Source organism: Streptomyces sp. NPDC017940 (assembly GCF_044328435.1).
GTDB lineage: Bacteria > Actinomycetota > Actinomycetes > Streptomycetales > Streptomycetaceae > Streptomyces.
Window position 1 is genome coordinate 113,008 of record NZ_JBIRHJ010000004.1, and the last position, 112,687, is coordinate 225,694.

Annotated in this window: 102 protein-coding genes, 5 pseudogenes and 2 riboswitches (2 of these 109 running past the window's edge); of the genes and pseudogenes, 66 read left to right on the plus strand and 41 right to left on the minus strand. The window is 71.9% G+C overall.

Features of this window, described 5'->3' with window-relative positions; genetic code table 11:
- The 3 genes in view from ACH4DX_RS15025 to ACH4DX_RS15035 are tightly spaced (at most 12 nt apart) and all read left to right on the plus strand, a layout consistent with a single transcriptional unit that may run on beyond the window.
- Nucleotides 1-140, plus strand: partial view of an acyl carrier protein gene (locus ACH4DX_RS15025; RefSeq protein WP_398122542.1) — the 3' portion only. Its footprint begins 124 nt before the window's first position; only the last 140 of its 264 coding nucleotides appear in the window; the start codon falls outside the window, past its left edge; it ends in the stop codon at nucleotides 138-140.
- Entirely contained in the window at nucleotides 137-262 is a 126-nt protein-coding gene (locus tag ACH4DX_RS15030) for an SDR family NAD(P)-dependent oxidoreductase (RefSeq protein ID WP_398122543.1), read from the plus strand. The genes ACH4DX_RS15025 and ACH4DX_RS15030 overlap by 4 nt, the downstream gene beginning before the upstream one ends.
- 12 nt (nucleotides 263-274) lie before the next feature.
- Nucleotides 275-883: an SDR family oxidoreductase gene (locus tag ACH4DX_RS15035; RefSeq protein WP_398122544.1), complete on the plus strand. Its 609-nt coding sequence runs from the start codon at nucleotides 275-277 to the stop codon at nucleotides 881-883.
- Between the two features lie 83 nt (nucleotides 884-966).
- Here the strand turns inward: ACH4DX_RS15035 and ACH4DX_RS15040 are convergent, their stop codons facing one another.
- Entirely contained in the window at nucleotides 967-1,257 is a 291-nt protein-coding gene (locus ACH4DX_RS15040; protein WP_398122545.1) for a hypothetical protein, read from the minus strand.
- Between the two features lie 422 nt (nucleotides 1,258-1,679).
- Nucleotides 1,680-1,832, plus strand: a riboswitch (cyclic di-AMP (ydaO/yuaA leader).
- Nucleotides 1,833-1,836: 4 nt separating this feature from the next.
- On the opposite strand from ACH4DX_RS15040, the gene ACH4DX_RS15045 reads away from it, so the two are divergent.
- Nucleotides 1,837-2,589, plus strand: coding sequence for a transglycosylase SLT domain-containing protein (locus tag ACH4DX_RS15045; protein WP_398155366.1), 753 nt, complete (start codon nucleotides 1,837-1,839; stop codon nucleotides 2,587-2,589).
- Between the two features lie 59 nt (nucleotides 2,590-2,648).
- Here the strand turns inward: ACH4DX_RS15045 and ACH4DX_RS15050 are convergent, their stop codons facing one another.
- Nucleotides 2,649-3,395: a DUF1838 family protein gene (locus tag ACH4DX_RS15050; RefSeq protein ID WP_398155367.1), complete on the minus strand. Its 747-nt coding sequence runs from the start codon at nucleotides 3,393-3,395 to the stop codon at nucleotides 2,649-2,651.
- A gap of 257 nt (nucleotides 3,396-3,652) precedes the next feature.
- On the opposite strand from ACH4DX_RS15050, the gene ACH4DX_RS15055 reads away from it, so the two are divergent.
- Nucleotides 3,653-4,516, plus strand: a complete 864-nt coding sequence (locus ACH4DX_RS15055) for a S1 family peptidase (RefSeq protein WP_398155368.1) — start codon at nucleotides 3,653-3,655, stop codon at nucleotides 4,514-4,516.
- 45 nt (nucleotides 4,517-4,561) lie between these two features.
- Here the strand turns inward: ACH4DX_RS15055 and ACH4DX_RS15060 are convergent, their stop codons facing one another.
- A complete protein-coding gene (locus tag ACH4DX_RS15060; protein WP_398155369.1) occupies nucleotides 4,562-5,398 on the minus strand; it encodes an MFS transporter in 837 nt (278 codons plus the stop codon).
- 85 nt (nucleotides 5,399-5,483) lie between these two features.
- The gene (locus ACH4DX_RS15065) at nucleotides 5,484-5,897 is read right to left on the minus strand and encodes a YybH family protein (protein WP_398155370.1); all 414 of its coding nucleotides are present in this window, start codon (nucleotides 5,895-5,897) and stop codon (nucleotides 5,484-5,486) included.
- 63 nt (nucleotides 5,898-5,960) lie between these two features.
- Here ACH4DX_RS15065 and ACH4DX_RS15070 point away from each other — a divergent pair, with 63 nt between their 5' ends.
- On the plus strand, nucleotides 5,961-6,932 hold the full coding sequence (locus ACH4DX_RS15070) for a helix-turn-helix transcriptional regulator (RefSeq protein ID WP_398155371.1): 972 nt from the start codon (nucleotides 5,961-5,963) through the stop codon (nucleotides 6,930-6,932).
- A gap of 8 nt (nucleotides 6,933-6,940) precedes the next feature.
- On the opposite strand, the gene ACH4DX_RS15075 is transcribed toward ACH4DX_RS15070, so the two are convergent.
- Complete coding sequence (locus ACH4DX_RS15075; RefSeq protein ID WP_398155804.1) at nucleotides 6,941-7,750, minus strand: endonuclease/exonuclease/phosphatase family protein; 810 nt, start codon at nucleotides 7,748-7,750, stop codon at nucleotides 6,941-6,943.
- A gap of 337 nt (nucleotides 7,751-8,087) precedes the next feature.
- On the opposite strand from ACH4DX_RS15075, the gene ACH4DX_RS15080 reads away from it, so the two are divergent.
- On the plus strand, nucleotides 8,088-8,315 hold the full coding sequence (locus ACH4DX_RS15080; protein ID WP_398155372.1) for a DUF5133 domain-containing protein: 228 nt from the start codon (nucleotides 8,088-8,090) through the stop codon (nucleotides 8,313-8,315).
- 203 nt (nucleotides 8,316-8,518) lie between these two features.
- Here ACH4DX_RS15080 and ACH4DX_RS15085 read toward each other — a convergent pair whose 3' ends face one another.
- Nucleotides 8,519-8,962, minus strand: a complete 444-nt coding sequence (locus ACH4DX_RS15085; RefSeq protein WP_398122553.1) for an ATP-binding protein — start codon at nucleotides 8,960-8,962, stop codon at nucleotides 8,519-8,521.
- A 289-nt stretch (nucleotides 8,963-9,251) separates the two neighbouring features.
- On the opposite strand from ACH4DX_RS15085, the gene ACH4DX_RS15090 reads away from it, so the two are divergent.
- Together ACH4DX_RS15090 and ACH4DX_RS15095 are read left to right on the plus strand one after the other, a co-directional pair.
- Complete coding sequence (locus tag ACH4DX_RS15090) at nucleotides 9,252-9,641, plus strand: hypothetical protein (protein ID WP_398155373.1); 390 nt, start codon at nucleotides 9,252-9,254, stop codon at nucleotides 9,639-9,641.
- Nucleotides 9,642-9,867: 226 nt separating this feature from the next.
- Nucleotides 9,868-11,307, plus strand: coding sequence for an RICIN domain-containing protein (locus ACH4DX_RS15095; protein WP_398155374.1), 1,440 nt, complete (start codon nucleotides 9,868-9,870; stop codon nucleotides 11,305-11,307).
- Nucleotides 11,308-11,315: 8 nt separating this feature from the next.
- Here the strand turns inward: ACH4DX_RS15095 and ACH4DX_RS15100 are convergent, their stop codons facing one another.
- The 3 genes and pseudogenes from ACH4DX_RS15100 to ACH4DX_RS15110 all read right to left on the minus strand — a co-directional run.
- Nucleotides 11,316-12,077 (minus strand): GNAT family N-acetyltransferase, encoded by a 762-nt coding sequence (locus ACH4DX_RS15100; RefSeq protein ID WP_398155375.1) that lies wholly within the window; start codon nucleotides 12,075-12,077, stop codon nucleotides 11,316-11,318.
- A 45-nt stretch (nucleotides 12,078-12,122) separates the two neighbouring features.
- Nucleotides 12,123-13,064, minus strand: coding sequence for a RimK family alpha-L-glutamate ligase (locus tag ACH4DX_RS15105; protein ID WP_398155376.1), 942 nt, complete (start codon nucleotides 13,062-13,064; stop codon nucleotides 12,123-12,125).
- A 194-nt stretch (nucleotides 13,065-13,258) separates the two neighbouring features.
- A pseudogene (locus tag ACH4DX_RS15110) lies at nucleotides 13,259-13,366 on the minus strand (N-acetyltransferase); the annotation flags it as partial.
- A gap of 20 nt (nucleotides 13,367-13,386) precedes the next feature.
- Between ACH4DX_RS15110 and ACH4DX_RS15115 the strand changes: the two are divergent.
- Nucleotides 13,387-14,007, plus strand: a complete 621-nt coding sequence (locus ACH4DX_RS15115; RefSeq protein WP_398155377.1) for a DJ-1/PfpI family protein — start codon at nucleotides 13,387-13,389, stop codon at nucleotides 14,005-14,007.
- Between the two features lie 147 nt (nucleotides 14,008-14,154).
- On the opposite strand, the gene ACH4DX_RS15120 is transcribed toward ACH4DX_RS15115, so the two are convergent.
- Nucleotides 14,155-14,577, minus strand: a complete 423-nt coding sequence (locus ACH4DX_RS15120; RefSeq protein WP_398155378.1) for a MarR family winged helix-turn-helix transcriptional regulator — start codon at nucleotides 14,575-14,577, stop codon at nucleotides 14,155-14,157.
- A gap of 316 nt (nucleotides 14,578-14,893) precedes the next feature.
- Here ACH4DX_RS15120 and eno point away from each other — a divergent pair, with 316 nt between their 5' ends.
- From eno to ACH4DX_RS15135, 3 genes are all read left to right on the plus strand, one after another.
- On the plus strand, nucleotides 14,894-16,201 hold the full coding sequence (gene eno, locus ACH4DX_RS15125) for a phosphopyruvate hydratase (RefSeq protein ID WP_398155379.1): 1,308 nt from the start codon (nucleotides 14,894-14,896) through the stop codon (nucleotides 16,199-16,201).
- A 107-nt stretch (nucleotides 16,202-16,308) separates the two neighbouring features.
- Complete coding sequence (locus tag ACH4DX_RS15130) at nucleotides 16,309-17,010, plus strand: GNAT family N-acetyltransferase (RefSeq protein WP_398155380.1); 702 nt, start codon at nucleotides 16,309-16,311, stop codon at nucleotides 17,008-17,010.
- Between the two features lie 676 nt (nucleotides 17,011-17,686).
- A complete protein-coding gene (locus ACH4DX_RS15135; RefSeq protein WP_398122563.1) occupies nucleotides 17,687-18,001 on the plus strand; it encodes a hypothetical protein in 315 nt (104 codons plus the stop codon).
- A gap of 39 nt (nucleotides 18,002-18,040) precedes the next feature.
- Here the strand turns inward: ACH4DX_RS15135 and ACH4DX_RS15140 are convergent, their stop codons facing one another.
- On the minus strand, nucleotides 18,041-18,886 hold the full coding sequence (locus ACH4DX_RS15140) for an AAC(3) family N-acetyltransferase (RefSeq protein WP_398155381.1): 846 nt from the start codon (nucleotides 18,884-18,886) through the stop codon (nucleotides 18,041-18,043).
- A 373-nt stretch (nucleotides 18,887-19,259) separates the two neighbouring features.
- On the opposite strand from ACH4DX_RS15140, the gene ACH4DX_RS15145 reads away from it, so the two are divergent.
- A complete protein-coding gene (locus tag ACH4DX_RS15145) occupies nucleotides 19,260-19,784 on the plus strand; it encodes a hypothetical protein (RefSeq protein WP_398155382.1) in 525 nt (174 codons plus the stop codon).
- 138 nt (nucleotides 19,785-19,922) lie between these two features.
- Nucleotides 19,923-20,808 (plus strand): annotated as a pseudogene (locus tag ACH4DX_RS15150) (sigma-70 family RNA polymerase sigma factor).
- Here the strand turns inward: ACH4DX_RS15150 and ACH4DX_RS15155 are convergent.
- Nucleotides 20,798-22,027, minus strand: a complete 1,230-nt coding sequence (locus ACH4DX_RS15155) for an FAD-dependent oxidoreductase (RefSeq protein WP_398155383.1) — start codon at nucleotides 22,025-22,027, stop codon at nucleotides 20,798-20,800. The pseudogene ACH4DX_RS15150 and the gene ACH4DX_RS15155 sit on opposite strands and share 11 nt — an antisense overlap.
- 225 nt (nucleotides 22,028-22,252) lie before the next feature.
- Between ACH4DX_RS15155 and ACH4DX_RS15160 the strand changes: the two genes are divergently transcribed.
- The 4 genes from ACH4DX_RS15160 to ACH4DX_RS15175 all read left to right on the plus strand — a co-directional run bounded on the left by ACH4DX_RS15160 (nucleotide 22,253) and on the right by ACH4DX_RS15175 (nucleotide 27,743).
- A complete protein-coding gene (locus ACH4DX_RS15160; RefSeq protein ID WP_398155384.1) occupies nucleotides 22,253-22,867 on the plus strand; it encodes a TetR/AcrR family transcriptional regulator in 615 nt (204 codons plus the stop codon).
- Nucleotides 22,868-23,021: 154 nt separating this feature from the next.
- Nucleotides 23,022-23,238, plus strand: a riboswitch (cobalamin riboswitch).
- A 166-nt stretch (nucleotides 23,239-23,404) separates the two neighbouring features.
- Nucleotides 23,405-25,723, plus strand: coding sequence for a 5-methyltetrahydropteroyltriglutamate--homocysteine S-methyltransferase (gene metE / locus ACH4DX_RS15165; protein WP_398155385.1), 2,319 nt, complete (start codon nucleotides 23,405-23,407; stop codon nucleotides 25,721-25,723).
- Nucleotides 25,724-25,965: 242 nt separating this feature from the next.
- Complete coding sequence (locus ACH4DX_RS15170; RefSeq protein WP_398122569.1) at nucleotides 25,966-26,847, plus strand: GNAT family N-acetyltransferase; 882 nt, start codon at nucleotides 25,966-25,968, stop codon at nucleotides 26,845-26,847.
- Nucleotides 26,848-27,011: 164 nt separating this feature from the next.
- A complete protein-coding gene (locus tag ACH4DX_RS15175; RefSeq protein WP_398155386.1) occupies nucleotides 27,012-27,743 on the plus strand; it encodes a maleylpyruvate isomerase family mycothiol-dependent enzyme in 732 nt (243 codons plus the stop codon).
- A 37-nt stretch (nucleotides 27,744-27,780) separates the two neighbouring features.
- Here ACH4DX_RS15175 and ACH4DX_RS15180 read toward each other — a convergent pair whose 3' ends face one another.
- Nucleotides 27,781-28,206, minus strand: a complete 426-nt coding sequence (locus tag ACH4DX_RS15180) for a tautomerase family protein (protein WP_398155387.1) — start codon at nucleotides 28,204-28,206, stop codon at nucleotides 27,781-27,783.
- 119 nt (nucleotides 28,207-28,325) lie between these two features.
- On the opposite strand from ACH4DX_RS15180, the gene ACH4DX_RS15185 reads away from it, so the two are divergent.
- Nucleotides 28,326-28,817 carry a winged helix-turn-helix transcriptional regulator gene (locus tag ACH4DX_RS15185; protein WP_398155805.1) on the plus strand — a complete coding sequence of 164 codons (492 nt, stop codon included), beginning with the start codon at nucleotides 28,326-28,328 and terminating at the stop codon, nucleotides 28,815-28,817.
- A gap of 43 nt (nucleotides 28,818-28,860) precedes the next feature.
- Here ACH4DX_RS15185 and ACH4DX_RS15190 read toward each other — a convergent pair whose 3' ends face one another.
- Together ACH4DX_RS15190 and ACH4DX_RS15195 are read right to left on the minus strand one after the other, a co-directional pair.
- On the minus strand, nucleotides 28,861-31,059 hold the full coding sequence (locus ACH4DX_RS15190) for a glycosyltransferase (RefSeq protein ID WP_398155388.1): 2,199 nt from the start codon (nucleotides 31,057-31,059) through the stop codon (nucleotides 28,861-28,863).
- A gap of 559 nt (nucleotides 31,060-31,618) precedes the next feature.
- Nucleotides 31,619-32,233: a TetR/AcrR family transcriptional regulator gene (locus ACH4DX_RS15195; RefSeq protein ID WP_398122573.1), complete on the minus strand. Its 615-nt coding sequence runs from the start codon at nucleotides 32,231-32,233 to the stop codon at nucleotides 31,619-31,621.
- Between the two features lie 70 nt (nucleotides 32,234-32,303).
- On the opposite strand from ACH4DX_RS15195, the gene ACH4DX_RS15200 reads away from it, so the two are divergent.
- The 5 genes from ACH4DX_RS15200 to istB all read left to right on the plus strand — a co-directional run bounded on the left by ACH4DX_RS15200 (nucleotide 32,304) and on the right by istB (nucleotide 39,292).
- Nucleotides 32,304-33,197 carry an NADP-dependent oxidoreductase gene (locus ACH4DX_RS15200; RefSeq protein ID WP_398155389.1) on the plus strand — a complete coding sequence of 298 codons (894 nt, stop codon included), beginning with the start codon at nucleotides 32,304-32,306 and terminating at the stop codon, nucleotides 33,195-33,197.
- 368 nt (nucleotides 33,198-33,565) lie between these two features.
- Complete coding sequence (locus tag ACH4DX_RS15205; protein WP_398155390.1) at nucleotides 33,566-34,510, plus strand: restriction endonuclease; 945 nt, start codon at nucleotides 33,566-33,568, stop codon at nucleotides 34,508-34,510.
- Between the two features lie 139 nt (nucleotides 34,511-34,649).
- The gene (locus tag ACH4DX_RS15210) at nucleotides 34,650-35,912 is read left to right on the plus strand and encodes a cytochrome P450 (protein WP_398155391.1); all 1,263 of its coding nucleotides are present in this window, start codon (nucleotides 34,650-34,652) and stop codon (nucleotides 35,910-35,912) included.
- Between the two features lie 311 nt (nucleotides 35,913-36,223).
- The gene (locus ACH4DX_RS15215; RefSeq protein WP_398155392.1) at nucleotides 36,224-37,858 is read left to right on the plus strand and encodes an ABC-F family ATP-binding cassette domain-containing protein; all 1,635 of its coding nucleotides are present in this window, start codon (nucleotides 36,224-36,226) and stop codon (nucleotides 37,856-37,858) included.
- A 219-nt stretch (nucleotides 37,859-38,077) separates the two neighbouring features.
- Complete coding sequence (gene istB / locus ACH4DX_RS15220) at nucleotides 38,078-39,292, plus strand: IS21-like element helper ATPase IstB (RefSeq protein ID WP_398155393.1); 1,215 nt, start codon at nucleotides 38,078-38,080, stop codon at nucleotides 39,290-39,292.
- Here istB and ACH4DX_RS15225 read toward each other — a convergent pair.
- Together ACH4DX_RS15225 and ACH4DX_RS15230 are read right to left on the minus strand one after the other, a co-directional pair.
- Complete coding sequence (locus tag ACH4DX_RS15225; RefSeq protein ID WP_398155394.1) at nucleotides 39,226-40,065, minus strand: LuxR C-terminal-related transcriptional regulator; 840 nt, start codon at nucleotides 40,063-40,065, stop codon at nucleotides 39,226-39,228. The genes istB and ACH4DX_RS15225 overlap by 67 nt on opposite strands.
- 31 nt (nucleotides 40,066-40,096) lie before the next feature.
- Nucleotides 40,097-41,818 carry an amidohydrolase gene (locus ACH4DX_RS15230; RefSeq protein WP_398155395.1) on the minus strand — a complete coding sequence of 574 codons (1,722 nt, stop codon included), beginning with the start codon at nucleotides 41,816-41,818 and terminating at the stop codon, nucleotides 40,097-40,099.
- A gap of 356 nt (nucleotides 41,819-42,174) precedes the next feature.
- Here ACH4DX_RS15230 and ACH4DX_RS15235 point away from each other — a divergent pair, with 356 nt between their 5' ends.
- The 5 genes from ACH4DX_RS15235 (at nucleotide 42,175) to ACH4DX_RS15255 (ending at nucleotide 47,682) form a co-directional block, all read left to right on the plus strand.
- Complete coding sequence (locus ACH4DX_RS15235) at nucleotides 42,175-43,536, plus strand: hypothetical protein (RefSeq protein WP_398155396.1); 1,362 nt, start codon at nucleotides 42,175-42,177, stop codon at nucleotides 43,534-43,536.
- 122 nt (nucleotides 43,537-43,658) lie between these two features.
- Nucleotides 43,659-44,405, plus strand: a complete 747-nt coding sequence (locus tag ACH4DX_RS15240; protein WP_398122582.1) for a hypothetical protein — start codon at nucleotides 43,659-43,661, stop codon at nucleotides 44,403-44,405.
- Nucleotides 44,406-44,617: 212 nt separating this feature from the next.
- Nucleotides 44,618-45,487: an MBL fold metallo-hydrolase gene (locus ACH4DX_RS15245; protein WP_398155397.1), complete on the plus strand. Its 870-nt coding sequence runs from the start codon at nucleotides 44,618-44,620 to the stop codon at nucleotides 45,485-45,487.
- A 273-nt stretch (nucleotides 45,488-45,760) separates the two neighbouring features.
- Nucleotides 45,761-46,948, plus strand: coding sequence for an alanine--tRNA ligase-related protein (locus ACH4DX_RS15250; RefSeq protein WP_398155398.1), 1,188 nt, complete (start codon nucleotides 45,761-45,763; stop codon nucleotides 46,946-46,948).
- Nucleotides 46,949-46,998: 50 nt separating this feature from the next.
- Nucleotides 46,999-47,682: a M15 family metallopeptidase gene (locus ACH4DX_RS15255; protein WP_398155399.1), complete on the plus strand. Its 684-nt coding sequence runs from the start codon at nucleotides 46,999-47,001 to the stop codon at nucleotides 47,680-47,682.
- Here the strand turns inward: ACH4DX_RS15255 and ACH4DX_RS15260 are convergent.
- Nucleotides 47,645-48,274: a TetR/AcrR family transcriptional regulator gene (locus ACH4DX_RS15260; RefSeq protein ID WP_398155400.1), complete on the minus strand. Its 630-nt coding sequence runs from the start codon at nucleotides 48,272-48,274 to the stop codon at nucleotides 47,645-47,647. The genes ACH4DX_RS15255 and ACH4DX_RS15260 overlap by 38 nt on opposite strands.
- A gap of 8 nt (nucleotides 48,275-48,282) precedes the next feature.
- Nucleotides 48,283-48,474: pseudogene (locus ACH4DX_RS15265) on the minus strand (hypothetical protein); the annotation flags it as partial.
- Between ACH4DX_RS15265 and ACH4DX_RS15270 the strand changes: the two are divergent.
- Together ACH4DX_RS15270 and ACH4DX_RS15275 are read left to right on the plus strand one after the other, a co-directional pair.
- Nucleotides 48,438-49,067, plus strand: coding sequence for an MSMEG_1061 family FMN-dependent PPOX-type flavoprotein (locus ACH4DX_RS15270; RefSeq protein WP_398155401.1), 630 nt, complete (start codon nucleotides 48,438-48,440; stop codon nucleotides 49,065-49,067). The pseudogene ACH4DX_RS15265 and the gene ACH4DX_RS15270 sit on opposite strands and share 37 nt — an antisense overlap.
- Before the next feature lie 21 nt (nucleotides 49,068-49,088).
- Nucleotides 49,089-49,997: a PDR/VanB family oxidoreductase gene (locus ACH4DX_RS15275; RefSeq protein ID WP_398155402.1), complete on the plus strand. Its 909-nt coding sequence runs from the start codon at nucleotides 49,089-49,091 to the stop codon at nucleotides 49,995-49,997.
- 75 nt (nucleotides 49,998-50,072) lie between these two features.
- On the opposite strand, the gene ACH4DX_RS15280 is transcribed toward ACH4DX_RS15275, so the two are convergent.
- Nucleotides 50,073-51,212, minus strand: a complete 1,140-nt coding sequence (locus ACH4DX_RS15280) for a serine hydrolase domain-containing protein (protein WP_398155403.1) — start codon at nucleotides 51,210-51,212, stop codon at nucleotides 50,073-50,075.
- Between the two features lie 197 nt (nucleotides 51,213-51,409).
- On the opposite strand from ACH4DX_RS15280, the gene ACH4DX_RS15285 reads away from it, so the two are divergent.
- The 6 genes from ACH4DX_RS15285 to ACH4DX_RS15310 all read left to right on the plus strand — a co-directional run bounded on the left by ACH4DX_RS15285 (nucleotide 51,410) and on the right by ACH4DX_RS15310 (nucleotide 59,196).
- Nucleotides 51,410-52,171, plus strand: a complete 762-nt coding sequence (locus tag ACH4DX_RS15285) for a LysR family transcriptional regulator (protein WP_398155806.1) — start codon at nucleotides 51,410-51,412, stop codon at nucleotides 52,169-52,171.
- A 198-nt stretch (nucleotides 52,172-52,369) separates the two neighbouring features.
- Complete coding sequence (locus ACH4DX_RS15290) at nucleotides 52,370-53,137, plus strand: hypothetical protein (protein WP_398155404.1); 768 nt, start codon at nucleotides 52,370-52,372, stop codon at nucleotides 53,135-53,137.
- Nucleotides 53,119-54,690: an amidohydrolase family protein gene (locus ACH4DX_RS15295; RefSeq protein ID WP_398155405.1), complete on the plus strand. Its 1,572-nt coding sequence runs from the start codon at nucleotides 53,119-53,121 to the stop codon at nucleotides 54,688-54,690. The genes ACH4DX_RS15290 and ACH4DX_RS15295 overlap by 19 nt, the downstream gene beginning before the upstream one ends.
- 100 nt (nucleotides 54,691-54,790) lie before the next feature.
- On the plus strand, nucleotides 54,791-56,377 hold the full coding sequence (locus ACH4DX_RS15300) for a S41 family peptidase (protein ID WP_398155406.1): 1,587 nt from the start codon (nucleotides 54,791-54,793) through the stop codon (nucleotides 56,375-56,377).
- 204 nt (nucleotides 56,378-56,581) lie between these two features.
- On the plus strand, nucleotides 56,582-57,973 hold the full coding sequence (locus ACH4DX_RS15305; protein ID WP_398155407.1) for an MFS transporter: 1,392 nt from the start codon (nucleotides 56,582-56,584) through the stop codon (nucleotides 57,971-57,973).
- Complete coding sequence (locus ACH4DX_RS15310) at nucleotides 57,970-59,196, plus strand: FAD-dependent monooxygenase (protein WP_398155408.1); 1,227 nt, start codon at nucleotides 57,970-57,972, stop codon at nucleotides 59,194-59,196. Before ACH4DX_RS15305 ends, ACH4DX_RS15310 begins: the two co-directional genes overlap by 4 nt.
- 49 nt (nucleotides 59,197-59,245) lie before the next feature.
- On the opposite strand, the gene ACH4DX_RS15315 is transcribed toward ACH4DX_RS15310, so the two are convergent.
- The 4 genes from ACH4DX_RS15315 to thrS form a co-directional block, all read right to left on the minus strand.
- Nucleotides 59,246-59,938, minus strand: coding sequence for a response regulator (locus tag ACH4DX_RS15315; protein WP_398155409.1), 693 nt, complete (start codon nucleotides 59,936-59,938; stop codon nucleotides 59,246-59,248).
- A complete protein-coding gene (locus tag ACH4DX_RS15320) occupies nucleotides 59,935-61,254 on the minus strand; it encodes a sensor histidine kinase (protein WP_398155410.1) in 1,320 nt (439 codons plus the stop codon). The genes ACH4DX_RS15315 and ACH4DX_RS15320 overlap by 4 nt, the downstream gene beginning before the upstream one ends.
- A 7-nt stretch (nucleotides 61,255-61,261) precedes the next feature.
- Complete coding sequence (locus ACH4DX_RS15325) at nucleotides 61,262-63,520, minus strand: MMPL family transporter (RefSeq protein WP_398155411.1); 2,259 nt, start codon at nucleotides 63,518-63,520, stop codon at nucleotides 61,262-61,264.
- Between the two features lie 307 nt (nucleotides 63,521-63,827).
- Nucleotides 63,828-65,045 (minus strand): threonine--tRNA ligase, encoded by a 1,218-nt coding sequence (gene thrS / locus ACH4DX_RS15330; RefSeq protein ID WP_398155412.1) that lies wholly within the window; start codon nucleotides 65,043-65,045, stop codon nucleotides 63,828-63,830.
- A 681-nt stretch (nucleotides 65,046-65,726) separates the two neighbouring features.
- Between thrS and ACH4DX_RS15335 the strand changes: the two genes are divergently transcribed.
- From ACH4DX_RS15335 to ACH4DX_RS15360, 6 genes are all read left to right on the plus strand, one after another.
- On the plus strand, nucleotides 65,727-65,879 hold the full coding sequence (locus ACH4DX_RS15335; RefSeq protein ID WP_169749746.1) for a hypothetical protein: 153 nt from the start codon (nucleotides 65,727-65,729) through the stop codon (nucleotides 65,877-65,879).
- A gap of 104 nt (nucleotides 65,880-65,983) precedes the next feature.
- A complete protein-coding gene (locus ACH4DX_RS15340; protein WP_398155413.1) occupies nucleotides 65,984-67,234 on the plus strand; it encodes a hypothetical protein in 1,251 nt (416 codons plus the stop codon).
- A gap of 68 nt (nucleotides 67,235-67,302) precedes the next feature.
- Nucleotides 67,303-67,833, plus strand: coding sequence for a hypothetical protein (locus ACH4DX_RS15345; protein ID WP_398155414.1), 531 nt, complete (start codon nucleotides 67,303-67,305; stop codon nucleotides 67,831-67,833).
- Nucleotides 67,834-67,904: 71 nt separating this feature from the next.
- The gene (locus ACH4DX_RS15350) at nucleotides 67,905-69,425 is read left to right on the plus strand and encodes an MFS transporter (RefSeq protein WP_398155415.1); all 1,521 of its coding nucleotides are present in this window, start codon (nucleotides 67,905-67,907) and stop codon (nucleotides 69,423-69,425) included.
- A 296-nt stretch (nucleotides 69,426-69,721) separates the two neighbouring features.
- Nucleotides 69,722-71,287 carry an alkaline phosphatase D family protein gene (locus ACH4DX_RS15355; RefSeq protein WP_398155416.1) on the plus strand — a complete coding sequence of 522 codons (1,566 nt, stop codon included), beginning with the start codon at nucleotides 69,722-69,724 and terminating at the stop codon, nucleotides 71,285-71,287.
- Between the two features lie 2 nt (nucleotides 71,288-71,289).
- Entirely contained in the window at nucleotides 71,290-72,201 is a 912-nt protein-coding gene (locus tag ACH4DX_RS15360) for a polysaccharide lyase family protein (protein ID WP_398155417.1), read from the plus strand.
- A 113-nt stretch (nucleotides 72,202-72,314) separates the two neighbouring features.
- Here the strand turns inward: ACH4DX_RS15360 and ACH4DX_RS15365 are convergent, their stop codons facing one another.
- The 4 genes from ACH4DX_RS15365 to ACH4DX_RS15380 form a co-directional block, all read right to left on the minus strand.
- Nucleotides 72,315-73,400 (minus strand): sensor histidine kinase, encoded by a 1,086-nt coding sequence (locus ACH4DX_RS15365; RefSeq protein WP_398155418.1) that lies wholly within the window; start codon nucleotides 73,398-73,400, stop codon nucleotides 72,315-72,317.
- Nucleotides 73,393-74,088, minus strand: a complete 696-nt coding sequence (locus ACH4DX_RS15370; protein ID WP_398155419.1) for a response regulator transcription factor — start codon at nucleotides 74,086-74,088, stop codon at nucleotides 73,393-73,395. Before ACH4DX_RS15370 ends, ACH4DX_RS15365 begins: the two co-directional genes overlap by 8 nt.
- Nucleotides 74,089-74,438: 350 nt before the next feature.
- Nucleotides 74,439-75,794, minus strand: coding sequence for a hypothetical protein (locus ACH4DX_RS15375; protein WP_398155420.1), 1,356 nt, complete (start codon nucleotides 75,792-75,794; stop codon nucleotides 74,439-74,441).
- 48 nt (nucleotides 75,795-75,842) lie between these two features.
- Nucleotides 75,843-76,652 carry a GAF domain-containing protein gene (locus ACH4DX_RS15380; RefSeq protein WP_398155421.1) on the minus strand — a complete coding sequence of 270 codons (810 nt, stop codon included), beginning with the start codon at nucleotides 76,650-76,652 and terminating at the stop codon, nucleotides 75,843-75,845.
- 144 nt (nucleotides 76,653-76,796) lie between these two features.
- Here ACH4DX_RS15380 and ACH4DX_RS15385 point away from each other — a divergent pair, with 144 nt between their 5' ends.
- On the plus strand, nucleotides 76,797-77,105 hold the full coding sequence (locus tag ACH4DX_RS15385) for a hypothetical protein (RefSeq protein WP_398155422.1): 309 nt from the start codon (nucleotides 76,797-76,799) through the stop codon (nucleotides 77,103-77,105).
- Nucleotides 77,106-77,207: 102 nt separating this feature from the next.
- On the opposite strand, the gene ACH4DX_RS15390 is transcribed toward ACH4DX_RS15385, so the two are convergent.
- From ACH4DX_RS15390 to ACH4DX_RS15410, 5 genes are all read right to left on the minus strand, one after another.
- Entirely contained in the window at nucleotides 77,208-79,274 is a 2,067-nt protein-coding gene (locus ACH4DX_RS15390; protein ID WP_398155423.1) for an iron ABC transporter permease, read from the minus strand.
- A 4-nt stretch (nucleotides 79,275-79,278) separates the two neighbouring features.
- Nucleotides 79,279-80,259: an iron-siderophore ABC transporter substrate-binding protein gene (locus tag ACH4DX_RS15395; RefSeq protein WP_398155424.1), complete on the minus strand. Its 981-nt coding sequence runs from the start codon at nucleotides 80,257-80,259 to the stop codon at nucleotides 79,279-79,281.
- Entirely contained in the window at nucleotides 80,256-81,116 is an 861-nt protein-coding gene (locus ACH4DX_RS15400; RefSeq protein ID WP_398119041.1) for an ABC transporter ATP-binding protein, read from the minus strand. Before ACH4DX_RS15400 ends, ACH4DX_RS15395 begins: the two co-directional genes overlap by 4 nt.
- Before the next feature lie 80 nt (nucleotides 81,117-81,196).
- The gene (locus ACH4DX_RS15405; RefSeq protein ID WP_398155425.1) at nucleotides 81,197-82,180 is read right to left on the minus strand and encodes an alpha/beta fold hydrolase; all 984 of its coding nucleotides are present in this window, start codon (nucleotides 82,178-82,180) and stop codon (nucleotides 81,197-81,199) included.
- Nucleotides 82,177-82,770: a TetR/AcrR family transcriptional regulator gene (locus tag ACH4DX_RS15410; protein ID WP_398155426.1), complete on the minus strand. Its 594-nt coding sequence runs from the start codon at nucleotides 82,768-82,770 to the stop codon at nucleotides 82,177-82,179. Before ACH4DX_RS15410 ends, ACH4DX_RS15405 begins: the two co-directional genes overlap by 4 nt.
- A gap of 256 nt (nucleotides 82,771-83,026) precedes the next feature.
- Between ACH4DX_RS15410 and ACH4DX_RS15415 the strand changes: the two genes are divergently transcribed.
- Together ACH4DX_RS15415 and ACH4DX_RS15420 are read left to right on the plus strand one after the other, a co-directional pair.
- On the plus strand, nucleotides 83,027-84,391 hold the full coding sequence (locus ACH4DX_RS15415; RefSeq protein WP_398155427.1) for an FAD-dependent oxidoreductase: 1,365 nt from the start codon (nucleotides 83,027-83,029) through the stop codon (nucleotides 84,389-84,391).
- A gap of 94 nt (nucleotides 84,392-84,485) precedes the next feature.
- The gene (locus tag ACH4DX_RS15420; RefSeq protein WP_398155428.1) at nucleotides 84,486-85,490 is read left to right on the plus strand and encodes a YdcF family protein; all 1,005 of its coding nucleotides are present in this window, start codon (nucleotides 84,486-84,488) and stop codon (nucleotides 85,488-85,490) included.
- 165 nt (nucleotides 85,491-85,655) lie between these two features.
- On the opposite strand, the gene ACH4DX_RS15425 is transcribed toward ACH4DX_RS15420, so the two are convergent.
- Nucleotides 85,656-88,349: an AAA family ATPase gene (locus tag ACH4DX_RS15425; protein WP_398155429.1), complete on the minus strand. Its 2,694-nt coding sequence runs from the start codon at nucleotides 88,347-88,349 to the stop codon at nucleotides 85,656-85,658.
- A 245-nt stretch (nucleotides 88,350-88,594) separates the two neighbouring features.
- Between ACH4DX_RS15425 and ACH4DX_RS15430 the strand changes: the two genes are divergently transcribed.
- The 7 genes from ACH4DX_RS15430 (at nucleotide 88,595) to ACH4DX_RS15460 (ending at nucleotide 95,264) form a co-directional block, all read left to right on the plus strand.
- On the plus strand, nucleotides 88,595-89,251 hold the full coding sequence (locus ACH4DX_RS15430; protein ID WP_398119029.1) for a response regulator transcription factor: 657 nt from the start codon (nucleotides 88,595-88,597) through the stop codon (nucleotides 89,249-89,251).
- Nucleotides 89,252-89,405: 154 nt separating this feature from the next.
- On the plus strand, nucleotides 89,406-90,098 hold the full coding sequence (locus ACH4DX_RS15435) for a DUF4255 domain-containing protein (protein ID WP_398155430.1): 693 nt from the start codon (nucleotides 89,406-89,408) through the stop codon (nucleotides 90,096-90,098).
- On the plus strand, nucleotides 90,095-92,167 hold the full coding sequence (locus tag ACH4DX_RS15440; protein WP_398155431.1) for an ATP-binding protein: 2,073 nt from the start codon (nucleotides 90,095-90,097) through the stop codon (nucleotides 92,165-92,167). The genes ACH4DX_RS15435 and ACH4DX_RS15440 overlap by 4 nt, the downstream gene beginning before the upstream one ends.
- 306 nt (nucleotides 92,168-92,473) lie before the next feature.
- Entirely contained in the window at nucleotides 92,474-94,069 is a 1,596-nt protein-coding gene (locus ACH4DX_RS15445) for a phage tail sheath subtilisin-like domain-containing protein (RefSeq protein ID WP_398155432.1), read from the plus strand.
- A 90-nt stretch (nucleotides 94,070-94,159) separates the two neighbouring features.
- The gene (locus tag ACH4DX_RS15450) at nucleotides 94,160-94,603 is read left to right on the plus strand and encodes a phage tail protein (protein ID WP_030567783.1); all 444 of its coding nucleotides are present in this window, start codon (nucleotides 94,160-94,162) and stop codon (nucleotides 94,601-94,603) included.
- Nucleotides 94,603-95,109 (plus strand): hypothetical protein, encoded by a 507-nt coding sequence (locus ACH4DX_RS15455; protein ID WP_398155433.1) that lies wholly within the window; start codon nucleotides 94,603-94,605, stop codon nucleotides 95,107-95,109. Before ACH4DX_RS15450 ends, ACH4DX_RS15455 begins: the two co-directional genes overlap by 1 nt.
- Nucleotides 95,106-95,264 (plus strand): DUF6760 family protein, encoded by a 159-nt coding sequence (locus ACH4DX_RS15460; RefSeq protein WP_398155434.1) that lies wholly within the window; start codon nucleotides 95,106-95,108, stop codon nucleotides 95,262-95,264. The genes ACH4DX_RS15455 and ACH4DX_RS15460 overlap by 4 nt, the downstream gene beginning before the upstream one ends.
- Nucleotides 95,265-95,386: 122 nt before the next feature.
- Here ACH4DX_RS15460 and ACH4DX_RS15465 read toward each other — a convergent pair whose 3' ends face one another.
- Complete coding sequence (locus ACH4DX_RS15465; protein WP_398155435.1) at nucleotides 95,387-95,635, minus strand: hypothetical protein; 249 nt, start codon at nucleotides 95,633-95,635, stop codon at nucleotides 95,387-95,389.
- A 2,527-nt stretch (nucleotides 95,636-98,162) separates the two neighbouring features.
- Between ACH4DX_RS15465 and ACH4DX_RS15470 the strand changes: the two genes are divergently transcribed.
- From ACH4DX_RS15470 to ACH4DX_RS15515, 10 genes are all read left to right on the plus strand, one after another.
- The gene (locus ACH4DX_RS15470; protein ID WP_398155436.1) at nucleotides 98,163-98,699 is read left to right on the plus strand and encodes a hypothetical protein; all 537 of its coding nucleotides are present in this window, start codon (nucleotides 98,163-98,165) and stop codon (nucleotides 98,697-98,699) included.
- Between the two features lie 101 nt (nucleotides 98,700-98,800).
- Entirely contained in the window at nucleotides 98,801-99,223 is a 423-nt protein-coding gene (locus ACH4DX_RS15475; protein WP_398155437.1) for a phage tail protein, read from the plus strand.
- A 38-nt stretch (nucleotides 99,224-99,261) separates the two neighbouring features.
- On the plus strand, nucleotides 99,262-99,981 hold the full coding sequence (locus ACH4DX_RS15480; protein ID WP_398155438.1) for a LysM peptidoglycan-binding domain-containing protein: 720 nt from the start codon (nucleotides 99,262-99,264) through the stop codon (nucleotides 99,979-99,981).
- A complete protein-coding gene (locus ACH4DX_RS15485; protein WP_398155439.1) occupies nucleotides 99,981-101,864 on the plus strand; it encodes a VgrG-related protein in 1,884 nt (627 codons plus the stop codon). The genes ACH4DX_RS15480 and ACH4DX_RS15485 overlap by 1 nt, the downstream gene beginning before the upstream one ends.
- A 22-nt stretch (nucleotides 101,865-101,886) precedes the next feature.
- A complete protein-coding gene (locus ACH4DX_RS15490; RefSeq protein WP_398155440.1) occupies nucleotides 101,887-102,336 on the plus strand; it encodes a GPW/gp25 family protein in 450 nt (149 codons plus the stop codon).
- Complete coding sequence (locus ACH4DX_RS15495; protein WP_398155441.1) at nucleotides 102,336-104,294, plus strand: putative baseplate assembly protein; 1,959 nt, start codon at nucleotides 102,336-102,338, stop codon at nucleotides 104,292-104,294. Before ACH4DX_RS15490 ends, ACH4DX_RS15495 begins: the two co-directional genes overlap by 1 nt.
- 37 nt (nucleotides 104,295-104,331) lie before the next feature.
- Complete coding sequence (locus ACH4DX_RS15500; protein ID WP_398155442.1) at nucleotides 104,332-104,889, plus strand: phage tail protein; 558 nt, start codon at nucleotides 104,332-104,334, stop codon at nucleotides 104,887-104,889.
- 491 nt (nucleotides 104,890-105,380) lie between these two features.
- Nucleotides 105,381-106,610 (plus strand): NADase-type glycan-binding domain-containing protein, encoded by a 1,230-nt coding sequence (locus ACH4DX_RS15505; RefSeq protein WP_398155443.1) that lies wholly within the window; start codon nucleotides 105,381-105,383, stop codon nucleotides 106,608-106,610.
- Between the two features lie 8 nt (nucleotides 106,611-106,618).
- Nucleotides 106,619-106,774 carry a hypothetical protein gene (locus ACH4DX_RS15510; protein ID WP_398155444.1) on the plus strand — a complete coding sequence of 52 codons (156 nt, stop codon included), beginning with the start codon at nucleotides 106,619-106,621 and terminating at the stop codon, nucleotides 106,772-106,774.
- Between the two features lie 100 nt (nucleotides 106,775-106,874).
- On the plus strand, nucleotides 106,875-107,603 hold the full coding sequence (locus ACH4DX_RS15515) for a haloacid dehalogenase type II (protein ID WP_398119025.1): 729 nt from the start codon (nucleotides 106,875-106,877) through the stop codon (nucleotides 107,601-107,603).
- Nucleotides 107,604-107,673: 70 nt separating this feature from the next.
- On the opposite strand, the gene ACH4DX_RS15520 is transcribed toward ACH4DX_RS15515, so the two are convergent.
- The 4 genes and pseudogenes from ACH4DX_RS15520 to ACH4DX_RS15535 form a co-directional block, all read right to left on the minus strand.
- Entirely contained in the window at nucleotides 107,674-107,853 is a 180-nt protein-coding gene (locus tag ACH4DX_RS15520; protein WP_398155445.1) for a hypothetical protein, read from the minus strand.
- Between the two features lie 67 nt (nucleotides 107,854-107,920).
- Nucleotides 107,921-108,121: a hypothetical protein gene (locus tag ACH4DX_RS15525; protein WP_398119021.1), complete on the minus strand. Its 201-nt coding sequence runs from the start codon at nucleotides 108,119-108,121 to the stop codon at nucleotides 107,921-107,923.
- A 298-nt stretch (nucleotides 108,122-108,419) separates the two neighbouring features.
- Nucleotides 108,420-109,622, minus strand: coding sequence for a serine hydrolase domain-containing protein (locus ACH4DX_RS15530; RefSeq protein WP_398155446.1), 1,203 nt, complete (start codon nucleotides 109,620-109,622; stop codon nucleotides 108,420-108,422).
- A 146-nt stretch (nucleotides 109,623-109,768) separates the two neighbouring features.
- Nucleotides 109,769-110,318, minus strand: a pseudogene (locus tag ACH4DX_RS15535) (aminoglycoside N(3)-acetyltransferase); the annotation flags it as partial.
- Between the two features lie 239 nt (nucleotides 110,319-110,557).
- On the opposite strand from ACH4DX_RS15535, the gene ACH4DX_RS15540 reads away from it, so the two are divergent.
- Nucleotides 110,558-111,385, plus strand: coding sequence for a pentapeptide repeat-containing protein (locus ACH4DX_RS15540; protein ID WP_398155447.1), 828 nt, complete (start codon nucleotides 110,558-110,560; stop codon nucleotides 111,383-111,385).
- A 243-nt stretch (nucleotides 111,386-111,628) separates the two neighbouring features.
- A complete protein-coding gene (locus tag ACH4DX_RS15545) occupies nucleotides 111,629-112,333 on the plus strand; it encodes a DUF2470 domain-containing protein (protein WP_398155448.1) in 705 nt (234 codons plus the stop codon).
- A 21-nt stretch (nucleotides 112,334-112,354) separates the two neighbouring features.
- Here the strand turns inward: ACH4DX_RS15545 and ACH4DX_RS15550 are convergent.
- Nucleotides 112,355-112,619 (minus strand): annotated as a pseudogene (locus ACH4DX_RS15550) (FCD domain-containing protein); the annotation flags it as partial.
- Nucleotides 112,620-112,648: 29 nt separating this feature from the next.
- Nucleotides 112,649-112,687, minus strand: partial view of an RICIN domain-containing protein gene (locus ACH4DX_RS15555; protein ID WP_398155449.1) — the 3' portion only. Its footprint extends 927 nt past the window's final position; the window shows 39 of its 966 coding nt (coding positions 928-966); the start codon falls outside the window, past its right edge — the gene reads right to left on this strand; the stop codon is at nucleotides 112,649-112,651.

The window sequence follows — 112,687 nt, forward strand, 5'->3', positions numbered from 1 at the left end:
ACTCACTCACCGCCATGGAAGTCGCCGTACAGATCGAGAAGACGTACCGCATCACCATCGACGAGGAGGAGATCAAGTCGCTCACCACCCTGGCGGCCATCCACCAACTCGTCTCCGCCAAGCTCGGGACAGCCCGATGACCGACGGGAGCAGGCCTGTCGCGGTGGTGACCGGCGGCTCGCGCGGCATCGGAAGGGCCGCCGTGCTCCGCCTGGCGGCCGACGGCTTCGACGTGGCGTTCTGCTACCTCTCCACGCCGTAGCGGGCCGAGGCGGTGGCGGCCGAGGCTCGCGGCGTCGGGGCGCGGGTGCTCGCCCGCAGGACCGACGTCTCGGTGGCGGGCCGGGCCGCGGAACTCGTGTCCGAGACGGAGGCCGAACTCGGCCCGATCGGCGCGGTGGTGGCGAACGCCGGTGTCGTACGGGACCGGCCGCTCGCCGGGATGGCCGACGACGAGTGGGACACGGTGCTCCGTACGAATCTCGACGGCACCTATCACATCTGCCGTGCCGCGGCGCGCTCCTTGATGCGGCACGACAGCGGGGCCATCGTGACCGTTTCCTCGGTGGCGGGCATCCACGGCAACATCGGCCAGTCGAACTACGCGGCGTCGAAAGCCGGGATCATCGGGTTCACGAAGTCGATCGCGAAGGAACTCGGCCGGTTCGGAGTACGCGTCAACTGTGTTGCGCCCGGCATGATATCGACGGACATGACCGCTGAACTCAGCGAAGCGAAACGCAAGGAGCAGATCAGCAGGATCCCGCTGCGCCGACCCGGAACACCGGACGAGGTAGCGGACTTGGTGTCCTTCCTCCTTTCCCGCCGTTCCGCCTACATCACGGGGCAGGTCCTCGGAATCGACGGCGGTTTCTCGCTCTGAGCCCGCGGGTTCCCCGGCGACCCCAATGGCTTCCTCCCGACGGAATTCCCCGACTCCATTCTTCTACGCCAGGGCGACCGCGGTCAGGGCACGTCGCCGGTGTAGTGGAAGCGGCAACTCACGCCCGGGCCCGGCCTGCGGGGTTCGCCGGGCCGCGGGCCGTACAGCGACCGGCCGCCGGGGAACCGTCCGAGTTCGGTGGGCAGGGCGACGCCCTCGTCCACGTCCTTGGGCCGCCGGTCCGTGATGCGCAGCAGCAGTCCGTCCAACGGCCCGCCCGTCAGCACCGCATACGTCTGGTCGGCCAGCGGGCCGGGGTCGTCGTGGTCGTGCCCGTACACCCGGCCGCGCAGCAGTTGCTCATCGCCGTTCATGCCCTCAGCCTTGCAGCCACCACTGACAATGCGGCTGCACTATGTCCATTTTTGCACCGAAAATCCGCCTCTTCATGCTGTTGTTGGCGTACGTAAAACATCACCCGTATTGCGCGATGATCAGCGACACGACGCGCCCCGATACGTGACGAGCGACACCTCACCCCGCGCCCGTCCCGTGAAATGAGTCACACCAATGAAGACGCCCTCGCGGGGCTCTCGGGAGAGCGCATGGGGCGCACTCCCTTTCTGGCAAAGAGGATTGGGCCAATCGATCAAAGAGGGCCGGGGAATATGATCACCAGGAACGGACCTGGTGCATTCCTCTCCGCAATTCTGGTCTTGTTCCGCCGGGACTTTCTCGCTTAACGTCACCGTCAATCCGGATGGAACGCCGAATCCTGCCGCTGTCCGGAAACCTTTCCGATCACTCACTTACGCACGGCAGGAGCGGGGGACCCAGGCAAGACGCCGATCCGGTTTCCGGAACGGCTCGGGGTGAAGTCGCGCACGCCGCGACCGGACATCTCCCGTCCGAACCCGACAGCTCACCTCGTAGGCGACGGAGAGGAATGCGCCATGCCCGCAAAGGGAAAGCACCGTCGTCCCAAGTCCAGCCCGCTCGCCCGGGGCATCGCCGCCGCAGGCACGGGAGGAGCCGTCCTCGCGCTCCCGGTGCTCGGCGCGACCACCGCCGCCGCGGCGGAGCCCCACACGGCCGCCAAGCCCGCCGCGGCCCCCGACAGCTACGTCGTCGTCGCGGGTGACTCCCTCTCCAAGATCGCCCGCGAGCACTCCCTGAGCGGCGGCTGGCAGAAGCTCTACCGGGACAACCGCGGCGTCATCGGCGCCGACCCGAAGGTGATCCACGCCGGCATCGAGCTCACCCTCGGCAAGAAGGGCCCGGCCGGGCCCGCGGAGAAGCCGGCCGCCTCCGCCGAGCGGGCGGACCGCTCCGAGCGCGACAGCGCGCTCGCCGAGCCCGCCGCCGCCCCGGCGAAGAAGACCTACACCAACGACCTCGACGGCTGGATCAGGGAGTCACTCGACCTCATGGCCCAGCACGGCATCCCCGGCTCCTACGAGGGCATCCACCGCAACATCATGCGTGAGTCCTCGGGCAACCCGCTGGCCATCAACAACTGGGACGTAAACGCCGCCGCAGGCACCCCGTCCAAGGGGCTCCTCCAGGTCATCGGCCCCACCTTCACCACCTACCGCCTGCCCGGCACGTCGCTCGACAGCTTCGACCCGGTCGCCAACATCACCGCCGCCTGCAATTACGCGGCCGCCCGCTACGGCTCCATCGACAACGTCAACGGCCCGTACTGAGGCTGCCGCACGCGGACCGTTCTCTGGGGACCCGCACTCGCAGGGCGCTAATGCAACGGCTAGCTCGTCGGGTTGAGCTTGCGGAAGTACGTCCAGCTGGTCTCGTTCGGTTCGCTCCACCTCTCCGGGGCGTGGGCGAATTCCGGGTGGTGGTCGGCGATGTGGGCGCGGGTGCGGTCGGGGACCTCGGCGTACGAGCCGAGCTTGCGGCCCCGGCAGTGGAAGGTGAGCCCGCCGGGCCGCTGCCCTCGGGCCATCCACGGGAGCCATGGGGACATCCGGGTCCACGACATGGTGGCGGGGACGCTCGGCGCGGTGCCGGCCAGGTCGGCGCGGTCGGCGAAGAACTGGAAGAGCTCAAGGGCCTTGTAGGTGTCGCCCGCCGAGTGGACGGGGTACTGGGCCACGGGCAGGGGCGAGGGGTAGGCGAGCGGGATCTCCAGGCTGAAGCAGACCTGTCCGTCGAGCTCCGTCGTCGGTATCGGGAAGGGACGCCACTTCTGGTTCGCCGGGTCGTTCCAGATGTGCACCACCGGCAGGTCCTGCCAGGTCTCCAGGATCTCGCGGCTCGCGGGGTCGAGGTAGAAGGCGGCCTCACGGGTGAGCAGTCGGTAGGCGTCCTGGCCGGCGTCGGCGTCCCGGACCAGGCGGGCGACGTTGAGCCCTTCGAGGCCGAAGACGTGCTGGTAGGGCTCGTCCGGAGCCCAGGAGTACACGTTCCCGGTCCACCAGTACGTGACTTCCGCACCGTCGAGCGAGGCGCGGGTCCGGGCGAAGGAGCGGAGCAGCTCTGCGGGTGTCGTCATACGGAGTACTCTGCGCGCCCCAGGGCGGGGGGCCTCGCCCGGGGTGGACGTTGCCCGGGCGGACGCCGCCGTGGACGCGTGGGCGCGTTGCGCGTGAGCGAGGAGGTTGCGCGGTCGCCGAGGGGTGCCTGATACGTGGTGGATGCCAGGCGGAGGCACAGGAAGCCCAGGATCGTCGACGGACGCGGACGGCAGGTGCCGACCGCGGTACGGGACCGTCGGACTCGCACCCGGCGGCAGACGAAAGGAGTGGGCTCTTGCGCACGTCAATGGGTCGCCGAGCGGGCACGGCCCTGGCAGGCGCCGGCGCGTTGGGCCTGGTGTGGACGAGCGTGCCCTCCGCCGCCGCGATCGTCGGCGGCAAGCCGGTCGGGGACGGTGAACGCCCCTTCGTGGTGCAGCTACAGCAGCGGGACGACGACGGAAGCTGGTCGCACTACTGCGGCGGTGCGCTCGTCGACAGCCGGGTGGTCGTCACGGCCGCGCACTGCTCGAAGTGGGCCGAACAGGGGAAGGTCACGATCCGGGTCGTCCTGGGGCGGTCCGACGCGACTACCGACCAGGGGACGGTGGTGACCAAGGACCACTTCACCGTGCACAGCCACCCCGCGTTCTCGACCGAGACCAACACGGACCTGGGTCTCATCGTGCTCGACTCCCCCGCCCGCCAGAAGAGCGCGAGCCTCCCGCCCCTGGGGGCGAAGCCGCAGGCGGGTCGCCTCCTCCGGGCGGCGGGCTGGGGGCGTACCGACTTGGAGAGCGAGGCCAAGCCCACGCGCCTGCACGAGACGGCGCTCCCGGTCACCGAGTTCGACACCGAGGGCGGGACCTGGGACAAGAACTTCGTGTGCGCCGGTACCCCTGAGCGGCGGGTGGGGCCCGGGGACAGCGGAGGACCGCTGTTCGCGCCGCCCTCGCGCGGCAAAGCCGTGGTCCACGGCCTGGTGAGCGGGGACACGAACACCTGCCCGGGGCTGTTCACCAATCTCTCCGACCCCGCCGTCTGGAAGCCGTTCCGCAAGGTGCTCGCGGCACACGGACTTTCCCGTGTCGTCCCGGTTCGGGCAGCCGCCGAGGCAGCACACGCGGCGCCGGCGACACCGGCGACACCGACGGTCTGACACTCGCACGGTCCGGCCGACTATGCGTGCGCCTGGTCTGCTTCTTCACGCCGGTCGGCAGCCGCTGCACCCTGTCGGGAGGAAGGTCGGTTCCGCGTACCCCAGCGTTCGAGTGCGGGCCCGACGGCAGACCGCGGCATTGATCGCGGACACCGCTACGGTCCAGCGCGGCGCGTCCGTGTGCTCGGAGATCCAGATCGGCAGGAGCAGGGACACCACCGGATACTGAAGGCCCATCGCACCGTGCAGGACGGTGAAGGTCACGAACGGACGGTCGCTGAGCGCCGACCAGCAGCGCTGCTGCGGCGGTGCCGCCAACGCCTGGTAGGCGGGGAGCAGGAAGAGGAGGAGCGCGCACAGTGCGAAACTGGCCGCGTTGCCGAGAATGAGCACGACGTAGGCGGTACGCGTGTTCGCCGCGACGGCGAAGCCGGCGCCCACGGTTCCCAGGACGACGCCCAGATTGACGTACGTACGGAGTCTCGACCGGAACAGCGCGGGACGGTCGGTACCGACCCTGACCACGAGGGCTCCCCAGGCCGCGCCGCTGACGGCTGCGGCGAGCTGGTCGAGGGTGGCGACGACCGTGAGGGCCGCCCAGCTCTCGACCAGCACGAGCGCGGACATCGCCACCGCCTGGACCGCGAGGGCGAGCATCATGACGGTGCGGGGCCCGCGTCGGTCGGCCAGGTGGCCTCCCGGTATCCCGGCGAGCAGACCGATCAGGCCCGCGACGGTGAGGGCGGCGCCCACCTGCGCTGCCGGTAGGTCCACCACCAGCGTGAAGTAGAGCGCCGCCGCCGTGTTGAAGAGGCCGTTGCCGACTCGGTTCACGAAGCTTGCCAGGATCAGAACACGCTCTGACCTGTTGCTTCCCGCCAATGAGCTATGCGGTCGCGGCCGGGCGATCTCCCCTTGATCATGAGCGCAGGCTAACAGCGGGTGCTCACACCACCGTTGGCCCCCGTCACGGCGCGAGCGCCGACTGGTCCGCGGCCCACAGCCAGGTTCCGTCCGGCTGACGACGGGCTATCTCGACGGTGATGTCACCATTGGTCAGCGTGGCCGCGGTCATCGCGAGGTCGCCGCTCACCAGCGCGGGGTGCTGCCTGCCGGGCGAGAGCACCGGCGCGGCGGCGACGAACTGCTCGTACACCTTGCGGATCTCCGCGTGTCCGGTCGCGATGTTCCCCGGGGGGAACGCCAGCACGGCGTCCGGTTCGTACAACGCCACGAGTCCGTCGACATCGCCTGCGTTGGCGCGCTCGATGAAGTACCTGCCCAGGTCGTTCGGCTCGACGGCAGCCTGCTTGTCCGTCAAGTCCTTGTCCCTCAAGTCGTTGTTCGTCATGTTCTTGTTCGGCATGTTCCTGTTCGTCATGCCGCTCAGCTTCCCAAGCAATACACGACACCCTGTGTCACGTATTCCCGTAGAGTTTTACGCATGCGCGCCGACCGCTTGGTATCCCTGGTGCTGTTGCTGCGGCAGCACGGCCGGATGTCCGCGGCCGCGCTCGCCAGGGAGTTGGAGGTGTCCACCCGCACCGTGCTGCGCGACATCGACGCGCTGTCCGCAGCCGGTGTCCCGGTCTTCGCCGAGCGCGGCCGCCACGGCGGGTTCGCCCTGTTGCCCGGGTTCCAGACGGAGCTCACCGGACTGAACCACGACGAGGCACTGGCCCTGCTCGTCGCCGGATCGCGGCGCGGCGCCCAGGCGTTCGGCCTCGGTACGGCGCTCGCCTCAGCCATGCGCAAGGTGGTCGACGCGCTGCCGGAGAGCTATCGGGCCACCGCGGCCGGTGCGGCTCAGCGCCTGCTCATCGACCCGGAGACCGACCTCCTGGCGCGCCGCGTCGACGCCGATGAGGTGCCCGACACCGTCGTGGCCGAGGTCCGGCGCGCGGTGTTCGCCGGACACAAGCTGCGCATCCGCTATGCGGCCGTGGACCAGGCCCCGAAGTGGCGCACGGTGGACCCGATCGGCCTGGTCACCGTGCGCGGCCAGGGCTATCTGCTGGCCACGAGGTCCGGTGCGGACCGCACCTACCGGCTGTCCCGGGTCGTGGCCGCCGAGGAACTCACCGCACCGGCACAGCGCCCGGACCGCGTCGACCTGGACCGGGCCTGGCAGGAGCGCAGCACACGGTTCAGGACCGGCGGCGACCAAGTCTCCGTCCTCGTACGGGTGGACCGGTCGCGGCGCGAGGACCTTGTGGGCACCGCGCTCGCCGTCCTCGCCGAAGTGACCGACGCCGACGCCGACGGGAGGCTGCGCCTGGAGGTGACCTTCCAGGATCCGAGGCACGCCGAATGGGCGCTGTGGCAACTCGCCACGAGCGCGCAGGTCCTGACCCCGCAGTGGTTGCGCGACTCCCTGCGCGACCGCGCCGCCGCGATGGCCGCCGGCTACGAGTGACGTCGGGCCTACCGGGCCGGGGCCAGGTCGGTGTGCACCAGATGGTGGTCCGAGTACGGAGAAGGACGCACGCCCTGCTTGAGCGGCACGAAGTCCCGCAGGAAGACGTAGTCGAACTTGAGCTGCCAGTCGGTGGTCGGTTCGCAGGTGCCGGGTCCGGTGGGCAGGGGAAGGCACTGGGGGTCCGCGTCCGTGGCCCGTGCCCACATCCTGGTCAGTTCGGGGGTGTCCGGGACGGCGTTGAAGTCGCCGAGAACGATCGCACGCTCGTGCCGGGCGACCGCTTTCGCGAGTACGCGGGTCTGGCCCGCCCGGACCGCCTCCTGGCGCCGCTGGGCGAGGTGGGTGTTGAACACGCGGACGGGCTCGCCGCCCACCCGCGTGGTGACGGCCATGTACCCACGGTCTTCGGATCCGCCTTCGGGGTACTCCACGTTCACGCGGTCCGTCATCGGCGCCGCCGAGAGGATCGCCTGGCCGAAGGCCCCCGGGCTCCACGGCCACCCCCCGCAGCGGCTCCGCTTGCGGAGAACCGACCCGTACTCGACGTGGTACACGAGCCCGTGCAGGTTCTTCAGGTAGTCCCTGATCCTCTCCACGTCACGGACGCACGCTTCTTGCAGGCCGATGACCTGGGGCGCGTACGCGGCGATCTCCGCGGCCCTGCCGACGTTGTTCTCGTCGCACGGGTTGCAGATGTTCCACGTCATGACCCGGTTCGGTACGGCGTCCCTGACCTCTCCCACGGGCAGCGACCTGGCCCAGAGGGCACCGCTCGGTGCGCTGGGTCCGATCAGCAGCAGGCAGACCACGGCCATGGCGCCCGCGAGCAACCGCGTACCTCTTCCGAGCACCCTTGCCTCCTCGGCTTCTGACGGCTTCTGACGGCTTCTGACGTCTCCAGGCACGAGATTATGCGACGGAGTTGTCGGAACCGCGTACGGTGCCCCGGATCTCCAGCGCCCCTCGCACGCGGCCCGGAACGGCTGCCGGTCGGTGGCCACGGAGGCATCGGTGCAAGAGTGGGCGGGCGGAGGCGACCCCGGGGCCCGTGTAGCCGACGCCACAGAAGGCGCGAGGAATGTCGGCGGACGGCCGGGGCACAAGGGGCGATGCATGAACCCCTGTGATCAGTGGCTGAGAGGGAGGCACCCCATGCTCATGGCACACCCGGCCGTGCTGAAGAACCTGGTGGAGCGGTACGAGACGCTGCGCGCCCTGCACGCGGAGCAGGGCACCGCGGAGACTCGGCAGCGGATGGACGACGTCGCCTACACGCTGTGCGTGTCGACGGGTACCCGTGACATCGACGCCGCCCTCGTCGCCGCCCGGAACCAGCTTCCCGGCACTCGTACCGGGGACGACTCCGTCCTCGCCGCGTGATCTGCGGCCGCCGGCCGACCGTGGGCCCGGTCGGCCGGCGAGGCCTACAGGCAGTCGCCGGGCTTACAGGCGCTCGACTGACGGGCGCTTGACTTACGGGCACTCGGCGTACAGGCAGTCGGTCTACGGGCAGTCGGCTACGTGCGGCCGTCAGTCACGCCCCGCTCGGGACCGTAGTCACGCCACCCTGCCCGGAACCATAGTCAGGCCCTGGCGGGACCGTCGGCCAGGGCCACCACCGCGGTGACGCGCTTGCCCACCGGCTCGCGACGCATCGCGAAGCCCTCGCAGACAGCGATGACGATCTCCAGGCCGTGCTGCCCCACCCGGGCCGGGTCCGGCGGCAGGATCAAGGGCAGCGCGGTGCCGCTGTCCCACACGGTGACCGTGACGGCGCCCGCCTGGATCTCCAGTGTCAGCAGACACGGTCCGGGAGCGTACTTGCGGGCGTTGGTCACCAGCTCGCTGACCACCAGCTGCACCGTGCCCATGGCCCTGCTGGACACGGGAAGACCGTGCACGGCCCGCGCGTCCGCGAGGAAGCCCCGGGCCAGATCCCGGGCGGCGCCGATGTCCTCGCTGTCCTCGAACGCCGCGGACACCGAGAGGACGTCGCCTGCCGGCGCGTCCCGATCGTCGACGGCCACGGTTTCGTACCTGCGGTCCGCCTTGTTTCCCAAGCAGTCCTGTTTCACGCGGACCGTGTACCCACGAATCACCAGGACACCGGGGCCGGAGCGAACCGGTTTCGAGAGGGCCCGCAGCTCGGTTGCGACGGGGGCCGCAGCTCGGCTCCGACGGGGGCCGCGGCTCCGCGCGAGCCCCGTACCTACGCCCCCGGCGCGCAGACCCGGCTGGCCCTCGCAGAGTGGCCGGGGCGGAGGGGGACGCACAGCCTGTTTAGGGACACACTCCCTACCGAAAGGCACCGCTGCCATGTCTGCTCTGCCCCGCGCCGCCGCGACGGCGCTCCTCGCCTCGCTCGCCCTCCTCGGCACCACCGCGACGGCCGCCGCCGCCCCGGCCGCCCCCGCCGCCGCCCACCAGCAGCCCGCCGACCCCGCCCCCAACCCCGCGGCGGGACTCGGCGCCCTCAACGGGATCCTCACCGGCCTCACCGATGCCGTGACCAGGCTCACCGACGCCCTCAAGGTGCCGCTCCTCGGCCAGAGCGCCAAGAGCACCGGCACCTCCACCCCGGCCGACACCCGCCGGCCCACCGGCGAGGATGCCCTCGATGTCGACCTCCTCGACGGCAACGTCCTGGACACGACACCCGAGAACCTCGGCCTGGAGGCCGACGCGTTCGACCAGACCGGGCGCTGACCTGCAAGGACACGGCGTACGACCAGCCGCGTACGCGGTACGGGCCGTGCCGTGGAAGCGGGCCGCGGCGGCGGGGACGGGCCAGGGCGCCCACGGGCGGGCGCAGGGCCGCCGCATCCGCGCGGACGGCGCGGGACCCTCCGGGGCGGCACCCGTGCCCGCGCGGGCACAGCGGTCTGCCTCTATGGCTCCTGTCGGCCGCCCGCCGCTGCCTTAGCGTCGAGCAGTGAGCCTTTGGACCTCCCTTGAACCAGCATCGGCCACGGTGGAGCCCGGCAGCAGCACGGCGGTGCAGCTGCGTCTGCGCAACACCGGTGACGTGGTCGACGAGTACCGCTTCGAGCCAGTCGGCGCCCTCGCGCAGTGGATCACTGTGGAGCCTCCCTCCCTGCGGCTCTACCCGGGCACGACGGGAACGGTGGAGCTCACCCTCGCCCCGCCGCGCACCCCCGACGCGACGGCAGGTCCGAACGCCTACGCGGTACGCATCACCCCCACCGAGCACCCGGAGGCCGTGACCGTCCCCGAGGGGAACCTGACGATCACCCCGTTCACCGAGGTGCGCGCCGAACTGGTGCCGCCGACGGTGAAGGGCCGCTTCCGGGGGCGGTCGAAGCTGGCCGTCGACAACCTCGGCAACACCAAGGTGACCGCGTCGCTGAGCGGCAGCGACAACAGCGAGCAGCTCTCGTACGACATCCACCCGAGCAACATCCAGATCGAACCGGGCCGTGTCGCGTTCGTGAAGGCCACGCTGCGACCACGAGAGATCATCTGGTTCGGGTCCAAGCAGGAGCGCCCGTACACCCTCGCGGTGAAGCGGTCGGGGGTGACGCCGCTCGACGTCGAGGGCACCTACGTACAGCGGACTTTCCTGCCTCGCTGGCTCGCCACCTTCCTCGGGGTGTTCCTGGCGCTCGCCCTCACCTTCGTCATGCTGTGGATCACCTACAAGCCCAAGGTCGGCAGCAGCGCCCGGGAGCAGCCGCAAGCCGCCGCCAACGCGCTGCCGCCGTCGCCGTCGCTGAAGCCGCCCCCGCCGTCCGACGAGCCGACGAAGCCGGAGCCCCCCGAGGAGGACGCTCCCGCCGAGTCGGATCCGCCGGACGAGGAGAAGGGCGGCGGGGGCGGGGGCGGCGGGGACAAGGAGTCCCCGCGGGCCAGGAAGAAGCCCAAGAAGAAGGTGCTTCCCGCCTCCGACATCCTGCTGCGCAACGCCACCACCGACATGTGCGCGTCCCTCCCGGCGAGCGACTCCGATTCGGCGGGCCGGGTGGTGCAGTCCGGCTGCGACGAAAGCGCCGACGGCCCCCAGCGGTGGGACCTGGAGGTCAAGTACAGCAAGCGGGGTCCCGGCGGCTCGGCCCTCTTCCAGATCCGCAACGTCGAGGACCGCAAGTGCGTGGACCTGCCGGACTACGGTGCGCAGCCCACCAGGTCGCCGATCCTCGAGTACGAGTGCGAGGGAACGACCGCCGACAACCAACTGTGGTGGCTCGACAAGCAGAGGAGCGGCGACTACTGGATCCGCAACTTCGCCAGCAACAACGAGTGTCTGGACGTGGCGGTTTACAGCACCGGCGGCGAGGGCGCCCACCTCACTCTCTTCACCTGCTCCAACACCGACGACCAGGAGTGGAAGATCGTGCGGCCCTCGGAGGACTGAGTTCCGGGTCAGCCGCGCTGGAAGCAGTGCGAGCGGCCGACGGCGGAGAACCCGCGGCGCTCGTACCACTGCCGTGGCCAGTCCTGCGCGTCGGCCGTCAGGAACCGGGTGGCGCAGCCCTTGTCGGCGGCCATGCGCAGCGCGGAGGTCAGGACGGCGTCGGCGTACCCGCGCCTGAGGTGGGCCTCCGCGGTGATCAGGTCCTCTATCTGGGCCATGCCGGTGGCCGGGTCCAGATAGAGGTCGGCCCACGAGGCGACCTCGCCCTCCTCCGTGCGGGCAGCGAGGAACCGGACGATGTCGGCCCCGCGGCGGCGGGCCTCGCGCCGGTCGACGAGGTGGTGGACGACGTCGTCGCCGACGTCCGGCAGAAGGCCGCGCCACCGCCGGGTGAGTGGGCCGCGCAGCGCGTCGAGGTCCACCTCGTGCGCGCCCCCGCCGCCTGGCACGGGGCCCTCGTGCAGCATGATCAGGTAGCTGAAGTGGGTGTATCCGGCGCGGATCAGCGGTTGCGCGCACGCCTTTCCGGCCTCGTCGTCGAGGACGGAGACGAACCGGTGCGACAGCTGCCCCAGCGCCTGTTCCGCGATGGCGGGTACCGCTTCGAAGTCGGCGGTCTCGTCGATATAGACCTGGTTGTTCGCGCGGGAGTGGGCGAAGTCGTCGTCGTACACGGCGAATCCGCCCGGCAGGTCGACGACGCGCGCGGCCTGGCGACGGGCGAAGGCCGACTGGAAGGAGTGGATCCGCTGCAACTCTGAGTCCGGCATGGGCGAAGCTTAGGCAGCCGTCCACCGGCGCGCCTCAACCGGGCCTCAGTCGCGGGCAGACATCCTTCGGGCGATGCACGCCGTGACGGCGGGAGCGATCGAAGCCGTCATCTCCGGTCGCCAGCCCGGAACGGCGTTCACCTCGCAGACGGTGTACGTGTCGTCGGCGGCGAACAGCAGGTCCACCCCGGCGATGTCGAGGCCGAGGGCGCGCGTCGCGCGGACGGCCAGTTCGTCCGCCTTGGGATAGCGGCCGGTGCACACGTCGGCGGTGCCGCCCTTGGCGATGTTGGCGGTGAGGGTGCCGTTGTGGGAGGTGTGCAGCACCGCGCTCACGGGCTCGCCGTCGACGACGATCACGCGCAGGGTGCGGCCGTGCGAGGGGGCCACGTGCTCCTGGAAGAGGAAGGGCGTCTCGCGTGTGAGACTGCCGGCCACCTCGCGCAGCAGCTGCGGGTCGGGGGCGAGGAAGACCTGCCCGCCCTTGGCGCCGCTGACGGATTTCACCACGCACGGCGTTCTCAGGTCGGGGCTGCGCAGGACGCCTTCCAGCGGGGCGGTGGCGTAGGACAGCGTGTCGGGCACCGGCACTCCGGCCACGGCGAGTTCCTGTAGCTGCCAGACCTTGTTGCGGGACTTGAGCTGGGCGTCCAGGGGGTTCACGAGGGTGCTGCCCATGCGTTCGAGGTGCCGGAGCAGGGTGACCTCGCGGTCGCTGCGCATGGGTCCTGCCACTTGGCGTACGCACACCACGGCGGGGGCGGGCAGATCCGCGCCGCCCAGGGTGCGCAGCACCAGCCTTCCGCCCTGGACGCCGAAGAGCAGTTCGTCGGTGTGCCAGACCGCGAAGCGGGGGCCGTGGGCGTCGGCGAGCGCCGTGGCGAGTTCGCGGGTGGAGCGCCGCAGCACAGCGGGACGCTGCCGCACCAGCATCCACACGTCGGCGGGCGCCGCAACGGCCGTCGGGGCGTGGCGCGCTGTGTCCACTCCGGCTCCTCATCTCTCCACGGCCACCGCTCGCGGGCCGCGTCGTTGCACGGTCACCGCTTGCGGGCCGCCGCCTCTTCACGGCCACCGCCTGCGGGCCGCCATCTCTACGCGGCCACCGCCTGCGGGTCGGGCCGCTGGGCGGTCCTGTCCCGCTCGCGGGAGCCCGCCGAGTGTACGACAGACCGGAGCCCACCCCTTGACGTTGGCCGAGGCAGCAGGCCGCGGCCGATGTGCGCGTTCCGGTGGTGGTTGTCTCTGCCCCACAGCGTGGCGGTGCCGACGAGCGTGCCGCCGTCCAGTGCTGGCTATGCTGCGGTGCATGGACATCGTCATACCGTTGTTCGACCGTTTCGAGCCGCTCGACGCGATCGGCCCGTACGAGATCCTCGGGTACGTCCCCGGTGCCACCGTACGGTTCGTCACGGCCCGACCCGGGCTCGTGCAGGACGTCCTGGGTTCCCTGCCGGTGCACGTCCCGACCGCGTACTCGGAAGTCGAACGCTGCGACGTCCTGTTGATCCCGGGCGGGGGCAGCTTCCTCACCATGGTGGACGACCACGACTTCCTCGACTGGGTACGCCGGATCCACACCGGCACCCGGTTCACCACGTCGGTCTGCACCGGTGCCCTGGTGCTCGGCGCGGCCGGTCTGCTCCGGGGTCTGACCGCCACCACCCACTGGGACGCCGCTGCTTCCCTGGAGTCGTACGGCGCCGTCTACACCGCCGAGCGCGTCGTCCGGCACGACCGGGTGATCACGTCGGCGGGGGTGTCCTCCGGTATTGACATGGCCGTCCGACTCGCGGCCCTGCTCACCGACGAGGTGACCGCCCAGGCGATCCAGCTCTACACCGAGTACGACCCGCAGCCCCCCTTCGACTCCGGCTCGGTGGCCAAGGCCCCCGCCGAGGTCCTCGAACGGGCCCGCACCCTGGGCTGAGCACCACCGTCCCGTCCGGGCGCGGGCACGTTCGGTGTCGAGGCCTGCGCGCGGGACCTGCGCAAGGGGCTGGTGTACGGGGCCTGCGCGCGGGGCTGGCGTACGGGAGCTGCGTGCGGGGCTGGCGTACGGGGCCTGCGCGCGGGGCTAGCGGGCGGCGAGTCGCTCCAGCAGGGTCGCGCTCTGTGCCAGCAACGCCCGCTCGGCTTCGCTGAGTTCGGCCTCGATGGCCTGCGCGAGCCAGCCGACCCTGCGGCCGCGCTCCGCTTCGAGCGCGGCCCGGCCCGCGTCCGACAACTCCACGAGGGACTTGCGGCCGTCCGTGGGGTGCGCCCGGCGCGTGATCAGGTTCTGCTCCATGAGAAGACCTACGGCGCGGGCCATCGACTGGGGACGTACGTGCTGGTTGGCGGCGAGGTCACTGGTGGTCATGGCGCCCTCGCGGTCGAGCGCGCCGAGCACGGCGACCTGGCCCAGCGGGATGCGGTCCTCGTGTTTGACACGTCGGGTCAGCTTGCCCATGGCGGTGCGCAGTTCGGCGGCGATGGCGGCGGCTTCCGAGGTGGGCATGGGGGATTTTACCCCGCCGAACGGTGAAACCGTGCACCTGACCTGCGCGTAGATGCCGGGCGGGTCAGGTGCGCAGTCACGCTGAACAGCCGAGCTGAACAGCGAACGCAACAGTCCGGCTCAGCACCTGAACTCGCCGGGCGAACTCAACAGGCGAATTCGCCAGGCGAACTCAACAGCACATCTGGGCAGCACATCTGAACAGCAAAGCTGCGCAGCCAAACTGCACAGCATTGCTGTATGGTTCCCCCGTCGGGCTCAGCGCCAGCGTTGTCGCAGCAGGGGCCACGGCATACGACAACCGGGAGGGCCTCCCATGTCCGCACAGGCAGTCACGCCCGTCAGCGCCGCCGTCGAGACCGTCACCGCCCGCCGGATCATCGACAGCCGGGGCAACCCCACGGTCGAGGTCGACGTCGTCCTGGCGGACGGTTCCCTGGGCCGCGCGGCCGTCCCCTCCGGTGCCTCAACCGGCGCCCGGGAGGCCGTGGAACTGCGCGACGGCGACTCCGCGCGCTGGCACGGCAAGGGCGTCGACCGCGCGGTGGCCCACGTCAACGGGGAGATCGCGGCGGCCGTGCGCGGCCGGGACGCGGCCGACCAAGCGGGCCTAGACGCCGCGCTCGTCGCCCTCGACGGCACCGCCACGAAGTCCCGGCTCGGCGCCAACGCGGTCCTCGGCGTCTCGCTCGCCGCCGCCAAGGCCGCCGCGGCGGCCCACCGCCAACCCCTCTACCGCTACCTCGGCGGCGCCGACGCCCACCTCCTGCCGCTGCCGATGATGAACATCGTCAACGGGGGTGCCCACGCCGACAATCCCCTGGACTTCCAGGAGTTCATGATCGTGCCCGTGGGCGCGGACACCTTCGCCGAGGCCGTCCGCATGGGCAGCGAGGTCTTCCACACCCTGCGCCGCGACCTGCTGGCCGCCGGGCACTCCACGGGCGTGGGCGACGAGGGCGGCTTCGCGCCCGCGCTGCGCACCGCCGAGGAGGCGCTCGACTTCGTACTGACCGCCATCGAGCGCACCGGCTACCGCCCCGGTACGGACATCGGCCTGGTCATGGACCCGGCGTCGTCGGAGTTCTTCCGCGACGGCGTGTACGACTACCGGGGCGAGGGAGTGCGCCGCTCCCCCTCCGAGCAGGTCGACTACCTGGCGAAGCTCATCGACGCCTACCCCGTCGTATCCATCGAGGACCCGATGGCGGAGAACGACCTGGACGGCTGGCGCGAGTTGACCACCCGCGTCGGCGACCGCTGCCAGCTCACGGGCGACGACGTGTTCTGTACGAACGAGACGTTGCTGCGCGAGGGCATCCGCACCGGCGTCGGCAACTCGGTCCTGGTCAAGGTCAATCAGATCGGGACCCTGACCGAGGCGCTCGCCACGGTGGCCACGGCCCACCGGGCGGGCTGGACGGCCGTCATGTCGCACCGCTCGGGCGAGACGGAGGACACCACCATCGCGGATCTCGCGGTGGCGACGGGATGCGGTCAGATCAAGACCGGCTCGCTCTCCCGCTCCGACCGCACGGCGAAGTACAACCAACTGATCCGCATCGAGGAGGAGCTGGGTGACGCGGCGCGCTTCGCGGGCCGCTCCGCACTGCACCGGGCGTGAACAGCCGCGTGAACCTCTGTTCCGTCACAGCGCCCTCTGTTCCGACCGCGAGCGCAGTGGTCCACCCCGCTGCCGGTGAGGAGCGCAGTGATGCAAGGATCAGGCGCGTGAACAGTGATATCGCCGTGATCGACAACCCTGTGGCCGAGTCCCTGCTCGGCCGGCACGCGCAGTTCGGCCGACGGCTCGGGCAGGCGGCCACGTATCTGCCGGGGGTCTCGACCTTCTGCGCGCTGCCGACCAAGCCCGACGCGGCCGACTGGTCCGACCTGGCTCGGCTGCTCGGCAGCGGCGGATTCGCCGACATGTTCAGCAACCCGGCGGTTCCGCCTCCGGACTGGGACCCCGTCTTCGAACTCGAGGGCCGGCAGATGATCTGGCCCGACGGGCGTCCGCTCGACGTTCCGGAGTCGATACCCGGCGCCGTGACGGTGGATCTCGGCCCGGACGACGTCCCCGAGATGCTCGACCTCGTCGCACGAGCCGCGCCGGGGCCGTTCGGACCCCGCACCGGCGAACTCGGCAACTACCTCGGCGTACGCGTACAGGGAAACCTGGTGGCGATGGCGGGCGAGCGGCTGCGTCCCCCGGGCTGGACCGAGATCAGTGCGGTGTGCACGGCCCCCGAGGCTCGCGGTCGGGGCCACGCGGGCCGCTTGGTGCTCGCGTTGGTGGAACGCATCGTGTCCCGTGGCGAGCGGCCGTTCCTGCATGTCGCCGACGCGAACTCCGGCGCCGTCGCGCTCTACGAACGGCTCGGTTTCGACAACCACGCGTCGGTGACCTTCCGGGGGTATCGCACTCCGTGACCTGAGGGTCCGCTGGATGGCAGACTCCCGTAGACCATGCATGGGTTACGCGGGTCGGGTGACGGTGACGCAGAGGCGGGGTCTCGTGTCGATGACCAACGCGGCGCAGGTGAGCTGGAGGGCGCTGGGCGACACGACCCGGCAGCCGGCCGTGGTCCTGCTCCACGGCGGCCCGGGGCTGCCGGACTACCTGGACGACGTGACCTCCATGGTCGCGGACCTGGCGCCCGTGTACCGGTACGACCAGCGTGGCACAGGCCGGTCACCGTGGCGGTACGTACGGAGCTGCGGTGATCCCCCGGCAGGCGAAGAGGCGGGAGGCGGCGGCCAGGATGCGTACCCAGGCACCGTGCCCTCGCCGCCGCGTCGTACCGGACGTTTCGGCCCGATGCCGTGCGGACAGCTGCCCGCAGGGGCTGCTGAGCTCCTACGCCGACCGTACGCGAGGAACTCGGCATCATGGGCGGCAAGTTACTCGTGCGGATCTCGTTCGGCTACGCCTACGACACCGCGCCGGTGAACCAGGTCACAACTGAGCGCTCCCCCTGGAGGCGACGACGGCGGTTCACAGCTAGTGCCGACCGCGCAAGTCGCCGGATTGGGCTCGCGTGCGGTTCGGGGCCCGCCGGAGCATTCGGTCCAGAGCCGCAAGCCTGTGTCCGGCAGGATTTCCCACATGCTCGAAGAAAGGCTCGACACGCTTGCCCAAGCGATGGCCGAGCACATGGCCAGGCCGTTCCCGTCCGGCTTCCGCGGCCCGGACATCCAGGGTCAGGACATGGTGTTGCTCGACGCGGACGTCTATGGCTGTGCAGCCGTCGTTGGTGAAGGCCCACTCAGCGAGCAGCACCGGGCGGGCTTGACGCGGCTGACGGCGGTGTTCGCGAGGGTCCTCCCGGCGATCGACGGCGAGTACGCGGCCGAGTACTACACGCACGTCCGCGACATGGCTGTGCTGGCCGCCGACATTGACGGCCTGCGCGAGAAGTAGTCCGCCGCGGCGGACGGACCAGGGACGGGTCGGGTTGCGTCAGCCCAGGGGAACCGGGCCGATCGGACCGCCCGCCACCGAGTCCCCGCAGGCGAGGCAGTCGTCGTCGGCGCAGTGGGTCACGCTCTGGTCTGCGGTTATGGCCGCGACCGCGGCGGCGAGGGTCTCCTTCGCCGGGTAGGCACTCCACCGGGACCCACTCACCGTGACGCCGCGCGCCAACGACCGCAGCCACGGCTCCAGGCGCGGGAACCCCTCCGAGCACGAGCCCGTCTCCACCATGACCACTCTCCCGTCGGCCGCACGGGCCCAGCGAACCGGCAGCTGTCGACCGGAGTCCCGTTCCGCGAGGTGGAGCGCCGTCATCCTGTTCAGTTCCACACCCAGCAGCAATATGGCTCCGTTCTCGTCCGCGAGGGTACGTACAGGTCCGTACACGTCCGTCGGAGACTGCGCGGCGGCGAGTTCGGCGGCCCGCGGACCCAGCGCCGCGAAGGAATTGAGCGGGTGCCGCCCTCGCCGCGCCTCGCTGCGGGCCAGCAGTCGGGCCGGGAGCACGCCCATGCCCGCGTCGATGACGCCGCAGTCGACGGTGTAGTGGGCGGCCGCTCCGGGCCGATCAGCCGGCTCGTCGGGCAGGGACGCGTAGTCGATGCCGTTGCGAGCAGGGCGCATCCCGGTCGGCGGGACGACGGTGAACTGCGGTGCGGTGAACGTCGGGACGAGGACCGTGCAGCCGCGGGAGAGCAAGGCGTCCAGAACGGCGTCCGCGCCGCCCTCCACGGGCGCGTCGAAGGAACGAAGTGACGCGTGAACCATGACCGGCCGCTGCACCAAGCCCAGTTCGTCGACCTTGGCGCCGAGTTGTTCGGCAGTGATCGCCATCCTGTTGCGCTCCCTCTGTCCGGTGCTCGCGTGCTTGACGTGGTGCGCATGATGTGGTGCGCATGACGTGGTGCGCCGTGCGACTGCGAGACGCTTCCGCGCAGCATCACCCTTTTGGGCCGTTCGGGGACAGGAGGCAGACCAACTTTCCCTGGCACCAACAACTACCGACCCCCCTCACACGCTCCTGACCTGGGGATCTTCGCACTCGGAGAATTGCGTGATGCCAATAGTGCCAGCGTTGGCATCATTAATGGCTCGCCATGGTGCCATTTGTGTGCCATGATGGCAGCACGAACAACGCACCCCCTGGCTTCACCGGCCACGGGGCGCGTATGTCGCGAGATGAGCCGTCTGAAGGGGTGGGCAGGGCATGGAGGCAGCGCAGAGCCAGGAGCAGTCGGCGCCCGGGGCCTTCACCGCCTTTGCCCGCTTCGTGCTCTGCGGCGGCGGTGTGGGCGTCGCCTCCAGTTTCGCCGTGGCGGCTCTCGCCTCCTGGATCCCCTGGGTCCTCGCCAACGCCCTGATCACCGCGGTCTCGACGCTCCTCGCCACCGAACTGCACGCCCGCTTCACCTTCGGTGCGGGCGGGCGCGCGACTTGGCGCCAGCACATGCAGTCGGCCGGGTCCGCGGCGGCCGCGTACGCGGTGACGTGCGTGGCGATGTTCGTCCTGCAACAGCTGGTGGCGGCGCCCGGCGCGGTCGTCGAGCAGGTCGTCTACCTGTCCGCGTCCGCACTCGCCGGTGTCGTGCGGTTCGCCGTACTGCGCCTCGTCGTCTTCGCACGGCACCGCTCGCGGACGGCGACCACCGCCCGCACGACCCGACCCGTACCTGCGACCGTGACCGGCACCCCGGCCCCGGTCGGCCCCGCGGCGCTCTGCCGCGCCGCCTGACCGCCTCCCCGGGCGACGCCCGCCCGGGGACTGTCACGGAGCCGTCAGGGGGGCCGCCCTCGGACCCGCCACGCGGAGCGTGAAGGCCCGCAGGACCAGTGCCGTCGCCATCGCGCACAGGGCCACACCGAGGGTGACATGCGCGGCGAGGGAGCTGTGCAGCCCCAGCAAGGTCTGCGTGCAGGTGCCCAGCAGGATGCCGACGGTGGCCCTGACCGGCCACGTCAGCCGGCGGTTGCGGCGCCACAGCAGGACGGCGGCCGCCGCAACCTGCTGTTCACCGTCGCCTACGAGATGCTCGGTTCGGCCGCCGACGCCGAGGACGTCCTACAGGAGACCTGGCTGCGCTGGGTCGGCGTCGACCCGGCGAGCGTGCGGGAGGAACGTGCCTACCTGGTACGGATCGTCACCCGGCAGGCGCTGGACCGGATGCGTGCGCTCGGTCGGCGCAAGGAGTCCTACGTCGGACCGTGGCTGTCCGAGCCACTGCTGACCGCGCCGGACGTCGCCGAGGACGTCGAGCTCGCCGACAGCATCTCGATGGCGATGCTGCTGGCCCTCGGGACGCTCGCGCCGGTCGAACGGCCGGTGTTCGTGCTGCGTGAGGTGTTCGACGTCGACTACGACGAGACAGCCGAAGCCGTCGGCAGGACACCGGCCGCGGTCCGCCAGCTCGCCTATCGGACACGGACCCGGTGAGTTGCAGGGCCTCCTCGACGTCCTCGCACCCGCCGTCGTCGCCCTGAGCGACGGCGGCGGGGTCGAACACGCCCTGCTGCGGCCCGTCGTGGGCGTGGACGAGGTGTCCCGGCTGCTGGCGGGCGGCTGGTGGAAGCGCGACGCCGCGAGGTCGGTCGAACCGGTCCAGATCAACGGCGGCCCGGGGTTGCTCGTCCGCGTCGACGGGGAGGTCGACGGCGTCGTGGCCGTACGGGTCGAGAACGGCTGTGCCACCGGGGCCTACCACGTACGCAACCCCGAGAAGCTGTCGCGCGTGGCGCGGGAGAACGCGGTCAGCCGCTGAACCGGCCCGCCGCCGGTTCCGGCGCGCGCTCCGGGGCACGCTCCGGGGCGCCCATGTGGGCGAGGACCCGAGCGGCGCCGTCCGGGCCGAAGGCGTCGTCGATGGCCTCGGCCGCCCCCTCCGCGGCTTCGGCGGAGCGCGGCAGGAGGACCCTCTCGTACGCCGTGACGGCCTCGTCCACGGTGGGCCTTTCGATGAGGGCCTCGGCCAGGTCCGCACCGTCGAGCATGGCGAGATTGGCGCCCGTCCCGGAGAAGGGGGACATGAGATGGGCGGCGTCGCCGAGGAGGGTGAGGCCAGGGGTGTGCGGCCAGGTGTGCGGGACGGGCAGGGCGTACAGGGGGCGGTTGACGTAGCCCGTGTCGGTGTCGGTGACGAAGCCGAGCAGTTCCTCGCCCCAGCCGGTGAACCGGCGCAGGAGCGCGTCGCGCACGGCAGGGGTGTCGGCGAGGTCGACCCCGTCCTGCCGGTACCAGTCCTCGTCGGCGCGCATGGCTACGTAGACGCGTATGTGTCCGCCGCTGTTGCGCTGGGCGACGAAGCCCTGCCGGTTGTGGAGGGCCATCATCGTGCCGGCGGCGGTCAGTGCGGCCAGGCGGGGATGACGGACGTCGGCGTCGTCGAAGCCGGTCTCGACGAAGGTGACGCCGGTGTAGCGGGGTGCGGCGTTCGTCAGCAGGCGGCGCACCTTGGACCAGGCGCCGTCGGCGCCGATGACGAGATCGGCGTCGGCAGCGGTGCCGTCGGTGAAGTGCAGTCGGTGGACGCCGTCGCCGAGGGGTTCGACGCGGGCGAGTCCGTGACCCCAGTGGACGGTGCCTGGTTCGAGGGACTCCAGCAGGAGACGGCGCAGTACCCCACGGTCGATCTCCGGATTGCCCTCGGTGGTGTCGGCCTCCGGCGGTATCCCGTCGAACACGATCCGGCCGTCGCCGCCGACCAGACGCATCTGCTGCCCCTCGGGGCGGGACAAGGAGCGGAACTCGTCCAGCAACCCTGCCGCACGCAGGGCGTGTTGGCCCGACCCCGGGTGCATGTCGAGGGTGCCGCCCTGGTCGCGGGCGGCCGGAGAGGCGTCCAGTTCGTGGACGGTGACGGCGATGCCGTGCTGCTGGAGGACGCGCGCGCAGGTGAGGCCGCCGGGACCGGCGCCGATGACGGCGATGCGGAGTACGGGGGTGGTGTGCATGGGGGTGGTGTGCATGGGGGTGGTGTTCATGGGCGGTGCTCCGTTCGGAAGGGCGCGCCGTCGCGGGCGGCGTGGCTGATCACAGAGTTCGCGCAAGCGGCCTGGCCGGTCACTGAGTTCACGCGATCGGCCTGGCTGATCACTGGGTTCACGCGATCGGCCCGGCTGATCACTGGGTTCAGGAGAGCACGGCCGTTCCATAAGTGCAACAGGTAAACTTTTGAAGCCGTGCAACCACAGGGGTAGGGTGCGGGAATGAACGAGACCGAGACCGGCGCGGCGGAAGCGCCGATGGGGCGCCGCGAGCGCAAGAAGGCCGCCACCCGCCAGGCCATCGCCGACGCCGCGCTGCGGCTGTTCCTGGAGCGCGGCTACGACGACGTCGGCATCCGCGAGATCGCGGACGCCGCCGATGTGTCGACCACGACGCTGTTCAAGCACTTCCCGGTCAAGGAGGCCCTCGTCTTCGACGAGGAGGCCGACGACGAGGCCCGGCTGCTCGCAGCCGTGCGCGAACGCCCCCGGGGGCAGTCCGTCCCCACAGCACTGCGCGAGCACGCCTTGCGCCACCGCATGGCCGCCTCCGACGGAGACGCCCGCTTCGCCGCCTTCTTCGACCTGGTGAACAACACCCCCGCGCTGCGCGACTACCTTCAGGGCATGTGGTCGCGCCACGCTTCGGCCCTCGCCCGGGTGATCGCCAAGGAGAGCGGCATGCCCGCGAACGACCCGGCCTGCACGGCCCTGGCCCACTTCGCCCTGGAGGCACCCCGCGCCGCCCGCGGCCAGGACGACCCCCGCGAGGCCGTCACTCGTGCCTTCGAGTTGTTGGAGAACGGCTGGCGGGGGCTCGCCCCCGCCGGGAACTGAGGGCGAATCCGGGACTCCGGCCTTTTCTCGCGCCCGGCGTCCGCGGGACAGGCTCGACCCGGACCCGGACCCGGACCCGGCCCCGGACCCGAACCGTGTCCGAGATCACTTGCCGCCGTACGGGCAGCACTGCCCACGAAGCCGGTGACCCTCTAATCTGACCTGTGCAGCTGGTTCGCCCTGTCCGCCAGACAGACGCGTCGCAAGAGGGAACCCGGTGGGAATCCGGGACTGCCCCGCAGCGGTGAGTGGGAACGAACGCCGTCATACGCACTGGACCCGGCCGGGTCTGGGAAGCGACGGCCAGTAGGAGTCTGCTTCGGCAGGCGCGCCCACGAGTCCGAAGACCTGCCCGTTGCCCGCACGTGACCGATCGCGTGCGGACATCCCGGTGACCTCGTGGGCGGGTCGGCGTGCACACCAGGCGGAGGACGACCGCGCCACGGCGCGCACGTCCGCCCCGTCCGGTTCGTCACCCCTTCGCGTCCGTGTCCCGTCACCGGGATGCTCAGGAGTCATCTCGCGAAGGAGATTTCCGTGACAGCGAAGCCCGCAGCCGCGGCAGCACGGGCCACCGTGTACGGCTACCCCCGCCAGGGTCGGAACCGTGAGCTCAAGAAGGCCGTCGAGGGCTACTGGAAGGGCCGCGTCACGGCGGACGCCCTCCGGCAGACCGCGGCGGACCTACGACGCTCCGCCTGGCAGCAGTTGGCCGACGCAGGCATCCACGAGGTGCCGACCGGGGACTTCTCGTACTACGACCACGTCCTCGACACCAGTGTCATGGTCGGCGCCGTACCGCCACGGCACCGCGCGGCCGTCGACGCCGACGCGCTCGACGGCTACTTCGCGATGGCACGCGGCACCCAGGACGTGGCGCCGCTGGAGATGACCAAGTGGTTCGACACCAACTACCACTACCTGGTGCCGGAGTTGAGCCCCGACACCGTCTTCACGGCCGACTCGGCCAAGCAGGTCGCCGAGCTGAAGGAGGCACTCGCGCTCGGCCTCGCCGCCCGCCCCGTCCTGGTCGGCCCCGTCACCTATCTGCTCCTGGCCAAGCCCGCTCCCGGTGCGGCGGCCGACTTCGAGCCGCTGACGCTCCTGGACCGCCTCCTTCCCGTGTACGCCGAGGTCCTCGTCGCCCTGCGCGCGGCCGGCGCCGAGTGGGTGCAGCTCGACGAGCCCGCCCTGGTGCAGGACCGCACACCCGCCGAGCTCAACGCCGCAGCGCGCGCCTACCGCGATCTCGGCGCCCTCACCGACCGGCCCAAGCTGCTCGTGGCGTCCTACTTCGACCGGCTCGGCGACGCGCTGCCCGTCCTCGCGAAGGCGCCGGTCGACGGCCTGGCCCTCGACTTCACCGCCGCCGCTGCCGCCAACCTCGACGCGCTGGCCGCGGTCGGCGGACTGCCCGGCAAGCGCCTGGTCGCGGGTGTGGTCGACGGCCGCAACGTCTGGATCAACAACCTCGAGAACTCCCTGTCCACCCTCGGCACGCTCCTGGGTCTCGCCGACCAGGTCGACGTGGCCGCCTCCTGCTCCCTCCTGCACGTCCCGATCGACGCGGCGGCCGAGCGCGACATCGACCCGCAGATCCTGCGCTGGCTCGCCTTCGCCCGGCAGAAGACGGCGGAGATCTCCACACTGGCCAGGGGTCTCGCCCAGGGAACCGACGCCATCGCCGCCGAACTCGCCGCCAACCGCGCCGACCTCGCGTCCCGCGCCACCTCACCCATCACGCACGACACAGCGGTACGGGCCAGGGTCGCCGCCGTCACCGACGCCGACAGCCGCCGCTCCCAGCCGTACAGCACCCGCACCGTCGCCCAGCGGGCCCACCTCAAGCTGCCGCTCCTCCCGACGACCACCATCGGTTCGTTCCCGCAGACCGCGGAACTGCGCGCCGCCCGCGCCGACCTGCGCGCGGGACGCATCGACGACGCGGGTTACGAGCAGCGCGTCGAGAGCGAGATCCGCGACGTGCTCGCCTTCCAGGAGCAGGCAGGCATCGACGTCCTGGTGCACGGCGAGCCCGAGCGCAACGACATGGTGCAGTACTTCGCCGAACAGCTCACGGGCTACCTCGCCACCCAGCACGGCTGGGTGCAGTCGTACGGCACCCGGTACGTGCGTCCGCCGGTCCTCGCCGGTGACATCTCCCGGCCCGAGCCGATGACGGTGCGCTGGACGGCGTACGCGAACTCGCTCACGGACCGGCCGGTCAAGGGGATGCTGACCGGCCCCGTGACGATGCTCGCCTGGTCCTTCGTCCGTGACGACCAGCCGCCCGGCGACACCGCACGGCAGGTCGCCCTCGCCCTGCGCGACGAGGTCGGCGACCTGGAGGCGGCGGGCACTTCGGTCATCCAGGTCGACGAGCCCGCGCTGCGCGAGACGCTGCCGCTGCGCGCCACGGACCGCGCCGCGTACCTGGCGTGGGCCACCGAGGCGTTCCGGCTCACGACCAGCGGCGTCCGGCCGCAGACGCAGATCCACACCCACATGTGCTACGCCGAGTTCGGTGACATCGTGCAGGCCATCGACGACCTCGACGCCGACGTCATCAGCCTGGAGGCGGCCCGCTCGCACATGCAGGTGGCCCGGGAGTTGGCCGCCCACGGCTACCCGCGCGAGGCGGGCCCCGGCGTCTACGACATCCACTCCCCCCGCGTGCCCGACGCCGACGAGGCCGCGGCCCTGCTCCGCAAGGGCCTCGACGCCATCCCCGCCGAACGTCTCTGGGTCAACCCCGACTGCGGCCTCAAGACCCGCGGCTGGCCCGAGACCCGCGCTTCCCTGGAGAACCTGGTCACCGCCGCCCGTACGGTGCGGGGCGAGCTGTCCGCATCCTGACCCGCCCCGGGCCGGGGCGCGCCCCCCGCGCCCCGGCCCGGTCGCCCACGGACAGGCAGCCCACCGGCACGGACGCGCCATGAACCGTTGCCACGCAACTGATCCGTCGGCTACGTTCTCCCAGCTGCCGGAGTTGATCCTGGCCGGCGCTGTCGACGAGGAGGTGTGGAGCACATGCGCAGGACTGCCCAGGAGTTGAGCTCGCGTACTGACCTTTGCCACCTCCTGACGACGGAGACACCTTGTCGCACCGCATCACCCCACTGACCGACCCCGCTCACGGCCCGCACGAGCGGCGTCTCGTATGGCTGGCGTCCGACGGCGACGCCATCCCGGTCGGATCGGCCTTCCTGCGCCTGTTCACCGATGCCGGGCAGCAGCACCTGGCCGAACTGACCCTCCAGGTCCACCCCGCGGAGCGCCGCAAGCACGTCGGCTCCCAGCTCCTGGACGCCGCCGTGGCCGCCGCCAGGGACGACGACCGGCGCAGCGTCGTGGCGCAGACCGGGGCCGGGTCGCCCGGTGACCACTTCCTGGCCGCACACGGTTTCCGCAAGGTGCTCACCCTGCGGTACTCCCGCCTGTCACTGGCCGACGTGGACGCCTCCGCCCTCCTCGCGGTCATCGAGCGGCCGCACTCCGGTTACCGGCTCGCGTCATGGCGGGGAACCGTCCCCGACCACCTCGCCCTGACGTTCGCGGCCTCCCGCCGCGCCATGGACGACATGCCCATGGACGACACCGACTACGGCACCGTGGTCTGGGACGTGGACCGGGTGCGGGCCGCGGCGAAAGCCGTCGAACAGCGCGGTGACCAGCTGCACACCGTCGTCGCCATCGACACCCGCGACGACTCGGTCGCCGGGTTCACGGAACTCGTCGTCCCCGGCGACGGCACCGGCGATGCCCAGCACTACGGCACCGGCGTCCTGCCCGAGCACCGCGGACACGGTCTCGGCGCGTGGATGAAGGCCGAGTCGATCCGGCAGGCCAAGGACCACTACCCGCGCCTCGGCGGCCTCCTGGCCGACACCGCCGACAGCAACACGCACATGCGGCACATCAACGACAGTTTTGGCTACGCCCCCACGCACACAACACACGAGCACCAACTCGACCTCTAGCGGCGAGCAGGCGGCGGGCCAGGCGTTCGCGGGGTGGTTCGAGCAGGCCTCGATGGGTACTTCATGGCTGCACACCGGCACCCCGCGACCCGGCCGTCGCAGTTGCGGCCATGTCACCACGGGGGCCAGTGCGGCGAATCGCGGCTACAGATCGGAGACACCGCATGACCCACGACGAGACGCAGTTGCCCGCCGACCTGCTGCCTGTCCTGCGGATGTCCGTGAAACGGCTGCTGGCGTCCGCGTCCGCCCTGACGGACGCGGACGTACGGGCCCCCTCACCGCTGCCCGGCTGGAGCCGTGCCCACGTACTCACGCACATCGCGCGCAGCGCCGACTCGCGCACCCGGCTGCTCGCCGCGGCCCGCACCGGCCTGGACCTCCCCCAGTACAGCGGCGAGGCCCGGCGGGAGCGCGACATCGAGGAGGGCGCGGGACGTCCGGCCGCCGAACTGGTCGACGACCTGGAGACCGCGCTGCACCGCTTCCTCACGGCCGTCGACGACCATCCGAGGGACGCGTGGGACGTGCCGGTGCGCTGGCTCGGCGGGGGCATGCGCCCCGTACGCGGCACCATCGGCAGCATGCTGCGCGAAGTGGAGGTGCACCACACCGACCTGGCGACCGGCCACGGCCCGAGCGCCTGGCCCCCGTACTTCGTGGAGCAGGAACTCGCCCTCACGGTACGCAAGCTCCGCGACCGCTCCGACGCCCCGGCCATGGTGCTGTGCGCCGAGGAGGACCAGGTGCCGCGCCCGGTCGGCGACGGGAGGGGGCCGCGGGTGTCGGGACCCGCGGCGGAGCTGCTCGGCTGGTTGGCCGGTCGCACGGACGGGGGCGGTCTTGACGTCGACCCGCCGGGCCCGCTGCCGACCGTGCCCGCCTGGCGGAGCTGACCGGCCGTCATCCGCTCACCCGCGTCCGCGGCGCGGGTCAGTAGAGCGACGCCGCGTTGCTCTCGGCCCAGCACTTCTCCGTGTCCGATCCCGCCGGGGGCGGCACGATCCCGTTGATCATCCACAGCTCGTCGCTGGTCTCGTCGACGTGGAACTCCCAGTGCAGCCCCGCGTTCCTCTCCAGGTGCGGCCGCAGCATGCCATTGATCCACTGGGCGGTCCTGCGGCGGCTCTCGCTGTCGGGGTTGCGGCGGGCGATGTGGTCGATCGTGATGCGGACCCCGACCCGGGTCGGCTCCCCGCCGACGTAGAAGTCCTCGGGCCGGGTCTCGTGGAACAGCGTGACCACGTAGAACCGGGGCAGCCCGACCTGTTCGTAGTGGTCGGCGACGTCCGAGGCGAGTCGACGCTTCTCCGCGTCCGTGAAGGTGCCGGGCGTGTGATGAACGGTCCACAGTGGCATGGCGGTTCGCTGCTCCTCGCATGGCAGGATGCGATGCCGCCTGAGTAACGGCATCGTTAGGCAGAGGGAACCACGACCAGCTGGATGACGCAATCGTTAGTTATCATGGCGGGGTGGCGATGAACTTCGAGGAACGACTGCGCGACCGGGACGCCTGGTCGATCGGCGACGGCTGCTCGGCGGCCCGGGTCCTCGACCTGCTCAGCACCAGGACGGTGTTCCTGGTGGTCCGCGAGTGCTTCTACGGAACCACCAGGTTCGAGGACTTCGTGGATCGCGTCGGGGCCTCCGCGCCCGCGGTGTCACGGGCCCTCAAGCAGCTGAAGGCCGCGCGGATCGTCGCGCCGGTCCTCTACCAGGAGGCGGGCAGCCGGGCCCGCGACGAGTACCGGCTGACGGAGGCGGGCGAGGACCTGCTTCCGGTGTTCCTGGCACTGATGCAGTGGGGGGACGAGCACCTTCAGGACGGCCGCCCGCCCCTGGCGTTCACCGAGGCCGGTACGGGCCGTCGGGTACGGGTCCGCGTCACCGCCGACCCCGCGCCCGAGGCGGTCTCCGGCGACATCGAGATCCGGGTGAACCCCGCCTGGCGGCGCGGCGGTTCCGACTGAACCCCCGCGCCCGGCACCCCGGGCGCCGCGCTGCCCGCGACCGTCAGCCCGCTGTCGCCCCCGGCTGGGTCGCCGCCTCCGCCTCGTCCGTGTCCCGCAGGCTCAGCGCCAGGTCGTTGGTGACCGTGAAGAACGGTTTGGCACGCGTTTCGCCGCGAGTGCCGTGCGGCAGGAGGACGGCGGGCACGACGTCGGTCTTCTTGCGGTCGACGATGTCGCCACCGATGCGGCCGATGGTCACGGGTGGCCGCGTGTGCCCCAGGTGGAGGCGGAGGTCCCACAGGTCGTGGCTGCTGTTCCGCAGGGCGAGGGCCCGGGAGTAGGGCACCGTGAAGGAGAAGTGCCACCCCTCGCCGGCGGGCCGGGCGGCTCCTTGGGCGGGCCGGGCCGCGGCCTGCGTGACGGGGAGGGTGAAGTCGTAGGCCTCCCCCGCTCGCGAGACGGCGATCACCGTGGCGGCGTCCGTGGACTCGGGTACGTCGGCCGCGAACAGCCGGGCGGTGACGGTGGCGTGGTCGGCGCCGACGGCCATGTCGGTGACCTCGGCGTGCGCGGTGCGCTGCCAGACGCGCAGGGCGAGGAAGCCGTCGGCCGTGGTGTAGGGGAGCCAGGCCGACACCTCGCCGTCGACGAGGGCCGGGGCCCGGCCGACGCTGCGGGCCCGTTCCGCCGTGACGCAGACGAGTCGCGCCCGCTTCTCCGTCGCGCCCTCGGCGACGACGTAGCAGTCCCAACGGCCCTCCGCGAGCTCGTGCTCGGTCGGATCGAGCGTGAGCCGGATGTCGTGCGCGCCGGATGCCGCGGCGGGTACGGGGACGCGGATGTGCCGCCCCTTGGGGTCGCGGCGCAGTCGGGCCAGGAAGTCCAGGGGGCCCGGCGGCAGGGACGCCGCGTCGAGACGGACGGTGATGCCGCCGTCGGCGGTGGTCCTTGCGAAGGCGACGGGGCGCACGGCGGGCACGGGTTCGGGGTGCGACTCCGGTGCGGGCGAGGGCTCGCCGGGGGCGGCGGGCTTGCTCGGCAGCGTGGCCTTCAGCCGGGACCACAACGAGCCGCGGTGTGCGGCCTTCGACGGGCGCCGGTGCGGCTGGTCGGAGAGTTCCCGGAACAGGGTCTCGTAGCGCCGGGCGATGGCGTCGGGTGCGTAGACGCCGGCCCGCTTCAGGGCCCCGGCGCCGAGGCGGGTACGCAGGGACGCGTCGGCCATGAGGCGGTCGAGGGCCGCGGCGTACCCGTCCACGTCGGTGTCCAGGGGGACCAGGACGCCGTTGCTCTCGTCGATGATCTCCGCGGGACCGTGCGGGCAGTCGGTGGATATCACGGGGACGCCGCAGTGCATGGCCTCCACGATGGTCATGCCGAAGGACTCCATGTCGGAGGAGACGGCGGCGAGGGAGCCCTTGGCCCACTCGGTCTCGATCGGGGAGACCGGCCCCATGAGGGATATGCGGTTGTACAGGCCGAGTTCGTCGATCTGACGGCGGAGGTTCGCCCGTTCCGGTCCGCGCCCGTAGAGGCGCAGGGTCCATGTGGGGTGGTGGTCGGCGACCTTCGCGAAGGCGTTGATCAGCCGGTCGTAGCGCTTGATGCCGATGAGGCGGCCCGCGGCGACGATGACGTCCGTGAGCTGGTCGGAGGGTTCGACCGCGGGCTCGGGGACGCTGTTGGGGATGCACAGGATGCGGGCCGGCACGTCCGGCAGGGCCCGGCGGTACTGCGCGGCGTCGGCCTCGGACACGGTCACGAAGGCGTCGAGGCCCGCGATCGCCTTGTTCTGGTGCCCGCGCAGGGTGGGGTTGTGGGCGTCGAGGCTCAGGTGTTCCTGGCCGATGCGCAGATACCGGCTCTGGCCGTCGCGGGCGAGGTAGCCGTTGAGGTCGGGCCGGGTGGCGATCACCACGTCGGCGTCCGTGGTGCGCAGCCAGGCGCCGATGCGCTCGTCCTGGAGCGCCGAGTGGGGCAGGCGGGCGGAGTTCACCGCGGCGCCGGTGTCCGGGAACATCGTGCACGGCCGGCCGGCGAGCGGGTGGTCGCCTTCGTACGTGGGGCTGTCCCTGCGCATGTCGATCAGCGGGGTCAGCCGTACCCGCTCGTCGAAGGCGAGGTCGGGCTCGTCGTTCACCTGGTGGACGCTCACGACCTCGACGTCGTGCCGGTCCGCCAGCGCGCGGGAGAGATTGACGGTGGCGCGGATCGTCCCGCCTATGCCGTAGGCGTTGTTGATCAGGAACGCGATTCTCACTGCTCACTCCCCCATGCCGCCGCCCTGGTCGAGGGGGCGCACTGTTCGCCTTGCGTGGGAGGTCGGCGCCACGCGAGGAAAGGTCTCTGTCGGTGCACAGGAACAAGCCTTGCGGCGCAATAATCTACCCAACTCGGTTCACCGTGAATTTATTGGTCACGAGGCGATACACGAGTAAAGAGATTTCGCTGGGCGATTCCACTGATCGAGCACGTACGAGCATGTACCGCAGGGCAGCAGCGAACCCCCGCCTCTGCCGCACTTTCCGTACATGAACGCGCCCATTCAAATCCACAAAGCGTTCACATGTCCAGCATGACATTAGGACTATACAGGACAGAGGTGAGCACGTACCCCACGGTAAGGCCTCTCGACCGTCGAGTTCCGGTCGAGCAGGATGGTGGACCTGTGAAGATCCGGAGGGTTCGCTTCAGGTTACGCACCACTCGTCACGTGTGCAAATCCGGTCAAGCGTGACGCATCGCGCGGATTTAGCGAGCAAGCTTGAGTAATTCCTCGTGCCCCGCCATGCTGCACGGCTGAAAAGTGGGGGGCGCTTTTAGACCGAAACGCAGCCGTCCGTTTTCTGCTCGCCATCGGGAGTGCACGCGACCCCCCAGGCCGCCTCGATCATCAGGAAGACCTCGTCCACCGCGGCCTGCGGATCGGCCGCCTCCCGAGCGACCGAGTAGGCGTCGAGCACGAATCTCGCGATGGCCCGGGAAGCCGTCGCAGTCGGCGGAAGGCCGGGGTCGGCGGCGATGGCCGAGGCCAGCGCCTCCGCGTGCCGCGACCTCATCGAGTCGTCGTACTCCCGCAGGGCGGGCGTCCCCTCGATCATGCTCCAGATCGGGGCGGCGGCGTCCCCCGTGCAGTGGCGCACCAGTGCGTGGATCTCGCGGCGCAGCGCGGGCAGAAGCGGCTCGTGCGGCGCACGGCCGGAGACCGCCTCCGTGAGCCGTCGCTCGAAGTCCTTGTCCTGCTCGAACACCAGGGCTTCTTTGGCAGCGAAGTGGGAGAAGACCGTGGTCACGGCCACGTCGGCCTCGTTGGCCACGTCACGGATGCCCACCGCGTCGTACCCGCGCTCCAGGAAGAGCCGCAGAGCGGTGTCAGCGATCTTCTTACGGGTCGCGGCCTTCTTGCGCTCACGGCGCCCCGGCGGGGTGGTCATGCCGTGACGCTACCAGGCACAAATCCATAACCGTTGTTAAACACTAACGGTTAGTGTTACGTTCCGCCGCATGAAGAAGGTGAGCTTCGCCGAGTTCGGCGGCCCGGACGTCCTGCGCCTCATGGATGCCGAGGAGCCCCACGCGGGCCCCGGCCGGATACGTATCGCCGTGCGGGCGGCGGGGGTGAACCCCGTCGACTGGAGAATCCGTGAGGGCCAGGTCCTGTCCGCCCATCCGACCGAACTGCCCGCGGGCGTCGGGCTCGACGCGTCCGGGGTGGTGGACGAGGTCGGCGAGGGCGTCGACGATGTCGAGGTCGGCGACCACGTGTTCGGCGAGGGCGCTAGCACCTACGCCGAGTTCGCCGTCCTGTCCGCTTGGGCCCGCATGCCCGAGGGCCTGACGTTCGAAGAGGCCGCCGGGTACCCGTCGGTGGTGGAGACCGCGTTGCGCGTCATCCGCGAGGTCGGGGTGGAGGCCGGGCAGACACTGCTGGTCAGCGGTGCGTCCGGCGGGGTCGGCTCGGCGGTGCTACAGATCGCCCGCCTACGCGGCATCAGGGTCATCGGTACGGCCGGGGCCGCGAACCAGGACTATCTGCGTGGCCTCGGCGCCCTCGCCACGACGTACGGCGAGGGCTGGGTCGAGCGGGTGCGGCGGCTCGGCCGTGTCGACGCCGCCCTCGACCTCGCGGGGTCGGGCGTGATCCGCGAACTCGTCGAGCTGACCGGGGACCCGGATAAGGTCCTCTCCATCGCCGATCTCGGGGCGCCGGATCTCGGGGTCCGGTTCTCCGGCGTGGCCGGGAGCGTGCCGGACGCGCTGGCGGAGGCCGCCGACCTCATCTCACGGGGCGTGCTCCACATCCCGGTCGAGAAGTCGTATCCGCTGTCCGGGGCCGCGGAGGCGCACGTCGACAGTCAGGCGGGGCATACGCGGGGGCGCCGGGTCATAGTCGTCTGAGGGGTCGCTCGGCGGGGGCACCGGCGGTGGGCGTCGGTCGGGCGGGTGCCTCGGTCGGGCGGGTGCCTCGGTCGGGCGGGTGCGCCCCAGACGGGCAGGCACGCCTCGGCCGAGCGGGCACGCCTCGGCCGAGCGGGCACGCCCCGGCCGAGCGGGTGCGCCCGAGGCGCCGTTCCGCCGGTGCCCCGGCGGTGCCCGTCGGCCCGGGCGCGTGCACCTCGACCCGGCGGATGCACCCCGGCCGAGCGGGCGGCTCTCGTCGGCAAGTCCGGGCCCGCACGAGCACCAATACCGAACACCCTTTTGGCGAAGCCAATCTAGGGCACGTGAAGACAAGTGATCTTCGTCGTCCAGGGTTGGGGAGTGGCATGGCCGTACCAGTGCGCCCGGTGCACCGCGTGGACCGCAACCGGCGCTTCGACCTGCGCACGACCGCCCTGTTCTTCGTTCTGGTGGCGATCGCGCTGTCCGGCACGGTGTTCCTGGTGCGCGCCGCCGCCCACATGGCCGAGAGCAACCCGCTGTGGATCGGTTCCCTCGTCACCGTGGGCGTCGCGGCCGCCTGCCTGGGCCGGTCCAGATGGCGCCGCTTCTCCGCGGCGAGATGTGCCCGCCGTGCGGCCGAGGTACTGGAGGAGGCGGCCGAGCGGGCCTCCGCGAGCCTCGACGCCGCGGCGGTCACGGACGAGGCGCGAACGGCACCCACCCTCGCGTGGGACGGGAGTGCCGCCACGGACACGACACAGCCCGTGCCCGGCACTCACGCGCCCCTCGCGCCCGCACTCGGCACGGCCGTTCCCGGCACCCTCGTACCCGAACCCTCCGTGGCCGGTGCCCCCGTGGCCGAGGAGGCGACCACCGTCGTCCTCGACGCACCGGTCGACTACGCCGAACTCGACGCCGACGGTTTCGAGCAGGCCATAGCCGACCTCTGCGTCCGTGACGCGTGCCAGGAGGTGGAAGTCGTGGGCGGCGCCTGCGACTTGGGCGCCGATGTCCTGGCGTTCGCTCCCGACGGACGCCGGATCGTCATCCAGTGCAAGCGCTACTGCGAGGACAACAAGGTCGGCTCACAGGATTTGCAGCGCTTCGGAGGCACATGTTTCACCGTCCATGAGGCCGACGTCGCGGTCCTCGTGACCACGAGCGACTTCACCGCTCCCGCCCTCGAGTACGCGCAGCACTGCGGAATAGTCTGCGTGGACGGTGCGGACCTGCAAGCCTGGTGCGACGGCACCGGGCCGAACCCCTGGGACCTGGTGGTCGTCGACCCCGACGGCAGTGGTGAGAGCCCGGACGAACCCGGTTGGTAGCGGCGGCGCACGGATTGACCGGTGCTCCCGGAGAACGACCGCCGGCCCCGGATCGTTGCCATGACGACAGCGTGATCGCCGTGCTCAGAGCGCCCCGGCCCGCCGGGGCACCGCCGCACGTCCGACGCAGGAGGCGTTCATGAGCCCGCACGAGCAGAGCCCGCGCCAGCAGTGCCCGCACGAGCAGAGCCCGCACCAGCACGAGACGGTGGTCCTCGACCCCGCGTTCAAGGCGGACGCGCCCGCACGGTACGCCGGGCTCAGGGAGCTGGGCCCCATTCACCCCGCCGAGTTCCACCTCGGCCTGAAGGGCTGGGTGGTCGTCGGCTACGACCTCGCGAGGGAGGCGCTGACGCACCCCGACCTGCTCAAGGACTCCACGCCCGCCGCCGAGGCGCTGGCCGCCGCGGGCTACGTACTGAACAAGCCGTCGGTGGGGCTCGGCGCGCAGATGATGGAGGCGGACCCGCCCGAGCACACCCGCCTGCGGCGCCTCGCATCGGCCGCCTTCACCCCGCGTCGTACGGCCGACATGGCGCCGCGCATCGAGCAGATCGCCCACGAACTGATCGACGCGATGCCGCCGTCGGGGGAACTCGACCTCGTCGAGGCGTTCAACGCGCCGCTGCCCGCCACGGTCATCGCCGAGCTCCTCGGCATCCCCGAGCAGCACCACCGGGACTTCCGGCGCTGGTCGGGGCAGGCGCTCCAGGTGGCCTCGCCCGAACACCGCCCGGCGCTGGCCTCTCTGCACGGGCTGCTCGCCGATCTGCTGACGGACAAGCGCCGCCGCCCCCAGGACGATCTGCTGTCCGCTCTGGTCGCCGTGCGCGACCAGGAGGACGGTCGGCTCTCCGAGGAGGAGCTGGTCGGCACGGCCATGATGCTGGTCGTCGCAGGCCACGAGAGCACGGTGCACCTCCTTGGCAACTCCGTGCTGTCCCTGTTGCGACACCCGGACCAGCTGCGGCTGTTGCGGGACCGACCCGAGCTGATGCCCGGTGCGGTCGAGGAGTTCCTGCGTCACGACACCTCCGTCGAACGCTCGACGAGTCGTTACGCGTCGCGGGACATCGAACTGGGCGGGGTGCCCGTCCCCAGGGGAAGCATGGTCGTCGTGGCCCTCGGTTCGGCCAGCCACGACGCCCCCCAGGACGGCGGCGCCCTCCCGCCCGCCCTCGACGTCTCCCGCCCCGGCGCCCGCCATCTGGCCTTCGGCCACGGCGTCCACCACTGCCTCGGCGCCCCCCTCGCCCGCCTGGAGACGACCATCGCCCTGCGCACCCTGCTGTCCCGCGTCGACGAACTGGAACTGGCCGCGCCGCCGGAGTCGCTGGACTGGATCGGTTCGGGGATCATCCGCGGGGTCCTGTCCCTTCCGGTGCGCTACCGCGTCCGCTGAGCACAGCCGCCGCGCGGCGGTCGGCGTGGGCTCGGTGCGGTCGGCATCAGCGCGACGCGGTCGGCATGGGCGCGCCCCGGCGGCATGGGCGCCGCGCGATGGCCTGTTACGCTGCGAGTGACCCGATCCGTTTGATCAAGGAGTCGCAGGCGTGGTGGGTGAAGACGACATCTCCGGATGAGATCCGGATGTGACCGGCCGTCGGACGGCGCTGCACGAGCGCCGCTGCCGTGGCCCTCTTCGTCGTACCCCTTTCCCCACCCTGCCCAGGGCAGAGCTCTGTCTGCCCTCGAGCCTCCGAGGTCACCTCCATGTCCGACGCCGCCATCGTCTGCTCGAACCTCTCCTTCACCTGGCCCGACGACACCCCTGTCTTCACCGGCCTGTCGTTCACCGTGCCCACCGGCCGCACCGGCCTGGTCGCCCCGAACGGCTCCGGCAAGAGCACCCTGCTCAAGCTGATCGCAGGCGAACTGAAGCCCACCACTGGGTCGGTGTCGGTCAGCGGCACACTCGGCCACCTCCCCCAGAGCCTCCCCCTGACCGGTGACCTCACGGTCGCCGAGGTCCTCGGCGTCGCCGCGGTGATCCGCGCCCTCGACGCCGTCGAGACCGGCGACGTGAGCGAGGAGCACTTCACCACGATCGGCGACGACTGGGACATCGAGGAGCGCACCCGCGCCCAGCTCGAACGCCTCGGTCTTGCCGATGTCGCCCTCGACCGCCCCCTGAGCACGCTCAGCGGGGGCCAGGTCGTCTCCCTCGGTCTCGCCGCCCACCTGCTCAAGCGCCCCGACGTGCTGCTGCTCGACGAACCGACGAACAACCTCGACCTGACGGCCCGGCACAAGCTCTACGACGTCCTGGCGGACTTCTCCGGCTGCCTGCTGCTCGTCAGTCACGACCGCGCGCTGCTCGACCGCATGGAACGCGTCGCCGAGCTCGGGAGCACCGAACTGCGTTGGTACGGCGGCAACTTCACCGCGTACGAGGAGGCCGTGCGCGCCGAGCGGGAAGTCGCCGAGAAGAACATCCGCCATGCCGAGCAGGAACTGAAGCGCGAGAAGCGCGAGATGCAACAGGCCCGCGAGCGCGCCGAACGCCGGCAGAGCAACGCCGCCCGCAACCTCAAGAGCGCCGGCCTGCCCCGCATCTTCGCCGGCACCATGAAGCGCGGCGCGCAGGAGTCCGCGGGCCGGGCGGGACAACAGCACGCGGCCAGGGTCGGCGACGCCAAGGCCCGGCTCGACGAGGCCGGGCGCGCGCTGCGCGAGGAACAGCGCATCACCGTCGAGCTGCCCGACACCCAGGTACCGGCCGGTCGCAACCTCTTCCTCGGCGAGGGGATGCAGGTCAGCCATGGCGGCAGGGCCGTGTTCGGTGACGGCGGCGTCGACCTGACGGTCCGCGGCCCCGAGCGCATCGCGCTGACCGGCCCCAACGGCGCGGGCAAGACCACCCTGCTGCGCCTGCTCACCGGCGACCTCGCCCCGGACAGCGGGGAGATCAGGCGCGGCGACGGCCGGATCGCCCATCTCTCGCAGCGCCTCGACCTGTTGGACCCGGACCGCACCGTGGCGGAGAATTTCGCCGTGTTCGCCCCCGGAAAGACCGAGGCGGAGCGGATGAACCTGCTTGCCCGCTTCCTCTTCCGGGGAGCCGGGGCACACCTCCCGGTCGGGGTGCTCTCCGGCGGTGAGCTGCTGCGCGCCACCCTGGCCTGCGTGCTGTGCGCCGAACCCGCCCCCCACCTGCTGCTGCTCGACGAGCCGACCAACAATCTCGACCTCGTCGGCGTGGGCCGGTTGGAGAGCGCGCTCACCTCCTATCGGGGCGCCTTCCTGGTGATCAGCCACGACGAGCGGTTCCTCGCCGGGATCGGGGTGAACCGCTGGCTGCGGTTGACCGACGGGGTGCTCGAGGAGACGGGGGCGCCCGCGGTGTGAGCCGCGGAGCCCACTGTTGTGGGCTTCCGGGGCACGGGCGTCAGGTCATGTACATCCTCACGCGGGCGGGATGCGATCGGGTGAAAGACCTGTCCGACTGGATTTCTATTAATCCCAACGAGTGGCTCGAATTCAGATTGTCGGCGCCGGACCACAAGAATGATGAGTCTTACGGCCGTTGGAGGTCTTGTGTCCCGATCCGTCTCGTCCCCGTCGAACATGACCACCCTGGGGTGTGCCCTCTTCGCGACACGGTGGCTTCAGGCCCCCCTGTACTTCGGCCTCGTGGCCGCACAGGGCGTGTACGTCTACAAGTTCTTCAACGAGTTGTGGCATCTCATCCACCACGTCATTAGCGGGCACGCGGACGAGACACACGTCATGCTGGCCGTGCTCAAGCTCGTCGACGTGGTGATGATCGCCAATCTGCTGATCATGGTGATCGTCGGGGGGTACGAGACCTTCGTCTCGCGGATCGGCCTACAGGGCCACCGGGACCAGCCCGAGTGGCTTTCGCACGTCAACTCCAACGTGCTGAAGGTCAAGCTGGCCACCGCCATCGTGGGCATCTCGTCGGTGCACCTGCTCCAGATGTTCGTCGACGTGCACCACACGCCCCGGCACGATCTGCAATGGGGGACGGTCATCCACATGGCGTTCATCGCCTCCGCGGCCATCCTCGCCTACATGTCCGGGCCCATGGCGGCACACGAGGCCAAGGCGCGCCCCGTGCAGGAGGAACCGCGGCCCGTGCTCGTCCCCGCCCAGCGGGACGGCAGGGCCGCGGCCGCGCACGGCGAGAAGGCGGCGGAGCCGGAGGGCGGTGCCGAGGAGCGCATCGAGGCCGCCGGGTTCCCGGCCAGGAAGGTCCTCGAGATGTTCGACGAGGGGCGGCTGCGCGGACCCGAGCCGCATGTGCTCGCCCGCCTCGGCAAGGCCGACTTCGTGACCCGCAAGGCGAACGTGGTGCTGCTCGGCGGACCCGGCACCGGCAAGACGCATCTGGCGGTCGCCCTGGGCGTACGGGCCTGTCAGGCCGGCCACCAGGTGCTGTTCGCGACCGGCGTCGAGTGGGCCGCCCGGCTCGCGGACGCCAAGGCCGCGGGGCGGTTGCGCAAGGAGCTCGCCCGCCTCGACGCGTACCCGGTGCTCGTCGTGGACGAGGTCGGCTACGTGCCCTTCGACTCCGAGGCCGCCCACCTCCTCTTCCAGCTCGTCTCGCACCGGTACGAGCGGGGCTCGCTGATCGTCACCAGCAATCGCCCCCTCGGCCGCTGGGACGAGGTGTTCGGCGACAGCGCGACCGCTTCCGCGACGGTGGACCGTCTGGCCCACCACGCGGAGGTCATCACCCTCGACGCCGACAGCTACCGCACGCGCCGCCTCGACAGCGCGCCGGTCGCGGGCGTGGAGGGATCGGGCAGGGCCTTCTGAGAGCCGATCCCCCAGGCGGCGGCCCGGGCCGCGGCGGCCGCGCGGTTGGGGAGGTCGAGCTTGGCGAGGATGTGCTCGATGTGGGTGCCCACGGTGCGCGGCGTGATGTACAGCCGCTCGGCGATCTCCCGGTTGGTCCGTCCCGCGGTCAGTTCGGCGAGGACTTGCAGCTCCCGTGGCGAGAGCCCGCCGGGCCGCCGCGGGTCCTCGGCGGAGTCGGCGGCGGCCGCCGCGGACGGCGGGCCCGCCGGGACGGCGACGGCCGCGGCCAGGGCCGCGGTGAGGCTGTCGGTGAGCAGGGTGACCACGGCGCGCGCCGGGTCGGGCGCGCGCCGCGGCCGGCGCGTGCTGACGTTCAGCATGCCGACGTACCGGCCGTCGGCGGCGAACAGGCACTGCGCCACGCCGTCCTCGATGCCGAGGGGTGACAACACGTCCTGGAAGCCGGGGGACGCCGCCAGGAGGTGCGGGGGGACGTCCCCGAGCCAGAGTCCGCCCCGGGCCGGGCTGCGGAGCACGGGGAACACCGGGTCGTGGTGGAGGCGGGTCTCGATGTAGTCCGTGGCGTCGTCGGGGTAGCTCCCGGCCAGGGTGGTGTGGCGTCGGCGCCGCGGGTCCCACCGGGCCAGGGAGGCGTGGTCGTACTCCACCACGTCCGCCAGCGCCGTCAGGACCGGATCGAGGCCGGTCGCACCGGCCGTGGCACTCCGGGCGGCCGCGCGGACGTGGACGGCCGCGTCCAGGATGTCCGCCGTGCTCCGCTCCGCTGCCACCCCCCAAGGATGATCATGCGAGCGGCGTACGTCAATCGCGGAGGGTGTCGTGCACGATCCGCCCGTCCACGACGGTGAGGACGACGGGCAGCTCCGGGATGTCGTGGGGGTCGGCGGCGAGCAGGTCCCCGTCGAGCACACAGAGGTCGGCGACCTTGCCCGGCTCCAGGGAGCCCTTCCAGTCGTCGGCGAAGTCCTGCCAGGCCGCCTCGACGGTGTACGTACGGATCGCCTCGGCGAGGCCGATGCGCTGCTCGGGGCCGCTGACCCGGCCGGCGGCCTTCGACTCGCGCAGCACCATGGTGGCGACGCCCTGACGCCAGTCCGGGTACGTGACAGGCGCGTCGGACCCGCTCGCGACCCGCACACCGGCGTCGACGGCGTCCCGGTAGGGCCACGCGTACGCGGCCCGTTCGGCACCCACGAACTCCTCCTCCATGTCCGCGACGGTCCACTTGATGGTGGGGTTCATGTTGACGCCGAGGCCGTGCGCGGCCAGCACCTCCATGCTGTGCGCGGTGAGGAAGTCGCCGTGGATGAGGTAGTGGCGGGCGTCGGGCCGGGGGTGCTCGGCGAGGGCCGCGGCGAAGGCGTCCGCGACGGTGTCGCAGGCCCGGTCGCCGGTGACGTGGACGCCCAGCTGGTACCCGGCGGCGTGGGCGTGCCGGATCATGGCGTCGATCTCGGCGATCCGCTCGGCGTCGGTCTCGCCGCCCACGCACAGGGAGCCGCAGCCGCCGCCGGAGTACGGCTCGTGCATCCAGGACGTCTTGTTGGGGACGATGCCGTCGGCGAAGATCTTGACCCCGAGGATCGCGAGGCGGCGCGGATCGGCGTCCCCGGGCTCGCCGGACCCGCCGGACCCGCTGAGCGCGGTGAGGGTGCGGGCGAACTCCTCGGCGGTGCTCGCCATGCCGGTGGGCAGGAGCAGGACGCCGAGGCGGGCGGTCAGTTCGCCGTCGGCGAGGAGCTGACGGTAGACGTCGAGGGTCTCCGCGCCGAGCGCGCCCCGCATGATGCCGTCGCCGCCGGGGCCGAGACCGGGCTCGGTGTAGCTGGTCACGCCGAGCCGGGCGAGCGCGGCGAGGTTCGCGCGGATCGCGTCGGTCCGCTCCTGTCGGCTGAGCGGCGGCAGCGCGTTCTGGATCAGGGCCTGGGCCCCTTCGTGGAGCAGCCCGGTCGGTTCGCCGGCTCCGTCCGCGACGATGGCTCCGCCGGGCGGCGCGACCGTGTGCCGGTCGATCCCGATGAGTTCCAGTGCCTTGGAGTTGACCCAGGTGGCGTGCCCGGAGAAGGAGTACAGGACGACGGGGTGGTCCGGGCTCACGGCGTCGAGGTCGTGCCGGGAGGGCTGCCGCGCGGGGTCGGCGACGCACTCGTCGAGGTATCCGGTGTCCCAGCCGTGACCGGTGATCCACTGCCCGCCCGGCACCCGCCCGACGGCCTCACGTACGGATGCGGCCACGTCCGCGAGCGAGGAGACGGCGGGATGGCTCAGGTCGAGGGAGAGGGGCGGCGTCGACATGCCGAAGGCGCACCCGTGCAGATGGGAGTCGTTGATGCCGGGGAGCAGCGTCCCCCCTCGCAGGTCGACGACGCGGGTGTCGGGGCCGATGAACGGGGCGACGTCCTCCCGCCCGCCCACGGCGGCGATGAACCCGCCGGTCACCGCCAGGGCCGAGGCGACGGAGAACTCCGCGTCGACCGTGACCACTCGCCCACCGACAAACACCAGATCCGCATACGTGTTCACACAAGGTCCTCTCACCTGCCGGGCGCCCGAGGCGACCCGCGAACGATCTCCCGAGGACTATGGCCGCGGCCGGGTCCCGCGCACATCGGTCATTCCACCGATACGGGCTCCTCCGCCGCCCTCCGGGGAGTTCACCGACGCGAGCGCCGAGCGGCGCGGGGTCACGGACGATGGACAGTCGCGGACGCCGGGCGGTCGCAGACGATGGACGGCCGAGGACGCCGGGTGGTCGCGGACGCTTGGCGGGCCGTCCAGGTTGTACGCGTTCCGCCTGATTGACCCGACCGCCCCGTGTGCGCTTGCATCCCCGCTGGACCCGGCAGCGGGCCGGGTCGACAGGGTTTCGGGAGGACGACATGACGAGAGCCGGCAGACAGCGGGGACGCGGCGGAGCGATCCGGTCGGCGGGCGGGGGCGTCCTCGCCCTCTTACTCTCGGCCGCGGCCCTGCCCGCGGCCGCGGCTACCCCGGCCGACACGCCGGCGACGCAGTACCGGACCGCACGCGCGCCGGAGTACCGGACCGCACTCGCCCCGGAGTACCGGCGCCCGGGCACCGGAGCCACCCGGCTGATCAGTGTCGCCGCCGACGGCGGCCCGGCGGACGGCTCGTCCGGGAACCCCGTCATCAGCGCCGACGGCCGTGTGGTCGCGTTCACCTCGGACGCCACCAACCTCGTCCCTGGCGACACCAACGGCCGGGCCGACGTGTTCGTACGTGATCTGCGCAAGGGCGGGCTCCAGCGCGTCGAGGACCCGCTGGGCCCGATTCACTCACCGGTGCTCAGCGCAGGGGGCCGCCACCTCGCCTACACGGCGCAGGACGGTGACACGAGCGCCGTCGTCGTCCAGGACCTGGGCACCGGGCGGACCGAGCGTGCCGACGTCGACCTGCCCATCGGGTACGAGAACGGCGGCTCGCCCGCGATCTCCGCGGACGGCCGCACCGTCGCCTTCCTCGTCCACGACACCGACCCGGCCACCGTCGGGGCGCAGGCCGTCTACCTGCGCGACCTGCGTGCCGGGCGCACCGAGCTGGTGAGCTTCCCCGTGGGCCCCGACGAGGGCCACCGCGGCTTCCGCGCCCCGTCGCTGAGCGGCGACGGCAGCAAGGTCGCCTACCAGCACGTGCACGGCACCCCGCCCCGCGGTGACTGGTCCGACCTGTACGTCCACGACCGTGCCACCGGCGGCGAGACCCAGGCCGACACCACGCACGACGGCACCCCGGCGAACGGTCCCGCCACCGGCCCGCTGCTCAGCTTCGACGGCTCCACCCTCGCCTTCGACTCCCCCGCCTCCGACCTGGTGCCCGGCAAGGACCCCAACGGCAGCCACAACCCGTTCGTACGCGATCTGCGCACCGGTGAGGTCACCCGGATCGACGCGGTCCTGCCGGGCCCCGAGGGCGTCCTGTCCGTGGACGGTGTCTCCGCCGACGGCTCGAAGCTGCTGCTCGACACCTGGCCGGTCCACACCACCGAGGACGCCGAGTACCTGCGTGACCTGCGGACCGGCGCCGACGTCCTGGTGTCACCGGACAAGGACGGCAAGCCGGCGAACGCCGTGGACGCGAGGATGGACGCCCGCGCGCGGACCGTCGTCTTCGGTGGCCACGACAGCGACGGGTTCGTCACGGACGACACCAACGGCGTCCAGGACGTGTTCGTCCGTACGGTGCGCCACGGGGCGCGGGCGACACCTCTCCCCCGCCCCTGATTGAACGTCACATGCCGTGTGCAGGAACCTGATTCGCGGGTAACGGCACGAACAGCGGTCCACTTCGAGGCCGTCACCGTTCGGAACGCGATGGTGCGTTCCAGGGGAGGGAGATGTTCACCTTGCGTGGAACCAAACTGCTGGCCGCGATGACCGTTGTCGGTGTCTCGGGTGCGCTCCTGGCAGGTTGCGGAGACGACGGGAAGGACTCGGACGGCTCGAAGAAGCCCTTCTCCGGGGAGAGCGCCGACCAGATCGCCGACAAGGCCGTGGCGGCCACGAAGAAGGCCGAGTCCCTGCACGTCAAGGGCGATACGCGGCAGCCCGACGGCAAGTCCCTCACCCTCGACCTCTCCGTCGACAAGCAGAAGAACTGCGACGGCACCCTTCGGATCCAGGGCACGCGGGCCGACGTGCGGCACATCGGTGACACGCTCTACCTGCGCGGCGACGAGCAGTACTGGAAGGCTTCGCTCAAGGGGCAGCCGGGTGCCGCGAAGGCGATCCCGAAGTTGCGGGACAAGTGGGCGAAGATGCCCGCCGACGACGCTGTCACCAAGGGGTTGTGCGACAAGCAGAGCCTGGTCGCGTCGATGGACGAGGACAAGTCCGCACGCAAGGGCATGAAGAAGGGCGGCACGACGACGGTGGACGGCCAGGAGGCCATCAAGCTCACGAAGAAGGCGTCGTCCGGCGAGACGCAGACGCTGTACGTGGCCACCGAGGGCGAGCCGTACATCCTGCGCACCACGACAGAGGGCGGGAAGCGTCCCAGCACCGCCACCTTCGGCGACTACGGCAAGGACGTACGCCCGGAGCAGCCCGCGGCGGGCGACACCGTCGACCCGCGGCAGCTCGCGAAGTCGTGAGCGCCGTACGTCGTGAGCGCGCCGACTCCTGAGCTCGCGGCATCGAATGAAACGTCATTAAGTGCCGCAAAAGGGGCACCGTCCCCGCGGGTGGCGAGATGGGCACGGAGCCGGAAGTACAAGAACGGGTGGGTCTACCGGTTCCGGCAGCGGGTGGGAATCCTGGAGGTGCGGCCCCGGTCGGGGCCGCACCTTAAGGAAGGAGTCCCGCCGTGGACGGCTGGTACGTGGACGACCGCTGCACCAACTGCGATGTCGCCCGGCAGTTCGCACCCGAGCTGATCGTCGAGTCCCGGGGGAAGTCCCGGGTCCTGCGCCCGCCCCGTGACGAGGAGGAGACACGGCGCTTGCACGCGGCCGTCTTCGCCTGCCCCACACGCTCGATCCGGCCGACGACGGGGCGGACGGACCCGGGACGCGACCCCTTCCCGATGCCCCTGGACGACACCGTACTGATCTGCGGGCACAACTCACCGCACACTGCGGGAGCCAACGCCTATCTGCTGCTGCGGCCCTCCGGCACGGCCATGATGATCGACACCCCGCGCTGGAGCCGTGCCCTCGCCGCGCGGTACGAGGCATCCGGCCGTGTCACCGACGTACTGCTCACCCACCGCGACCACGCCGCGCACGGCCGCCGCTACGCGGACCACTTCGGCGCCCGGCTGTGGATCCACGAGGGCGACCTGGACGCGGCACCGGACGCCGACCGGGTCATCCGGGGCATCGAACCCGTGGAGATCGACGCGGGAGTCACCGCCCACCCGCTGCCCGGCCACACCCGAGGCAGTGTGCTCTACCTCGCGGACGACCGGTACTGCTTCAGCGGCGACAGCTTCTACTGGTCCCGCACCACCGCCGACCTCGCAGTCGCGGAGAGCGTCACCTGGTACTCCATCGAGGAGCTCGCCACCTCCCTGGCAAGGACCGCCGACCGGCTGCGCTTCGCATGGGTCCTGCCGGGCCACGGTGACCGCCGCCACCTCCCCGCCGACGAGATGTCCCACCGCCTGCGGGCCCTGTCCGAGCGCACCCGCCTGCTCCGCCCCCAGCCGATCGACTTCACGGCACTCCGCTGGTGATCCTCGGGGGCCGGGCCCCCGACGGATAATTCACGTGCCTCGTGAGGCAGGGCGCGTTACTGTCACCCCATGAACGTCACCGGCCCAGGCCTCACCGCGACCGCGCGAGCGACCAGCTCGCCGGTTGCCGCCGTCTGACCTTCCCTTCCCACCGGCGACCGGAAACGGCCCGTCGGTGCTTCCGTGGCGTTCCTGTCCTTCGCTTCGGTGTGATGGCCGGCGCGGTTCCGTTGTCCGGTGCCTCCCTCGCTGTGACGCAAAGGAGCCACCCCCATGCACACGGAACAGATCGTCCGCACGTTCGTAGAGTACTTCGAGGAGCGGGGACACCACCGGATCACCGGCTCGAGCCTGCTGCCGCCGCCCGGCGACCCGGTCCTGTTCACCACCTCCGGCATGCATCCGCTCACACCGTACTTGGAGGGGCGCCCGCATCCCCTGGGCAGGCGCCTGGTCAATGTGCAGCGCTGCCTGCGCACCACCGACCTGGACGAGGTCGGTGACGACACCCATCTGACGGTGTTCGAGATGCTCGGCACCTGGTCGCTCGGGGACTACGAGGGCCCTCAGAGCCTCGACTGGGGGTACCGGCTGCTCACCGAGGGGCTCGGGGTGGATCCGGGGCTGCTGCATGCCACCGTGTACGGCGGTGACGACAGGACGGGGCCCGATGACGCCTCGCTTCGGGTGTGGCAGGACCTCGGGGTGCCCGTCGAGCTGACCGAGGGCGAGAACTGGTGGTCCAACGGGCCGGTCGGCCCGTGCGGCCCCGACTCGGAGATCTTTTTCTGGAGCGGGGACACACCGCCCCGGTCGACACCCACCCGCGACGACCGCTGGGTGGAGGTGTGGAACCACGTGATGATGCGCCACCGGCGGCTCGACGACGGCTCCCTCGTGCCGCTGCCGCAGCGCAACATCGACACCGGCCTCGGCCTCGAGCGCCTCGCCGCCCTGCTCCAGGGCAAGTCGTCCGTGTTCGAGTGCGACGTCTTCGCCCCCTGGCGCCGCCTCGTACCGGCCCTGTGGCCACTGGACGAGCCCTCGCTCCGCCTGGCCCAGGACCACCTGCGTTCGGCCGTCGTGATCCTCGGCGACGGGGTGCGCCCGGCCCACACCGGAAGGGGGTACGTACTGCGCCGCCTCGTACGACGCGTCCTGACCGTACTGTGGCGCGACGACCCCTCGCGTGAACTCGGCGACCTGCCCGAGGAGTTGGTCCTGCACACCCTGGACCACTTCCGGCAGGACATGGATCCCGGTGACGTGCGCCGGCAGTTGGCCGAGGAGGAGCGGCGTTTCCGTCGGCTGCTGGAGCGCGGTCGGCAGGTACTCGCCCGGCCGCGGTTCCAGAAGCCGCTGCGCGACGAGGACTTCCACTACCTCCACGACACCCACGGCCTGCCGCGCGAGCTCGTCACGAGCCTGCGGCAGGAACAGCAGGAACGGCAGGACCGGTGAACACGCCCCGCGCGCCGCACCCGCGTCCAGGTGTACGGGATGATCACGCCATGAATCAGATCGTCTTGATGTCGGACCCCGAAGTCGCCGCCATACCCGTCGTGGAGTGCGGCGAAGGGCTCGTGGACGTCCGCCGCGGCGGCTCGTTGCTGGTCGACACGCGTGAGCAGGATGCGGCGGGCGTCTTCGCGTACCTCCGGGAGGGTGTGCTGAACCGGCTGCTCCATGCCCAGACGCTCCTCCCGCCGGGAGTGCGGCTGCTGTTCGTGGAGGGGTACCGGCCGCCCGCACTCCAGCGGGAGTACTTCGAGGAGTACGCCGACCAGTTGCGCGCCGCCCACCCCGAGTGGACCCACCAGCAGATCCACTCGGCCACGAGCCGCTATGTGTCACCGCCCGACATCGCCCCGCACAGCGCGGGCGCGGCCGTCGACCTCACGCTGGCCGACGCCGAAGGGCGCGAGCTGGACCTCGGCACACCGATGAACGCGGACCCGGAGGAGAGCGCGGGCGCCTGCTACACCGACGCCCCCGGCATCAGCGAGGAGGCCCGCAGGCACCGGAAGCTGCTCGGCTCCGTGCTGACGGCCGCGGGTCTGGTGAACTATCCGACGGAGTGGTGGCACTGGTCCTTCGGGGACCGCTACTGGGCTCTGCTCAGCGGTCACGCCAAGGCCCTCTACGGCCCCACGGACGTCAGTCCGGTACGGGCGCGGCCGTCAGATAGCGGGTGAGCATGGCGACGAGTTCGTCCTCGAGACGGCGGGCGTCGACGGGGCGCGGCGCGGCGACGAGCTGATGGACGAGCTGCTCCGTGGACACGACCAGGCGGGCGGCGGTGTCGATGTCGGTGACGTGGACCTCCGGATGCCGTGCGAGCAGGTCCCGGGTGAAGTCGACCTGTTCCTGCTCGCTCCTGGCCATCCTCTCCAGGAGTTCGGGGGCGCGTGGCGTCTGTTCCGCCATGACCTGGAGGAGCTTCGGGTCGTCGAGGTGATTGTCGATCACGGCCCGCACGAAGGCGCGCAGGACGGCTTCGAGGGATGCGGGCTGTTCGCCGTCCTGGCGCTCCTTGAGCGAGATCGCTCCGGCGTCGAGGTGCCGGGTCACGAGATCGAGAAGGATCGCGTCCTTGTTCGGGTAGTACTGGTACAGCGATCCGATCGAGACCCGCGCCCGCTCCGCGATGCGGTTTGTGGTCCCCGCGGCGTACCCGTGTTCGGCGAAAACGTGAGCAGCCGCGGCGAGGATGCGCTGCCGGGTGAGTTCCGCCCGTGCCTGTCGCGGCTGTTTACGTGCGCGGAGCGACCGCGGGTCCGCCGCCATTGGCACCTCCTGGAAGCGCTGCGAAAGCGAGTGGCGCAAGATACGAGTAATTGCTCACAATAGTGCCACGACCTGCGGGAAGGCAGAGCCCGATGGCTGCTGTCACGCGGTCGGGACCGCTCCCCCGCACGGACTTGCGGACTTACGGAACCGAGGAATCCTTGTGACGCATGCCAGTGCCCGCCCGAGGCGGCTCTCACCGGCCGAGGTCCGTGCGCGGCTCGGCGCGCCCGACGCCCTGGTCGAGGCCAAGATCCTCGACCGTATCGACGAGCACTTCCGCCGCTTCATCGCCCACTCGCCCTTCCTGACGCTGGCGACAGCGGACGACGCGGGCCGCGCCGACTGCTCGCCGCGCGGTGACTACCCGGGCTTCGTGAAGGTGCTCGACGAGCACACGCTCGCCCTGCCCGACCGGCCCGGCAACAAGCTCGCGGACTCCTTCCGCAACCTGGCGGAGAACGACGGCGTCGGGATGTGCTTCTTCATCCCCGGCATGCGGGAGACGCTGCGCGTCAACGGCAGCGCGTACGCAACCGACGAACCCGATGTCCTCGCCCGTATGCACACCGAGGGGCGAGAGGCCGAACTGGCGCTGGTCATCGAGGTGGCGGAGGCCTACTTCCACTGCGGTCGCGCGCTGGTCCGCTCCCGGCTGTGGGACCCCGCGAGCCAGGCACTGGCCGCCGAGATGCCCTCGGTCGGTGAGATGACCACCGCCCAGCTCGACCTGCCCATCGCCCCCGAGGTCCTCGACGCGGGCCTCGAAGAGGCCTATCAGACCCTGTACTGAGAAGGCTCAGGTGCATCAGCCATGCAGCACACCGTGATCGACCGCATCGAACACGTCGCCGATGGCGTCGTCTCGCTCGTCCTGCGCGGCACCACCGGGCCGCTGGCCCCCTGGGACCCGGGCGCCCACATCGACCTGTCCCTGCCGAACTGGCTCACCCGCTCGTACTCACTGTGCGGCGACCCCGCCGACGCGGAGCACTACCGCGTCGCGGTGCGGCACGACCCGCTCAGCCGGGGCGGTTCGGAGTACATCCACCACTACCTCCGCCCGGGCCGCGCCCTCGAGGTGTCGCTGCCCCGCAACCACTTTCCGCTGCTGCCCGCACCGCGGTACCTCTTCCTGGCGGGCGGCATCGGCGTCACTCCGCTGCTGCCGATGCTGTCCGCGGCCATTATGGCGGACATCCCCGCCACCCTGGTCCACGTGGGCCGGTCGGCGTCGGCCATGCCGTTCGCCGAGGAGCTGCGCGCACGCCACGGCGACCGGGTGCGGCTCGTCGCCACCGACAAGGACGGCAGACCGGACCTGACCGCCCTGGCCTGCGACCTGGCGCCGGGCACCCTGGTCTACTGCTGCGGCCCGGCCCCGATGATCGCCGCCGCGCGGGCCGCCTTCCCTGCCGGGCAGCTGCACACGGAACGCTTCCGCCCGGCCGCCCGGGTCTTCCCCGCCAACACGCCGTTCGACGCGGTGTGCGCACGCTCGGGACGAACCGTCCCCGTCCCCGCCGACCAGTCCCTCCTGGACGCCCTGAACCGCGCCGGACTCCCGGTGCCCGCGGGCTGCCGCGAGGGTGTCTGCGGGAGTTGTGAACTCACCGTGCTCTCCGGCAGCCCGGAACACCGGGACGACATCGGCGCCCCCGAGGGCCGCGTCTACGCGTGCGTGTCGCGCGCGCTCACCCCGGAACTGGTCGTCGACCTCTGACCGGCTCCCGCCGGGCTGTGGTGCGCGTGCGGCCGGAGCCACCTCCCGTGGCGGGCCGGGCGCGGGGGCTCGTGCCTAGGCGGACGAGCCGCAGTACTCGGCGTTCAGGAGGGCCGTCATCGAACCGCCGTCCCAGTCCCCGTTGTAGTTGAAGGAGAACTGGTGGCGGCCGTCCGCGGTGCTGGTGGCCAGGGAGAGCCACCCCACCATCCCGCCGCCGTGCCCCCACACCGTCGTGCCGCAGCTCGTCCTGAAGCGCTGGAGGCCGAGCCCGTAGAACGTGTTCGGCCTCTGGGGGCTGCTGACGGTGGTCTTCATCGCCTTGAGCTGCTTGGGCGAGAGCAGCTTTCCGCGCAGCAGCGCGCTGTAGAACCGGTTCAGGTCATGGGCGCTGGAGATGATGTCGCCGTCGGCCCAGCCCTGCGAGCCGTTCATCTCGGTGATGTCGTCGATCCGGTCCGGCTGCGCGGGGAACAGCTTGGCGTAGCCGCGGCTGCTCGGCTGCGGCAGTCGGATGCTGTTGCCGGGCTGGGAAGTGGCCTTCAGGCCCAGCGGCTTGATAATGCGGTCGCGCACCTCCGCCTCGTACGTCCTGCCCCCCACCTTCTCGACGATCAGTCCGGCGAGTACGTAGTTGGTGTTGGAGTAGTCGTGGTCGGCACCGGGTTCGAACAGCGGCTTGTGGGAGAGCGCCACCTTGACGTGCTTGCGCGGCGGCAGGGTGTCGTAGCGGTGCTTGAGGTAGCCGTCGCCTTCCATGTACGTGGCCCAGTACTTCTCGTCGGCCAGGTAGTCGAAGAGGCCGCTGGTGTGGTTGAGCAGCTGCCGTACGGTGATCTTGCTGCCGTCGTTGCCGTTGCCCCGTACCAGGCCCGGCAGATGGCGTTCCACGGTGTCGTCGAGGCCGAGTCTGCCCTCGTCCTCCATCTGGAGCAGAACGGTCGACACGAACGTCTTGGTGATGCTGCCGACGCGAAACCTGTCGTCCTTGCCGCGCGGCTCACCCGTCTTGAGGTTGCCCTTCCCCGACGCCGACTTCCAGACGCCCTCGGCGTCCCGGGCCGCGGCCGTGACACCGGGCGTGCCCGACTTGACGGCCGCGTCCATGGCCCGTTGCGTCGCGCGGTGCCCGTCCCTCGCGGTGGCGGTGTCCGGCTCCGCCCGGGCGGGGCCCGCGAGGGCGGTCGCCGCCACCGCTGCCGCCGTTACACTCACGACGGCGGCCCTGGATCTCATGCGTAACGTCATTCCCTGCTCCTCGCTGTCTGCACATCGGGGTACCGACTAGCAGGACCGCGAACAGGCGCGGCGTGGTTGAGCAGAGCCCCGGACTTCTCGTCGGGGCGCTCGCCGGCACCGGGTCAGGACGCCTGCGGGTACCAGCGCAGCTCCACGGTGTTTCCGTCCGGGGCCTGCACGTAGAGGGAGATGGCGGTGCCCCGCGCACCGAAGCGCTCGCCGGGGCGGATCTCCAGCAGACGCGCTACGTCCTCGCTGTGGCGGAGACGGCGAGCTTCACCCGCGCCGCCGAACGGTGCCACGTCGTGCAGTCCGCCCTCAGCCACCAAGTTGCCCGTCTGGAGAAGGAACTGGGCGCCCGGCTCTTCGAGCGGACCAGCCGCCGGATGCGGCTGACCGCCGCCGGTGAGGCCTTTCTGCCCGCCGCCCGCCAGTCCTTGGAGGCAGCAGAGCGGGCCCGCGCGGAGGTGGCCGCGGCCACCGGGGAGGTACGGGGCAGGCTGACCGTCGGATCGATCCCCACCGTGACGGCCGTCGACCTGCCGGCCGTACTGCGGGACTACCGCCTGAGCCACCCCCAGGTGCGGATCAGCCTGCGGGCGGGATCCAGCGAGCGGCTCGTCGAGCAGGTGCGTGACGGTCGACTGGACGCGGCCGCCGAGGGCAGCGCCGCCCGCGCGCAGTCGGACCGGGCGTTCGCGGCGGGCGGGCTGCGGCGCGAGGTCGCCTTCGAGGTGTCCGGTGTCGAGCTCATAGCCCGGATGGTCCGCAGCGGCCTGTGCGTGGCCCTGCTGCCCGGGAGGTTCGCCGCCGCGCTGCACGGCGTGCGCCGTGTTCCGGTCACCGACGGGCCCGTACGGGTGGAGCGCGTCGTCTGGAGCCGGTTCCCGCCGTCGCCCGCGGCCTCGGCCTTCCTCGGGCTGCTCGGCCTGTGACGCGGCCCGGGTTCCCGCCGACTGCCGCGAGGGCGGACACGTCCGCGGCATGACCCGGTATGCCCCCATTTGCGCCGATCAGTGGTGAGTGATCCACTGATGGTGTACGCCGGGTTGCGGCCGCCGAGCCCTCCGTCTTGAGCCCCTTGTCCGAGCTCGCGGGCGCACGCCGCCCGGCCGGCTAGGAGGCGCTGACCCATGCCGGAGTTCGACCGCGGGCCTACGGCCCAGTTCGCCGACCTGCTGACGCAGGTGCCCGATCCTCCCGTCAAGGACGCCTTCTGGTTCGACTGGGGGCCGATCTTCTATCGCGGTCGCCTCGACGGCTCGGCCCGCGTGCTCGTCGTGGCCTCCGACCCCGGCCCCACCGAGCGGATCGCCGGGCGCAGCCTCGTCGGCAACGCCGGCCAGCGCGTCCAGGGGTTCCTCACCAAGCTCGGCCTGAGCCGCTCCTACGTATGCCTCAACGCCTGGGCCTACGCCGTCCACCCGAGCCAGGCCTTCGCCATGAAGGAGCGCCTCGACGACCCGGAGCAGAAGCGGTGGCGCAACGCCGTCTTCGACCGGGCCACGGACCCCACCCTCCAGGCCGTCGTCGCCATGGGGTTCATGGCGCGGGAGGCGGTCCGGCTGTGGGCCGAACGCCCGCAGGTGCCGCTCGTCGAGGTCCCCCATCCCTCCAGCCACGACCCGGCGGCCCTCCTCGACGCCTGGCGCGACGCGGTCACCGAGCTGCGGGAGGTGGTGACCCCGGACGAGGACGGCGACAACACAGGGCCGAATTACGGCACCGAGTTCCTGGAGTCCGACTACAGCGCGGTCCCCCGCTGTGATCTGCCGTTCGGCGCGCCGGAGTTCCTTGGCGACGACGCCTGGGTGCGGGCGACGGCGGGCGGGCCGCAGAACTCCGTCAGCCGCCCGTCGCCCGACGACAAGCACACGCTGCTGTGGAAGGCGCCGAGCTGATGGCCCTCGTCCTGCGGGGCACGGTGGTCACCTGCGACGACGACCACCGGATATTGGACCCCGGAGACGTGTACGTGGGTGACGACGGCCGCGTGACCGCGGTGCGCGCGACGGGGCAGGCTCCCCCCGCGGGGTTCTCCCGGGCCCGGCTGCTCGACACCGGCGGGCTGATACTCCCGGGCCTGATCGACCTGCACAACCACCTCCTCTACAACACGCTCCCGCTGTGGGAAGCCGTCGGCGTCCCCTACCAGCACCACGACCGCTGGGTCGGCGAGAGGCGCCCCCCGGACTACTCGACGTCCGTCACCTGGCCCGCCAAGGTGCTGGGCCAGGCCGCGCCCGAGGCGCTCCTCAAGTATGTCGAGGTCAAGGCCCTGATCGGCGGGACCACAGCCATACAGGGCGCCCCGCTCTCGACGCGTTCCGTCGACGGCTGGCTCCTGCGGATCATCGACAACGAGAAGCTGCCCGCAGGCGCCGACATGGTGATGACGGCGGCTCTCCAGCTCGACGCCGAGGTGCTGCGCGAGGAGCGGGCGCCCAAGCTCGACGGCACCCGGCTGCTGATCTACCACGTCGCGGAGGGCAGGGTCGGTACGATCGTCCACCGCGAGTTCGAGGACCTCGAACCATGTCTGAAGCCGGGCCTGATCGGCGTGCACGCCACCGCGCTGACCGCGGCCGACTTCACGAAGTGGCAGAGCGCGGTGGCCGCGATCAACCCCGCGGAGAGGGCGACCGTCGTGTGGTCGCCGTTCTCCAACTACTGGCTGTACCACGACACGACGAACGTGGTCGAGGCGGACAAGAAGGGGCTGCGCATCGCGCTCGGCTCCGACTGGTCGCCGTCGGGCACCAAGAACGTGCTCGGCGAGCTGAAGGTCGCCGACGCCGTCAACCGCCACGAGCTCGACGGGCGCTTCAGCGACCGCGAGCTGTGCGACATGGTCACCGCGAACCCCGGGGACGCCCTGGCGACCGCCTGGGGCCCGCACGTGGGCCGCCTCCAGCGCGGCAGCGCCGCTGACCTGCTGGTGCTCGAACACCACGACCCGGCGCAGGACGCCTACCGCAACCTGATCGACGCCACCGAACGCCACATACGTCTGGTGCTGGTGCGCGGCAGGCCGTTCTACGGCACGCCGTCCCTGATGGAGGCAGCGGGGGCGACGGACACCGACACGCTCACGGTCGCCGGGAGCAGGCGCCGCGTGGCGGTGCGCGAACCGGGCAGGACCGACGCCCGGCTCGACTGGCCCGGCGTCAAGCGGGCGTTGGAGCAGGTCCGCGCCGACCCGGTGGCCGCCTGGCGCTCCTCGCAGGACGCGCTCGCGGACTGGGGCGGCCCGCTCGACGACCCCGAGGCGCCGCTCGCGCTGTTCGGCGACATGCCCGAAGGCGACACGGGCGCGTTCGCGGCGGCCGGCGAGGTCCCCCTGGACCTGGTCGTCCCGCGCATGGACCCGCTCACCCACGACGCCGCCTTCTTCGCCGCGGTGGCCCGCGCGGGCGTGCCGCAGCTCCAGCACCTCGCGGACTACTACCGATGAGCCGTGGACGGTCGCCGACGAGCCGGGAGCCATTGCCGACGAGCCGTGAGCCCGCGCCGACGAGCCGTGAGCCCGCGCCGACGAAGCCGGACGGCGACCGATGAGCCCGACCGTCGCGATCGGTGAGCCCGCCCGCACCCTGCCGGATTCGACCGGGCTCCAGGAGTTCATGGAGCGGGTCGAGGCCGACCCGCTGCCGCTCGCCGCCCGCTACCAGCTGGTGGCCGCCGCCCGTGTGCTGCTGGAGGAGCTGTACGTCCACCTCCCGCTCAAGCGGGCCATGCACGCCACCGAACCCGTCCAGCGCCTGCGCCTCCTGGAGCGCCGTCTCCAGCCCTTCAGCGAGTTGCAGTTCCACGCCGAGCTGACGGATGTCTTCCGGGGCCTGCGCGACCTGCACACCGGCTATCAGCTGCCCGATCCGTACCGGGGACAGGTGGCGACGCTAGGGTTCCTCATCGAGCGGTACGCGGACCCCGACGGGACGCCGCACCACATCGTCTCCAAGGTCGACCGCTCGCTCGTGCACGCGGGCTTCGACGTCGGAGCCGAACTCACCGCCTGGAACGGGGTGCCCATCGAGCGGGCCGTCGAGCGCAACGCCGCCGCCCAGGCGGGCTCCAACCTCGACGCGCGCCTGGCCCGCGGCCTGGAGTCGCTGACGCTGCGCCCGCTGCGTACGGGACCGCCGCCGGACGAGTACCAGGTGCTCCTGGCCTACCGCTCCCCCGGCGGCCGCCGCCGCGAGACCCGCGTCCCGTGGCGCGTGCGTGCCGCCGAACAGTACGCGGGGCGCGCGCAGGACCCCGTACCCACGCTGGCGACCAGCCTCGGCATCGACGTGGGCAGCGAGGTCCGACGGCAGGTGAAGCGCACGCTCTTCGCGCCGCCCCGGGCACGGCGTTCCGCCGCGCGGGCGCTCGGCAGCGTCGTCAGCCACCGGACGCTGCGGATCCGTGGCCGCTCGTACGGGTACCTGCGCGTCTTCTCGTTCAACGTCGCGGGCGCCCGGTCGTTCGCCGAGCAGGTGGCCCGGATCGTCGCGAGGGGACCGGCGGACGGCCTCATCGTGGACATCCGCGGCAACCCCGGCGGGCACGTCCCCGCCGCGGAGTCCGCCTTGCAGGTCCTGAGCCCGCACCCCGTAGCCCCGGTGAGCTTCTCCCTGCCCACGACGCGCGCCGCGCTCGCCCTCGCGCGTTCGAACCCCGCCTTCCGCGTCTGGACGAACTCGATCCGAGCCGCCGTGGAGACCGGCGAGGTGTACTCGCAGGCCTTTCCCCTCACCGACCCCGAGGCCATCACCGCCGGGCTGCCGCGCTATACGGGTCCGAAGGTCCTCGTCACCGACGCGCTGTCCTACTCGGCCGCCGACATCTTCGCCGCCGGTTTCCAGGACAACGGCCTCGGGCCCGTCCTCGGCACCGCCCGGCGCACCGGCGCCGGCGGTGCCAACGTGTGGACTCACGAGCTGCTGCGCGTGTGGCTGCCCGAGCTGCTCGGCGAACTGCCGCGCGGCGCCGGGTTCCGCGTCGCACTGCGGCGGGCCACCCGGGCACGCGGCAACGTCGACGTTCCCCTGGAGGACCTCGGCGTCCAGGCGGACGAGCTGCACCACTTGACCCGGCGGGACGTCACCGGCCAGAACCGGGACCTCCTGGCCGCGGCCGCCGCGCTGCTCGCCTGACCGGGGGCCCGGCGGCCTGGGAGTCGGACCGGGTCGGCACACCACCGGGCGGCGGACCCGCACCGGGAGTAGTGCGCGGGCACCAGGGCGGACGCGTGGCTGGTCCGGGCGCACCAGGGGTGGACGGCGGTGCGGAACGATGCCCGGCGGCGCCTCGGAAGGGAGTGTGGGAGGCCGCGATCCCCGACGAGGAAAAGGACGTCCATGGCTGTGGTTTCCCCTGCCCGCATCGGGAGGCTGTCGATCGGTGCCCTGGGCGTCCTGGCACTCGCCCTCGGCACCTTGCAGTCAGTGGTGGAGCCCGCGCTCCCCCAGCTGCAACGTGAGTTGGGTGTCGGTCCTGCGGAAGGAGCGTTGATCGGCAACACGTTGCTCGTCACCGGCGCGGTCGTCGCACCCGTCGCCGGCAGACTCGGCGACCGCTACGGCGGAAAGCGGGTCCTCGTCCTGCTGATGGCGGTGGTCTCGGCCGGTGGTCTGCTGGCCGGTGTGGCGCCCAACCTGCCGGTGCTGCTGCTCGGTCAGGTGTTGCAGGGCGTCATGGTGGGTGCGCTGCCCCTCTCCTTCATCCTGGTGCGCAAGCACCTGCCCGCACGGGCGTCACGGGTGGCGATCGGCCTGGTCATGGCGCTGTTCACGGGCGGCGGCATGGTGGGGACGCTCAGTGCGGGGCCGCTCGCGGAAGGGCTGTCCTGGCACTGGATGTTCCTCCTGCCGACGCTCGTGATCGTCGTGGCGACCCTGTTCGTGGCGCGGCTGATGCCGCACGATCCGCCGGTTCGTTCGGACCACGGGGTCGACTGGCCCGGCGTGGTGCTGCTGAGCGGGACGTTGCTCGTGTTCATGCTCGGGCTCGTACGGGTGACGGGCGCGGGCCTCTCGCCTCTCGGGGCCGGTGCCGTCGCGCTGGTCGTGGCCGCCCTCGCGGCCGGGTGGGTCGCCGTCGAGCGCGGGGCGGCCGCACCCATGGTCGATCTGCGCATGCTGGCGAAGCCCGCGATGTGGCACGCGTGCGTACTCACGTTGGTCATCACCACCACTTTCGGGATGGTGTCCTTTCTGCTCCCGCAGCTGTTCGCGCTGTCCGCCGACGGGTACGGCTTCGGGCTGGGCACTACGGACATCGGCCTGTTCCTGCTGCCCGGCGCCATCGCGGGGGCGGTGGGCGATGCGGTGGGCGGGGTCGTGGCGCGGCGTGCCGGTCTGCGTGCCGTGCTCGCCGCGGGCGCCGTCCTCACGGCGGTCACGATGGCCGCCCTCGCGTCACTGCACGCCTCCGCGTGGCAGCTCGTGGTCGCCAAGGTGCTGACGGCCGGCGCCGCGGGCGTCGCCTCCACGGCGTTGCTCACCCGCACCGCGAACGCCGTCGACACCGAGGACACCGGCATCGCGACCGGTCTGCTCGTGGTGACGCGGGTGATCGGTGTCGCCCTCGGCGTCCAGGTCGGCGGGTCGATCCTCGACGCCGGGGCCGACTCGACGACGGGCCTGCCGACCGCATCGGCCTTCGCCACCGGCTTCGCCGTAGCCGGCGCCGTCGCCGCGCTGTCACTGCTCATCGTCCGTGTCACGAAGAACGAAGGAGCCCAGGCATGACCACGCCCCACGGCCTCACGACGCAGGTGCGTACGCACGCGAAGCGCACGGTGCTGATCTCCGGGGCGAGCATCTCCGGACCCGCCCTCGCGTACTGGCTGCGACGGTCCGGCTTCGCGGTCACCGTGGTCGAGAAGGCAGGCGCACCGCGCGCCGGTGGCTACCCGATCGACATCCGCGGCACGGCGACGGAAGTGGTCCGGCGCATGGGCATACTGCCGCGACTGCGGGACGCCCACATCGGCTCGCGCCGCTGCACGTTCCTCGACGCCGACGGTGGCACGATCGCCTCGCTCGACCCACGCGTCGTCGACGGCGGTGTCGCGGGGCAGGACCTCGAGGTGCGTCGTGGGGATCTGGCCGCGCTCCTCCACGCCGAGGTCCGCGACGACGTGGAGTTCCTGTTCGACGACTCCATCGACACCCTCGATCAGTACGAGCGGGGGGTCGACGTCACCTTCCGCAGTGGGCGGCAGCGTACGTTCGACCTGGTGGTCGGCGCCGACGGAGTGCACTCGTCCACCCGGGAGTCCCTGTTCGGCCCCGAAGGGCAGTTCCACCGCTACCTCGGTTACTGCTTCGCCGTCTTCACCGTGCCGAACACCTTCGGGCTCTCCCACGAGCTGATGCTGTGGAACTCCCCGGGGAGGGCCGCGGCCCTCTACGCCGTCGGGGACGCCGCCGACCTGCACGCCTTCCTGAACTTCCACCGTCCGGAACCGCCGTCGGACGCCCTCCGGGACCCCGGTGCCCAACGGGACCTGGTGGGCGCTGCCTTCGCGGGCGCGGGCTGGGAGGTCCCCGGCATGGTCGACGCCCTGCGCGGCGCGGACGACCTGTTCTTCGACACGGCCGGTCAGATCCGCATGCCCCGCTGGACGAGGGGGCGCGTCGCGCTCGTCGGTGACGCCGCGTACGCGCCCTCGTTCCTCACCGGGCAGGGTACGAGCCTCGCGCTGGCCGGTGCCTACGTGCTCGCCAACTCCCTGGCCACGCACCGGGACCACACCGCGGCGTTCGCCGCCTACGAACGCGACCTCCGCGCGTTCGTCGCCATGAACCAGGCCCTGGTCGACAGCGGTGCGGCCACGCTCTTCCCCACCACGGCGCGCGCCCTGGAACAGCGCGACACCCGGCTGCGCGGCCTCCGCACCCTGCCCTCGGCGCCGGCCCGACCGGCTCACTCGGCCCTGGTGCTGCCCCCGTTCGCCCCGGCGCTGTGACCCGGTGCGGCACCGAGAGACCTACGGGGGGACGAAACGCCCGACCGGGCTACGCAAGGGGGTGGGGTCCGCTGTCCGGGTCTGCCTGGGCCAGGCCCGTGCGGTAGGCGATGACGACGAGTTGCGCCCGGTCGCGGGCCTCCAGCTTCGTCATGGCACGCTGCACGTGGGCGCGGACGGTGAAGGGGCTGAGGAACATCCGCTCGGCGATCTCCTGGTTGGACAGGCCGGTCGCCACCAGCGCCACCATCTCGCGTTCGCGCGGGGTGAGCACGGCGAGCCGTTCGGCGTGGTGCGCCGGGGGCCCGTCCGGTGTGGCGAGGAAACGGGCGACCAGGGAGCGGGTCGCGGCCGGGGACAGGAGGGTGTCGCCGTCGGCGATCGTCCGCACGGCGGCCAGCAGGTCCTCGGCCCCGATGCCCTTGCCGACGAAGCCGCCGGCTCCCGCGCGCAACGCCTGCGCGACGTACTCGTCGGTCTCGTACGTGGTGAGGATCAGGATGCGGCTGCCCCGCAGAGCCGGGTCCGCGCAGATCTCCGACGTGGCGGTGAGACCGTCCACCTCGGGCATGCGAATGTCCATGACCACCACGTCCGGGCGCAGTTGGCGGGTGAGTCGCACCGCCTCCCTGCCGTCGGCTGCCTCGCCGACCACGGTGATGTCGTCGGCGGAGTCGAGCAGCAGCCGGAAGGCACCGCGCAGCAGGGCCTGGTCGTCGGCGAGCAGCACTCGGAGCGTCACGGCGTGTCCCCTGCCTCTTCGTCGGCCTTCCGTCCGTCACCTGGCGCTCCGGCAGCCCCCCGCGTCGCGTCCTTGGCGGGCGGGAGGGGCAGTTCGGCGGTCACGAGGAAGCCGCCCTCCGGGCGCCTGCCCGCTTCGAGGTGCCCCCCGACCGCGGTGGCACGCTCCCGCATCCCGATCAGACCGTAGCCGGGCGGACGTTCCGGCAGGGTGGAGGCGAGCGGTCCCGTGGCCGCACGCCCTCCCGTGGCCGTGGTCGACGCCGTACGGGGGCTCCTCCCGTCGTCGGCGACGGTGATGGTCACGCGGTCGCGGTGCCAGGCCAGGCGCACCCGGGCGCCGGTGGTTCCCGCGTGCTTGGTCACGTTGGTCAGGGCTTCCTGGATGATGCGGTAGGCGGTGAGGTCCAGTCCCGGTGGCAGCGGTCTGGCGGTGCCTTCCTGGTGCACCGACACCGCGAGGCCTGCGCGGCGGAAGGACTCGAGGAGCGTGGGGAGCCCGGAGAGGCCGGGCGCCGGTTCCGCGGGCCCGGGCGCGTCCCCGGTCTGACGCAACAGGCCGACCGTGGCCCGCAGTTCGTCGAGCGCGTTGCCGGTGGTCTCCACCAGCTCCCGCAGGCTCTTGCGGGTCTGCTCGGGGCGGGTGTCGAAGAGGTGGGCCGCGACTGTGGCCTGCGCGTTGGCGAGGGTGATCTGGTGGGCCACGAGGTCGTGCAGCTCCCGGGCGATGCGCACCCGTTCCTCCGCCACTCTCCGGCGCGCCTCGCTCTCCCTGCTCTTCTCGGCGCGCCGGGCGCGCTCCTCCACGGCCGCAAGGTAGGCCCGCCGGTTGTGCACCGCGCGCCCGAGTACGCCGGCCACCAGCGGGAACACCGCCACCGCTCCCACTCTGCTCGCGTCCTTCCACGACAGGTCACCGAACAGAGGGGTGGCAGCGGCGAACAGCCCCACGGCGGTGAGCGCCACCGGGGTCGCAGCGCGCCGTTCGGTGCGCGCGGCGAGCGCGTACGAGTAGGCGGTGATCACGGCGGGGGCCACGATGAGCGGGCTCAGCAGGAGGCCCAGATGCGGCACCAGCACGCCGCTCGCGGTGGTGACGGCCATGGCGAGCAGCGGCGCCCGGTGCCGCAGCGGCAGCACGGCACAGGACACCACGGCGATGAAGTAGGCGGCGGCGGACGGTGGTGACAGTGAGCTGTCGTCGTCCCGGAGCACACCGCCGAGCAGACAGAGCGCGAACGCCGTCGCCGTGGTCGCGCCCTCCCGCCACCACCTGCCGCGTGGTAGCGGGCCACCGCCGCCGCTCCTGTGCGTCATGACCGGCTCAGTACCGCTGTCCGTGGCGGCCTACGGGGTGCCGGGGCGCCGCCGCGTCCGGCGCGGCCGCGGGCGCCGGTACGTACCGGCCCAGCTTCTCGCCCTCGATGTCCACGTCCGGCAGCACACGGGTCAGGATACGGGGCAGCCACCAGGCCCGGTGGCCGAGCAGCGCCAGGACGGCGGGCACGATGGCCATCCTCACCACGAAGGCGTCGAAGGCGACGGCGGCGGCCAGGCCGACGCCCATCGCCTGGATGGTCGGGTTGCTCATGCCGATGAAGCCCGCGAAGACGCTGATCATGATGATCGCCGCCGCGGCCACCACCCGTCCGCTGTGCCGGAAACCGCTCAGGATCGCCTCGCCGGGGGACGCGCCGTGGACGTAGGCCTCCCGCATCCGGGTGAGGAGGAAGACCTCGTAGTCCATGGCGAGCCCGAACACTATGCCGATGACGAGGATCGGCATCAGCGACATGACGGGGCCGGTCTGCTCGATGCCGAACAGGTCCGCCGCCCAGCCCCACTGGAAGACGGCGACGAGGACGCCGAAGGCGGCGCCCACCGACAGCAGGAAGCCGAGCGCGGCCTTGACGGGGACCAGGATCGAGCGGAACACCACCGTCAGGAGGAGCACCGCGAGGCCGATGACGACGGTCAGATAGGGGAGGAGGGCGTCGGACATGGCTTCGGAGATGTCGATGTTCATCGCGGTGGTGCCGGTCACGAGGACACCGGCGCCCGTGTCCGCCTCGACGTCGGAGACCGCGCCCCGGATCGCCTGCACCAGGTCCTTCGTCTCCCCGCTGTTCGGCGCGGTCTTCGGTACGGCGGTCAGGACGGCGGTGTCCTCGGACTTGCTGAGCACCGGCTCACCGACCGACGCGACGCCGTCCACTCCTCGTACGGTCTTGGCGACGAGGTCCGTGGTGGCCCGGGTGGCGTCGGCGGACTTCGATGTGTCCACGACCACGGTGAGCGGGCCGTTGAAGCCGGGGCCGAAGCCCTCCGACAGCAGGTCGTAGGCGCGGCGCTGGGTGGTCTCCACCGACTTGGACTCGTCTCCGGGGAGCCCGAGTTCGAGGCTCAGTGCCGGCAGGGCGAGGGCGCCGAGGCCGAGGCCCGCGGTCAGCAGCACGGCCACCGGGCGGCGCAGCACGAACCGTGCCCAGCGGGTGCCGAGCCCTTCGCGACCGGACCCGGCGGGCTCCGGATGTGGGCGTTCGGCTCCGGCGCGGGCGCCCTTGCGGACGGCGCGGGACAGTACCTTGTGGCCGGAGAACCCGAACAGTGCGGGGGTCAGGGTCAGCGCGACGAGTACGGCGAGGGCCACGGCGCCCGCGCCGCCCAGGCCCATCTTGGTGAGTTCGGGGATTCCGACGACTCCCAGGCCGACCAGGGCGATGAAGACGGTCGCCCCGGCGAAGACGACGGCGGACCCGGCCGTGCCCACCGCCCGGCCCGCGGCCTCTTCCGGGTCACGGCCCCGGGCTCGCTCGTCGCGGTAGCGGGAGGTGATGAAGAGCGCGTAGTCGATGCCGACCGCGAGGCCCAGCATCAGCGCGAGGATGGCGACGGTGGACGTCAGGCCGAGCGGTACGGCGAGCGCGGAGACCAGGCCGAAGGCGATGGCCACGCCCACGAAGGCGGTCAGGAGTGACAGGCCGGCCGCGACCAGTGAGCCGAGGGCGACGACGAGGACCACCGCCGCGACCGCCACGCCGATGAGCTCCGTGGTGCCGCCGGGTGACTCCTCCGCGTCCAGGGCCGAGCCGCCGATCTCCACGGTCAGCCCCGCCTCCCTGGCCTGGCCCGCGGCGCGCTCCAGGGCGCTCTTCGTCGACCCGTCCAGGTCGACGGCGTCCGCGGTGTAGGTGATCGTGGAGTAGGCGATGGTGCCGTCCTTGCTGACGGCGCCTGTCTCGTAGGGGTCGGTCGTCGCGGAGACCTGCTCGCCTCCGTCCAGCGAACCGAGCGTGTCCCTGACGGCCGCCTTGTTCTCCCTGGCCGTCACCCGCTGCCCGTCCGGGGCCCGGAACACCAGACGGGCCTCGGCTCCCTGGGAGTTGCTCTCGGGGAAGCGTTCGTCCAGCAGGTCGAAGGCCTTCTGCGATTCGGTGCCGGGCATGGAGATGTCCTCTTCCTCCCCGGCGGGCGCGAGGGCCGCTGCGGCGATGGCGAGGACAACGCCACCCAGCCACAGAGCACCCACGAGCCGGCGCCGTCGGAAGGCCCATCGTCCGATCCGATAAAGAAACGTCGCCATCCGTAGATCACTCCAGACACCGTCAGGTCAAGGGAAACGCGCGGGATCCGCACGCCTCCAACCCTTCCTTCCGGCACCCCACCGGGCATCGTCCCCCGCCCCCGTCTTCACCTCGTGCACCGGGACCAGCCGTTGGCGTGCCCTGGTGCGTACGCACTACGGGTCCGCCATGGGCATGGACGTGCCCCTGCGAGCGTGGCCCGTCAATGGCTGCCATCCTGCGCTGGAGTTCCGCGCAGCGCGCCTCCTGCGGCGATGTGTCGGCCAGCACCCTGGTGACCATGGGCGTCCATTTCGTACCGATTTCTCACAGACCAGTGCTGTGATTCTGGACGAGCGCGTGCACACGGGTGAGGACATCCGCCGCCGCTCTGGGCTCCAGGCGGCGCCCGTCGCGCAGGCGCAGGGCGATGTGGCCGGCGGCGGCCTCCTTGGGGCCGATCACAGCCTGGTACGGGACGAGGCGGGCCTCGCGGATCCTGGCCCCCAGGGTGCCCCGCTCGGGCCCGGCCACCTCGGCGCGCAGACCGAGGTCGCGGCACCGCCCGGCGACCGCCTCGGCGTTGGCCACCTCACCCGGGGAGACCGGCAGGAGCACCAGTTGAGTGGGCGCGAGCCAGGCCGGGAAGGCACCGCCGTGCCGTTCGACGAGATGGGCCACGGCACGCTCCACGCTGCCGATGACGCTGCGGTGGACCATGACCGGGCGGTGTCTGGCGCCGTCCGCGCCGATGTAGTGCAGGTCGAACCGCTCGGGTTGGTGGAAGTCGACCTGGACGGTGGACAGGGTGGACTCCCGGCCCGCGCTGTCGACGACCTGGACGTCGATCTTCGGCCCGTAGAAGGCGGCCTCGCCCTCGACCGGCTCGTACGGCAGCCCGGAGCGGTCGAGGACGTCGGTCAGGAGGGCGGTGGCCCGGCGCCACAGCTCCGGCGCGGCAACGTACTTGCCGCCCACCCCCGGCAGGGAGAGGCGATAGCGGGACGGGGAGATGCCAAGGGCCAGGTACGCGCGGCGGATCATCTCCAGCGCGCCGTGTGCCTCCTGCGCCACCTGGTCGAGGGTGCAGAAGATGTGCGCGTCGTTGAGCTGGATGGCCCGTACCCGGGTCAGTCCGCCCAGGACGCCCGACAGCTCCGAGCGGTACATGCCGCCCAGCTCCGCCATCCGCAGGGGCAGCTCCCGGTAACTGTGTGAGCGGGAGCGGTAGATGAGCGCGTGGTGCGGGCACAGGCTCGGCCGCAGCACCACCTGCTCGCCGCCCACTTCCATGGGCGGGAACATGTCGTCGCTGTAGTGGGACCAGTGCCCGGAGAGCTCGTACAGCTCACGCTTGCCGAGCACCGGTGAGTACACGTGCCGGTATCCCCCTCTGACCTCGGCGGCGCGAATGTACTCCTCCAGGGCGTGCCGTACGGTCGCGCCGTCGGGCAGCCAGTACGGCAGCCCCGCGCCGATCAGCGGGTCGGTGTCGAACAGGTCGAGCTCACGGCCGAGCCTCCTGTGGTCGTAGGCGGTTGACATCGCGGTCTCCTCACTGGTGACGGAGCGGATGCCCGGGGCACACGAAGAAGCCCCGGGGCACTCGCCCCGGGGCTTCGCATCAGATCGTCCGTCAGCGCGCCGGGACTCCGTCCGGCGTCGTCGTCATCACAGCAGCGCGCTTCATGCCCGTCACCGTAGCAGGGGCTGTGTCGTGCCTCCACGGCCTTTTTCGCGGCGGTGAAGCCGACCGGCGTTATGCGGCCGGGGCCGAGGGCCTGCCAGCGGGGCGGCGCGGCGAGCAGGTCCTCTTCTACGACGACGCCGCGGCCAACCCCGCCTCCCAGTCGTTCGGCCCCCTGCTCACGCCGGAGCGGGCCCGCACGCCGCTGGCCACACCCCGGGGCGAGGAGGCGACCGGCGCCGTCCCGGCGGGTGTCGACGAGGACCCCGAAGGCCCGGCATGGCCTGGCCTGCCTCGCGGAGCAGGCGCCCGCCCGGCCCGGGCGAGGGGTGCGCAACGGCCTTCTGGAGCCCGTACGCCCCGGGCACCACCGGAACGCCCCGGTGGATCAGGCCAAAGTCACCCCGTCGGCCGGACATTTGAGCCAGCTCGACATTACCCTCCTTTGACTTTTGCTTGGACTGCCTTTTACTTTCGATTGCGGCGGCGAACGCACCGAAGCACCGCCGCGTACTGTCACCCTTCCCTGGAGGTACGACGTGGAAAAGCTGGTCGCGAAGATGACCCGGGACGACGTCTGGAAGCAGTGGACTGCCCTGAACTCGCCGAAGACGTCCGGCAAGGACGGCTGTATCAGCGCCGACAAGTCGGGGTGCATCAGCGCCTCCGCGAAGTCCGGCTGCATTTCCTGAGCATCCGCTGGTTGCCCTTGCTACGAGCGGTCCGGCGCGCCCCCGTGGGCGCGCCGGGCCGTCCCCTCCCCAGCTCCCGCGCACCGGCACCCCGAAGGGTGGTCATGAACGGTCAGCCAAGCGCCGACGTCCTCGCCCAGATCAAGGACATCCCGATCTACCGGCCCTCCGTGGAGCGCGGCCACTTCCCCGTCCTGGAGAAGCCGGAGATCGCCCGCGGCTTCCCCGACAACTGGATGACGCCCGCACTGGCGACCGCCCTCGAGGCGGGCGAGGCGGAGTTCGTGCTCTCGACCGGCACCAACCACGCGCGGATGCAGATCATCCGGCCCCCGTACTTCCTGCTCAACTCCTACTACCAGCTGTGGAGCGCGCACCCGGACATCGCCGACACCTGGCACGAGGGCTGCCGCCGCGTCTCCCTCACCACCGTCCTCGCGACGGAGCACGTCGCCCGCGTCAACGCCCGCAAGCACGGCGGCCCGCAGGCGCAGCCCGACCCGCTGCCGGACCTGGAGCAACGCCGCCTGGACGAGCGGACGTTCTATGTGAACCTGCGGCGCGACCCGGACCTGTGGGACCGCGCGGACGTGGAGCGCATGCTCGACGAGATCCGCACCGCGCAGGCCGCCCACCCCGAGGGCCGGTACCACCTCGACTGTTCGGGACCCCACCTCGCCCACCTGGTGCGCAAGGTCGTCGCCTGGGGCCTGTGGCCCGCCTTCCCGCAGCCGGCCAGCATCGTGCACGCCTACGAGTACACCCCGCTCAACGTGCGCCGCTACCTCCGCCACCACTTCTCCTGCCCGGTCGTCGACCTGTTCGGCAGCACCGAGCTCGGCTATCTCTTCTACAGCGACCGCACCGGCCGCTACCACCCGTACCTGGACCGGATGAGCGTCGAGCTGCTCCCCGTGGAACCGGGCAACAGCCGCATCCACAGCCTCATCGTGACCAGCGTCCGCAACCCCCACATGCCCCTGATCCGCTACCGCTCGGGCGACTGCGTCCGCACCGACGACGGTTCCGCGGACCCGGCCCGCATCGTCCGGTTCTGCGGCCGCGAGAAGGAGTTGCTCGCGACCGCGCGCGGTCCGGTGGCGCAGGGCGACCTCGACGACGTGGTCACCGCCGCCTCACCCCGTGTCTTCGTCCACCGGCTCGACACCCGCGAGCCGGGCCTGGCCCTGCTCGACTACACGACCTTCGACGGCTCCCCGCTGGCCCCCGCCGAAGCGGACGCACTGCGCCACGGCGTCGCCGAACTCGCCGCGCGGGACGCGGACGTGCGGCACCGGGAGCACCTCCCCATCGGCGCCTCCGGCAAGTACGCCTGGCTCACCCAGGACGCCTGAACACCCCCCCCTCGCCCGGGCCCCGCACCCCCCTGTCAACGCCCCGCCCCACGCCTTCCGGGAGCACCATGACCACCCAGCCGACCGTGTCCGTCGACGATCTCAAGGCCCTGCTCGGCGAAGCCCTGCACGCCGAGGTGGTGGCCCACTTCACCGCGCTCACCGAAGCGCCGCGGGAGTACGTCGAGCGCCAGGTCATCGAGTGTCTGCGCTATCTGTACCTCGTATCCCGCCACCCCGACCGGCTCAGCGGCCTCTTCCTCCCCATGGAGCAGGAGATCGACGAGATCTGGCACTACCTGATCCTTCAGACCCGCGAATACCGCGTCCTGTGCGAACAGCGCCTGCCGGGCGGCTTCTTCGTCGAGCACCGCAGCATCGCCTACGAGGACTACCAGCGCGAGCCGGGCCGCGAACAGGCCGTGGAGGAGGCGCTGCGCTGGATTCCCCTGTACGTGGCGGAGTTCGGGCCCTTCGACGACGGGGCGCTGCCGCACTGGACGATCGTGCGCTTCCTGCACGAGCAGCTCGACATGTCGCTGCGTGAGATCAGCGAACTCGCCCCCATGGCGGCGCCCCAAGGGGCGGGCGGCAGTTGAGGTCCCGCGCCCGCTCTGCCAGCGCCCGCGCCGCCGATCCAGTCACCACGTCTGCCGCCGATCCGGCCACCGTGCCTGGCACCGCTCCGGCCACCACGCCCGGCCCCGCTCCGGCCACCGCTCCGGCCACCGATCCAGCCGCCGGGCCTCCGCCGCCGCCCCCGGCGGACGACCCTCCCGAGCAGCGACGGGTCCTCCTCGTCCTGATCCTGTCGCAGATCCTCAGCGGCGCCGGGCTCGCCGCCGGCATCACCGTGGGCGCGCTGCTCGCCGAGGAGATGCTCGGCTCGACCTCGCTGGCCGGGCTGCCCGCCGCCCTGTTCACAGGTGGCGCGGCTCTCGGCGCGGTGGGCGTGGGGCGCGTCTGCCAGCGCTGGGGCCGCCGTCCCGGACTCGCCTCCGGGTACGCGGTAGGGGCGCTCGGCAGCCTGGGAGTGGTCGGCGCGGCCGCGGCGGACAGCGCGCCGCTGCTGTTCGTCTCCCTCGTCGTCTACGGCGCCGGTACGTCGACCAATCTGCTCGCCCGGTACGCGGGCGCGGACCTGGCACCGCCCGAACGCCGTGGCCGTGCCATCAGCACGGTCCTCCTCGCGACCACACTCGGCGCCGTCGCGGGCCCCAACCTGGTGACCTGGTCCGGATCGGTCGCACACAACTGGGACCTGCCCCGGCTCACCGGTCCCTTCCTGCTCGCGGCAGCGGCGTTCACCGCGGCGGCCGTGGTCCTCGGCTGCTTCCTGCGCCCGGACCCACTGCTCCTCGCCCGCTCACGCGCGGCGGAGGCGGAGAGGACGGAGCAGACGGAGCAGACGGAAGGCAAGAAGAGCGAGGAGGGCGGGGAAGGCGAGGAGAGCAGGAACGGCGAGGAGAGCAGGGACGCTGAGGAAGGCGGGGAGGCGCGGGACGAGGCGGCGGCGTCGCACGGTCTCGACGGGGCACCGGCCCCCGCCCCGTCCCCCACCCTCACCGACATCCACTCCCCCACCCCCACCGACGTCCGCGCCCTCGTCACCGGCACCACCGTCATGGTGCTCACGCAGCTCGTGATGATCTCCGTCATGACGATGACGCCGGTCCACATGAAGGCCCATGGGCACGGCACCCAGCTCACCGGGCTCGTCATCGCCCTGCACGTGGGCGCGATGTTCCTGCCGTCACCGCTGTCCGGGCGGCTCGTGGACCGGCTCGGCCCCCGGCCCGTCGCCGCGGCCGCCGGGGTGACGCTGCTCGCCGCGGGGTGCACGGCCGCCCTGGCGCCGCCGCACTCGGCGGCGGCCCTCGCCGTGGCGCTCGTCCTGCTCGGGCTCGGCTGGAACCTCGGGCTGCTCAGCGGCACGGCCATGGTCACCGCGGCGACGCCGCCGTCCACACGGGCCGCCACACAGGGCCTGGTGGACGTGGGGATCGCCGTCGCCGGAGCGTCCGGCGGTCTGGCGTCGGGCGTCGTCACCGCGTCGGGCGGGTTCCCCGTCCTGGCGTTCGGCGGCGGCGTCCTCGCGCTCGCCGTGCTGCCGCTGGTCCTCGTGACCGCACGCGCCACACACCCGCGACGCCCTGCGGGGCGGCCCACCCGCACAGACCGGCGGCGCTGATCCGCTCGATGTTCCGCCCCATGCCCCGCTCGATGCCCCGCCGATGCGCTACTCGATGTCCCGCCGATGCGCTACTCGATGTCCCGCCGGATGTTCGCTCGAAGTCCCACTAGGAGTCCCGCTCGGCGCGTGCCGTGACGGTGCGTTAGGTGTTGGCCTCCGCGTCGGCGGCCGGACGCCACCCACCGGACTCTAACGATCCCTCCCGTCCAACAGGTCTTCACCTGTCCGCCGCGTTGCGGCCACCCCGGCAACGAACGATCTGTCCGGACCTCGACAACGCCCGGGAGAGACACATGAGTTCTGCATTCCCCGCGTCCTCCGGACTGGACCGGCGCCGCTTCCTACAGGCGACCGGCGTCGGCGTCGGCGCGCTGCTCGCCGGTGCGGGACTCGCCGGGCAGGCGGAGGCGACGCCCGCCGCGCCGCGGCTGCGTGACGAACCGTTCGGTCTCGGCGTGGCCAGCGGCGAGCCGGCGTCGGACGGCTGCGTGCTCTGGACCAGGCTGGCGCCCGAACCCCTGGCCGAGGACGGACACGGCGGCATGCCCCGCGCGGGCTACGGCGTGCAGTGGCAGGTCGCCGAGGACGAACGCTTCCGCCGCGTCGTGCGCTCGGGCACCGCCCTGGCACTGCCCGAGCTCGGGCACTCCGTGCACCCGCAGGTGCACGGACTGCGGCCGGGGCGCCAGTACTTCTACCGGTTCCGTGCCCAGGGCCGCACCAGCCCCGTCGGCCGGTTCCGCACCGCGCCGCACAGCCGTTCCCGCGACGCCTTCACCTTCGCCACCGCCTCCTGCCAGGCGTGGTACCACGGCCACTTCTCCGCGTACCGCGACTTGGTGGCCAAGGACCCCGACGTGGTGTTCTTCCTCGGCGACTACCTCTACGAGTACGGCATCACCGCGGCCAACATGTGGCGCAACGCCCCGCTCCCCGGGACCCGGCACGAGCTGGAGACCAACACCCTGGCCGACTACCGGGTGCGCTACTCCCTGTTCAAGACCGACCCCGACCTCCAGGCGGCGCACGCGGCGGCGCCCTGGATCCTCACCCCGGACGACCACGAGGTGCAGAACGACTACGCCGACGAGAACTCCTCTTACGGCCTGAGCGAGGAGGACTTCCTGCTACGGCGGGCCGTGGCGTACCGCGCGTACTACGAGAACTGCCCGCTGCCCCCGCTCGCCCTCGCCCACGGCCCCGACGCGCGGCTGCACCGCCGGCTGCGGTACGGCGGCCTCGCCACGCTGCACGTGCTCGACGCCCGCCAGTACCGCGACGCCAAGCCCGCGAACACCGAGGAGCAGTACGCGCCCGGCCGCACGATGCTCGGTGCCGCGCAGGAGCGGTGGCTGTACCGCGGTCTGCGGTCGTCCGACACCCGGTGGAACCTGCTCTTGCAACAGGTCGGCCTGGTCAAGGTGACCGAGAACCGCGTGGACCAGTGGGACGGCTTCCCGGCCGCGCGGCAGCGCCTGCTCGACGTGCTCGGCGAGCGGGGCGTCGCGCCCTCCGTCGTCTTCACCGGCGACTGCCACCGCTCCATCGCGGGCGACCTGCTCGCCGACTTCGCCGATCCCGGGTCCGCGGTGGTGAGCAGCGAGTTCCTCGGCACCTCGATCGCCTCCGACGGCGACGGCGCGCCGACCGACAACTTCACGAAGGACTGGATGCAGCATCCCTGGATGAAGTTCTACGACGGCCGTCGCGGCTACGTCCTGGGCCACGCCGACGCGGACGCGATCACCGCCGAGTACCGTGCCGTCCCCTATGTCCGTGCCGACAACCGGGCGGCGGGCTTCTCCCTCGACCGGTTCCGGGTGGAGCACGGCCGCACCGGTATGCAGAAGGTGAGCTGACCATGACTGATACGACTCTTCCTGCCGCGTCCGCGATGGCAGCGACGTACCCGGGACGCGGGCACGAGCGCCCCTTGCCCGGCACCGTGACCGGCCTGACCGGCACCGGCGGGCTCGCCGTCGTCGAGCTGTCCTGGCGCTCCTACCGGCCGCGGCGCGGGCAGCTCGTCGACCACTACGAGGTGTACGTCGCCGAGCGCGCCATCCGCACGGGGGACCTCGGCGGCACGGCGACCCTGCTGGGGCGCACCCTCTACCCGCACTTCACCCACCGGGTGGGCCCCGAGCCGCGGACCCGCTACTACAGCGTCGTCGCCGTCGTCGACTCGGGCGCGCGCACCCGGCCGGCCCACCCCGTGTCGGCTGTGAACGCCCGCTCCGCAGCGGCGGGCCGCGCGGTGGCGAAGGTCGGTGAGTTCGACCACAAGGGTGTGGAGTTCGCCCTGTCGCCGGACCGGAGCGCGAACTACCGGACCGCGTTCCCCACCGGCGTCGACTACCGGTACGGCACCTCCACTGCCGGCCGCGACTGGTGCTACCTCCACCCGGGTCCCCTCGACGCCTGGGCCGGCCGCAAGGAGCACACCTTCACGCTCCGCTTCGACCTGGGCTCGGCCCCGAAGGACGACCTGGCCTGCGCGCTGTGGCTGATCGACTCGCACGCGACCGCCGCGGGCGGCGCCGAGGTGATCCTGAACGAAAGGCCGGTGCGGACCCTCCAGTTCCGTGGCGGCGCCACCCGTGGCTCCGTCGAGGGCGACGCCGGCCGCCCGGGCACCACGCTCAAGCCCTCGTACTACGAGTTCCCGGTGGCCGCGGGGCTGTTCAAGGCTGGGGAGAACGTGCTGAAGGTGCACAAGACCAGCGGTTCCTGGATCGCCTACGACGCGCTGGGGATCTTCGCTCGGGAGTGAGGACGCGAGCGCGGCTGAGGCGGCGGCCCCGCCTCAGCGAGCGCCTTTGGCCACAGGGAGGACAAGTCCCGGCCCGTCGGAACCGATCGGTCGCCTCCTGGTGGCTCGAAGACTCACCCTCCCGATGCCACGGGCAGTTCCACGGTGATGCGGAGACCACCCGCAGGCCGTGGGGCGAGGGTGAGGGTTCCCTCATGGGCCTCGGTGATGGTCTTGACGATGGCCAGGCCCAGGCCGACGCCTGCCTGGTCGGTGTGGATGCGTTCGGTGCCGCGTTGGAAGGGTTCGGTGAGGGTCGCGACCAAGGGTGGGGTGAGCTGCTCGCCGGTGTTCTCGACGGTGAGGACGACGGTTTTGGGGCGGACGCCCGTGTGGACCCGGACGGTGCCCCGCTCCGGCAGGTTGTGGACGATCGCGTTGTGTACGAGGTTCGTGGTGAGCTGCAACAGGAGCGCGGGCGAACCGGCCGTGGGGGCGATGTCGCCGCTGGTCTCCAGGGTGACGCCGTGCTTCTCCGCGAGCGGGTGGAGCGTTTCGGCTGCCTCTTCGGCGACGAGGGACAGGTCGACGCGCTCCTTGGCGAAGGACCGCTGGTTGGCGCGGCTGAGGAGCAGCAGTGCCTCGGTGAGGTCGATGGCCCGGGTGTTGACGGTGTGGAGGCGGTCGACGAGTTCGCCGGTGTCGTGATGGGGATCGGCGCGGGCGACGTCGATGAGTGTCTTCGAGATCGCCAGCGGGGTACGCAGCTCGTGCGAGGCGTTGGCCGCGAATCTCCGCTGTTCCGCGAGCTGCGCTTCGAGCTGCGCGAGCATCGTGTCGAAGGCGTCGGCAAGTTCGCGGAACTCGTCCTTGCGGCCCGGCAGACGGATCCGGTGGGACAGCGTTCCGGCAGCGGCCGCCCGGGTGGCGCGGGTGATGCGGTCCATGGGCGCGAGCATGCGCCCGGCGAGGATCCAGCCTCCCAGGAGGCCGAAGACCAGGAGGAACGCCATGACCGCGGCTGCCGTCGGTGCGAAGCCGCGCACCATCTCGGTGCCCGGACTCTGTCTCCACGCCCCCTCTTCGTTGGTCTGCAACCACCCCTGGCGCAGCATGAAGAGCCCCGCGGCGCCGAGCAGCAGGAACCCGGCGAGCATGAGGAACCCGGCGTAGCTGAGGGTGAGTTTGAGGCGGACGCTCAGGCCGGACCTCCTATCCACGGTCACTGTTCCCGCGCCCGGTGCCGGGCGTCGGGTCGATGCGGTAGCCGACGCCCGGCACGGTGGCGATGAGCCAGGGTTCGCCCAGGCGTTTGCGCAGGGCGGAGACCGTGATGCGGACGGCGTTGGTGAACGGGTCGGCGTTCTCGTCCCACGCCCGCTCCAGGAGCTGTTCGGCGCTGACGACACCGCCTTCGGCGGCCACGAGGACTTCGAGGACCGCGAACTGTTTGCGGGTGAGCGCGACGTAGCGGTCGTCGCGGTAGACCTCGCGGCGGAACGGATCGACCCGCAGGCCGGCGATCTCCCGCACCGGCGGCCGGTTGTGGGCGCGCCTGCGGTCGAGGGCTCTGAGCCTGAGCACGAGCTCCAGGAGTTCGAAAGGCTTCGTCAGGTAGTCGTCGGCGCCGAGCTCGAACCCGGATGCCTTGTCGTCGAGCCGGTCGGCCGCGGTCAGCATGAGGACGGGCATGCCACTGCCGGAGGCGACGATGCGTCTGGCGATCTCGTCGCCGGAGGGGCCGGGGATGTCGCGGTCCAGGACGGCGATGTCGTAGGTGTTGATGTCCAGTAGTTCCAGAGCGGTGTCGCCGTCACCGGCGATGTCGGCCGCGATCGCCTCCAGGCGCAGGCCGTCGCGGATGGCTTCTGCCATGTAGGGCTCGTCCTCGACGATCAAGACACGCATGGTCTGAGGCTACGAGTCGTCCCATACCGTCGGTGTATGGAAAACCGCATACGCCGCCGGTGGTGACGGACACCCGGAGCGCCGCCCAGGTCGAGCTGCTCGGAGGCATGAGCCAGCTCGGCGGCACTGCGGACCCCTCGCCGCGCTCCGGACCAGGCCTGGACCAACTCGGCCCCGGTCGGGGTCAGTTCGCTCCGCCCTGGCCTGCGCTCCCGATCGGGCCGACCTTCACGGGGGATCCCGCGCCGTCGGTGCCGGGCAGGCCGGTGGCAACCGGCCATTCCAGGGAGACCGACTTCGTCGGTCCGGCCGTGCCGTCGCCGTGAACCCGGTCGGCCCGCCCGCCAGGGTCACCTCTGTCGGCGGTCGCCGCCCGTCGCCGCGGCCCTGAGGCCCGCCACCGTCAGCGCGACGACCAGCAGACAGGCGAGGGCGGCGATCAGGGCCGCGAGTGCGGGGAGCGGCGGTGTCACGCCGTCGGGGCGCAGCACATAGGCGAGGGTCCTGGATTCAACCCGTTCGTCCGCGAGGTGGCTGACGGCCAGCATGCCGACCACCAGGGTGCTCGCCACAGCCGCGACCGGTGAGGTGCTCAGGCACAGGGCCACGCCTGCCGCGGCGCAGACCGCGGCGACACCGCACGCGACCGTGAGGGCGAAGGTGGACGAGTCCGTCCAGCGCAACGGGAAGTGGGCCGCCGCGCAGAGCAGCACGAGCACGCCTGCCAGGCGGCGCAGCCACACCAGCGGCGCGCCGCCGCCCCGCCCGCCCTGAGCACGACTGTCCGACCCCTTCCGGGCAGGGCTGTCCGTTCCCTTCCGGGCAGGGCTGTCCATCCACTTCTGGGCGCGACTGTCCGTTCCCTTCCGGGCGCGGCTGTCCGTTCCTTTCCGGGCGTGGCTGTCCACCTTGCCCCCGACGTGCGAGTCCGCAACGTTCTGGCCACGGGACTCCGTCCCGCCCATGGCACTCGGGTCCTGGGTTCCGGCGGATCCCCCGACGGCTGCTGGAGAACCGGGGCGGTCCAGGCTCGGGCTCGGCGAGGACGGAGGCGGGGCTTCCGGCGTGGCGGTGTCCTCGTGGTCCTCCAGGCAGCCGATCAGCTGCATCAGGTCCTCGACGGACCTGGTCGTGGCAGCGGCACGCACCGCCTCGGCACCGGAGTGCGGGTCGTGCGGCGGACGGGACAGCAGCCGCACGAGACGGCTCACGTCGGGAATGGGCCGTTCCGTCGCGGCGTGCCGGATGACGTCGTCGAGCTGCTCGGCAGGGTGTTCCGGTGGGGCGAGGAGCTCCACGAGCCGGGAGACGTCCTCCACCGAACGGGCGACCGCGGCCAGCCTCAGCACCGACGCCGCGGTGGGCCGGTTCTCCGGTGCCTGCTCCAGGCGGGTGACCAGGTCGACGACGTCGTCCAGGGGCCGGGTCACCACGGCGACGCGTATCAGCTCCTCCACCGTGCCGTCCTCGACGTCCCGGGGCGTCCGCTCGGCGGGGCCGTCCGTGGGGTCGTCCGCGGTCTCGTACGCACCGGCATTCGCCGTGTCGTGCGGCGTGGGACGCGGAGCGTCGTCGCCTATGTGTTCGCCGACGTACTCGTCGGCGCCCAGCACCCAAGGGGCCGGACGGGCGGGGGCGCGGGGTGGGGTCCCGAGCTGCGCGGTGCCGAACGTGTTCGACGTGACGGTGGATGACTCAGCGGGCATCTTCGCTTCTCCCTTTGACCGGGTTCTCCGGGACTTCGCTTCTCCCTCTCACGGGGACGCCCTCGCCCCGAACATCAGCGTGTATTCCGTTCTAGGCACGCATCCTCGAGCACGCATCTTTTGCCTCGCCGCCGGGGCGGCCGCGGAGGATCCGTCCGGCAGTACCCGCTCGGGCGTCATTCTGGCCGTGCGGGCGTACACGCCGGTCCGCACCTGGCCCATCAGGGCCGCGCCTGCGACGTTGTGGCCCTGGACGTCACCGATGACGGCCGCGCCCTGGGTCGCGGGCAGATAGCGGGCGGCTACTCGCAGGCCGTCGACCGCGGGCAGGGTGAGCGGGAGCAGTGCCTGCTGGAGGGCGACCGCGAGTTCGTGCTTGGTGTCGTAGCGGCGGGCGCGGTCGAGGGCCGGGGCGATGAGTCCGGCCAGCGACGTCAGGACGGCGCGTTCCTCGGCGGTGAACGCGTGGGGAGTCTCGTAGGACAGCACGCAGATGCCGACGGGTCGGCCGGAGGTGATCAGCGGCAGGAAGGCCGAAGCCTGCTTGCCGCTGACCACCGGCGCCTCGGGGCGGCTGCGCCGCATCTCGTCGGGGTCGGAGAAGAACGCGGGGATGCCGCTGTCGAGGGCGCGTCCGGCCAGGGTGAAGGCGGTGTCGAGGCGCAGCCCGTCAGGGCGCTCGATGGTCCCGGGGGCGTAACCGCGGAAGCCGGTGATCCGCAGCTTGCCGGACTCGGCGGTGGACAGGACCAGGCACTTGGCGCCGAAGGGGGCATGATCTGGTCGGCGATCAGGTCGATGACGTCCTGCACGCCGACGACCTCGGTCAGCGCGGCCAAGGTTCCCGCCGCCAGCCACGCCAGCCGCCCCAAGGCCCCCGCCACCCACCACCCCGGCCGCCCCAACCACACCGCACATCCCGACACCGCCCCCACCGGCAACCCTCCGCCATGCCACCACGTCTCCCTCCATGGGCCCGCACCCCCGACCGGAGGGGGTCTCATGCTCAACGGCTGGCGGCGGTACGCCGACCGCTGTCCCCGTCTCGTCGAGGCCGCGTTCCTGGTGCTGCTGTGCGCGGCCACCGGAGCGCAGAACGACCGAGGGCCCGGCTGGTGGCCGGGCCTGCTCCTCGCCACCCCCGCCCCCGACGCGGATCCGGCCCCCACCGGGGACCTCACCGCGCGCAAACGCGAGGTCACCGCCAACTGGGCAGCTCCGTACGCGAGTTGCTCGCCGCCTACCACGACAGGGACCAGCGGCCCGCCGACCGACCCGCGGGGCGACGGCGGCCGAGGGGCCGACGGCTGAGGGGCGGCAGTGAACCGCCTGGGCGTGCAGCGGCGAAGGGGTGCGGGCCGTGAACCGGCCCGCACCCCTTCGTGCTTGTTGCCCGTGACCGCTCCGGTGGGACTACCGGCGGCTGCGTACCAGCAGATACATGAAGTACGGCGTACCGATCACGGCCGTCATGAGGCCGGCGCCGAGCTGGGCCGGCGCGATCACGGTCCGGCCCACCAGGTCGGCGACGCACACGAGGATGGCCCCCAGGAGCACGGCGACCGGCACCACCCGGGCGTGCTGACGGCCCACTAGGGCGCGGGCCGCGTGCGGTGCCACCAGGCCGACGAAGCCGATGGTGCCCGCGGCGGCCACGGCGGTGGCGCTCAGCACGACCCCGAGGGCGAGGAAGCCGAGGCGCCCGCGGCTCAGATCGAGGCCGAGCAGCCGCGGTGTGTCCTCGTCGAGCGAGACGAGGTCGAGTTCGGTGCGCCGCACGACCGCGACGGCCAGGCCCACGGCGAGGACGATGGCGAGGGGCACCACGTCGGGCAGGGTCCGCCCGTACGTGGAGCCGGAGAGCCAGGTGAGGGCCTTCGTGGCGTTGAACGGGTCGGTGAGGATGATGAGCATGCTGATCAGTGCCGCCGCCCCGGTGGCGACGCCGAAGCCGACGAGGACGAGCCGGTTCTGCTGGAACCCGCCCCGCGCGGCAAGCCCGAAGACGATCACCGCGCTCACCACGGCGCCCGCGAACGCCCCGCCTGCCAGGCTCCACGAACCGGCCACGGGCACCGTCGTCACCAGCAGGACGGCACCCGCCGCGGCACCGTTGGACACGCCGAGGACACCCGGTTCGGCCAGGGGGTTGCGGGTCACGGCCTGGATGAGTGTCCCGGAGAGGGCGAGCGCCGCGCCCGCGAGCAGGGCAGCCAGGACGCGGGGCACCCGGGTGTCGAGTACGAAGGTGACGGTCTGGCCCGCGCGGCCCTGCGCCCAGTTCAGCACGTCGCCGAGCAGCAGCTTGCTGTCACCGATGAGCACGGCGGCGACGGTGACGCCGACCAGGGCGACGGCGAGTACGGCCGTGGTGACGACGAAGACGGCCCGGCTGCGGATGCGCAGCCGGTCCACCGGGACGGTGCCGGCCGTGTCCCGGGTACGGGCGGCCATGACGATCAGGAAGACTGCGCCGACCAGGCTGGTGACGACGCCGGTCGGCACGGCGACCGACAGGTCCGACGACACCATGGCGCGCAGCAGCACGTCGGAGCCGAGCACCAGGGCCGCGCCGGTGAGCCCGGCGAGCGGCAGCCTGGCCCGCGAGCGGGTGAACGCGTGGAACCTGCGGGCGAGGGGGCGTACGAGTGCGGGGGCGCACAGGCCGACGAAGCCGACGGGCCCCGCGAGGGTGACGGCGGCGGCGGACAGCAGGGCGGCGAGGACGACGGCGGTGACGCGGGTGGAGCGTACGGGCACGCCGACGCCGCGCGCGGCCTCGTCACCGAGCGCCAGGGCGTCGACCCTGCGCGCGAGCAGCACCAGGCCGACGAGGCCCACGAGGCCGATCGGCGCCATGTGCAGCACGCCGTCGAAGCCGTTCTGCGCGATGCTGCCCTGGTTCCACTTGTAGAGGCCCTCCGTCTCCTCGGGGTACAGCAGGAGCAGGCCCTCGGTGACGGCGGTGAGGCCGAGGGTGAGGGCGCTGCCCGCGAGGACGAGCCGTACGGTGCCTGCGCCGAGGCCGGAGAGGGAGAGCACGACGGCTGCCGCCGCGAGACCGCCGAGGAAGGCGACGCCGGAGGCGGCGAGCAGCGGCAGGGAGAGGCCGACGGTGGCGGTGAGGCCGAGGGCGAAGTAGGAGCCCGCGTTGACGGCGAGGGTGTCGGGCGAGGCGAGGACGTTGCGGCTGACGGCTTGCAGAGCGGCGCCCGCCATGCCGAGCAGCACGCCGACGAGGAGGCCCGCGGTCATCCGCGGGAGCCGCGAGGCGATGACGACGGACGCGTCACCGGCCTCGGCCCGGCCGGTGAACGCCTTCCACACCTCGGGCGGGCCGACGGCGGCCGTGCCCTGGGTGATGTCCACGACCGCGAGGGCCGCGACGAGGAGGACCAGTGCGGCCGTCACCGCGGCCGCGCCCGAACGGGACGCCGCTGTCGAAGGACGGGTGGCGGGGGTGGTTGCGGTGACGGCCATGGTGTTACTTCTTCAGTGCCTTGACGACGGAGTCGACGTACTGGTTCATCGAGTCGGGGCCGCCGAACATCCAGACGCCGTCGGGCAGTCGGTGGACGTTGCCCTTCTTGACGAACGGCAGCGACGTCCAGATCTTGTCCTTCTTCAGGACGCCGGAGAACGGGTTGCTGCCCTTGTCGTCGTCGTTGCCGATGTAGGCGAACTGGACGTCGTCGTCGAGCTTGGTGAGGCCTTCGACGTCGGTGGCGCCGAGGCCGTAGCTCTTGTCGCCCTTGACCTCCCAGTTGTTCTTCAGGCCCAGCTTCTCGTTGACGGCGCCGATGAGGGAGCCGCTGGTGTAGGGCCGGATCGAGGTCTGGTTGCCGGTGACGTAACCGTCGGCGAACGCGAACTTCGCGCCCTCGTGTCCGGCGCCGGCGAGCGCCTTCCTGCCCTCGGCGAGCTTGGCCTCGAAGCCCTTCTTGAGCTTCTCGGACTGCTTCGTGGTGCCGGTGGCCTCGGCGATGAGGTCGAGGTTCTCGGTCATCTGCCCGATCGGGTCCGCGGCGTCGGCGGCGCGCAGCGTCAGGACGGGGGCGACCTCGCGGAGCTGCTTCACGGCGGCCGCGGGCAGGTCGGTGGTGGCGATGACGAGGTCGGGCTTCAGGGACGCGACGGTGTCCATGCTGGGCTCGCCGCGGGTGCCGATGTCCTTGGGGTCGTTCTTGAGCGGGGCGGCGGTGTCCCACGTCCGGTAGCCCTTGACGTCGGCGACGCCGGTGGGGTCGACGCCCAGCGATATCAGGTTCTCGACGGCGTTCCACTCGGTGCCGACGACCTTCTTCGCGGGCCCGTCCAGCTTCACCTTCGCGCCGGTGGCGTCGGTGAGGGTGATGCGGTCGGCGCTCTTCTTCTTGTCGTCGGCGGAGGGCTCGGTGGTGCCGCACGCGGACAGGGCGAGGGCCGCGGCGGTGGCGGCCGCCGCGGTGATCAGGAGGCGTCTCATGGGGTGGTGCTGAGCCTTTCGCTTCGTGAGTGGTGGCGGCCGATGGCGCGGGTGCGCAGCAGGCCGGTGAGGGGGTCGGTCTCGACCTCGATGCGAATGCCGTACGTGTCGGTCAGCCGCTGCGGTGTCAGTACGTGTGCGGGGGTGCCGTCCGCGACGACCCGTCCCGCTTCGAGCAGGAAGATCCGGTCGGCTATGGCGGCGGCCTGGTCCAGGTCGTGCAGGACGGCGCCGACGGCGATGCCGTGGTCGTCCGCCAGGTCCCGCATGAGGTCGAGGAGTTCGACCTGGTAGCGGAGGTCGAGGTAGGTGGTGGGCTCGTCGAGGAGGAGCACGCCCGTCTCCTGGGCGAGGCATCCGGCGAGCCATACGCGCTGGAGCTGGCCGCCGGACAGGTGCTCGGCCCCGCGGTCCGCTAGCTCGGCGACGCCGGTCATGGCGAGCGCGCGGTCCACCGCGGTCCGGCCGCCGGGGTCGGACTTGCCCCATCGGCCCCGGTACGGGTAGCGGCCGAATTCGACCACATCCCGTACGGTCAGACCGCTGGGTGTCGGGCGTCCTTGGGTGAGCAGGGCGACGCGGCGCGAGAACTCACGGGGGCTCAGGGCCAGGCCGTCGGTGTCGCCGTCGATGACGAGGGTGGCGGTGCGTGGCCGCTGAAGCCGTGCGAGCGTGCGAAGGAGCGTCGACTTGCCGCTTCCGTTCGGGCCCACCAGTACGGTCACTTCGCCTGGTCGCAGCGTCATCGAGGCGTCGTGTACGACATCGACGCCTTCGTACGCCACGGTGACACCCGTGGCCGACAGTTCATGACCCTCGGGCGGCGCGGCCGCTGCGGTCTTCTCGCCTACATGCACGAGGCAGAGGTTAGCCTAACCTTACATGCAGTGGAACAGGCGCCCTCTCGCAGCGACCACAAGGGTGATTTCAGCCAGACTCAGCCGTGCAGTGCTTTGAGCAAGTGGTCGCCGAACTCGGCGGGGTGAGTGGTCAGTCCGGTGTGACCGCCGGGGAAGTGCACGAGCCCGGTACCGAGGCGCTCGGCCAGGAAGGCCGCGGGACGGTAGGGCAGCTCACCGCGCGAGTCCTCTCCGCAGGCGAGCACGAGCCGGTCCGAGAGCGCCTCCAGGCGGGTGACGTCCGGGGCGTAGGACATGAAGGCGGGCACGATGCGCCCGACGAAGTACGGCAGGTTGGCCATGGTCTGCTCGGCGCGGGCCGCGGCTTGGGGCGGAAGCTCCACTCCCGCGTCCGGCCGAGCGTTGACCTCCGCCCGTGACGGGACCGTCGGTTCCGGCTTCGGCTCGGCGTTGGGCGCGGCCTTCGGTTCCGGCTCCGGCTCGGCGTCGGGCGCGGCCTTCGGTTCCGTCCTCGGCTCGGCCTCGGGCGCGGTCTTCGGTCCGGCGGCACCTCCGCCGTCCTTCTTCAGCCCCTCGGCGAACACCGCCATGGCGGGCATGAGGCCCTCGGCGTGGAAGGTCTCCCGCACGCGGGCGAGGAGCGCGCGGTGCTCGGATGCGTCCGGCAGTACCTCGACGAGCGGCGGCTCGTGCACCACGAGGCGTTCGATCCTGTCGGGCCGTGCGGTGAGCAGATGCAGGGCCGCGACGGCACCCGAGCTGGTGCCGAACACGCGGGCGGGCTCGCCGGGTGAGAGCAGGTCGAGCAGGCGCAGCGCGTCGTCGGCGTGCTCGGCCACCCGCTGCTCGGCTTCGGGGTCGTCGAGGGCGCTGCGGGACATGCCGCGCGGGTCGTAGGTCGCGACGGTGTACGCGGTGGCGAGGTCGTCGGCGACCTGGTCGAAGGCGGCGGCTCCGCCCGACCCGCCGGGGATCAGCAGCAGGAGCGGGCCCCGGCCGCGCACTTCGTAGTGCAGGGTCGCGCCGTGCACGCGGAGGTCGCCGCTCGTCGGGCCTGTCATGAGAAGTCTCCCTCACTCAGCGGGGGCCAGTTCGTCAGAAGGGTGTGCAGGGCGTCCAGGGCGCGGACCCACGAGTCCTGCGAGGAGCGCGCGTGCGCGAACCCGCCCGCGGCCTCCAGGGCGACGAACCCGTGGAAGGTGCTGCGCAGCAACCGGACCGCGTCGGTCAGGTCGGGTTCGCCGAGGCCGTAGCCGCGCAGCATCCCGTAGGTCAGCTCGACAGCGCGCCGCGGTCCGGGTGCGTCGGCGGCCAGTTCGGGGGCGATGGGGACGGGGGCCTGCGTCGCCGCGTAGCGGCCGGGGTGCCGGTGGGCGTACTCCCGCCAGGCACCGGCGAACGCGACCAGGGCGTCCTTGCCCGAGAGGCCGGCGGTGGCCTCCGCGATGCGGATGGTCTTCTCGTCCGCCGCGAGCAGGGCGATCCGCCCGCGCAGCTCCTCGAGGCCGCGCACGTGCGAGTAGAGACTCGCGTCCTTCACACCGAGCCGCCGCGCCACCTGCGCCATGGTCACCTTGTCGAAGCCGATCTCGTCCGCCAGCTCGGCGGCCGCACTCGTCACCCGTTCCCGGGTCAGTCCCGCACGCACCATGAGTTCCTCCTCGTTCCTAGGGGTCCTAGGTTAGACCTAGGACCCCTAGGTAGGGCAAACGATCAACTGTGAACGGCAAGCGGCAGGTGGCAGGCGGCAGGCGTCGGAACCCGGACCGCAGGCGGACAGTGGCCCGGCTTTGATCAGTCATAAGTCAGTCTTATGAGGTCATAGGCGGGACCCGCGTACCAGGTTAGGGTCCCCTTAGTTTACGGTTGCCTTCGAGACAGTCGTCACTGCCGAAGGGAACCTGAGCATGCACCGCCCCCTGCGGGTAGCCATCGTCGGAGCCGGACCCGCTGGGATCTACGCCGCCGACGCGCTCCTGAAGTCCGATGCCGCCGCCGACCCCGGTGTGTCCATCGACCTCTTCGAGCGGATGCCCGCCCCGTTCGGCCTGATCCGTTACGGCGTGGCGCCCGACCACCCGCGGATCAAGGGCATCATCACGGCCCTGCACCAGGTCCTGGACAAGCCGCAGATCCGCCTCTTCGGCAACGTCGACTACCCGCGCGACATCAACCTGGACGATCTGCGCTCCTTCTACGACGCGGTGATCTTCTCCACCGGTGCCACGGCCGACCGCGCCCTGGACATCCCGGGCGTGCAGCTCGACGGCTCCTACGGCGCCGCCGACTTCGTCTCCTGGTACGACGGCCACCCGGACGTCCCGCGGACCTGGCCGCTCGAAGCCGAGAAGGTCGCCGTACTCGGCGTCGGCAACGTCGCCCTCGACGTGGCGCGCATCCTCGCCAAGACGGCCGAGGAACTGCTGCCGACAGAGATCCCGCCGAACGTCCACGACGGTCTCCGGGCGAACCGGGCCAAGGAGATCCACGTCTTCGGCCGCCGCGGTCCCGCCCAGGCCAAGTTCAGCCCGATGGAGCTGCGGGAACTGGACCACTCCCCCACCATCGAGGTCATCGTCGACCCCGAGGACATCGACTACGACGACGGCTCGATCGCGACCCGCCGCAGCAACAAGCAGGCCGACATGGTCGCCAAGACGCTGGAGAACTGGGCGATCCGCGACGTGGGCGAGCGCCCGCACAAGCTGTTCCTGCACTTCTTCGAGTCGCCGACCGAGATCCTCGGTGAGGACGGCAAGGTCGTCGGCCTGCGCACCGAGCGCACCGCTCTCGACGGCACCGGCAACGTCAAGGGCACCGGCACCTTCAAGGACTGGGACGTCACCGCCGTCTACCGCGCCGTGGGCTACCTCTCCGACAAGCTGCCCAAGCTGCCCTGGGACGTCGAGTCGGGCACCGTGCCCGACAAGGGCGGCCGGGTCATCGAGGAGACCGGGGCGCACCTGCCGTCGACGTACGTCACGGGCTGGATCCGGCGCGGGCCCGTGGGCCTCATCGGGCACACCAAGGGCGACGCCAACGAGACGGTCGCCAACCTCCTGGACGACCACGCGAACGACCGCCTTCCGGCGCCCGTTTCCCCCGCGCCCGAGGCCGTGGACGCCTTCCTGTCCGAGCGGAACGTCCGCTTCACCACGTGGGAGGGCTGGTACCGCCTCGACGCCGCCGAGAAGGCGCTCGGCGAGCCGCAGGGCCGCGAACGCGTGAAGCTCGTCGAGCGTGCGGACATGCTCAGGGAGAGCGGGGCCTGACCGACGGGTCGGGCGCACGCCCCCGACACCGACCGGCCGTCGCGCTATGCGGGGCGGCCGGTTCGCCTCTTCGGACAGACCCTAAGCTGTGCGAATGCTTGTCTACGCCCCGGCGGCGCTGCTCTTCCTCGTACTCTGCTGGCGTGTCCTGCGCGAACGCCGCAAGTTCAGCAACGCGGTGCTCCTGGGGCTCGCCGCGCTCTGCGCTCTGATCGCCTGGCTCTCACAGCTGATCGGCTCCGGCTCGACGTCGGGGAGGGTCATCGCCTTCGCGTTGCTCGCGCTAGCGGCCCTCGGCACGCTGCTGCTCATCTATTTCCTCTTCTCCAACGGCCTGCACATGGTGCGCAAGGAGGGCAGGAGTCCTACCAATCTGCTCTCGCTGCTCGCGGGGGTGTCCCTGCTGGCCGTCGTCGCCCTGCTGGCCGCCGCGGCGGTGGTGCGCTCCCCGGTGCTGCTCGGCCTCGGCACGGCGGCTCTCGGCCTGACCTGCTACCTGTCGTTCCTGTTCCTCAGCCTCCTCGGCTACTCGTTCCTCTACGGGCGGTTGCAGGTCCGCCGCAAGGCCGACTACGTGGTCGTACTCGGTTCGGGCCTGATCGGCGGGACCACCGTGCCGCCGCTGCTCGCGAGCCGCCTGGACCGCGCGAAAGAGGTGCACGAGCGGATGGTCCGGCGCGGCGGCTCCCCCGTACTCATCACCTCGGGCGGCCAGGGTCCTGACGAGAAGCTGCCGGAATCGCACGCCATGGCCGACTACTTGACCGCCCGGGGATTCCCCGCCGACCTGATCGAGCGGGAGGACCGGTCGACGACCACGGAGGAGAACCTGCGGTTCAGCAAAGCGATCATGGAGAAGACCGGTCCCGGCTACCGGTGTGTCGTCGTCACGAACAACTACCACGCCTTCCGCGCCGCGTTGACCGCCCGGCGGGTCGGGGTCAGGGGCCAGGTGGTGGGCTCCCCCACGGCCTCCTACTTCTGGCCCAACGCGATGATCCGTGAGTTCGCGGCCATTCTGGACTCCTACCGGCGGACCAACATCGCCATCTGTCTGCTGCTGCTCGCCTGCGGTGTGCTCGTCTGGGCCACGCGCTGAGAACGCCTTCCGCCCGGAGGCGGGGCGCACGAAGGCATCGGCTTCCTCCCCCCGCCTCCCGCACCGGCGCCTGGTTCCCCGGCCGTCTTTGCGCCCCTGCCCGCGCCGGCCGTTCCGGGAAAACTGCGTAGCGCGGGGCTGGGCGATCCGGCGCCGGTGCGGTGGTCACAGGGGCGTCTCGCGGAGCTGACGGCGCGAGGATATGCCCAGTTTGCGGAACACGTTGCGCAGGTGCGCGTCAATCGTGCGGGGGCTGAGGAACAGCATCGCGGCCACCTCCTTGGACGTCGCGCCCGCGGCGACCTTCCCTGCGATGAGGCGTTCCTGCGCGGTGAGCCTGCCGAGCGGGTCCTCGCCGTCCCGGCGTGGCTGTCCACCGGTGGCCCGCAGCTCCCGGGCCGCGCGTTCCGCGAAGCCGCGGGCTCCCATGGCGGACAGCGTGGTGTGGGCGGCGCGCAGCTCCACCCGGGCCTCGGCCCGGCGGTGTTCGCGGCGCAGCCATTCGCCGTAGGTCAGCCGGGCGCGGGCGTGCAGGACCCGGACCCGGGTGCGGGCGAAGCGGTCGATGGCCTTCCGGTACAGCGCTTCGCAGTCCTCTTCGCGCCCGAGCAGGGCCCGCGCCTGCAACCACTCGGCGACGGCCCACGGGACGGGGTTCGCGCGGGCCACTGCCTCCAGGTGGTGCAGGGCCTCGGTGGCCTCCTCGCCGCGTCCCGCCCGTACGGCGGCCTCGACCAGTTCGGTGTAGACGGCCCAGATCGAGTACGAGCCTGCCTGATGGCGGCGCTGGGCCGCGAGGGCCGCGTCCAGTGCCGCCTCGTAGTTGCCGAGGCCGTTGTGCAGCACCGCCCTGGCGTAGTGCTCGCCGACGGTTTCGAACGGCCGCCCGCCATGGCCGAGTTGCCGTTGCAGCTCGCGGTAGCGGTCGATGTCGCCGCGGAAGCCGACCAGGACGAGTTCGGCGCCGAGGAGCGGGGCCGTGCCCGCCGCCTCGTCGATCGCGCGGGCCTCGGCGAGGCTGGCGGCCGCGTCGTCGAAGCGCCCGACGGAGACCCTGGTGATCGCCTGGTAGCGCAGCGCCTGCGGCAGGGTGGCCAGGGCGCCTTGGCGGCGGGCCACCTCCACCTGGCGGTCCGACATCTCCTCGAGCATCTCGTCGTCGCGCAGGTCGATGACGAGCTGGCAGACCAGGTTCATCCGCCAGGGACCCGTGGCGGTCGAGGTGGTGGCCGCCCGGCACGCCGTCACCGCGTCGCGCATGGTGGGCACCGCCTGCTCGACGGGCAGCATGATCTGGTCGAGGAGCGCGTGCAGGAGCAGGTCGACCGGCCGGGCGGGCTTACGCTGCGGCACCCGCTCGCGGATGTGGGCGCCGAGTTCCTTGAGCAGGCCGGGGTGGTTGTCGTTGTACATGATCGACGCGAATGCCTCCAGGTAGGTCTCCCGTGCCTGGTCCGGGGGCAGTTCCGCGGCGATGTCGATGAGCGTGGCGGTCGCCTGAGGACTGTGGGCGAGCTGGAAGTCGACGCGGGCCCGCAGCAGCCGCGCCTCCGCCCGGTCGGTGTCCTTGAGGCGGCGCTCGGTGCGGGCGACGAGCGCGCGGGCCTCGCACGGCGCACCGGCCTGGAGCCGCAGTCCGGCCGCGGCGAGCAGCCGTTCGCCCTGCCGGTCGGTGGCGGGCGTCAGCTGCCCCGCCCGCTCCATGAAGGCCGCGGCCGCGGCGAAGCCGCCGCGCAGGCGCGCACGGTCGGCGGAGCGCTCCAGTTCCGCCGCGACGTCCTCGTCGGCGTCGACGACCGCGTGGGCGCGGTGCCAGGCCCGGCGGTCGAGGTCCGTGTCCGGGTCGGTGGCCTCGGCGAGGGCGGCGTGCACACGCCGGCGTGTCCCCGGGGTGGCCGACGCGTACACCGCGGAGCGCACCAGGGGGTGCCGGAAGCGCAGCCGCGGCCCGAGGGTGAGGAGCCCGGCGTCCTCCGCGACGGCGAAGTCCCCGGGGTCGAGGGCGATGAGGGACGCCGCGCGCCGCAGCAGGGCGAGGTCACCGACCGGTTCGGCCGCGGCGAGCACCACCAGGGGCCGGACGCCGGCCGGTAACCGCGCCCATCTGTGGACGAACTTCTGCTCCAGGGCGTGCACCAGGGCTGCCCGCGGCCGCCGCGGCCTCGGCACCCCGAAGGGGCCCGCGTCGTGCGCGAACTCCAGGAGCGCCAGCGGGTTGCCGCACGCCTCGGCCAGGATCCGGTCGAACACCTCCGCGTCGAGGCCGGTGTGCGTCACCGCCCCGAGCACACTGCGGGCGGCCTCGTCGTGGAGGCCGCTCAGGAGCATCCGCGGCAGGTCGGCGAGGCCGGGCACCACCGCGGCGTCGCGGGCGGCGAACACCACCGCGACGCGTTCGGCGCCCACCCGGCGCGCCACGAACACCAGGATCTGCCGGGAGGCCTCGTCGATCCACTGGGCGTCGTCCACCACGCAGCACACCGGGTGCTCCCGTGCCGCCTCGGCCAGCAGCCCGAGGACGGCGAGGCCGACCGTCAGCGGACCGGGCGACGTCTGCTCACCCAGGCCGAACACCGCCTCGAGGGCCGCCCGTTGCACTGCGGGCAACGCGCGACGGTGGTCGAGGAGGGGAGCGCACAGCTGGTGCAGGACCGCGTACAGGAGGTCCTGTTCGAACTCGGTACCCGCGGCGCGCAGCACCTCCCACCCGTCGAGGGCCCCCACCGCCGCGTCGAGGAGCGCCGACTTGCCTATGCCCGCCTCACCCGCCACCACGACGGCCCCGCCGCGCCCGGCGGCGGCCGACGCCAGCAGCCGGTCGATCTCACGCCGCTCACCGTCGCGACCCACGAACTGCATCGAGCAGGCCTCCGGTCATTGCGTTAGACCTTCTAACAATGACGTTCATCGTGTGAGGTGACACAAGTCTTGTCAAACCGGCTTCCCGGCGCGGCTCCGGACGACCGGGCGGCGCGTGCGGGTGCTCCGCGGTCCCCAAACCACCACAGGTACGCACACCTACGTAATTTCTACCGATGCGGAGCCACCGGGCACGGGAGCATGTTCGATTCTGTCGACCCGCCCCTGAACCAGAGGGAAATCGCTTGTCCAGCTCACTTGCACCCCCCACGGCCTCCGCGCCCCCGGCCGGCCGGGTACGGGTCGCCGTCAACGCCTCCGACCCGATCAGCCGCGAGGGTGTGCGCAGCCAGCTGCGCCGTCACCCCGAGGTCGAGTTGAGCGAGGACCCCGGTCCCGCCACCGTCGTCCTCCTGATCGAGGACGTGCTCGACGAGGCCGCGCTCGCCCGGCTGCGGCGCACCGTGCGCAGCGAGGGCTCCCGTGCCGTGCTCGTCGTGGGCACGGTCCGCGAGAACGAGCTGCTCGACGTCATCGAGTGCGGTGTCGGCGCCATCGTGTGGCGTCGCGAGGCCACCGCGCACCGCCTGGTGCAGGCCGTCCTCACCACCGCCAAGGGCGGCGGCGACCTGCCCGCGGACCTCCTTGGCAGGCTCATCAGCCAGGTCGGGCGCCTGCACAGGACCGGCACCGACCAGCCGACGTCCTTCCGCGGGCTCACCTCCCGCGAGGTGGACGTCGTACGCCTGGTCGCCGAGGGCCTGGACACCACGGAGATCGCCGCCAAGCTGTCCTACTCCGAACGCACCGTCAAGAACGTGATGCACGGCCTCACCACCCGCCTGCACCTGCGCAACCGCTCGCACGCGGTGGCCTACGCCCTCCGCGAGGGCTACATCTGAGCCGGCGCTCCCGCGGCGGCCGCCCCTTGGGGCACCGGCGCTGCCCCGCCGCCGTCCTGGCCGTGCCTGCCGACCGGACGGCGCGGACGGCACGATCGGGAGCGGGGCCGCCAAGAGTCCGTCCGGGCGGCGGACGGCGTGAGGGAGCGCAAGCGTGATTCATGACGTGGACGAGGTACTCAAAGGCCTCGTCGGCGGCGGGGCACTGGCCGGTTCCGGCATCGACGTGTCCTTCGACGTGCCCTACCGCGACTGGGCCGCCCGGCGCAACGCGCCCGTCATCAACGCCTATCTGTACGACATCCGCGAGGACGTGTCCCGGCGCCAGCGCGGCCACCAGGAGCTGCGCGACACCGAGGACGTCGTCGTACGCCGCCGCAGGCCGCCGCGCTGGTTCCGGCTCTCCTACCTGGTGACGGCCTGGACGAAGACCCCGCAGGACGAGCACCGGCTGCTGTCCGCCGTCCTCGCCACCCTGCTGCCGCACGAGCTCCTGTCCGCCGCGGAACTCCCGGGCGCCCTCGGCCGCCTGGGCCTCTCGGTACCGCTGACGGTGGCGAGCAACCAGTCCGAGGCCCGCTCCCTCGCCGACATCTGGTCCGCTCTCGGCGGCGAGCTGAAACCGTCCCTGGACGTCGTCCTGACCGTGCCGTTCCCGGCCTACCCCGACTACGACGCGGGGCCGCCGGTCACCGAGGGGGCGACGGTCCGGGTCCGCGGCGTCGACGGCGGTCCGCCCCGGTCGGAGGAACGCTCCCACCGGCCCCACCAGGTGGCGGCGGCACGTACCGCTCGCGGCCGGTCGGATCGCGCACGCGCGGCGGCCCGCCGCACGGAACAGCCGTGAGCGCCGCGCCCCCGCATGACGCCTTCGCCGGGGCCTCCCCGGTGCGGGACCCCGGGGCGGAGGACCCGGCACGCTTCCTGCTCGACCGGCTCGACCGGCTGCGGCGTTCGGTGACCGCGCTGGTCGAACACCGCTCCGCCGACGACCCAACCGCGAACGATCCGCTGCGGGGTCTGTACGTGTCCGGGGATGCCCTGAACCACCTGCTGCGGGAGTGGCCGCGTGCGGTGCCCGGTACGGAGGTGCCGTGCCCAGCACCCGGTACGGAGGTCCGGCCCGGCGGACCCGCGCCTGGGTCGGGGGACGACGGGGACCGCCTGGCCAGGGTCGCGGCTCGGCTGCGCCTGACCGAGCTGGACGCGGCCGTCCTCCTCATCGCCCTCGCCCCCGATCTCGACCGCACCTTCGAACCGCTCTACGGCTACCTCAACGACGACGTGAGCCGCCGCCGCGCCACCGTCGGACTGGCCCTGGAGCTGTGCGGCATACCGGCGCACCTGCCCGAGGCGCGCGTCCGCTTCCACCTCTCGGCGCCCCTGCGGGCGCTCGGCCTGCTGACCGTGGAGGACGTCGAACGCCCTCTCCTCACCCGCTCGTTGTGCGTGCCCGACCGGGTCACCGCCCATCTCTTGGGCGACGACACCGCCGACGCCGCGCTCCTCGGGCGGTTGCACCCGCTGCCGGACCCGCGGCCCGGCGCCGCGCGCGGTGCGGACTTCGGGAAGCGACTCGCCGATCTGCTGGGGCAAGGAGTGTGCGCCGTCTACCTCCGCGAGCAGCGCGAGGGCGACGCCATGGCCGTCCTCGCGGCCGCCCTGCACACGGCGGGCATGGACGCGCTGCGCTTCTCCGGCTCCGCGGACCAGGTACCCGAGGTGCTGCGGGAGGCCCGCCTCAGCGGCCGGGCGGTGGTGGTGTGCGGTCTGCCCGAGGAACCGGGCCCGATGGTGGCCGAGTTGGCGGCGGCCACGGATGTGAACGTGCTGCTCGCCGACCCTCGCCCCTACGATCCGCAGTGGTCCACGCACGACCCGCTGGTACTGCACGCACCCCGGCAACCGGCGGGCGGCACACCTGCCTGGCGGACGGCGCTCGGTCCGGACGCCGACGGCTTCGACCTGGCCGCGACCGTTGCCCCGTACCATCTCGGCGGGGAACGCATCGGGCGCGCCGCACGCGCCGCAGCGGCGCTCGCCGCCTTCGACGGGACCCCGCTGACCGCCGCCCACGTCCGTCTCGCCGCCCGGCAGCAGTCGGCGTCGGGCCTCGAACGGCACGCGCGCCGCATCCGGCCCGCGGTGGCCTGGCAGGACCTGGTCCTGCCCGAAGGCCCCCTCGCCCAACTGCGGGAACTCTCCCTGCGTGCCCGGCACCGCGACCGGGTCCTCGGCGACTGGCGGCTCAGCGCGGGCGGCGGCCGCGGCCGGGGGGTCCTCGGGCTCTTCGCGGGCGACTCCGGTACCGGCAAGACGCTCTCCGCGGAAGTGATCGCCGCCGATCTGGGGGTCGACCTCTATGTGGTCCAGCTCTCCTCGATCGTGGACAAGTACGTCGGTGAGACCGAGAAGAACCTGGAGCGGATCTTCACGGAGGCCGACCGCACGGACGCCGTGCTCCTCTTCGACGAGGCCGACGCCGTCTTCGGCAAGCGCTCGGAGGTCAAGGACGCCCACGACAGGTACGCCAACCTGGAGAGCGCCTATCTGCTGCAACGCCTGGAGTCGTTCGACGGCATCGCGCTCCTGACCACCAATCTGCGCGCCAACATCGACGACGCGTTCACCCGCCGCCTCGACCTGGTGGTCGACTTCCCCTTCCCCGACGCCGAGCAGCGCCTGGCGCTGTGGCGGCACGGCCTGGCGCACGTCCCCCGCGCCGAGGGCATCGACACCACCGCCCTGGCCCGGGACTTCGAGCTGGCGGGCGGCGGGATCCGCAGCGCGGTGGTCACCGCCGCCTATCTCGCGGCGGGCCGGGACGAGCCGGTCGGCGCGGGCGACCTCCTGGAGGGGGCCCGCCGTGAGTACCGCAAGGCGGGCCGCCTGGTGCCGGGCGAAGCGAGCTGGTGACGACATACCGCGAGACGGCCGGGCAGCCGGGGTTGCCCGCAGGGGCGGCCGTGATGGCCTCCGACGCCCGAACCCGGCAGTGATCGCGTACCGGACCCCCGCTGCGCGCCGCCACGCCCCGGCCTGACAGGCCCGCGGCGCCGGTGCCGTCCTCGCGGCGCACCCGGACCGGCGGCGGCGGGGCCGGGCGAAGTGCCCTTGCGGGCACCGGCCTTGCCCGGTGACAGGCACCCGGGGACGTTTCGACGGCAGGACGCACACGCCAGGGTGAGGACGTCCCGTTTCGTACCCCGAGGAGAGCAGAGCATGCCGTCCTACCTGTCGCCCGGCGTCTACGTCGAGGAGGTGTCCAGCGGTTCACGCCCGATCGAGGGAGTGGGCCCCTCCGTGGCGGCCTTCGTCGGGCTCGCGCCGACCGGGCCGCTCAACGAACCCACGCTGGTGACCAACTGGACTCAGTACGTCACCTCGTTCGGCGACTTCACCGACGGGTACTACCTCGCCCACTCCGTGTACGGATTCTTCAACAACGGCGGTTCCGCCGCCTACGTCATCCGGGTGGGCGGCTCCGCCGAGGGCGCCGCCGGTGACGGCGCGGCCCCGGCAGCGGTGACCGGCACGGCCCCCGCCGCCACGCTGCACGCCGCCGAGCCGAAGCAGCTCGGCGCGTTCTCCGTGGCGGCCACCGCGCAGGGCGGCGCGGGCCCGCTGACGGTGGAGGTCGCCGACCCCGAGGGCGAGGGCCCCGCCGAGCGCTTCAAGCTGATCGTCAAGGACGGCGACAGGCAGGTCGAGACGTTCGACGTGAGCGCCAAGAAGGGCAACAGGGCCTACGTCGTCACCCAGGTCAAGGAGCGCTCCAAGCTCATCACGGTGACGGAGGCCGCGTCGGCGGCGCAGCTCACCCGCCCGGAGAACCAGACGGTCACCCTGGCCGCGTCGCCCGCCGCAGAGCCCGCCCCGGCGCCGGTGGAGCGGGAGGCACCCGCCCACCCCGGCCCGGCCCAGTACCTCGGGGACTCGGCGGACCGCACCGGCTTCGGTGGCCTGGAAGCCGTCGACGAGATCTCCATGGTGGCCGTGCCCGACCTCATGGCCGCCTACCAGCGGGGCGCGATCGACCTGGAGGCCGTCAAGGCCGTGCAGCTCGGGCTCATCGCCCACTGCGAGCTGATGGGTGACCGGGTCGCCGTCATCGACCCGCCCCCGAGCCTCAACGCCCGTCAGATCCGGGTCTGGCGCCAGGAGACGGCAGGCTACGACTCCAAGTACGCGGCCCTGTACTACCCCTGGCTGAAGTCCTTCGACCCGGCCACGGGCCAGGCCCGCATGGTCCCGCCGAGCGGCCACGTCGCCGGCATCTGGGCCCGCAACGACTTCGAGCGCGGGGTGCACAAGGCTCCCGCCAACGAGGTGGTGCGCGGCGCCGTCGACCTGGAGCTACAGATCACCCGGGGCGAGCAGGACCTGCTCAACCCCATCGGTGTCAACTGCATCCGCGCCTTCCCCGGCCGGGGCATCCGCGTCTGGGGAGCACGCACCCTGTCCTCGGACCCGGAGTGGCGCTACCTGAACATCCGCCGGTACTTCAACTACCTGGAGGAGTCGATACTCATCGGCACCCAGTGGGTGGTGTTCGAGCCGAACGACCATGCGCTGTGGGCCCGCATCCGCCGCAACATCTCGGCGTTCCTGGTCAACGAGTGGCGCAGTGGCGCGCTCTTCGGCCAGCGGCCCCAGGAGGCCTTCTACGTCAAGTGCGACGAGGAGACCAACCCGCCGGAGTCGGTCGACCTCGGCCGGGTCATCTGCGAGATCGGTGTCGCCCCCGTCAAGCCGGCGGAGTTCGTGATCTTCCGGCTTTCGCAGTTCTCCAGCGGCAACGGCGAGCTGGAGGAGTAGGCCGGAAGCGCAGCACCTCCGAAGCGCAGAGGTCTTCAAGCCCAGTAGCCCAGAAGTACAAGCCCAGAAGCCTAGAAAGACAGCGAACACATGAGTCTCATGCAGGGCGACTCCCTCACTTCACACAACTTCGGTCTCCAGATCGACGGTGTGATGGTCGAGTACCTCGCGGAGGTCAGCGGTCTCAGCATCGAACAGGACGTCATCGTCAGCCCGCAGAACACCGCCCAGGGCAAGATCGACATCAATCTGCTGCCGGGTGTGCAGAAGAACGGGCAGTGCACCGTGGTGCGCGGCATGACGCAGTCGACCGCGTTCACGACGTGGATCAACGACTCGATCAACGGCCGGATGAGCACGGCCCGCAAGAACGCCTCCATCATCATGATGGACTACGAGGACAACCCGGTGAAGCGCTACAACCTGCGCAACGCCTGGTGCAGCAAGATCGACGCCAGCACCCTGAAGGCCGGTGAGGCCGCCGTGCTGAGCGAGACCGTGACCATCGTGTTCGAAGAACTGGTCATCGAATAATGCGGCGCACGGCTGCCGGTGCGCCGGAGGCGGGCACGGCCGCCGCGGCGCCACCGGCCCCCCAGATCGCGGCGGCGGAAGCGGAGTCCCCCCTTACGTCTTCCGCCGCCGCTCCCACCGGGACGGCTCCCCGGGTCCTTCGCACCGAGTTCCCCTTCCAACTGCCGCGCGGCTACGTCGACGAGGCGGGCACCGTCCACCGGAACGGCGTGATGCGCCTGTCCACGGCGCGGGACGAACTCGTCCCGCTGCGTGACGTGCGGGTCCAGGAGAACCCCGCGTACCTGTCGGTGGTGCTGCTCGGCCGGGTCATCACCCGGCTCGGCTCCCTGCCGAGCGTGCACGACGGCACGGTGGAGAGCATGTTCGCCTCCGACCTCGCCTTCCTCCAGGACTTCTACCGCCAGATCAACGCCGAGGGCCACACCCGCGCCGCCGTGGAGTGCCCGCACTGCTCCGAGCCGTTCGAGGTGGAACTCGGCGGGAGCCGCCTGGGGGAATCGTGACGTACGCGACCGACCGGCTGCACGAGGAGATCGCGTACGTGGCCTACCACTTCCACTGGAACCTGGAGACGATCCTGGACCTGGAACACCACGACCGCCGCCGGTACACGAACCAGATCGCCGCCTTCGTGACGGGCGCCGGGGCGGAGGGCTGAGGTTTGGGGTTCTTGGATCGGTTCCGGGGCAGGGGCGGGACCCGGGGCGGGGCGTCCGACGGTGTGCGCCAGGTGGGCGGGGCGCCTGATGCCATGCATTCGGTGGGCGGGGATGGGTCCGGTCACGCCGGTGCCCCGTCGGCTGCGGTTGTCGGGTACGGAGGTCCGGTTCCCGGCGCGTGGGCCGGGTTGCCGCCGGTCCAGCGGTCCCTGGGGGACGGCGGGGCCGGTGTCGCGGACTCCGCGTTCGGCAGGCGGCTGCCCACCTGGCAGAACCCGTCCTTCACCCGTACGTCGTCCCGGCTCGGTGTGCTGGACGAGGCGTCGAGCAGTCGGCTCTCGTCCTCGTCGGCCGCGGCACTGAGCGACACGGCGCGGCCTGTGACGGGCCTTGAGAGGGCCTCGGGTGCGGCTTCCTGGACACCGGTGCAGCCCCCGACGCCCTCGTCGCCCTCGCCCTCGTCGGGGCTCCCGACGCCTGCGGTACCGCTTCGGGAGGTGCAGCGGGCGGCGGGGCCCGGGGCGCGGAGCGTGGGGGCGCCCGGAAGGCAGGGTGTGGCTGTTTCTGCCGCTCGGCGCGGCGGGGTCGGTGGCGTGCAGGGTTCTGGCGCGGCAGGTGTTCGTGGGAACCGGACCGCAGGGGTTCAGGCGTCTGGGGCTCAGGTCCCTCGGGTTCGGGCGTCTGGGGCTCAGGTCCCTCGGGTTCGGGCGTCTGGGGCTCAGGTCCCTCGGGTTCGGGCGTCTGGGGCTCAGGCCTCTGGGGTTCGCGCTGTAGGGGTTGGGGCTTCTGGTGCCCCGGGGCCTGTGGTGCAGAGTCCTGCGGTCCCAACTGCTGCGGTTCATACGCAGGCGGTCCCAACTCCTGCGGTCGCAACTCCTGTGAGGCAAAGCCCCGGGGCCCAGAAATCTGGAGTCCAGCGGTCCACGGCGGGCCGACCCCCTGGAGACCAGCGTTCCGGCGCGCGGACCCCTGCCGCTCCTGCCGCTCCTGCCGTTCCTGTCGTGCGGCGTTCGCATGCCGTGCGGGAGGTCGGAAGCGTGACGGCGGCCGTCACGTCGTCACGCGTGCCGAGCACGGCTACACCGTCGCCCACCGCCCCGGTCGGCGGGGTTCGCGTGACGCCCGCCCCTGCGACGGCGGCTCCGCGGCCGCGTCCCCTGACCAAGGCGCCGCTCGCGCCTCCCGCGGCCGTACGGCGCCGTGCCCTGCCTGTGGCCCGTCGGGAGTCCGCTCCGGTACGGGTTGATGCCTCCCGTACGGGGTCGGCCCCACCCGGAGGCGATGGCGAGGAGCGAGGCGGAGGCCTAGCGCCCTCCCCTCCGCAAGCGTTCTCGCAGGCGTTGGCGGGCGCTGCGGGCCCAACGGGCGACTCGGATTCCTCAGACGCGCCGGGTACTCCACTTACTCCGGTCGCGCCGGGTGCTTCGGTCGCGCCGGGTGCTTCGGTCGCGCCGAGCCCTACTGCGGCGCCGGTTCCTGCCGAGGCGCCGGGTTCTGCCCAGGCGCTGGGTTCTGCCCCGGGCCCGACCAGTATCCCGCCGACTGCCCCGGCGGCACCCCCGGTCGCGTCCGGTACCGCTTCGCCGAGTGGTGCGAAGTCGACCGGTACCCCGTCGAACGCTGCCGCCCCTGCCACACCGCACAACACCGCCGCCCCGCGCAGTGCCGCACCGGTGCCCGACAAGGGTCGGCCGTCCGGTGCCGGGCCAGTGGCGCAGCGTACGACTCGCGGCCCGAACAACTCTGCTCCGTCCGCCCCCCGTACGGCGACGACCAACTCACGTACCGCAACTGGAGGCTCGCCCGCGCAGCGGAGCACCTCACCCGCGTCCGCACAGGGACCGGCGTCGGCACCGGCGGAAGGACCGACACCGGCATCGACGCCAACGCCTACGCCGAGGACGACGCCGCATGCGCGTGCCGCCGCGAGCACCTCGCACGCTGTGACCGGTACCTCCCCTTCGGGGGCGCCCATCCCCCGTACCGAGCCCAACACCCCTCCCGCGCGGACAGCGGCGAGTGCGCCCACGTCCCCGGCACCCGTGAGCGCCCGCTCCCAGGCGGTGCAGCGCAGCGTCACCCGCAAGGCGCCCCGCCCGGGCCTCGGCGCCCCGGTGCCCTCCGACTCGACGCCCTGGGCGCCGCCCCACACGCCCCCGGCGGCCACACCACCTACCCCCACGCCCCTGATGCCCACGCCGTCCATGCCACCCGCACCCCAGCTCTCGGCCACCATGCCGCTCTCAGCCGCGCCGTCTCCCACGACGCCGCCGAACCGAACGGTCGCCTCCGCCGCTCCCGCCACTCCGGCGACCCCAGCAGCGCCCTCGGCGAGCCCGGCCATCGTGCCGCCCGCGCATGCGGTCCAGCGCTCCACGACCCCCGGCACCAGGCCCGCACCCCCGCGGGGCCGCAGCCCGCTTGGTGCCCCGATGACCGCCCCGCCCCCGGAGGCCGTGTCGCTCACCGACTCGCTTGCTCGGGGAGCCGACGCGCCGAGCCGCAGTAATCGCACGGCACCTCGCACTGCTTCACAGTCGGTGCAGCGTTCGGTGCCCCACCCCGCCAGCCCCCTCATCCCTTCTGTCTCTAACTCTGCCTCGCCCTCTGCCTCCCACTCACCGTCCACACCGCCCTCCCACTCGCCGCCCACACCCCCCTCCAGCCCACCGTCCGCATCCGCCTCCGCCCGTACGGTCGCGCCCACGTCCGGCACCCCGGCGCCGAGGCAAACAACGCGGGCGACACCGCAGGCCCAGGCGCCCGCCGCCTCGGCGGCGTCCGCCACCGTGCAGCGCAGCACTACATCCGCCAGACCCGTGCCCCTCCGCTCTGTCAGCTCTGTCGGCTCTGTCACGGCGGTCGGCACGGCCGCCACCGTCCCGTCCCTCCTCCCCGTGGCCCGTCTCGTCGCCCCCTCGGCGTCACCCGCGGCACACCCCGTCCAGCGCCTGCCCCTCGCGCCCACGGGCGGCGGTGGCGCCGGGACCGGCGGCGCGCCCACCGTTCAGCGGGGCCTCCGCTCCGCGGCCCGTTCGGCGACCGGCGCGCTCGCCGCCAACGCCGCGGCCACCGTCGCCAACACCCTGGAACGGTTCCGCACCGGCCACCAGGACCAGCAGGCACAACCGGCACAACCGGCACAACCGGCACAACAGCCCCAGCAGCGACAGGCGAACCAGGAAGAAGTCTTCGACGACCCGCTGCCGTTCCCGCCCGACAGGAACCCAGCCCCGGTGACGTCCGCGACCAGCAATGTGCCGCCCCCCGGATACACCCGGGTGCCCGCAGGGACGTTCGACCCGAAGGACCTCACCGACTTCCAGATCGACGAACTGGTGCACCGGATGATCGGCCGCATCACCCGCCTCGTCCGCACGGAGCTCCGCATGGACCGCGAACGGATCGGCAGGCTCCGCGACGACCGCCGCTGACCGACCGCCCCGGCCGCTCCCCCCCCCCCCCCCCCCAGGGCCGCTCCCCGTCCCGCACCACCGGTGCACCACCGCAGTAACGACAGAAAGGCCCTCGTACGATGCCCCGCCAGGACCCGGGCTCCACGATCTGGTTCAGTCTCTCCATCGACGGCGAGAGCCTCGGTTACTTCAACGGCTGCGAGGGCCTCTCGTCGCAGGTGGAGGTGGAGCACCGGCAGGAGGGCGGCAACAACGGCTTCGTGTGGCAACTGCCGTCCCGCGTCACGTTCTCCACCATCCGGCTGACCCGCCCGCTCACTCCGGACACCACCAAGGTCGCCAAGTGGATCTCCACCGTGCAGACCGGGATCAAGCGGCCCACCGCCGAGATCGCGGCGCTGCGCGCGGACGGGTCGGAGGTGGCCCGCTGGGGTCTCATCGACGTGCTTCCGATCAGCTGGCAGGGCCCCCGGCTCGACCCGGGCAGCCCGGCCGTCGCCACGGAGGTCCTGGAGATCGCCCACCACGGGTTCACGGACTGACAGCCGCAGCAGGCGCAGAGAGAAGCGGGACACCCCTTATGCCCAAGAGCAAGGGCGCGGGCAAGAGCCTCGTACGGGCCAGCCTCGCCATCCATGAGCCCCCCATCGGCATCAGCACCACGCCGGGGGGCCTGATGAAGACGTTCACCTTCGACTTCAACCCGTCGACGCTCACCATCAGCCGCCGCGCGTCCTGGACGGTGACCCCGACGGCGAGCAACCGGGACGGTGCGCAGCCGGAGTTCATGGGTTCGGAGGCGCGCGAGATGAGCGTGGAGATCTTCCTGGACTCCTCCGACAAGCCCACGAGCAACACGGTCATGAAGAAGGTGAAGGCACTGCTGGACTGCTGTGCGGTGACGGCGAGGAGCAAGGACGCCGACCAGCCTTCGCCACCGTGGGTGGTCTTCCAGTGGGGCTCGTTCGGCACGGCCCGGTTCACCGCCTACGTCGGCTCCGTCGAAGCCTCGTACACCCTCTTCGGCACGTCGGGCGTGCCCATCCGGGCCACCTGTCAGCTGCGGCTGCACGAGATCCCGGGCGAACCCGACGGGCAGAACCCGACGTCCGGCGCGCTCACCGCGCAGCGCGTGCACCGCGTCGTCGCCGGCGATTCGTTGCCGTCGCTCGCCTGGCGCGAGTACGGCGACGCCACCGTCTGGCGGACCATCGCCGAGGCCAACGGGATCGACGACCCGTCGGCCCTCGCGCCCGGCACCGAACTCGTGCTGCCCGCAGCGCAGGAGGTGGGCCGCTGATGGCCGACACGGCATTCTCCAGCATCATGAAGGTGCGGCTCGGGGGCTCCGAACTGCCCGAGAAGTACGCCCGGATGTTCGTCGACGGCTGGGTCGACCAGGGCGCCGGGGTGCCGGCCGCGTTCCGTCTCACCTTCCGCGACCCGTACCGTCTGCTCCTCAAGGAGCTCAACGTGCAGTTCGGCACTCCGGTGGTCCTCACACCGGTGGCCGACGGGCAGGGCGCCGGTGATCCGCTCCTCACCGGGGAGGTCACCGCCCTGGAGGCCGACTACGACGGCACCGGAACCTTCACCGTCATCCGCGGCTACGACCTCGGGCACCGCTTCCTGCGCCGGCGCCGCGTGGTCGCGTACACGAACGAGACCGCGTCCTCGATCGTCAGGAAGCTGGCGGGGCTCGCGGGCGTGCCCGTGGGAAGGATCGAGTCCTCCCGCGCGAGCTACGAGTTCATCAGCCAGGCCAACGTCACGGACTGGGACTTCATCGCCCGGCTCGCGGACGAGAACAAGATGGTGATGTCCCTCGACGCCCGGGGCAAGTTCCACTTCGTCTCGCCGAAACCGTCGTCGGGCGCGCCGTCGCCGAAGAGCGAGAAGAACCCCCTGGTCCTGAAGTCCGGTACGGACATCCTGCGCCTGCGGACCTCCGTGACCGCCGCCGACCAGGTGGCGGAGGTGGAGGTGCGCGGTTACGACGTCGCCACCGCGCGCGAGATCGTGGAGACGTCGACCCGCGCCAACAACCCCGTCTTCTCCATCGGCACGTCGCCGAAGAAGGCGGCGGGCGCCTTCAAGAAGACCAAGCTCGTGCGGACCTCCCAGCCCTACGACAAGCGGCCGGAGGTCAAGCACGCCGCCGACGCCCTCTTCGACGACGTGTCCTCCTCCTTCTCCGAACTGGAGGTCGTCGTCCACGGCAACCCCAAGCTCCGGCCGGGCGTGCCCGTGGCGCTCGCCGAGGTCGGCTGGCCCTTCCAGGGCAAGTACACGACGACCTCCGTGCGGCACGTGTTCGGCAACGGACAGCGCTACGAGTCCTGGGTCAACGTCAGCGGCCGCCAGTGGCGCTCCCTGTACGGGCTGACATCGGGCGGTACGGAGAGCGAGCCGCGGCTGCCCGGCGTGGCCAACGCCGTCGTCACGGACGTCGACGTGAAGGACGAACAGGCCCGCGTGAAGCTGAGGTTCCCGTGGCTCGACGACACCTACGTCAGCGACTGGACGCGCTGTGTGCAGCTCGGCGGGAAGCGCGGCGGCGGCATCTTCCCGCTGGACGTCGGGGACGAGGTCCTCGTCGGCTTCGACCGGGGCGCGCTCGACCACCCCTTCGTGATCGGCGGGCTCTACAACGGCAAGGACAAACCGACCCGGAACAAGTCCCCGCTGTACTCCGGAGCGCGCAACCAGGCCAGCCGCCACACCATCTCCGACCGCACCGGCAACCGGATCGACCTGCTCAGCCAGCGCGTGGGCCGCGACCGGGGCGTGCGGGTCACCACGGGCGACGGCAAGCTGACCGTCAACCTGGACCGGGCCAGGACCGAGATCACCGTGGACAGCAAGGGCTCGGTGACCATCAAGGGCAGCCGCTCGGTGTCCGTCCAGGCGGGCACGGACCTCACGCTGAGCGCCAAGCGCAACGTGTCCATCAAGAGCGGCGGTCTGCTCAGCCTCCGTGCCGGGAGCGCCGTCAACGTGAACGCGGGCGGTGGCGGGTTCAGCGTCACCACCTCGTTCCTCAACGTACGGGTGGCCGGCCTGGCCACCGTCAGTGCCGCCGGACCCCTGATGCTCACCTCGGCCGCCAGCGTCGGGCTGACCTCGTCCAACATCAACCTGACCGGTGCGGTCCTGGTCAACCGCAAACCGCTGCCCTTCTGACGATGAGGACCGGTGATCTCTGATGGCCGAACAGTTCGTCGGCTCCGGCTGGGCCTTTCCGCTGCGCATCGGACCCACCGGGGGCATCGCCCTGGTCAGCGGGGAGCGCGAGGTGGAGGAGGCCATCCGGCTCGTCCTCGCGACGGCGCCCGGTGAGCGGCCGATGCGCCCGGAGTTCGGCTGCGCCATCCACGACCTGGTGTTCGCGCCCGTCAACGAGCAGACGGCGGGCCGCATCCAGCACGAGGTGTATCTGAGCCTGGACCGCTGGGAGCCGCGCATCGAGGTGCGGGACGTCGAAGTCACCGCGGGCGAGGACCAGTCCGTCCTGTACATCGACGTGCGCTATGCGATCCGCGGCACCAACAACCCGCGCAGCCTCGTCTTCCCCTTCTATGTCATCCCCTCCCACGACGAGCCCGGGGACTCCTCCTCGTCCGACGGCCCCGGCGCACCCGAAAGCGACCGCTGATGCCCCTGCGAAGCCCCAACCTCGACGACCGCCGCTTCCAGCAGTTCGTCGACGACGCCAAGCGCTACATCCAGCAACGGGCCCCGGAGTGGACCGACCACAACGTCTCCGACCCCGGCGTCACCCTCGTCGAGACGGTCGCGCACATGGCCGACCAGATCGTCTACCGGCTCAACCGCGTCCCGGAGAAGAACCATCTGGCCTTCCTGGACCTCGTCGGCATCACACTGTTCCCGCCCGCCGCCGCGCGCACCGACGTCACGTTCTGGCTCTCCGCGCCCCGCGCGGACGTCGTGGCGGTGCCCGCGGGCACCGAGGTGACCACGTTGCGCACGGAGCAGGAGGACGCGGTCGTCTTCGCCACCGAGCAGGATCTGGCCATCGTGTCCAGCGCGTTGCGGCACCTGATGGTGCAGAGCCGCGGGGAGCCCGTCACCGACAGGACCACCGAGATCGCCGAGGACCGCGACGTCCTGTGCTTCACCGAGTCGCCGCACCCCGGGGACTCTCTGATGTTCGGCCTGACCGCGGCCGTCCCGCACTGCGCCGTCGCCGTCGAACTCGACAGCCGTGTCGACGGCGTCGGCGTCGACCCGCGCCAGCCACCCCTGGTGTGGGAGGCGTGGACCGCGGACGGCTGGCAGCCGTGCGAGGTCCACCGCGACGGGACCGGCGGCCTCAACCGGCCCGGCGAGGTCGTCCTGCACGTCCCGGGCGGCCACGTCCTGTCCCGCAGCGGCGGCCACGAGGCGGGCTGGCTGCGCTGCCGCGTCATCGAGCCGCTGCCCGGCCAGCCCTTCTACACCACCTCACCGACCGTGCGGTCCGCCGACGCCTGCACGGTCGGCGGCACCACCCGTGTCGTGCACGCCGAGACGGTGCGCGACGAGGCCCTCGGCGAAGCCACCGGACTGCCCGGGCAGCGGCTGCGACTCACCCACGCGCCCGTCGTCGGCGACGACCCGCCGGTGCTCCTCCAGACCGCCGAGCGCGACGGCTGGGAGGACTGGCAGGTCGTACCGCACTTCGCCGAATCCCGGCCCGGCGACCGGCACATCACCCTCGACGCGGCCACCGGTGACATCGCCTTCGGCCCCGCGGTGCGCGAACCCGACGGCTCCCTGCGCCAGTACGGTCTGGTCGCCCCCAAGGGCGCGGTCATCCGCGCGCGCCGCTACCGCACCGGCGGCGGCCGCTCCGGCAACGTGGCCCGCGGCGCGATCCGGGTCCTGCGCACCTCCATCCCGTACATCACCGAGGTCGTCAACCTCGAAGCGGCCCGCGGCGGCGTCGAGGGGGAGACGGTCGAGGAGGCCAAGGTCCGGGCCCCGATCTCCCTGCGCGCCCAGGAGCGCGCCGTCACCCTGCGCGACTACGAGGAACTCGCCCGCCGCGCGGCACCGGAGACCGCGCGCATCACCTGCCTGGAGGGCGATCCCGACGAACACGGGGCGTACGCCGTGCGGGTCCTCGTGGTCCCCCAGGCCGTACCGGACCCCGGCGGCCGGCTGCGTTTCGAGCAACTCGTCCCCGGTGACGCGCTCCTGGACCGCGTCACCCGCCATCTCGACGAACGCCGCCTCATCGGCACCCGGCTCGCCGTCGGGCCCCCCTACTATCAGGGCATCACCGTGGTGGCCACGGTCCACGCGTTCCGCGGGGTGGAGACCGACCGCGTGCGGCGTCAGGCCCACGACGCCCTGTACCGCCACCTCGATCCGCTGACCGGGGGCGCCGACGGCCGTGGCTGGCCGTTCGGCCGCCCCGTCCAGGCGGGCGAGGTCTTCGCCGTCCTGCAACGGGTCCCGGGCGTCGAACTCGTCGACGAGGTCGTCCTGCACCCCGCCGACCCCCTGACCGGCAAGCGCGGCGACCGGACCGACCGCATCGACCTGGAACCGCCCTCCCTGGTGTTCTCCTACGACCACCGCGTACGCGTGATCGGAGACGCCCCGTGACCGCCCCGCCCTGCCCGCCGCACCCGGGAGGCCCGCGATGAGGGGGTCCGTCGACGGCCTCGGCTCCTCCGCGCCCATCAGCACGATGCTCCCGGCCGTCTACGCCGACGACGACCTCGCCCAGCGCTTCGTCGCCGGGCTCGACGAGGTCCTCGCACCCATCCTGAATGTCCTCGACTGCCTGGACAGCTACTTCGACCCCGCCCTCACCCCGATCGACTTCGCCCAGTGGCTCGGTACGTGGATCGGGGCGGAGACCGACGACACCGAACCCGAGCGGCGGCTGCGCGCCGCCGTGGCCGCCGCGGCCGGTCTGCACCGCGTACGGGGCACCCGGCGCGGCCTGTCGGAGGCGGTACGCCTCGCGTTCGGCACCGCGCCCGAGATCACGGAGAGCGGTGACGCCGCATGGAGCGCGCGCCCCCGCGGCCCCGTCCCCGGCACTCCCCGCCCCCACCTCCACGTGGCGCTTCGGCTGCCCGAGCCCACCCCGGCGGACACCCACCGCCTGGACGCGCTCGTGGCCGCCGCACGTCCCGCACACATGCCCTACACCGTCTCCGTGACGGCCGCCGAAAGGATCCTGGACAGATGACCACGCAGAACTGCGCCGAGTGCGACACCCGCGTGGAACCCGGGCAGTCGTTCTGCGATGCCTGTGGTGCCGTGCTCGGGTGGGATCGCGCCGGTGCGCGCGGTGGGACTGCGGGGGGTTCCGGTTCCGGTGTCAGTTCCGGTACTGGTGCTGGTGTCGGTTTCGGTTCGGGTGCCGGTGCCGGTGCCGGTTCCGGTACGGGTGCCGGTGCCGGTGTCAGTTCCGGTACAGGGTCCGCTGCCGGTGCTGGTGCCGGTTCCGGTGCTAGTGCTGGTTCTGGTTCCGGTGCTGGTTCCTCCGCTGGTTCCGGTACTGGGCGCGGCTCGGGCCCCGGTTTCGGCTCGGGTCCTGGCTCGGTCTCCGGCCCCGGCTCGGGTCCGGGCTCCGGCTCCGGCTCCGGCTGGGATGCCTTCTCGCGTCCCGGCGGGGCCGGTGTCCCCCGCGCGTCGGGCGGCCCGCAGGGTGTGGCGCCGGGCGGAGTGCGCGGCGGTGTGCCCGGCCCTGACGGCGCGGCCGGCGCCCACGCCGCGGGTCCGGCACCCGCACCGGTCACGGGTCCCGTGCCCGCACCCGCTGCCGGACCGGGCACCGCCCCCTCCGGGCTTCCGCAGCGCCACCCCTCGGGTACGGTCCCGGAGGGCACCGCCGACCGCGGCTCCGGACACGGCGATCCCGCCGGGCACGGCGGCTCCGGGCCGTACGGGGCGGCGGGCGCGGTGGGCGATTCCCCGTCGGCCCTCGGCGCCCCGGACTCGGCGGACACCGCCCGCACCGTCCCGACGCCCGCCGCGCCCGCCGCGCAGTACGGTGCGCCCGCCGGGACCCCCGTCTCCGACCGCGCCCGTTCCCTCGTCGTCCCCGTCGCCGACCCCGCGGCGCCCACGCCCGCACCGGCCGTCGCCCCGGTCCTGCCCGGGCGGCCCGACACCGACCGGCCGTACGTACGCACTCCCGGCCCGCAACTGGGAGCGCAGGGCGCGCCCTGCCCCTGGTGCGCCACCCCGAACCACCCCGACCGCCACTACTGCGGCCGCTGTGCGATGCCGCTCGCCGAGAGGAGCGACACCGCTCCCGCGCACCGTCCCTGGTGGCGCCGCCTCACGGCCCCCGGGCAGCAGGAGATCCCCTGGGCGGGCGATCGCCCTCGGCTGCGCCGTGTGTTCGACAACATCGGCACCTGGGTCACCGTCGCCGTCGTCATGACGCTGCTCATCCTCGGCCTGGTGTACATCCCCGACGGCTACCAGGCCACGCGGGACCACTTCGCCAAGCGCGCTCCGGTCGAGCCGGACCGGATCAGCGCCTCGCGCTCCTACCCGGACCACGGGGCGAAGCTGGCCTTCGACAAGCTCAACAACACCTGGTGGGGTCCCGGGGTCGCGCAGTCGGGCCAGGGCGAGTGGATCGAGATGCAGTTCGCCCGTCCGGCGCGGCTGCTCGACGTCATCATCACGCCGGGTGTCTCGACCCGCGCCGACCAGCTCAGCAAGTCCGCGCTGCCCCACCGCATCAAGGCGACGGTCACCAAGAAGGACGGGAGTACCGCGACCCGCGAACTCACCCTGGACCCGGGCCCGGGCGGTCAGCGTCGCTCCTTCCGCGTCGGGGAGGCCACCAAGGTGCGGTTCACCATCGAGTCGGCGCACGCCGCGTCCGGGAAGAAGCAGGTGGCGATCTCCGAGATCGAACTCTTCGGCCGGTCGGACGGGAGCAGGACCTGAGCACCGACTTGAGCACCGGCCCGAGCACCTGGGACCCCTGCCGCCGAGCCGTGGCGCACCTCGACGAGAGCGTGCGCCACCCGGCCGCCGTCCCCCTGGCCGTGGCCTCGGCGGGCAGCGAGTTCGCGTCGAGCACCCGGTCGGTGCCGGCGCGCCGCTCGTGACCCGGTCGAGTCGGTGGGAATGACCGCGGCCGCCCGACGCGTTGGACCGACAGTCGCTCGCGCCCCTGCCTCATCGCATCGCCCAGGAGACACTTCGCCCATGGCACACCCCCGGCCGAAGACCAGCACCGGCTCGCAGTTGGAGATCGACGCCCTCGTGTTCGACGTACTCGGCACGCTCGTCGACGAACCCGCCGGTATCCGCGCCGGCATCGGTGGACTCGACGCGCTCGGCCCGACGCCCGACGAGTCGAGGATCGCGGGAGCGCTGGCGGTGTGGCAGCGGCACATCGAGAGTGAGCAGCGCCGCATCCTCGACGGCGACCGCCCCTACGCGAACAGCGACGTACTCGACGGAGAGGCGGCCCGGCTCGTCGCGGCGACCGCGGGAGTCGACGATCCGGCCGCCGTGGCGGCGCTCGCCCTGTCGAGTCGCAGGCTTCCGCCGTGGCCGGACAGCGTGACGGGGCTCGCCCGGCTCGCGGATCGCTTCCCGCTGATCGGGCTCTCCAACGCGAGCCGGACGGCACTCCTCGGAGTCAACGCGCACGCCGGGCTGCGCTGGCACCAGGCCCTGTCCGCCGAGGACGTCCGGACCTACAAGCCGGACCCGGCGGTCTACCGGCTGGCAGCCACCGTCACCGGACTTCCCCCGGAACGCCTGCTCATGGTGGCCACCCACGCCTGGGACCTGCGCGCGGCACAGGCCGTCGGCCTGCGCACCGCCTACGTCACACGCCCCGTCGGCGACCCACCCACCGCCGCGGACCGGTTCGACGTGTACGCCGACAGCCTGGCCGAGCTGGCCGACCGACTCGGCGCGTCCTGAGGCGGTCGCGCGATCACAGCACTGTCGGTCGCCCGGTCGCCGAGGACCATGAGGAGCCCGCGGGTCCCGATCACCCCGGCAGTGACGCGACGCCGGGGTCGGGTGCGTCCGGGTCCTCGTCGGCGCCCGGGAGGTCCGCGGTGCCCTGCGACCAGTGGTTCACCCACCCGCACAGGGCGCACGCGTAGCGGCCGTTGAGGCCGGTCACCTCCGAGCCGCACTGCGGGCACTCTGTTCGCGTGATGTCCACGCCCTCAGGCTAGCGACAGCCCGGCCCGGGCAGAGGACGCGTCACCGGGGACGGCTGCGCCACCGGGCTACGCCCATACCGCGGCGAGGCTCAGTGTCAGAGCCAGGCACGCCAGCCCGAGCAGGGTGGAGCGGAGCACCACTGCCTGGGGCCGGGCGGGGCGGTTGAGGGTGCAGCAGCACGGCGACTGCTCGAGGTAGGGGGAATCGAGCCAGTACGCTCCGAGGAGCTGGGCGTGGATCTCGGCCGGAACGTCATCGCTTTCCATACCCCGAGCAACGGCTCGCCGAGCCCTGGGGCTACGCCGACGTCAATCACCGGTCATGAGGTCCGCGCATGCGGCGGGATTTGCCGCAATTCGGCGTTTGCTCCGAGATATCGCGGGCAGAAGAGGCGCTTTCGCCGCCGCGGATGCCCCGCCCGGGGGCGACCCGGGTTGCCTCCGGCATACCACGGCCACCATGACGGGGACCCTGGAACGGCTGAGCGACGGGACAACCGCCATGACGGGGACTCCGGGCCGACCGAACGACCGGCTCGACAGGGATGACGCTCAGGTCGCACCGTCAGTTCCCGCAGAACTCGGTTTCTACAGCCGCGTCCTCCAGTTTCTGGTCGCCCCAGTCGCCGTTGCGGTTCATCGTCAGCACATGGCGGCCGTCGGGCGTGGCCACCGTACGGGTGGCCGATCCGGGGATCATGCCGCCGTGGCCCCAGGCCCAGCAGCCCTCCTTGAGCTTGAAGTGCCGTATACCGAGGCCGTACACGTCCTCGGGCCCGCCGTGGCCCTTGTCCCCGTCGACATGGACGGCGTCGAGCAGCTGCCGCTGCTGGGCTTCGGGCAGCAGCTGGCCGCTCAGCAGCTTGGACATGAAGGTGTTCACGTCACCGACGGTCGATATCAACTCTCCGGCCGCGAAGGCCACTGTGGGGCTGAACTCGGTGACGTCGTGCACCTTTGCGCCCGGGGCGTCGTCGAAGAGTGTGGAGTAGTGCTTGGCGTGGGGGTGCGGCAGCTCGGGTGAGAGTCCGGGCACTGTGGTTCCGCGGAGTCCGAGCGGCTTGACGATGAGGCGTTCGACCGCCTTCGCGTAGGTGCCGCCGGTGACCCGCTCGATGATCATTCCGGCCAGGACGTAGTTGGTGTCGGAGTAGTCCCACTTTCCGGGTCTGCCGGGCCTACTGCCCTCCTGGGGCTGGAAGTTCGCCCGGTGGGTGAGGGCGATGGACACCAGTTCCCCCGGGGCCCACCGGTGATGGCGGTTCTTGTTGAACTCAGCACCGGCGTACTTGGCGCGGAAGCCCTCGTCCATGTTGTAGTCGAAGATTCCGCTCGTGTGGTTGAGCAGGTGGCGCACGGTGATGTTCCGGGGTTTGTAGTTCTTGCCGCGCACCACTCCGGGCAGCCACTTCTCCACGCTGTCGTTCAGCGACAGCATTCCTCGGGCCTCGAGCTGGAGAAGCACCGTCGCCGTGAACGGCTTGGTCACGCTCGCGACGCGGAACCTCTCGTGGACACGGCGTGGTTGACCGGTAGCGAGGTCGCCGACACCCGCCCGGCCGTGCCATCTCCCCCGGACGTGCTGCACCTGGGCGACGACACCGGGGGTGCCCTGCTCGACCATGTCGTCCAGCGCCGCCTGCGTTCTCGCGTGCGGTCGCGGGGCCGGGCGGCACGAATCCGCGAGAGCAGGGGCGGTGCCGGCGGTCAGCGCTGCGACCGCGGCGAGAGCGATGGCGGCGCGACGTGGCGACTGTCGTTTCCTCATGGGAAAAGTTCACCAGCCGTCGGGGCCCCGCTCCATCGGGGACGACCCCGACATCGCTCAGGGTGCTCCCGGAATCCACCCTGACCCCTCAACAAGCTCCGGGCCACCGGCCCAACAAGCCCCGCGCTACCGGCGCGACAACCCGGCTACCCGCGGAGCTTCGCCTCGATCCACGCGACGCCGAAGCGCACAACCTCCTCCGCCTCGAACAGATGGCTCTCCGCCGCGCCGACCAGGCCCTTCCTGCCGATTCCGGACGCGACCATGTCGCGGCCGATCGCGTCGAAGGGCCACTGACCCTCCGGTACCACCGACGAATAGTCGAAGGCACCGCCCTGTGAGTCGATGTCGTGGAAGCGACGCCAGACCCGCTCCCCCTCCACGGTGATCGGCTGTTCGTAGTCCACGAAACGCTTGCCGGGCGCGTCGGCCAGCGCCTCGGCGTGGTGCAGCAGGGTCAGGGAGTCGAGCGGGGCGCCGAGCAGCAGGACCCGGCCGCCCAGGGTGACGAGCCTGGCCAGCGGACTGTCGGGGCCGTGCGGGTCGTCCCAGGGGTGCTCCGCCGTCAGCGCGTCCGCCCGGGCACCCGAGCGCCGCGAAGCTCGCGTCGGGGTGCCTGCTGCGGACAGCACCCGGCTGGCGGCGCAACGCGTCCGGGAGCCGTCCGTAGCTGTGGTCGGCCTCGCTCAGGACGGGGTGAGTGCTGTCTCATCCACGAGCGTGAACGTATCCGAAGGGGGATGACCGCACACTCTCTTATTCGAGAGGCCGAACACATAGGGGCACCCCCTGTCCAGTCACGCAACGTGCCGCCCGCTCACCCAGCGCGTCACCCGGGGGCGGCCGTACGCCCCAGCCGCGGCCGCGTTCCCGCGCGAGGGGACAATGGAGCGGCACGACCACCGGAAGAAACCGCACCAGCAGGAGTCACCGCCTTGTCAGAGCGCACCTCGTACGCCGACCGCACCGAGCTGAAGGCCGACTGCGGCAGCTGCTTCGGTCTGTGCTGTGTCGCGCTGCCGTTCTCGCGCTCGTCGGACTTCCCGGTGGACAAGGCGGCGGGTTCGCCGTGCGGCAACCTCCGGCAGGACTTCGGCTGCGGGATCCACGAGCGCCTGCGCGACAAGGGCTACAACGGCTGCACGGTCTTCGACTGCTTCGGTGCGGGTCAGAAGGTCTCCCAGGTCACCTTCGAGGGCGTCAGCTGGCGGGAGGACCCGGACTCCACGCGCGCGATGTACGAGGTCTTCCCGGTCATGCGGCAGCTGCACGAGCTCCTGAAGTACACCGCCCAGGCCCTCGACCTGCCCGCCGCCCGGCCCGTGCACCCGGATCTGCGGCGTGCGTACGACCTGATCGACGGGTTGACGCGGGACACCGCCGAGACGGTACGCGACGTGGACGTGGACGCGCTGCGGGGTGAGGTGAACGCGCTGCTGCTGCGCGCCGGCGAGCTGGCCCGCGCCGCGGTCCCCGGACGCAAGAAGAACCACCGCGGCGCCAACCTCATGGGGGCGCGCCTGCGCGGTGCGAAGCTGCGGGGCGCCAGCATGCGGGGCGCGCTCCTGATCGCCGCCGACCTGTCGGGCGCCGACCTGCGCGACGCCGACCTGATCGGCGCGGACATGCGCGACACGAACCTGCGCGGGGCGGACCTGACGGGGGCTCTCTTCCTCACCCAGCCGCAGCTCAATGCCGCACGCGGCGACGCCCGGACCAAGGTGTCGAGCCCCCTTGAGCACCCCGCGCACTGGGCTGCGTAGTCACCCGCCCCGCGCTACGTCGGGGTCGCACCGGGCACGGCGTCGCCCAGGCTCCGCGTCGTACCAGACAAGGCGTCGTACCAGACCATGCCTTGCACCAGACACGGTGTCGCCCGGGTACGGCGTCGCACCAGGCATGCGCGTACGCGACTGGAGGAACAACAGACACCCAGAGGATAGTTAGGTTAGCCTTACCTAATTATTTAGCCGAGCCTCTTCCGTCGTCGCCCCTGGAGAATCTGGATGCGTCCACACAGCAAGCGCGTCACACGACCGAACCCCGCCGAGCGCGTGCGGTCCATCCTGCTGGCTGCGCGGTCGATGACGGTGGTGAGCGATGGGTGCCACACCGAAGTCCACCGGCTCGACGGCGAGGGGGCGATGGGCCACATGCACCTGCACGCTCCCCCGGAGAGCGTCCCGGCCACCGCGCACGGCCGCATCCCGGTCCGCCTGGAACTCACCGACATCGCACCGACCGCCGCCCGCGACCGACTGCGCGCCCGGGTCACCCTCACCGGGCTCCTCGCGGCGCCCTATGACGGCGAGTCGCACGAGAGCGCCTGCATGGAGTTCGGCCAGGCGCTCCTGGAGGACGGCGATGGGCGCCACTTCGTCACGCTGGACGAACTCATGGCGGCCGTCCCTGACCCCGTCGCGCGCGAGGAGGCGGACATGCTGACGCACCTCGTGGACGAGCACCACGAACTCGTCCCCCTCTTGGTCCGCCTCGTGCAGCCCCGGCCGACACGGGATCTGGTGCGTGCGGTCCCTCTGGCCCTCGACCGCTACGGGATGACCCTGCGCCTGGAGTACCCGACCGCACACCGCGACGCCCGGCTCCCGTTCGCCACCCCCATCAGCCACATCGACCAGGCGGGGCCACAGGTCCGCGGCCTCCTCGCCTCGGCCCGCCGCGCCTCCCACGGCAACCGGCTGCTCGCCTGAGGCGCGCTCCGCGCCGCGTGGTCAGTGGTCAGCGCGATCGGTCAGGCCCGCCGCGGTCAAGGTGAGGTGCTGGGCCAGCACCTCGGCCGCGGCGTCGGCGTCGCGGGCCAACGCGGTTTCCTCCAGACGGCGGTGCTCCAGGCGGCGGGTGCTCCCGCGCGCCGTCCCGGTCGGGCCTGCGCAGGGACGACCAGCGGCGGGCCAGCTCGCTCGCGATCCACATGCGGTCGAAGGTCTCCAGGAGTACGGGGTTGCCGCACCCCTCCAACAGGGCGCGGTGGAACATGGGACCCTCCCAGCCGTGCCGATGAACCCCTACGACGGCAACGGCGTCATGCGCCACACCTGATCCAT

Bases quoted from the DNA above. Each gene is read 5' to 3' on its own strand.
- ACH4DX_RS15030 (WP_398122543.1), top strand. From the start codon at position 137: ATGACCGACGGGAGCAGGCCTGTCGCGGTGGTGACCGGCGGCTCGCGC.
- ACH4DX_RS15040 (WP_398122545.1), bottom strand. From the start codon at position 1,257: ATGAACGGCGATGAGCAACTGCTGCGCGGCCGGGTGTACGGGCACGAC.
- ACH4DX_RS15045 (WP_398155366.1), top strand. From the start codon at position 1,837: ATGCCCGCAAAGGGAAAGCACCGTCGTCCCAAGTCCAGCCCGCTCGCC.
- ACH4DX_RS15050 (WP_398155367.1), bottom strand. From the start codon at position 3,395: ATGACGACACCCGCAGAGCTGCTCCGCTCCTTCGCCCGGACCCGCGCC.
- ACH4DX_RS15065 (WP_398155370.1), bottom strand. From the start codon at position 5,897: ATGACGAACAGGAACATGCCGAACAAGAACATGACGAACAACGACTTG.
- ACH4DX_RS15070 (WP_398155371.1), top strand. From the start codon at position 5,961: ATGCGCGCCGACCGCTTGGTATCCCTGGTGCTGTTGCTGCGGCAGCAC.
- ACH4DX_RS15075 (WP_398155804.1), bottom strand. From the start codon at position 7,750: ATGGCCGTGGTCTGCCTGCTGCTGATCGGACCCAGCGCACCGAGCGGT.
- ACH4DX_RS15080 (WP_398155372.1), top strand. From the start codon at position 8,088: ATGCTCATGGCACACCCGGCCGTGCTGAAGAACCTGGTGGAGCGGTAC.
- ACH4DX_RS15090 (WP_398155373.1), top strand. From the start codon at position 9,252: ATGTCTGCTCTGCCCCGCGCCGCCGCGACGGCGCTCCTCGCCTCGCTC.
- ACH4DX_RS15100 (WP_398155375.1), bottom strand. From the start codon at position 12,077: ATGCCGGACTCAGAGTTGCAGCGGATCCACTCCTTCCAGTCGGCCTTC.
- ACH4DX_RS15115 (WP_398155377.1), top strand. From the start codon at position 13,387: ATGGACATCGTCATACCGTTGTTCGACCGTTTCGAGCCGCTCGACGCG.
- ACH4DX_RS15120 (WP_398155378.1), bottom strand. From the start codon at position 14,577: ATGCCCACCTCGGAAGCCGCCGCCATCGCCGCCGAACTGCGCACCGCC.
- eno (WP_398155379.1), top strand. From the start codon at position 14,894: ATGTCCGCACAGGCAGTCACGCCCGTCAGCGCCGCCGTCGAGACCGTC.
- ACH4DX_RS15135 (WP_398122563.1), top strand. From the start codon at position 17,687: ATGCTCGAAGAAAGGCTCGACACGCTTGCCCAAGCGATGGCCGAGCAC.
- ACH4DX_RS15140 (WP_398155381.1), bottom strand. From the start codon at position 18,886: ATGGCGATCACTGCCGAACAACTCGGCGCCAAGGTCGACGAACTGGGC.
- ACH4DX_RS15145 (WP_398155382.1), top strand. From the start codon at position 19,260: ATGGAGGCAGCGCAGAGCCAGGAGCAGTCGGCGCCCGGGGCCTTCACC.
- ACH4DX_RS15155 (WP_398155383.1), bottom strand. From the start codon at position 22,027: ATGAACACCACCCCCATGCACACCACCCCCATGCACACCACCCCCGTA.
- ACH4DX_RS15160 (WP_398155384.1), top strand. From the start codon at position 22,253: ATGAACGAGACCGAGACCGGCGCGGCGGAAGCGCCGATGGGGCGCCGC.
- ACH4DX_RS15175 (WP_398155386.1), top strand. From the start codon at position 27,012: ATGACCCACGACGAGACGCAGTTGCCCGCCGACCTGCTGCCTGTCCTG.
- ACH4DX_RS15180 (WP_398155387.1), bottom strand. From the start codon at position 28,206: ATGCCACTGTGGACCGTTCATCACACGCCCGGCACCTTCACGGACGCG.
- ACH4DX_RS15185 (WP_398155805.1), top strand. From the start codon at position 28,326: ATGAACTTCGAGGAACGACTGCGCGACCGGGACGCCTGGTCGATCGGC.
- ACH4DX_RS15195 (WP_398122573.1), bottom strand. From the start codon at position 32,233: ATGACCACCCCGCCGGGGCGCCGTGAGCGCAAGAAGGCCGCGACCCGT.
- ACH4DX_RS15200 (WP_398155389.1), top strand. From the start codon at position 32,304: ATGAAGAAGGTGAGCTTCGCCGAGTTCGGCGGCCCGGACGTCCTGCGC.
- ACH4DX_RS15205 (WP_398155390.1), top strand. From the start codon at position 33,566: ATGGCCGTACCAGTGCGCCCGGTGCACCGCGTGGACCGCAACCGGCGC.
- ACH4DX_RS15210 (WP_398155391.1), top strand. From the start codon at position 34,650: ATGAGCCCGCACGAGCAGAGCCCGCGCCAGCAGTGCCCGCACGAGCAG.
- ACH4DX_RS15215 (WP_398155392.1), top strand. From the start codon at position 36,224: ATGTCCGACGCCGCCATCGTCTGCTCGAACCTCTCCTTCACCTGGCCC.
- istB (WP_398155393.1), top strand. From the start codon at position 38,078: ATGACCACCCTGGGGTGTGCCCTCTTCGCGACACGGTGGCTTCAGGCC.
- ACH4DX_RS15235 (WP_398155396.1), top strand. From the start codon at position 42,175: ATGACGAGAGCCGGCAGACAGCGGGGACGCGGCGGAGCGATCCGGTCG.
- ACH4DX_RS15250 (WP_398155398.1), top strand. From the start codon at position 45,761: ATGCACACGGAACAGATCGTCCGCACGTTCGTAGAGTACTTCGAGGAG.
- ACH4DX_RS15255 (WP_398155399.1), top strand. From the start codon at position 46,999: ATGAATCAGATCGTCTTGATGTCGGACCCCGAAGTCGCCGCCATACCC.
- ACH4DX_RS15260 (WP_398155400.1), bottom strand. From the start codon at position 48,274: ATGGCGGCGGACCCGCGGTCGCTCCGCGCACGTAAACAGCCGCGACAG.
- ACH4DX_RS15275 (WP_398155402.1), top strand. From the start codon at position 49,089: ATGCAGCACACCGTGATCGACCGCATCGAACACGTCGCCGATGGCGTC.
- ACH4DX_RS15290 (WP_398155404.1), top strand. From the start codon at position 52,370: ATGCCGGAGTTCGACCGCGGGCCTACGGCCCAGTTCGCCGACCTGCTG.
- ACH4DX_RS15300 (WP_398155406.1), top strand. From the start codon at position 54,791: ATGAGCCCGACCGTCGCGATCGGTGAGCCCGCCCGCACCCTGCCGGAT.
- ACH4DX_RS15305 (WP_398155407.1), top strand. From the start codon at position 56,582: ATGGCTGTGGTTTCCCCTGCCCGCATCGGGAGGCTGTCGATCGGTGCC.
- ACH4DX_RS15310 (WP_398155408.1), top strand. From the start codon at position 57,970: ATGACCACGCCCCACGGCCTCACGACGCAGGTGCGTACGCACGCGAAG.
- ACH4DX_RS15320 (WP_398155410.1), bottom strand. From the start codon at position 61,254: ATGACGCACAGGAGCGGCGGCGGTGGCCCGCTACCACGCGGCAGGTGG.
- ACH4DX_RS15325 (WP_398155411.1), bottom strand. From the start codon at position 63,520: ATGGCGACGTTTCTTTATCGGATCGGACGATGGGCCTTCCGACGGCGC.
- thrS (WP_398155412.1), bottom strand. From the start codon at position 65,045: ATGTCAACCGCCTACGACCACAGGAGGCTCGGCCGTGAGCTCGACCTG.
- ACH4DX_RS15340 (WP_398155413.1), top strand. From the start codon at position 65,984: ATGAACGGTCAGCCAAGCGCCGACGTCCTCGCCCAGATCAAGGACATC.
- ACH4DX_RS15345 (WP_398155414.1), top strand. From the start codon at position 67,303: ATGACCACCCAGCCGACCGTGTCCGTCGACGATCTCAAGGCCCTGCTC.
- ACH4DX_RS15355 (WP_398155416.1), top strand. From the start codon at position 69,722: ATGAGTTCTGCATTCCCCGCGTCCTCCGGACTGGACCGGCGCCGCTTC.
- ACH4DX_RS15360 (WP_398155417.1), top strand. From the start codon at position 71,290: ATGACTGATACGACTCTTCCTGCCGCGTCCGCGATGGCAGCGACGTAC.
- ACH4DX_RS15370 (WP_398155419.1), bottom strand. From the start codon at position 74,088: ATGCGTGTCTTGATCGTCGAGGACGAGCCCTACATGGCAGAAGCCATC.
- ACH4DX_RS15375 (WP_398155420.1), bottom strand. From the start codon at position 75,794: ATGCCCGCTGAGTCATCCACCGTCACGTCGAACACGTTCGGCACCGCG.
- ACH4DX_RS15385 (WP_398155422.1), top strand. From the start codon at position 76,797: ATGCTCAACGGCTGGCGGCGGTACGCCGACCGCTGTCCCCGTCTCGTC.
- ACH4DX_RS15390 (WP_398155423.1), bottom strand. From the start codon at position 79,274: ATGGCCGTCACCGCAACCACCCCCGCCACCCGTCCTTCGACAGCGGCG.
- ACH4DX_RS15395 (WP_398155424.1), bottom strand. From the start codon at position 80,259: ATGAGACGCCTCCTGATCACCGCGGCGGCCGCCACCGCCGCGGCCCTC.
- ACH4DX_RS15405 (WP_398155425.1), bottom strand. From the start codon at position 82,180: ATGACAGGCCCGACGAGCGGCGACCTCCGCGTGCACGGCGCGACCCTG.
- ACH4DX_RS15410 (WP_398155426.1), bottom strand. From the start codon at position 82,770: ATGGTGCGTGCGGGACTGACCCGGGAACGGGTGACGAGTGCGGCCGCC.
- ACH4DX_RS15415 (WP_398155427.1), top strand. From the start codon at position 83,027: ATGCACCGCCCCCTGCGGGTAGCCATCGTCGGAGCCGGACCCGCTGGG.
- ACH4DX_RS15420 (WP_398155428.1), top strand. From the start codon at position 84,486: ATGCTTGTCTACGCCCCGGCGGCGCTGCTCTTCCTCGTACTCTGCTGG.
- ACH4DX_RS15425 (WP_398155429.1), bottom strand. From the start codon at position 88,349: ATGCAGTTCGTGGGTCGCGACGGTGAGCGGCGTGAGATCGACCGGCTG.
- ACH4DX_RS15445 (WP_398155432.1), top strand. From the start codon at position 92,474: ATGCCGTCCTACCTGTCGCCCGGCGTCTACGTCGAGGAGGTGTCCAGC.
- ACH4DX_RS15450 (WP_030567783.1), top strand. From the start codon at position 94,160: ATGAGTCTCATGCAGGGCGACTCCCTCACTTCACACAACTTCGGTCTC.
- ACH4DX_RS15455 (WP_398155433.1), top strand. From the start codon at position 94,603: ATGCGGCGCACGGCTGCCGGTGCGCCGGAGGCGGGCACGGCCGCCGCG.
- ACH4DX_RS15475 (WP_398155437.1), top strand. From the start codon at position 98,801: ATGCCCCGCCAGGACCCGGGCTCCACGATCTGGTTCAGTCTCTCCATC.
- ACH4DX_RS15480 (WP_398155438.1), top strand. From the start codon at position 99,262: ATGCCCAAGAGCAAGGGCGCGGGCAAGAGCCTCGTACGGGCCAGCCTC.
- ACH4DX_RS15485 (WP_398155439.1), top strand. From the start codon at position 99,981: ATGGCCGACACGGCATTCTCCAGCATCATGAAGGTGCGGCTCGGGGGC.
- ACH4DX_RS15490 (WP_398155440.1), top strand. From the start codon at position 101,887: ATGGCCGAACAGTTCGTCGGCTCCGGCTGGGCCTTTCCGCTGCGCATC.
- ACH4DX_RS15495 (WP_398155441.1), top strand. From the start codon at position 102,336: ATGCCCCTGCGAAGCCCCAACCTCGACGACCGCCGCTTCCAGCAGTTC.
- ACH4DX_RS15500 (WP_398155442.1), top strand. From the start codon at position 104,332: ATGAGGGGGTCCGTCGACGGCCTCGGCTCCTCCGCGCCCATCAGCACG.
- ACH4DX_RS15515 (WP_398119025.1), top strand. From the start codon at position 106,875: ATGGCACACCCCCGGCCGAAGACCAGCACCGGCTCGCAGTTGGAGATC.
- ACH4DX_RS15525 (WP_398119021.1), bottom strand. From the start codon at position 108,121: ATGGAAAGCGATGACGTTCCGGCCGAGATCCACGCCCAGCTCCTCGGA.
- ACH4DX_RS15530 (WP_398155446.1), bottom strand. From the start codon at position 109,622: ATGAGGAAACGACAGTCGCCACGTCGCGCCGCCATCGCTCTCGCCGCG.
- ACH4DX_RS15545 (WP_398155448.1), top strand. From the start codon at position 111,629: ATGCGTCCACACAGCAAGCGCGTCACACGACCGAACCCCGCCGAGCGC.